The sequence below is a fragment of the Vibrio sp. 2096 genome, from assembly GCF_033339595.1.
In the GTDB taxonomy this organism is placed as follows: domain Bacteria; phylum Pseudomonadota; class Gammaproteobacteria; order Enterobacterales; family Vibrionaceae; genus Vibrio; species Vibrio alginolyticus.
In genome coordinates this window covers 115343-230685 of the sequence record NZ_JAWOUX010000004.1, presented here as the reverse complement: position 1 = coordinate 230685, position 115343 = coordinate 115343, and the positions used below count along the sequence as shown (strand labels likewise).

At 42.7% G+C, this 115343-nt stretch carries 109 protein-coding genes and 3 pseudogenes (2 of these 112 running past the window's edge); 43 read left to right on the top strand and 69 right to left on the bottom strand.

Annotated features, from left to right (window positions below):
• Together R7Q41_RS09825 and rraA are read left to right on the top strand one after the other, a co-directional pair.
• Window positions 1–598, top strand: the 3' portion of a protein-coding gene (locus R7Q41_RS09825; RefSeq protein ID WP_005397953.1) for a 1,4-dihydroxy-2-naphthoate polyprenyltransferase. 320 nt of this gene lie to the left of the window's left edge; only the last 598 of its 918 coding nucleotides appear in the window; its start codon lies off the left edge, out of view; it ends in the stop codon at window positions 596–598.
• Between the two features lie 76 nt (window positions 599–674).
• Window positions 675–1181 carry a ribonuclease E activity regulator RraA gene (gene rraA, locus R7Q41_RS09820; protein WP_005397954.1) on the top strand — a complete coding sequence of 169 codons (507 nt, stop codon included), beginning with the start codon at window positions 675–677 and terminating at the stop codon, window positions 1179–1181.
• A 135-nt stretch (window positions 1182–1316) separates the two neighbouring features.
• On the opposite strand, the gene zapB is transcribed toward rraA, so the two are convergent.
• Complete coding sequence (gene zapB / locus R7Q41_RS09815) at window positions 1317–1559, bottom strand: cell division protein ZapB (RefSeq protein ID WP_005379536.1); 243 nt, start codon at window positions 1557–1559, stop codon at window positions 1317–1319.
• A 348-nt stretch (window positions 1560–1907) separates the two neighbouring features.
• Between zapB and glpX the strand changes: the two genes are divergently transcribed.
• The 3 genes from glpX (at window position 1908) to R7Q41_RS09800 (ending at window position 4591) form a co-directional block, all read left to right on the top strand.
• Window positions 1908–2915 carry a class II fructose-bisphosphatase gene (gene glpX / locus R7Q41_RS09810; protein ID WP_258645135.1) on the top strand — a complete coding sequence of 336 codons (1008 nt, stop codon included), beginning with the start codon at window positions 1908–1910 and terminating at the stop codon, window positions 2913–2915.
• A 544-nt stretch (window positions 2916–3459) separates the two neighbouring features.
• Entirely contained in the window at window positions 3460–4080 is a 621-nt protein-coding gene (locus R7Q41_RS09805) for a helix-turn-helix transcriptional regulator (RefSeq protein ID WP_053809483.1), read from the top strand.
• Between the two features lie 160 nt (window positions 4081–4240).
• The gene (locus R7Q41_RS09800) at window positions 4241–4591 is read left to right on the top strand and encodes a DUF3135 domain-containing protein (RefSeq protein ID WP_085342723.1); all 351 of its coding nucleotides are present in this window, start codon (window positions 4241–4243) and stop codon (window positions 4589–4591) included.
• Here the strand turns inward: R7Q41_RS09800 and R7Q41_RS09795 are convergent.
• From R7Q41_RS09795 to R7Q41_RS09785, 3 genes are all read right to left on the bottom strand, one after another.
• Window positions 4585–4851, bottom strand: coding sequence for a GIY-YIG nuclease family protein (locus tag R7Q41_RS09795; protein WP_374099327.1), 267 nt, complete (start codon window positions 4849–4851; stop codon window positions 4585–4587). The genes R7Q41_RS09800 and R7Q41_RS09795 overlap by 7 nt on opposite strands.
• 397 nt (window positions 4852–5248) lie before the next feature.
• The gene (locus R7Q41_RS09790) at window positions 5249–5671 is read right to left on the bottom strand and encodes a DUF805 domain-containing protein (protein WP_012841178.1); all 423 of its coding nucleotides are present in this window, start codon (window positions 5669–5671) and stop codon (window positions 5249–5251) included.
• A 216-nt stretch (window positions 5672–5887) separates the two neighbouring features.
• Window positions 5888–6235, bottom strand: a complete 348-nt coding sequence (locus R7Q41_RS09785; RefSeq protein ID WP_005397960.1) for a 5-carboxymethyl-2-hydroxymuconate Delta-isomerase — start codon at window positions 6233–6235, stop codon at window positions 5888–5890.
• 269 nt (window positions 6236–6504) lie between these two features.
• Here R7Q41_RS09785 and tpiA point away from each other — a divergent pair, with 269 nt between their 5' ends.
• Window positions 6505–7275: a triose-phosphate isomerase gene (gene tpiA, locus R7Q41_RS09780; protein ID WP_005384863.1), complete on the top strand. Its 771-nt coding sequence runs from the start codon at window positions 6505–6507 to the stop codon at window positions 7273–7275.
• A gap of 100 nt (window positions 7276–7375) precedes the next feature.
• Here tpiA and galU read toward each other — a convergent pair whose 3' ends face one another.
• From galU to R7Q41_RS09715, 13 genes are all read right to left on the bottom strand, one after another.
• Window positions 7376–8254, bottom strand: a complete 879-nt coding sequence (galU, locus tag R7Q41_RS09775) for a UTP--glucose-1-phosphate uridylyltransferase GalU (RefSeq protein WP_005397961.1) — start codon at window positions 8252–8254, stop codon at window positions 7376–7378.
• Between the two features lie 68 nt (window positions 8255–8322).
• Complete coding sequence (locus R7Q41_RS09770) at window positions 8323–9489, bottom strand: nucleotide sugar dehydrogenase (protein ID WP_258645136.1); 1167 nt, start codon at window positions 9487–9489, stop codon at window positions 8323–8325.
• A gap of 97 nt (window positions 9490–9586) precedes the next feature.
• Window positions 9587–11686, bottom strand: a complete 2100-nt coding sequence (locus tag R7Q41_RS09765) for a YjbH domain-containing protein (RefSeq protein ID WP_258645138.1) — start codon at window positions 11684–11686, stop codon at window positions 9587–9589.
• A gap of 85 nt (window positions 11687–11771) precedes the next feature.
• Window positions 11772–12980, bottom strand: coding sequence for a mannose-6-phosphate isomerase, class I (manA, locus tag R7Q41_RS09760; RefSeq protein WP_074191974.1), 1209 nt, complete (start codon window positions 12978–12980; stop codon window positions 11772–11774).
• A gap of 55 nt (window positions 12981–13035) precedes the next feature.
• Window positions 13036–14454, bottom strand: coding sequence for a phosphomannomutase (locus tag R7Q41_RS09755; protein WP_074191973.1), 1419 nt, complete (start codon window positions 14452–14454; stop codon window positions 13036–13038).
• Entirely contained in the window at window positions 14447–15196 is a 750-nt protein-coding gene (locus R7Q41_RS09750) for a WecB/TagA/CpsF family glycosyltransferase (protein ID WP_258645145.1), read from the bottom strand. The genes R7Q41_RS09755 and R7Q41_RS09750 overlap by 8 nt, the downstream gene beginning before the upstream one ends.
• Window positions 15197–16600: a mannose-1-phosphate guanylyltransferase/mannose-6-phosphate isomerase gene (locus R7Q41_RS09745; protein ID WP_222133151.1), complete on the bottom strand. Its 1404-nt coding sequence runs from the start codon at window positions 16598–16600 to the stop codon at window positions 15197–15199.
• Window positions 16601–16736: 136 nt separating this feature from the next.
• Entirely contained in the window at window positions 16737–17192 is a 456-nt protein-coding gene (locus R7Q41_RS09740) for a GDP-mannose mannosyl hydrolase (RefSeq protein WP_140098292.1), read from the bottom strand.
• Between the two features lie 2 nt (window positions 17193–17194).
• Window positions 17195–18154 carry a GDP-L-fucose synthase gene (fcl, locus tag R7Q41_RS09735; RefSeq protein ID WP_140101898.1) on the bottom strand — a complete coding sequence of 320 codons (960 nt, stop codon included), beginning with the start codon at window positions 18152–18154 and terminating at the stop codon, window positions 17195–17197.
• A 12-nt stretch (window positions 18155–18166) separates the two neighbouring features.
• Window positions 18167–19273 (bottom strand): GDP-mannose 4,6-dehydratase, encoded by a 1107-nt coding sequence (gene gmd, locus R7Q41_RS09730; RefSeq protein WP_258645148.1) that lies wholly within the window; start codon window positions 19271–19273, stop codon window positions 18167–18169.
• A 17-nt stretch (window positions 19274–19290) separates the two neighbouring features.
• Entirely contained in the window at window positions 19291–20373 is a 1083-nt protein-coding gene (locus R7Q41_RS09725; protein ID WP_187568390.1) for a hypothetical protein, read from the bottom strand.
• A complete protein-coding gene (locus tag R7Q41_RS09720) occupies window positions 20339–21673 on the bottom strand; it encodes a hypothetical protein (RefSeq protein ID WP_258645153.1) in 1335 nt (444 codons plus the stop codon). Before R7Q41_RS09720 ends, R7Q41_RS09725 begins: the two co-directional genes overlap by 35 nt.
• A complete protein-coding gene (locus R7Q41_RS09715; protein WP_258645155.1) occupies window positions 21670–22824 on the bottom strand; it encodes an O-antigen ligase family protein in 1155 nt (384 codons plus the stop codon). Before R7Q41_RS09715 ends, R7Q41_RS09720 begins: the two co-directional genes overlap by 4 nt.
• 183 nt (window positions 22825–23007) lie before the next feature.
• Between R7Q41_RS09715 and R7Q41_RS09710 the strand changes: the two genes are divergently transcribed.
• Window positions 23008–23142, top strand: coding sequence for a hypothetical protein (locus tag R7Q41_RS09710; protein ID WP_318144479.1), 135 nt, complete (start codon window positions 23008–23010; stop codon window positions 23140–23142).
• A gap of 132 nt (window positions 23143–23274) precedes the next feature.
• Here the strand turns inward: R7Q41_RS09710 and wecA are convergent, their stop codons facing one another.
• On the bottom strand, window positions 23275–24363 hold the full coding sequence (wecA, locus tag R7Q41_RS09705) for a UDP-N-acetylglucosamine--undecaprenyl-phosphate N-acetylglucosaminephosphotransferase (protein ID WP_258645158.1): 1089 nt from the start codon (window positions 24361–24363) through the stop codon (window positions 23275–23277).
• A gap of 1146 nt (window positions 24364–25509) precedes the next feature.
• On the opposite strand from wecA, the gene R7Q41_RS09700 reads away from it, so the two are divergent.
• Window positions 25510–26826: an MBL fold metallo-hydrolase RNA specificity domain-containing protein gene (locus R7Q41_RS09700; protein WP_258645160.1), complete on the top strand. Its 1317-nt coding sequence runs from the start codon at window positions 25510–25512 to the stop codon at window positions 26824–26826.
• 239 nt (window positions 26827–27065) lie between these two features.
• The gene (locus R7Q41_RS09695) at window positions 27066–28073 is read left to right on the top strand and encodes a sugar transferase (RefSeq protein WP_309474422.1); all 1008 of its coding nucleotides are present in this window, start codon (window positions 27066–27068) and stop codon (window positions 28071–28073) included.
• A 9-nt stretch (window positions 28074–28082) separates the two neighbouring features.
• Here R7Q41_RS09695 and R7Q41_RS09690 read toward each other — a convergent pair.
• The 13 genes and pseudogenes from R7Q41_RS09690 to R7Q41_RS09635 all read right to left on the bottom strand — a co-directional run.
• Window positions 28083–28513 (bottom strand): annotated as a pseudogene (locus R7Q41_RS09690) (hypothetical protein); the annotation flags it as partial.
• A 703-nt stretch (window positions 28514–29216) separates the two neighbouring features.
• The gene (locus tag R7Q41_RS09685) at window positions 29217–30230 is read right to left on the bottom strand and encodes a glycosyltransferase (protein WP_222132967.1); all 1014 of its coding nucleotides are present in this window, start codon (window positions 30228–30230) and stop codon (window positions 29217–29219) included.
• 24 nt (window positions 30231–30254) lie between these two features.
• Window positions 30255–31352 (bottom strand): glycosyltransferase, encoded by a 1098-nt coding sequence (locus tag R7Q41_RS09680; protein WP_222132968.1) that lies wholly within the window; start codon window positions 31350–31352, stop codon window positions 30255–30257.
• 4 nt (window positions 31353–31356) lie between these two features.
• Window positions 31357–32352, bottom strand: coding sequence for an EpsG family protein (locus R7Q41_RS09675; RefSeq protein WP_206959395.1), 996 nt, complete (start codon window positions 32350–32352; stop codon window positions 31357–31359).
• 13 nt (window positions 32353–32365) lie between these two features.
• Window positions 32366–33451, bottom strand: coding sequence for a glycosyltransferase family 4 protein (locus tag R7Q41_RS09670; protein WP_206959396.1), 1086 nt, complete (start codon window positions 33449–33451; stop codon window positions 32366–32368).
• A 104-nt stretch (window positions 33452–33555) separates the two neighbouring features.
• Window positions 33556–34542 (bottom strand): glycosyltransferase family 2 protein, encoded by a 987-nt coding sequence (locus tag R7Q41_RS09665; RefSeq protein ID WP_222132970.1) that lies wholly within the window; start codon window positions 34540–34542, stop codon window positions 33556–33558.
• Window positions 34535–35656, bottom strand: coding sequence for a polysaccharide pyruvyl transferase family protein (locus R7Q41_RS09660; RefSeq protein WP_140278273.1), 1122 nt, complete (start codon window positions 35654–35656; stop codon window positions 34535–34537). Before R7Q41_RS09660 ends, R7Q41_RS09665 begins: the two co-directional genes overlap by 8 nt.
• Window positions 35653–36978 carry a Coenzyme F420 hydrogenase/dehydrogenase, beta subunit C-terminal domain gene (locus R7Q41_RS09655; protein ID WP_206959401.1) on the bottom strand — a complete coding sequence of 442 codons (1326 nt, stop codon included), beginning with the start codon at window positions 36976–36978 and terminating at the stop codon, window positions 35653–35655. The genes R7Q41_RS09660 and R7Q41_RS09655 overlap by 4 nt, the downstream gene beginning before the upstream one ends.
• Before the next feature lie 19 nt (window positions 36979–36997).
• The gene (locus R7Q41_RS09650; RefSeq protein WP_206959404.1) at window positions 36998–38446 is read right to left on the bottom strand and encodes an MATE family efflux transporter; all 1449 of its coding nucleotides are present in this window, start codon (window positions 38444–38446) and stop codon (window positions 36998–37000) included.
• Window positions 38447–38602: 156 nt separating this feature from the next.
• On the bottom strand, window positions 38603–39577 hold the full coding sequence (locus R7Q41_RS09645) for a Wzz/FepE/Etk N-terminal domain-containing protein (protein WP_222132971.1): 975 nt from the start codon (window positions 39575–39577) through the stop codon (window positions 38603–38605).
• A 447-nt stretch (window positions 39578–40024) separates the two neighbouring features.
• A pseudogene (locus tag R7Q41_RS24495) lies at window positions 40025–41173 on the bottom strand (SLBB domain-containing protein); the annotation flags it as partial.
• A 120-nt stretch (window positions 41174–41293) separates the two neighbouring features.
• Window positions 41294–42793 (bottom strand): annotated as a pseudogene (locus tag R7Q41_RS24490) (SLBB domain-containing protein); the annotation flags it as partial.
• Between the two features lie 65 nt (window positions 42794–42858).
• Window positions 42859–43377, bottom strand: coding sequence for a porin family protein (locus R7Q41_RS09635; RefSeq protein ID WP_025503632.1), 519 nt, complete (start codon window positions 43375–43377; stop codon window positions 42859–42861).
• A gap of 395 nt (window positions 43378–43772) precedes the next feature.
• Between R7Q41_RS09635 and R7Q41_RS09630 the strand changes: the two genes are divergently transcribed.
• The 9 genes from R7Q41_RS09630 to waaA all read left to right on the top strand — a co-directional run bounded on the left by R7Q41_RS09630 (window position 43773) and on the right by waaA (window position 52928).
• Window positions 43773–43997, top strand: a complete 225-nt coding sequence (locus tag R7Q41_RS09630; protein ID WP_025503633.1) for a hypothetical protein — start codon at window positions 43773–43775, stop codon at window positions 43995–43997.
• A 69-nt stretch (window positions 43998–44066) separates the two neighbouring features.
• A complete protein-coding gene (locus tag R7Q41_RS09625; protein WP_025503634.1) occupies window positions 44067–44747 on the top strand; it encodes a YjbF family lipoprotein in 681 nt (226 codons plus the stop codon).
• Window positions 44744–45502, top strand: coding sequence for a capsule biosynthesis GfcC family protein (locus R7Q41_RS09620; RefSeq protein WP_025503635.1), 759 nt, complete (start codon window positions 44744–44746; stop codon window positions 45500–45502). The genes R7Q41_RS09625 and R7Q41_RS09620 overlap by 4 nt, the downstream gene beginning before the upstream one ends.
• Complete coding sequence (locus R7Q41_RS09615; RefSeq protein ID WP_222132972.1) at window positions 45499–47691, top strand: YjbH domain-containing protein; 2193 nt, start codon at window positions 45499–45501, stop codon at window positions 47689–47691. The genes R7Q41_RS09620 and R7Q41_RS09615 overlap by 4 nt, the downstream gene beginning before the upstream one ends.
• A 148-nt stretch (window positions 47692–47839) precedes the next feature.
• Window positions 47840–48781, top strand: a complete 942-nt coding sequence (gene rfaD / locus R7Q41_RS09610; RefSeq protein WP_222132973.1) for an ADP-glyceromanno-heptose 6-epimerase — start codon at window positions 47840–47842, stop codon at window positions 48779–48781.
• 127 nt (window positions 48782–48908) lie between these two features.
• On the top strand, window positions 48909–49895 hold the full coding sequence (lpxM, locus tag R7Q41_RS09605; RefSeq protein ID WP_065646553.1) for a lauroyl-Kdo(2)-lipid IV(A) myristoyltransferase: 987 nt from the start codon (window positions 48909–48911) through the stop codon (window positions 49893–49895).
• A complete protein-coding gene (locus tag R7Q41_RS09600; RefSeq protein ID WP_222132974.1) occupies window positions 49892–50614 on the top strand; it encodes a glycosyltransferase family 25 protein in 723 nt (240 codons plus the stop codon). The genes lpxM and R7Q41_RS09600 overlap by 4 nt, the downstream gene beginning before the upstream one ends.
• Window positions 50611–51666 (top strand): lipopolysaccharide heptosyltransferase II, encoded by a 1056-nt coding sequence (gene waaF, locus R7Q41_RS09595; RefSeq protein ID WP_222132975.1) that lies wholly within the window; start codon window positions 50611–50613, stop codon window positions 51664–51666. The genes R7Q41_RS09600 and waaF overlap by 4 nt, the downstream gene beginning before the upstream one ends.
• A complete protein-coding gene (waaA, locus tag R7Q41_RS09590) occupies window positions 51660–52928 on the top strand; it encodes a lipid IV(A) 3-deoxy-D-manno-octulosonic acid transferase (protein WP_222132976.1) in 1269 nt (422 codons plus the stop codon). The genes waaF and waaA overlap by 7 nt, the downstream gene beginning before the upstream one ends.
• A 28-nt stretch (window positions 52929–52956) precedes the next feature.
• On the opposite strand, the gene R7Q41_RS09585 is transcribed toward waaA, so the two are convergent.
• From R7Q41_RS09585 to R7Q41_RS09525, 13 genes are all read right to left on the bottom strand, one after another.
• Window positions 52957–53817, bottom strand: a complete 861-nt coding sequence (locus R7Q41_RS09585) for a glycosyltransferase family 2 protein (protein ID WP_222132977.1) — start codon at window positions 53815–53817, stop codon at window positions 52957–52959.
• 39 nt (window positions 53818–53856) lie between these two features.
• On the bottom strand, window positions 53857–54486 hold the full coding sequence (locus R7Q41_RS09580; RefSeq protein ID WP_222132978.1) for a NeuD/PglB/VioB family sugar acetyltransferase: 630 nt from the start codon (window positions 54484–54486) through the stop codon (window positions 53857–53859).
• Window positions 54487–54489: 3 nt separating this feature from the next.
• The gene (locus R7Q41_RS09575; RefSeq protein ID WP_222132979.1) at window positions 54490–55365 is read right to left on the bottom strand and encodes a formyltransferase family protein; all 876 of its coding nucleotides are present in this window, start codon (window positions 55363–55365) and stop codon (window positions 54490–54492) included.
• The gene (locus R7Q41_RS09570; RefSeq protein WP_124007357.1) at window positions 55358–56098 is read right to left on the bottom strand and encodes an SDR family NAD(P)-dependent oxidoreductase; all 741 of its coding nucleotides are present in this window, start codon (window positions 56096–56098) and stop codon (window positions 55358–55360) included. The genes R7Q41_RS09575 and R7Q41_RS09570 overlap by 8 nt, the downstream gene beginning before the upstream one ends.
• A gap of 5 nt (window positions 56099–56103) precedes the next feature.
• A complete protein-coding gene (locus R7Q41_RS09565) occupies window positions 56104–56319 on the bottom strand; it encodes a phosphopantetheine-binding protein (protein ID WP_124007356.1) in 216 nt (71 codons plus the stop codon).
• Entirely contained in the window at window positions 56320–57387 is a 1068-nt protein-coding gene (locus tag R7Q41_RS09560) for a ketoacyl-ACP synthase III (RefSeq protein ID WP_222132980.1), read from the bottom strand.
• Window positions 57388–57390: 3 nt separating this feature from the next.
• The gene (locus tag R7Q41_RS09555) at window positions 57391–57585 is read right to left on the bottom strand and encodes a phosphopantetheine-binding protein (protein ID WP_185090657.1); all 195 of its coding nucleotides are present in this window, start codon (window positions 57583–57585) and stop codon (window positions 57391–57393) included.
• 37 nt (window positions 57586–57622) lie between these two features.
• Window positions 57623–59158 carry an amino acid adenylation domain-containing protein gene (locus tag R7Q41_RS09550; RefSeq protein WP_124007353.1) on the bottom strand — a complete coding sequence of 512 codons (1536 nt, stop codon included), beginning with the start codon at window positions 59156–59158 and terminating at the stop codon, window positions 57623–57625.
• A 24-nt stretch (window positions 59159–59182) separates the two neighbouring features.
• Window positions 59183–60271: a DegT/DnrJ/EryC1/StrS family aminotransferase gene (locus R7Q41_RS09545; RefSeq protein ID WP_222132981.1), complete on the bottom strand. Its 1089-nt coding sequence runs from the start codon at window positions 60269–60271 to the stop codon at window positions 59183–59185.
• Between the two features lie 30 nt (window positions 60272–60301).
• Window positions 60302–61174: a glucose-1-phosphate thymidylyltransferase RfbA gene (gene rfbA, locus R7Q41_RS09540; RefSeq protein ID WP_150916123.1), complete on the bottom strand. Its 873-nt coding sequence runs from the start codon at window positions 61172–61174 to the stop codon at window positions 60302–60304.
• Window positions 61174–62238, bottom strand: coding sequence for a dTDP-glucose 4,6-dehydratase (gene rfbB / locus R7Q41_RS09535; RefSeq protein WP_222132982.1), 1065 nt, complete (start codon window positions 62236–62238; stop codon window positions 61174–61176). The genes rfbA and rfbB overlap by 1 nt, the downstream gene beginning before the upstream one ends.
• A gap of 144 nt (window positions 62239–62382) precedes the next feature.
• Entirely contained in the window at window positions 62383–63093 is a 711-nt protein-coding gene (locus R7Q41_RS09530; RefSeq protein ID WP_222132983.1) for a 3-deoxy-D-manno-octulosonic acid kinase, read from the bottom strand.
• A gap of 11 nt (window positions 63094–63104) precedes the next feature.
• Window positions 63105–63512 (bottom strand): diacylglycerol kinase, encoded by a 408-nt coding sequence (locus R7Q41_RS09525; protein ID WP_222132984.1) that lies wholly within the window; start codon window positions 63510–63512, stop codon window positions 63105–63107.
• Window positions 63513–63619: 107 nt separating this feature from the next.
• Between R7Q41_RS09525 and R7Q41_RS09520 the strand changes: the two genes are divergently transcribed.
• From R7Q41_RS09520 to R7Q41_RS09510, 3 genes are read left to right on the top strand one after another with little or no spacing between them, the layout of a single operon-like run.
• Window positions 63620–64675, top strand: a complete 1056-nt coding sequence (locus tag R7Q41_RS09520; protein ID WP_222132985.1) for a glycosyltransferase family 9 protein — start codon at window positions 63620–63622, stop codon at window positions 64673–64675.
• A gap of 35 nt (window positions 64676–64710) precedes the next feature.
• A complete protein-coding gene (locus R7Q41_RS09515; RefSeq protein WP_222132986.1) occupies window positions 64711–65478 on the top strand; it encodes a glycosyltransferase family 2 protein in 768 nt (255 codons plus the stop codon).
• Window positions 65475–66263: a glycosyltransferase family 2 protein gene (locus R7Q41_RS09510; protein ID WP_222132987.1), complete on the top strand. Its 789-nt coding sequence runs from the start codon at window positions 65475–65477 to the stop codon at window positions 66261–66263. The genes R7Q41_RS09515 and R7Q41_RS09510 overlap by 4 nt, the downstream gene beginning before the upstream one ends.
• Window positions 66264–66293: 30 nt before the next feature.
• On the opposite strand, the gene R7Q41_RS09505 is transcribed toward R7Q41_RS09510, so the two are convergent.
• The 8 genes from R7Q41_RS09505 to R7Q41_RS09470 all read right to left on the bottom strand — a co-directional run bounded on the left by R7Q41_RS09505 (window position 66294) and on the right by R7Q41_RS09470 (window position 72634).
• The gene (locus R7Q41_RS09505; protein WP_222132988.1) at window positions 66294–67229 is read right to left on the bottom strand and encodes a glycosyl transferase family 90; all 936 of its coding nucleotides are present in this window, start codon (window positions 67227–67229) and stop codon (window positions 66294–66296) included.
• Window positions 67216–67698, bottom strand: a complete 483-nt coding sequence (gene coaD / locus R7Q41_RS09500; RefSeq protein WP_005395788.1) for a pantetheine-phosphate adenylyltransferase — start codon at window positions 67696–67698, stop codon at window positions 67216–67218. The genes R7Q41_RS09505 and coaD overlap by 14 nt, the downstream gene beginning before the upstream one ends.
• Before the next feature lie 86 nt (window positions 67699–67784).
• Window positions 67785–68594, bottom strand: coding sequence for a bifunctional DNA-formamidopyrimidine glycosylase/DNA-(apurinic or apyrimidinic site) lyase (gene mutM / locus R7Q41_RS09495; protein WP_182033361.1), 810 nt, complete (start codon window positions 68592–68594; stop codon window positions 67785–67787).
• 102 nt (window positions 68595–68696) lie between these two features.
• The gene (locus R7Q41_RS09490) at window positions 68697–69173 is read right to left on the bottom strand and encodes a hypothetical protein (protein ID WP_258645189.1); all 477 of its coding nucleotides are present in this window, start codon (window positions 69171–69173) and stop codon (window positions 68697–68699) included.
• A 275-nt stretch (window positions 69174–69448) separates the two neighbouring features.
• Window positions 69449–69619: a 50S ribosomal protein L33 gene (rpmG, locus tag R7Q41_RS09485; protein ID WP_004410866.1), complete on the bottom strand. Its 171-nt coding sequence runs from the start codon at window positions 69617–69619 to the stop codon at window positions 69449–69451.
• Window positions 69620–69632: 13 nt separating this feature from the next.
• Window positions 69633–69869: a 50S ribosomal protein L28 gene (gene rpmB / locus R7Q41_RS09480; RefSeq protein WP_005384783.1), complete on the bottom strand. Its 237-nt coding sequence runs from the start codon at window positions 69867–69869 to the stop codon at window positions 69633–69635.
• A 302-nt stretch (window positions 69870–70171) separates the two neighbouring features.
• Window positions 70172–70846, bottom strand: coding sequence for a RadC family protein (radC, locus tag R7Q41_RS09475; protein ID WP_025768320.1), 675 nt, complete (start codon window positions 70844–70846; stop codon window positions 70172–70174).
• 114 nt (window positions 70847–70960) lie between these two features.
• Window positions 70961–72634: a methyl-accepting chemotaxis protein gene (locus R7Q41_RS09470; protein ID WP_017820706.1), complete on the bottom strand. Its 1674-nt coding sequence runs from the start codon at window positions 72632–72634 to the stop codon at window positions 70961–70963.
• Between the two features lie 193 nt (window positions 72635–72827).
• Here R7Q41_RS09470 and coaBC point away from each other — a divergent pair, with 193 nt between their 5' ends.
• From coaBC to R7Q41_RS09455, 3 genes are all read left to right on the top strand, one after another.
• Window positions 72828–74027: a bifunctional phosphopantothenoylcysteine decarboxylase/phosphopantothenate--cysteine ligase CoaBC gene (gene coaBC, locus R7Q41_RS09465; protein WP_017820705.1), complete on the top strand. Its 1200-nt coding sequence runs from the start codon at window positions 72828–72830 to the stop codon at window positions 74025–74027.
• Between the two features lie 170 nt (window positions 74028–74197).
• Entirely contained in the window at window positions 74198–74788 is a 591-nt protein-coding gene (gene slmA, locus R7Q41_RS09460; protein ID WP_005379386.1) for a nucleoid occlusion factor SlmA, read from the top strand.
• A gap of 6 nt (window positions 74789–74794) precedes the next feature.
• A complete protein-coding gene (locus tag R7Q41_RS09455) occupies window positions 74795–75745 on the top strand; it encodes a Kdo(2)-lipid IV(A) acyltransferase (protein WP_017634992.1) in 951 nt (316 codons plus the stop codon).
• A gap of 84 nt (window positions 75746–75829) precedes the next feature.
• Here the strand turns inward: R7Q41_RS09455 and pyrE are convergent, their stop codons facing one another.
• A complete protein-coding gene (gene pyrE, locus R7Q41_RS09450; protein ID WP_017634993.1) occupies window positions 75830–76471 on the bottom strand; it encodes an orotate phosphoribosyltransferase in 642 nt (213 codons plus the stop codon).
• Window positions 76472–76575: 104 nt separating this feature from the next.
• A complete protein-coding gene (gene rph, locus R7Q41_RS09445; protein ID WP_017634994.1) occupies window positions 76576–77292 on the bottom strand; it encodes a ribonuclease PH in 717 nt (238 codons plus the stop codon).
• Window positions 77293–77476: 184 nt separating this feature from the next.
• On the opposite strand from rph, the gene R7Q41_RS09440 reads away from it, so the two are divergent.
• Window positions 77477–78343: a YicC/YloC family endoribonuclease gene (locus R7Q41_RS09440; RefSeq protein WP_005395766.1), complete on the top strand. Its 867-nt coding sequence runs from the start codon at window positions 77477–77479 to the stop codon at window positions 78341–78343.
• 55 nt (window positions 78344–78398) lie between these two features.
• Here R7Q41_RS09440 and R7Q41_RS09435 read toward each other — a convergent pair whose 3' ends face one another.
• The 6 genes from R7Q41_RS09435 to R7Q41_RS09410 form a co-directional block, all read right to left on the bottom strand.
• On the bottom strand, window positions 78399–78824 hold the full coding sequence (locus R7Q41_RS09435) for a phosphate-starvation-inducible protein PsiE (protein WP_025768316.1): 426 nt from the start codon (window positions 78822–78824) through the stop codon (window positions 78399–78401).
• Window positions 78825–78992: 168 nt separating this feature from the next.
• Window positions 78993–79832 carry an ABC transporter ATP-binding protein gene (locus tag R7Q41_RS09430; RefSeq protein WP_005379372.1) on the bottom strand — a complete coding sequence of 280 codons (840 nt, stop codon included), beginning with the start codon at window positions 79830–79832 and terminating at the stop codon, window positions 78993–78995.
• Window positions 79833–79867: 35 nt separating this feature from the next.
• Window positions 79868–80725 (bottom strand): ABC transporter ATP-binding protein, encoded by an 858-nt coding sequence (locus R7Q41_RS09425; protein ID WP_132936683.1) that lies wholly within the window; start codon window positions 80723–80725, stop codon window positions 79868–79870.
• Between the two features lie 9 nt (window positions 80726–80734).
• A complete protein-coding gene (locus tag R7Q41_RS09420; RefSeq protein WP_017634997.1) occupies window positions 80735–82561 on the bottom strand; it encodes an extracellular solute-binding protein in 1827 nt (608 codons plus the stop codon).
• Between the two features lie 37 nt (window positions 82562–82598).
• Window positions 82599–83642 carry an ABC transporter permease gene (locus R7Q41_RS09415; RefSeq protein WP_005379369.1) on the bottom strand — a complete coding sequence of 348 codons (1044 nt, stop codon included), beginning with the start codon at window positions 83640–83642 and terminating at the stop codon, window positions 82599–82601.
• Between the two features lies 1 nt (window position 83643).
• Window positions 83644–84669 (bottom strand): ABC transporter permease subunit, encoded by a 1026-nt coding sequence (locus R7Q41_RS09410; RefSeq protein WP_005384771.1) that lies wholly within the window; start codon window positions 84667–84669, stop codon window positions 83644–83646.
• Between the two features lie 820 nt (window positions 84670–85489).
• Between R7Q41_RS09410 and R7Q41_RS09405 the strand changes: the two genes are divergently transcribed.
• The 13 genes from R7Q41_RS09405 to R7Q41_RS09345 all read left to right on the top strand — a co-directional run bounded on the left by R7Q41_RS09405 (window position 85490) and on the right by R7Q41_RS09345 (window position 101503).
• Window positions 85490–88090, top strand: coding sequence for a TonB-dependent receptor plug domain-containing protein (locus R7Q41_RS09405; RefSeq protein ID WP_017634998.1), 2601 nt, complete (start codon window positions 85490–85492; stop codon window positions 88088–88090).
• 65 nt (window positions 88091–88155) lie between these two features.
• Entirely contained in the window at window positions 88156–88920 is a 765-nt protein-coding gene (locus R7Q41_RS09400) for a DUF3450 domain-containing protein (RefSeq protein ID WP_005379365.1), read from the top strand.
• A gap of 3 nt (window positions 88921–88923) precedes the next feature.
• Window positions 88924–90285, top strand: coding sequence for a MotA/TolQ/ExbB proton channel family protein (locus tag R7Q41_RS09395; RefSeq protein WP_017634999.1), 1362 nt, complete (start codon window positions 88924–88926; stop codon window positions 90283–90285).
• 9 nt (window positions 90286–90294) lie between these two features.
• On the top strand, window positions 90295–90822 hold the full coding sequence (locus R7Q41_RS09390; protein WP_047103760.1) for a MotA/TolQ/ExbB proton channel family protein: 528 nt from the start codon (window positions 90295–90297) through the stop codon (window positions 90820–90822).
• A 25-nt stretch (window positions 90823–90847) separates the two neighbouring features.
• Window positions 90848–91255, top strand: coding sequence for an ExbD/TolR family protein (locus tag R7Q41_RS09385; protein WP_005379359.1), 408 nt, complete (start codon window positions 90848–90850; stop codon window positions 91253–91255).
• A 4-nt stretch (window positions 91256–91259) separates the two neighbouring features.
• The gene (locus R7Q41_RS09380) at window positions 91260–91892 is read left to right on the top strand and encodes an energy transducer TonB (protein ID WP_005379353.1); all 633 of its coding nucleotides are present in this window, start codon (window positions 91260–91262) and stop codon (window positions 91890–91892) included.
• A 9-nt stretch (window positions 91893–91901) separates the two neighbouring features.
• Window positions 91902–93125: a tetratricopeptide repeat protein gene (locus tag R7Q41_RS09375; protein WP_005379348.1), complete on the top strand. Its 1224-nt coding sequence runs from the start codon at window positions 91902–91904 to the stop codon at window positions 93123–93125.
• Between the two features lie 448 nt (window positions 93126–93573).
• Complete coding sequence (gene gmk, locus R7Q41_RS09370) at window positions 93574–94197, top strand: guanylate kinase (RefSeq protein ID WP_005379347.1); 624 nt, start codon at window positions 93574–93576, stop codon at window positions 94195–94197.
• Window positions 94198–94378: 181 nt separating this feature from the next.
• On the top strand, window positions 94379–94651 hold the full coding sequence (gene rpoZ, locus R7Q41_RS09365) for a DNA-directed RNA polymerase subunit omega (protein WP_005379346.1): 273 nt from the start codon (window positions 94379–94381) through the stop codon (window positions 94649–94651).
• 39 nt (window positions 94652–94690) lie between these two features.
• The gene (spoT, locus tag R7Q41_RS09360; RefSeq protein ID WP_005379340.1) at window positions 94691–96811 is read left to right on the top strand and encodes a bifunctional GTP diphosphokinase/guanosine-3',5'-bis pyrophosphate 3'-pyrophosphohydrolase; all 2121 of its coding nucleotides are present in this window, start codon (window positions 94691–94693) and stop codon (window positions 96809–96811) included.
• Window positions 96812–96863: 52 nt separating this feature from the next.
• Window positions 96864–97547 carry a tRNA (guanosine(18)-2'-O)-methyltransferase TrmH gene (gene trmH / locus R7Q41_RS09355; protein WP_012841211.1) on the top strand — a complete coding sequence of 228 codons (684 nt, stop codon included), beginning with the start codon at window positions 96864–96866 and terminating at the stop codon, window positions 97545–97547.
• Between the two features lie 253 nt (window positions 97548–97800).
• On the top strand, window positions 97801–99882 hold the full coding sequence (gene recG, locus R7Q41_RS09350; protein WP_017635002.1) for an ATP-dependent DNA helicase RecG: 2082 nt from the start codon (window positions 97801–97803) through the stop codon (window positions 99880–99882).
• A gap of 232 nt (window positions 99883–100114) precedes the next feature.
• Window positions 100115–101503: a uracil-xanthine permease family protein gene (locus R7Q41_RS09345; RefSeq protein WP_047103752.1), complete on the top strand. Its 1389-nt coding sequence runs from the start codon at window positions 100115–100117 to the stop codon at window positions 101501–101503.
• Window positions 101504–101574: 71 nt separating this feature from the next.
• Here R7Q41_RS09345 and envZ read toward each other — a convergent pair whose 3' ends face one another.
• The 5 genes from envZ to R7Q41_RS09320 all read right to left on the bottom strand — a co-directional run bounded on the left by envZ (window position 101575) and on the right by R7Q41_RS09320 (window position 106809).
• The gene (gene envZ, locus R7Q41_RS09340; protein ID WP_017820700.1) at window positions 101575–102867 is read right to left on the bottom strand and encodes a two-component system sensor histidine kinase EnvZ; all 1293 of its coding nucleotides are present in this window, start codon (window positions 102865–102867) and stop codon (window positions 101575–101577) included.
• A gap of 102 nt (window positions 102868–102969) precedes the next feature.
• Window positions 102970–103689 carry a two-component system response regulator OmpR gene (gene ompR / locus R7Q41_RS09335; RefSeq protein ID WP_005379333.1) on the bottom strand — a complete coding sequence of 240 codons (720 nt, stop codon included), beginning with the start codon at window positions 103687–103689 and terminating at the stop codon, window positions 102970–102972.
• Window positions 103690–103818: 129 nt separating this feature from the next.
• Window positions 103819–104214, bottom strand: coding sequence for a DUF1090 domain-containing protein (locus tag R7Q41_RS09330; RefSeq protein WP_171343037.1), 396 nt, complete (start codon window positions 104212–104214; stop codon window positions 103819–103821).
• Window positions 104215–104319: 105 nt separating this feature from the next.
• Window positions 104320–104811: a transcription elongation factor GreB gene (gene greB / locus R7Q41_RS09325; protein ID WP_053307281.1), complete on the bottom strand. Its 492-nt coding sequence runs from the start codon at window positions 104809–104811 to the stop codon at window positions 104320–104322.
• Between the two features lie 117 nt (window positions 104812–104928).
• On the bottom strand, window positions 104929–106809 hold the full coding sequence (locus tag R7Q41_RS09320; RefSeq protein ID WP_115385662.1) for a RimK/LysX family protein: 1881 nt from the start codon (window positions 106807–106809) through the stop codon (window positions 104929–104931).
• A gap of 229 nt (window positions 106810–107038) precedes the next feature.
• Here R7Q41_RS09320 and R7Q41_RS09315 point away from each other — a divergent pair, with 229 nt between their 5' ends.
• Window positions 107039–109360 (top strand): Tex family protein, encoded by a 2322-nt coding sequence (locus R7Q41_RS09315; protein ID WP_005379317.1) that lies wholly within the window; start codon window positions 107039–107041, stop codon window positions 109358–109360.
• Window positions 109361–109464: 104 nt separating this feature from the next.
• Here R7Q41_RS09315 and R7Q41_RS09310 read toward each other — a convergent pair whose 3' ends face one another.
• Window positions 109465–109929, bottom strand: a complete 465-nt coding sequence (locus R7Q41_RS09310; RefSeq protein ID WP_005379316.1) for a hypothetical protein — start codon at window positions 109927–109929, stop codon at window positions 109465–109467.
• A gap of 124 nt (window positions 109930–110053) precedes the next feature.
• Entirely contained in the window at window positions 110054–110821 is a 768-nt protein-coding gene (gene bioH, locus R7Q41_RS09305) for a pimeloyl-ACP methyl ester esterase BioH (RefSeq protein WP_181881270.1), read from the bottom strand.
• A gap of 84 nt (window positions 110822–110905) precedes the next feature.
• Between bioH and R7Q41_RS09300 the strand changes: the two genes are divergently transcribed.
• The 4 genes from R7Q41_RS09300 to cysQ all read left to right on the top strand — a co-directional run bounded on the left by R7Q41_RS09300 (window position 110906) and on the right by cysQ (window position 113931).
• Window positions 110906–111631: a ComF family protein gene (locus R7Q41_RS09300; protein ID WP_213972343.1), complete on the top strand. Its 726-nt coding sequence runs from the start codon at window positions 110906–110908 to the stop codon at window positions 111629–111631.
• 97 nt (window positions 111632–111728) lie between these two features.
• Window positions 111729–112313: a Fe-S biogenesis protein NfuA gene (nfuA, locus tag R7Q41_RS09295; protein ID WP_005379313.1), complete on the top strand. Its 585-nt coding sequence runs from the start codon at window positions 111729–111731 to the stop codon at window positions 112311–112313.
• 176 nt (window positions 112314–112489) lie between these two features.
• A complete protein-coding gene (gene nudE / locus R7Q41_RS09290; RefSeq protein ID WP_005379309.1) occupies window positions 112490–113059 on the top strand; it encodes an ADP compounds hydrolase NudE in 570 nt (189 codons plus the stop codon).
• A gap of 44 nt (window positions 113060–113103) precedes the next feature.
• Complete coding sequence (gene cysQ / locus R7Q41_RS09285; RefSeq protein ID WP_005379308.1) at window positions 113104–113931, top strand: 3'(2'),5'-bisphosphate nucleotidase CysQ; 828 nt, start codon at window positions 113104–113106, stop codon at window positions 113929–113931.
• A gap of 302 nt (window positions 113932–114233) precedes the next feature.
• Here the strand turns inward: cysQ and R7Q41_RS09280 are convergent, their stop codons facing one another.
• Together R7Q41_RS09280 and R7Q41_RS09275 are read right to left on the bottom strand one after the other, a co-directional pair.
• Window positions 114234–114995 carry a type II secretion system protein N gene (locus R7Q41_RS09280; protein WP_238970158.1) on the bottom strand — a complete coding sequence of 254 codons (762 nt, stop codon included), beginning with the start codon at window positions 114993–114995 and terminating at the stop codon, window positions 114234–114236.
• 1 nt (window position 114996) lies between these two features.
• Window positions 114997–115343, bottom strand: the 3' portion of a protein-coding gene (locus tag R7Q41_RS09275; RefSeq protein ID WP_047103746.1) for a type II secretion system protein M. The gene runs 145 nt beyond the window's last position; the window shows 347 of its 492 coding nt (coding positions 146–492); the start codon falls outside the window, past its right edge — the gene reads right to left on this strand; it ends in the stop codon at window positions 114997–114999.

Genomic DNA, 115343 nt, shown 5'->3' with positions numbered 1-115343 from the left:
AGTGTTAGTTTTCTATTCACTAAGCTCACTAGAAAGCATTGTCACTTTTATCGGGCTGGGAATTTTGGCCATTCTCGCAGCCATTGCTTATACCATGGGTAGCAAACCATACGGTTACGTGGGGCTTGGCGATATTTCAGTTTTCTTGTTTTTTGGTCTACTCGGCGTATCCGGTACCTATTTCTTGCATACTGGTCACGTAGACACCACGCTATTCTTACCTGCTTTAGGCTGCGGTTTACTTGCCGTTGCAGTACTCAATATCAACAATATGCGTGATATTGAGAACGACCGAGAGTGTGGTAAACGCACGGTCGCAGTGCGTTTGGGTCAACGCAAAGCCAAGCAGTACCACTTTGTTTTACTTGGCGGTGCTATTCTTGCCTTTGCGGCTTACTTGTTAATTCAAGACAAACCCGTTTGGATTAGCTTGCCCTTTTTACTTAGTATTTATTTCGTGGCCGATCATGGTAAAGCGGTTTGGCATACACAAAAGCCCGCACAGATAGCACCAATGATGCCAGTCATCGTGAAATGCTCTTTAGTCACCAACGTTTTGTTTGCAACAATTGTGGTAGCTCAAACTCTAGTAAGTTAAAAAAGGATTGTCATTGCATTGACTTAATGCCTAGATATACTCAAAGACAACCAATTTCTGTTTAGAAAGGTACGCTATGGAATACAATACCTCAGCACTCTGTGATATCTACCTCGATCAGGTAGATGTGGTTGAACCAATGTTCAGTAATTTTGGCGGTCGCGCTTCATTTGCCGGGCAAATCACCACCATCAAGTGTTTTGAAGATAATTCGTTGATCCGCGAGACATTAGAGCAAGATGGACTTGGTCGCGTTTTGTTAATTGACGGTGGCGGTTCCCTACGTAAAGCCCTTATCGATGCAGAAATCGCAACTATTGCGGAAGAAAACGAGTGGGAAGGCATTGTCGTTTACGGCTGTGTTCGTGAAGTAGATGAACTTGAAGATATGAACTTAGGCATTCAAGCCCTCGCTTCTATTCCTGTTGGAGCGACCAGCCAGGGTATCGGCGAATTAGATGTACCAGTCAACTTTGGCGGCGTCAGCTTCTTACCTGAAGATTATATTTATGCTGATAGCACTGGGATCATCCTGTCGCCTGAGCCATTGAATATTGATTTAGAGTTGGATGAAGAAGAATAACGAGTCTTAGGTACCTAAGTTATAGGACCTTCTCTTGGCTATCAGAATCGAGCTTGTCCTAACGATTTTCAACTTGCCCAAAACACAAACACCCGCTTAACGCGGGTGTTTTTAATTTGGAATGAAGAAGCCGAATTATTCCACTTCGTCCATTTTGCCAAGTAGTGCACGAATGCGCTCTTGCCATTGCGCGTGCTCTTGTTGTGCTTGCTGTGCTTTTTGCTCTAGCTCTTCACGTTGAGAGCGAAGCTCGTTCGCTTCTTCCGCAAGTTTTGCTTTATCTTCTTTCAGCTCTTCGACTTCCATCTGAAGAAGAGTGATTGTGTCAACTGCAGTTTGAATTTTAGATTCTAGTTGTTCTAGTACTTCAAAAGACATCTTGGCCTACCTATGTTATTCCGTTGGGACGATGTGCGAGATTGATGCACACCTAACCTATATAAGGTTCATTCTACTCAGCGTCGCGATGAGAAACACTCACTATATTCGATATTTCGCATCATTCGGTCAAAAAATCGGCGCAATCTCACTAAACGCTGACTTTTCTTATCGCCGAAGCATTTTTGAGCAAGGATTTTGCCTCCCGCCACGCTGAAAATCGCCCTAAGTATTGATCAAATTCAAGTTAGATAAAGTAAAAGCTCCGCAAAAAGGCAAACGTTTACCCTACGTTGTGATAGAATCGCCGCGCAAATTCTTCTTCCCTCTTGCTTACTTGGAGACATCATGAAACGCGATTTAGCAATGGCATTTTCCCGTGTGACTGAAGGTGCAGCTTTGGCTGGTTACAAATGGCTTGGCCGTGGCGATAAAAATGCAGCCGATGGCGCAGCTGTTGAAGTTATGCGCACCCTACTGAACAAAACAGATATCAGTGGTGAAATTGTCATTGGTGAGGGTGAAATCGATGATGCGCCAATGCTATACATTGGTGAGCAAGTGGGTATTGGTGGTGATGAAGTAGATATTGCAGTCGACCCGATTGAAGGGACGCGTATGACGGCAATGGGGCAATCAAACGCACTAGCCGTACTTGCCGCAGGTGAGAAAGGCAGCTTTCTTAAAGCGCCAGATATGTACATGGAAAAACTGGTTGTTGGCCCTGGTGCAAAAGGCGTGATTGACTTAGAAAAGCCGTTAAAAGAGAACCTAGAGAACGTAGCAAAAGCCCTGAACAAACCACTTGATACCTTAGTCGTTATTACCCTTGCGAAACCTCGCCACGATGACGTTATTGCAGAAATGCAAGCAATGGGCGTACGTGTCTTTGCGGTGCCTGATGGTGACGTGGCTGCCTCTATTCTGACTTGTATGCCAGACAGTGAAGTGGACATGATGTACTGTATTGGCGGCGCGCCAGAAGGGGTCGTATCAGCCGCGGTGATTCGAGCGCTAGACGGTGACATACACGGTCGTCTACTTCCTCGTCATGAAGTAAAAGGCGATACTGAAGAAAACCGCATTTACGGCGCAGACGAACTAAAACGCTGCGATGAAATGGGTGTAAAAGCGAATGTTGTCCTCAAAATGGAAGACATGGCACGCAGCGACAACGTGGTATTCTCAGCAACAGGCATTACTAAAGGTGACTTGCTGGAAGGCATCTCTCGCCAAGGCAATATCGCAACCACAGAAACGCTGCTCGTGCGTGGTCGATGCCGTACTATTCGTCGCATTAAGTCGACTCACTACCTAGATCGTAAAGATCCAGAAGTGCGTGATATTATTCTTTAAGCATTGTGTGAGGCTCTCGCTCAATCTGAGTGTGAGCCTTTCTTTCCGCACAACCAAGCAATAGATTCTGAAGCACACTCGTTTCTCGCTGTTCAGAATGACGGTGACTTTAATAAGCTCTAAATCAAAAGAACTCGTCATTCTAGCGAGACTCAGAAATCTAGTAACAGCAAACTCCTATTCTTTCCTGCTCGCCTTAACCACTGCACAATCGGACGATAGATCCTGAATCACGCTCCTCCCTCGTTGTTCAGAATGACGGCTACCATTGCAAGCTCTAAATCAAAAGCTTTCGTCATTCTAGCGAGCTCAAGCGAGACTAAGAATCTAGTAACAGCAGATTCCTATTCTTTCCCACTCACCTTAACCACTGCACAACCGGACGATAGATTCTGAAGCACACTCGTTTCTCGCTGTTCAGAGTGGCGATATATATTGGTTCGCATGAACATAGACCCAACAGATCCCCACTCAAACTAAGTCAACACTTTTCTTTACTAACCCTATCGCGCATAATATGTACTGACGTATAAATGGTGGGTATATGAAGACCGTAGATAGGATATTGCAAATCGTTAAGCGTGATGGTTCCGTCACTGCAAAACAACTCTCTTCTGAGCTGGGTATGACAACTATGGGGGCACGTCAGCACCTTCAGAGTTTAGAAGATGATGGCATCCTGTCTATTCATGACGTCAAAGTCAAAGTGGGTCGCCCCGCTCGCCATTGGTCTCTCACTCAAAAAGGTCATGAGCAATTTGCTGACCGTCACGGTGAGTTGACCATTCAGTTTATAGAGGCTGTCGAACACATTTTTGGCAAAGATGGACTGGACAAAGTCACATCGGAAAGAGAAAAACTCACGTTACAAAGTTATCGTCAGCACCTTGAGCAATGCAACTCTCTGCAAAGCAAACTAGAAACTCTTGTGACACTCAGAGAACAAGAAGGCTATATGGCCGAGCTTGAGCAAGATGAGAACGGATTTATCTTGATCGAAAATCACTGCCCGATTTGTAAAGCCGCAACTCGCTGCCCAAGCTTGTGCCAATCAGAATTAAGTGTCTTTCAGTCTTTACTTGGACGTGACACCAAAGTAGAGCGTACCGAACACATCATTAGCGGCCAAAGACGCTGCGTTTACCGCATCCAACAACTGCAGTAACCACCACAACCCAACATCGACATGTCGCACTTATTCAATCTCAAGCTTGAAAGCTTCTCTTATAAGTGAGACGGCTGAAGAATTCATCCTCTCACCTCTTTCTAGTGGTATAGGCTTTTAGTAACTAAAGGCAATTTCCATAAGGATTTGGAGAGCATCAATGTCTACTCTACGTCACTACTCTTCTCAAACGCTTCCGCCATTCGATGAAATGGTTCGAATGGCTGAGCGAGACCCAGAAGCTTTTGAGCAATTTCGTCATGAAATGGCAAAAGAGATGATCGAAAGCGCATCAGAAAACATGCAAGAAAGACTGTGGGCTCAGCAAAGCCACATCGATAGGGTCATCAGCACGTGTAAAAACCCTCATCACACCAATGTGGTATTGATGAACGAATTACAAAAACAGGTCGTGAAGTTCAGAGCGGCGCTACAAGGGGAAACGGCACCGACTCAAAAAGCGGATGTGGTTAGCTTAGAGGCATTTAAAGGTAGGGATGATTTTTACTGATACTCTGTAGATAGATCGAGAAAGTTAGGGGTCGTTTCTCTTACCAAGGCTAACTTCCACTCACGCTTCCACTGCTTGAGCTGCTTTTCTCGGGTTATGGCAGTTGCCATATCTTCGAATAACTCAAAGTAAACGAGCTTATGAACGTTGTATTTCTTAGTAAATCCCTCAACTACTCCGTTTTTATGCTGCCATATTCTTTGAGGCAGCTGACTGGTAACACCAATGTAAAGAACGGCGTTGTTGTTTGACGTTAGGATATAAACGCAAGGTGTCCTATCGATGATTCATTCTCCTTCATGATTCGCTGTTACTTTTCCATTGTAATTCACTCGCTTTCAAACTCGGAGCGCTCTGTGCGTAGATTCTGAATCACGCTCGTACCTCGTTGTTCAGAATGACGGGTACAATAGCAAGCTCTAGATCAAAAAAGCTAGTCATTCTAGCGAAACCCAGCGAGACTAAGAATCAAGTAACAGCAAACTCCTATTCTTTCCCACTCACCTTAGCTACTGCTCAAGCGGACGATAGATTCTGAATCACGCTCGTACCTCGTTGTTCAGAATGACGGGTACAATAGCAAGCTCTAGATCAAAAGAGCTCGTCATTCTAGCGAGACTAAGAATCTACTTTCAGCGAGCACGTTACTTAAAGCCATTACTCCGGCTCAGGGCCATATTGGTTTGGCCCTGATGTCCCCTTTAAGAAGCCACATTCAATTAGAATCCATAAACCACAAATCAGAGAAATGGATGCAACGAACATTTGCGGTGTCGACGGCTCTTGTGCAACAGGGCTAGTCATTGGCGTAGCGATTCGTCCGATAATCAGCGGAATATTCAGTGCTAGCCAATAGATTGATTTGTTGCGGTCATGCCAACGCTTGGTGGTGATCGCCAAATCAGGGATTAACAAAATCACCAAGAAAATAGGGAGAAGTAAATAGGAGAAAGTAGGAAATAGCTTACTGATTCCAGCACCAAAACCTAGAATAGAGACATAGTAAATGACGTTCCAAATCCAGTAGGTTTTACGGTTTATACGTCCTTGAAAAGAAAACAGTAACTCTTTAGTCGACATCAAATTTTACCCCAAAATAGAAAGGTTATAGATTAGCCGAGTCGATATGGTTTGGAAAGTACACCTGCAGTGTAAGCGCCAACAGCGCCGTTACAACAAGCAGAGCGAGGCTAAGCTGAAGCAACGACAAACACTCGATAAGGCCTATTAGCTTTCAGTTTCCTTGTACCTCACGATGCGTAACCTGCTTGCTACTCTCAAGAAACTCGATTCAACCTAATTCACTACCTTCTGGAAGCTGTCTACATCCATGTCTCGGATGTTGACCGTTAAGCTGTGCACGTGACTGGCTTGCTCTTGAAGTGTCGCCATCAAGGCTCGTGACAGTTCTCTCTTCTGCTCTTGGGAACGGCCAGATAGCAAATCAAAGTTTATATGGATAAAGTCGAGGCTATCGCCCTCTTCCCCAATTAACCAATTGTGGCACCGGAGCGTTCTAGATTTCACTGACGCGAGCTCAAAAAGACCACTCTCTAACGCCGTTTTATGTAAATCCTCCAGCAACCCCTGAACATTGACACGTTCTTCAACCGAGTTTGAATACTCTAAAACGAGATTTGGCATTTTGATTCCTTTCTACAACAATTAATTCCAGCGCGTAGTAATACCAATCTCAGCATCAATTTCCGAGGAATGAACTATCATTCTGTCTACGTGATCACCAATCGATTGCTTTTGACAAAAATAACAGGATCGCTGCTTGGTCGAATCAGTAAAGAAAGCCGGACAAGACATGACGCCAATCATGATCTGTTCACATTATTCTGTTATATTCCTACGTAGATTTTTTACATTAATTGACTATTTACATTAAAGATAAGGGAGATATTCCTATGCGTCGTCCTGTAGTGATGGGTAACTGGAAACTAAACGGCAGCAAAGCAATGGTAACTGAGCTGCTAACTGGTCTTAACGCTGAGCTTGAAGGCGTTGAAGGTGTTGACGTAGCAGTCGCTCCACCAGCACTTTACATCGACCTAGCAGAGCGCGTAATCGCTGAAGGCGGTAACAAGATCATCCTAGGTGCTCAAAACACTGACCTAAACAACAGCGGTGCGTTCACTGGCGATATGTCTCCAGAAATGCTGAAAGATTTCGGTGCTACTCACATCATCATCGGTCACTCAGAGCGTCGTGAATACCACAACGAATCTGACGAGTTTATCGCTAAGAAATTCAACTTCCTAAAAGAAAACGGCCTAACTCCTGTTTTCTGTATCGGTGAATCTGAAGCGCAAAACGAAGCTGGCGAAACTGAAGCAGTATGTGCACGTCAAATCAACGCAGTTATCGACACTTACGGTGTTGAAGCTCTAAACGGCGCAATCATCGCTTACGAACCAATCTGGGCTATCGGTACTGGTAAAGCAGCAACCGCTGAAGATGCACAACGCATCCACGCTTCTATCCGCGCACTTATCGCTGCGAAAGACGAAGCAGTTGCAGCACAAGTAATCATCCAATACGGTGGCTCTGTTAAGCCAGAAAACGCTGAAGCTTACTTCTCACAACCAGACATCGACGGTGCTCTAGTTGGCGGCGCTTCTCTAGACGCGAAAAGCTTCGCAGCAATCGCTAAAGCAGCGGCAAAAGCAAAAGCTTAATCTCGTTTTTACTCAGAGTCGAAATAACAAAGGGATGCATCATGCATCCCTTTTTGTTTGCGTGTTATCCACTCGGAGTACACCGATAGGAAGTTCTGAATTATGCTGGCTCGGCAATTTTCACGGTTGGTTTTTTCGCGAGCTCCGCACTGGAATCCTTCTTATAAAGGTTCTCGTAGCAGTAATTTGTTGCTTCAATATAGCCTTCTACACTACCGCAATCAAAGCGCTGACCTTTAAATTTGTATGCCAAAACACAACCAGATTGAGCTTGTTGCATCAGCGCATCGGTGATTTGAATCTCGCCACCTTTGCCCGGCTCTGTATTTTCAATCAGTTCAAAGATATCAGGTGTCAGAATGTAGCGACCAATAATCGCTAGATTGCTAGGTGCAGTGCCTGGCTCTGGCTTTTCAACCATGTTATCAATGCGGAAGATATCATCTTTGATCATCTCGCCAGCAATCACACCGTATTTATGCGTTTCTGATTCCGGCACTTCTTGCACCGCAACGATTGAACAGCGGAACTGTTTGTACAGCTCAACCATTTGCGCTAGAACGCCTTTGTCTTCATTCACACAAAGGTCATCCGCGAGCACTACAGCAAACGGTTCATCACCGACCAGTTCACGTCCCGTAAGAATAGCGTGACCTAAGCCTTTCATTTCACGCTGACGGATGTAAGTGTAACTCGCAGAATCAATCAAAGAACGAATATCATCAAGCAGCGCTTCTTTACTTGTACCGCTAATTTGATGCTCTAGCTCGTAGTTTTTATCAAAGTGATCCATCAGGGAGTGTTTGCCACGACCTGTAACAATACACATTCCATCCATGCCCGCTTCAATGGCTTCTTCAACACCGTATTCAATCAATGGCTTGTTCACCACTGGCATCATTTCTTTCGGCATCGACTTAGTTGCAGGAAGGAAACGTGTACCGTAACCCGCCGCAGGGAATAAACATTTTTTAATCATAACCATTACCAACTAAAAAAAGGCTCCTCTGAGGGAGCCTGTTATATTACTTTGAATATAAATACGAATTAATCGCTACCAAACAGATCACGGGTGTAGACTTTATCAGCAACATCAGCAAGTTCCTCAACCATGCGGTTAGAAACAATAACATTAGACATTTGTTTGAACTCTTCAATATCGCGGATAACGGCAGAGTGGAAGAACTCATCTTCCTTAAGTACTGGCTCATACACCACGACTTCGATACCTTTTGCCTTAATACGCTTCATAATGCCTTGAATAGACGAAGCGCGGAAATTGTCTGAGCCAGCCTTCATAATTAAGCGGTAAATACCCACAACTTTTGGTTCTCGCTTGAGAATAGACTCTGCGACAAAATCTTTACGAGTGCGGTTTGCATCAACAATCGCTCCGATAATGTTATTTGGAACATCCTGATAGTTTGCTAACAGTTGCTTTGTATCTTTCGGTAAGCAGTACCCGCCGTAACCGAATGACGGGTTGTTGTAGTGATTGCCAATACGAGGATCTAAGCCTACACCTTCAATAATCTGGCGCGCATCAAGGTTATGTGCTTCAGCATAAGAATCCAGTTCATTGAAGTAAGCCACGCGCATCGCAAGGTACGTGTTTGAGAACAACTTAACCGCTTCTGCTTCTGTAGAGTCAGTAAACAGAACCGAGATGTCTTCTTTTACTGCGCCTTCAACTAAAAGGTTAGCGAACTTCTCTGCACGTTCGCTGCGCTCACCAACGATGATGCGAGACGGGTGGAGGTTATCGTAAAGTGCTTTACCTTCACGAAGAAACTCTGGAGAGAACATAACATTCTGACAACCGAGTTCTTCTTTAATACGCGCAGTGTAACCCACAGGTACAGTCGACTTAATCACCATAACCGCATCTGGATTAATTGCCATCACATCTTTAATCACCGCTTCAACTGAAGAGGTGTTAAAGTAGTTCGTTTGAGGGTCATAATCCGTTGGTGTTGCAATAACAACAAACTCTGCATCTTTGTAAGCCAGCTCTTTATCTAGCGTCGCGACAAAGTTGAGCTCTTTGTTTGCAAGAAAATGTTCTATTTCCGCATCAACAATTGGAGACTTATTATCATTCAACAAGTCCACTTTTTCCTGGATAATGTCAACCGCCACAACCTCATGGTTTTGCGACAATAACATGGCATTGGACAAACCGACGTAGCCCGTGCCTGCTACAGCAATTTTCATTTTTATTTCCTATTATTTAACTGACGCTAGAATATCAAAACACCGACACTCTCGGTAGAGTGCGGTGATTGACTAAAAGCCTAACTAGCAACACAACTTAATTCAATTGAGTACCCAAGTAACGCAAATAAGCGTTGCGGATGCGCAGCTTGTTCTGCTCAAAGTACTCTTGACCATAACGGCCTCGGTTAAAGTAGCGACGAAGCATACTATTATCCATTACGAGTTCATCACCCTGGCCTGCCGCCAAATAGTTCGTATCGTTGCCAACCCGTGTCGTAACGTTGAAATCATAAGCCTCGTTACCACGAACCTGCATCACTCCCGGCGACATATCACGCCATGGCGTTAATGGTAGCTTGACTGAAACAGCCACAAACTGCTCTTCGTCTGTATCGTTAAACCTTGTCACCTGATAACTTGCCGATACTTCTATGTCCTCAAACCAATGTGATGTCGTGAATTTTGCGCCGACATCCCCCTTCCAAAACTCTCCAGCAGTTGCGTTAAACTGCCAATCCCACTCAGGCATAGAGTATGTATAACGAGTTAAAAAGGTTTGGCGGTCTGGGTTCGCATAGCCATTTTTGTCTTTTTCGTCTTGATGTTGGAAATAGCTCACCTCTAGTCCCAACTCATGGTTGCCCGATTGAGAGAACCAAGCTGATTCGCTGCGCGCACCGATATAATCCGATTTAACCAAGCCTAGGGAAACTTGGTTAGCTATATCGACATATGGTAAACGGAAGAACTGATGTACCATTGCACGATCAATCTCGTTCTCGTATGCGCTATCTTCGAAATACCCACCCTCTTCAAAATCGTCACTTTCTGCTAAAGGTAAAATATGACGAACATCTATTGCCGCGCCAGACCATAGGTAGGTGTATAAGTTGCTGGACATGGCAAAAGAGTAATCATACACACCGTACTCGGTTGCTACGCCATGCCTTACCATAGGGGAAAATACGATCTGCGAATCTAAAGTGCCGGAATTGACTCGTTCCGTTTTCCAATCAACCATGTCTAATCTTTCCGACAAGTCGCGCGTGATAAACTGAATGTCATCACAAGATGCGCTACCATTGACAAAACTTTGATAACAGTTTGAGTTAGACAAAACGCTGACCACTGGTTTTTGGTTGGCAAGCATCACAAGTTCAAATTGATCCGATGCAGCGCCAATATCTTGCGCTGCATTTTGACCAAAATGACTCGATACAATCCCCAGAGCTACACCTAATCCATCTGCTTGATTATGGTTGTATCGACGGTTTTCAAGCGAGACTACAACCGACTTATTTAATGTACCAATTTGAATATTAACAAAGCCTTCATTACGCAACGTATTTATCAAAGCAGATATTGATGCGTTATTGGCTTTACCTTGCTCTAGAGCTAGCCTTTCCATCAGCGACCCATTGCCACGCGCATAATCTCGAGAGCGGGTGTAATTAGTAATAAGTGGAACAGATAAAGCGGCATTCCAAATGGCCTGATCATCCGTATCATGATCAGAATAGACTTGATAGCTCAACGAGGCGGTCATATCGTATGGAAGAAGAGACTCCGGCGTAAAGAATTTAACCGACGAGTTAAACTCGGCAGAATCGTACTCACCCGTAAATTGAACAAAATCAAAGGGCTGGTATTCAATACTACCGAATGCCCCGTCTAATGCCCCTAATACATTATCGGATTTACCATAGCCTATAGATAAACGTAAAGGGATATCCTCTAAAGTATAATCAGCCACTCCATAGTATGCGTCAAAGTAACTCAACTCACCGCCGAAATCTTCCACACCAACTGCAATATTAAAGTTATCAGTAGACCAGTAGTTGGGAATTTGATATTTAAAAGACATCGAAAGATCGCGTATTCCACAACCATCTACAAAGCAATTAGCACTATAGTTTGTTGTGATGATTCGTCCATGAGCCTCCAATCCCTCAAGTAATCCCAAAGAAAAATTAAGAGAGTCAGAAGCTTGAACTACACCTTCGGCGGGCAGTCCTTGTGCAAAGGTAAACCTAAATAGCCCATACTCCAATGTCTGTGCATTAGGTGTGTAAATAACACCAGTAAAACTTTGATTTGAAGGTAAATCTTGCAGATTAGATAGATCAGCAAAGGCAATTGCAGAAAGAGGCAGCGAACATGCTACCGTCCCTAGTATTTTTATTTTTTTGTCCATTTTTATTAAGCTTGATCGTAATAGTTGGAAGAAGGTCGTCAGTCAAAAACACCTTTTTGATTGGTCGCCATCAATTTATCAAACATCAATTATAGACTCGAGCTATACGGCCAGTAGATGTCATTTTGTAATTTTTAGAATATGCCGGTATAAACGCCGACTCCCCTTTTTTTAGTCGTAGTAACTCTCCAGAGGAATGCATGATGTGAACCTCCGCATCAATAGCAAAAATAATTTCAGCACTCTTAACCTCAAATATATCATTCTCAGCTGACTCAATACATTCAAAGCAAAAGTCTGGAGTAGGCACATTATAAATATTTTTTTTCTCAACTTTCCTAGGCTTAAAAATTAGCTCTTCTTGAGATTTAGGCTCAAATAGTGTGCACTTAGAGAGCTCTTTCACATTCACATTTTTTGAAGTCAATCCAGCGCGAAGTACATTATCAGAGCTAGCCATAACCTCCAATCCTGTACCTTTTATATATGCATGAGGAGTTCTGGCTTCCAAAAACATTGCCTCTCCAGGCTTTAGTGTTATTACATTTAAAAAAAAAGGAGCAAAAAGACCAACATCATTAGGGTAGGATTCAGCAAGTTCCAAAATCAAAGAAAATAAATCATCTTCATTTTCTTGCTTTCTTTGTGTCGAAAATGTTAATAAAACATCTAGGGCTTTGTTTTTATCCTCACCGGATAGAGAGAGTAATTCAATAAAAAAATACTTAAGACCCTCAGTGTTTCTATTGTTTTTAAAAAACAAAATTAACTCTAAAAGCTTTGACTCCCTCATACCGTTCGATAATTCTAAGAATAAAGCTACTATTTCTTTTAAATCTCTGAAGCCATTCATCGCTTTATAAGGTGTCAACGCATAAACTAGCTCCGGCTTATGATTAGTATCCTTAAAGTTCCGATTAGGGTCTTCTAAATCAATACCGAGTTCGTTCTCTTTCAAAAAGCCTCTTACAGCCTCCTCTTTGCTGGGATGAACTTGAACTGAAAGTGCAGTATCTGCTGCCAACACTTTAAATAGGTAAGGTAAATCACCAAAATGCTCAACTGTATATTTAGATAAATAACCCACTTTATTTGTATTGATCAGATCAGATAACAACACAGTTTTATTATCCACCCAAGCTTTTGAGCACCCGTTAGGATGTACTCCCATCCACATTTCTGCTTGTGGCTCTTTGTTTATATTGCTGATTCCAAATAAATTATAAAATGATGTTTTACTACCCCAAGCATAATTATGAATCACGTTGTCTAGTTTAAATAAGAATTTTGCCATAATTAAAACCTAAAAAGCTTGACTTAACGTCAAGCTTTATTTTTGCCAAAAATCTCTACGCGAGATACTGTACTCTTTCTAAAACTTGGTCGACTATCATTTTCGCTTTTTGGATTGAATCAGCTTCAGCATAACATCTAAGTTCTGGAGCATTACCTGATGGGCGAAGATGACAAATGTCTGCCCCACTTAACGTCAGCCTTAAACCATCAGTCTGATCTATATGTTCAATAAATGAATTAAAACCGAGGTTTGATATGAGCTCCTCTGGGTTTTGCACTCCTTTTTCTAGAATTGCGCGGCTTTTTTCAACAGCGAAGCTTTGTATACGATCACTATGAGTAAAACGCTTTGGTAAGCCTCCAACAAGCTGAGAAATCGATGACCGCTTAGAGGCAGCAAGTAACATAAGAGCGGGCAAAACAGCGTCTCTTGTTGGTAATGCTTTAATTCTTCTTCCATTAACAAAGACATCAGAACCTAGCAAAAAGCCTCCATTTGCTTCAAATCCTGCAACCGTGGAATAACGTTTATTCAGTGAAGCGAATTCAGCAATAACGTAAGGAGAGCCAATCTTGGTCTTGACTATCTCTTTAAAGCCTCGATAAGAAGAAATAATTGTGTTACAGCTTACAGGTATAGCTAGTGCTTCAATGTTCATTTCTCTAGCACAAAGCAAACCTAAAATATCACCACGAAGCCAATCACCATTTTCATCAGCGACTAGAGGCCTATCCCCATCTCCATCTGTTGAGAAGATAAAGTCTAGAGAATATTCTTTAGACCAACATTGCGCTTTCAACTTATCTGACTCGGCAACGGCTTCTGTATCAATAGGTACAAAGTTATCACTCCTCTCTAAGGAAACAACAATAGCACCTAATCTTTCAAATAGAGGTCGATATAAGTCACGCCCAGCACTTGAATGCTCGTATACTCCGATTCTCTTCCCAGAAAGAAAATCATTTGGAAACAACCCTGTGTATCTTTCCACATATTGTTCTGATGCTTCTGGATCTACAACTAATTCAGGCAATGTCTTTGGCAAAGCAAAATGACACTCTTTGGTTAAGATGGATTGCTCATCTGCCTTTGTAATCTCGCCATCTGGGCGATAAAACTTAATCCCGTTTCTATCAAAAGGAATATGACTTCCTGTAACCATAATACTAGGAATCGTATTAGACATCGCAGAATAAGCAAGAGCAGGAGTTGGTATCACACCATAAAAACTAACTTGTAAATTCATGCTCTCCAAAGCAGCAGCAATTGCGCGAGCCATGGTCGAACTGCTTGGGCGATTATCTATAGCAATAGCTACTCGTTTAAACTGAAAGTTCGGTTTTAAACATTCGATAAAGGACACCGCAAACGCAGCACACACTTCCGGAGTAAAATCTTCAACGAGTCCTCTTGCCCCACTCGTACCAAACTGAACGCCAGACATTTCTATAACATGTTTCGAGCTAAGCACTATTTTTCCCCATCAACTTCGCACGGTAGAGGTCAAACAAAAAAATGGGAGCAGAGACAAAAGTCCTCTTCCATAAACGCTTGGGCTCCCCCAAAAGCCGAACAAACCACTCAAGGTGCATGTCCAACCAAATCTGCTTTGGTCTATTTACGCTGCCCGCATAAAAGTCGAACACTGCACCTATTCCTGAAACCATTTGACCTTGTATCTTGGCTGATATGTCATGAATTAATTTTTCTTGCTTCGGTGCGGTTAATCCAACAAATATCACATCTGAAGATGAACGGTTTATAGAGTCAATAAAGCTCTGTTTGTCTTCGTCAGAAAACTCTGGCTTGTACGGCGGAGAAAGCACCTCTACAGCCACATTAGGAAAATCAATTGCAGCTCGATTCTTTATTTTTTCTAGTACTTCATCAGTACTTCCTAAAAAGAATACTTTTCCCGATTTTGAATTCAACGAGGTCATAGTTTCAAAAAACAAGTCTGCTCCTGCAACCTTTCTTAGATTAACTCCATGCAGTTTTTTGGCAGCTAAGACTATACCGCTTCCATCAGGAATAATTACGTCAGAGCGTTTTAATGCTGTTCTGAAAATTTTATCTTTTTTTGCTTCTACATATGAGTGAGGGTTAATTGTATTAACTATAGATAATTTACTACCTGTAAGCGCTTCAGATACAATTGACTCTATACTTTTACTTGAAACGTTATAACCAAGAATATTTATATTTTCAGACATTTAATACCCCACTCCATATTCTTCTAAACGCACAATATCATCTTCTTCAAGATAACTACCCGATCGAACTTCAATTAAATGTAAATCGACCTTACCAGGATTCTCAATACGGTGGGCCGCACCTAAAGGGATATAAGTTGATTCGTTCTCAGTCAATAAATAACTTCTATCTCCATTTGTAACTTTGGCAGTTCCTTCAACTACAATCCAATGTTCTGCACGGTGATAATGCAGTTGTAATGCAGTTTCTTCTCCTGGCTTTACTCGCAAATGTTTAACGTGGTACCGGTTACCTTGAGCAATTTCATCGTGAGAACCCCACGGACGAAATACTTCACGATGCTGTAGTGCCTCACCTCTTTTCTGATTTTTGAGCGCATTAACAATGTTCTTAACATCTTGCACTTTATCTTTATCTGCAACCAAAACTGCATCTTTGGTCTCTATAACGACTAAATTGCTAACACCAACAGTCGAAACTAGTTTACTCTGCGAATAAATATAACTGCCATATGTTTGCTCCGTTAAGACATCACCTGTGGTGACATTACCTTGCTCGTCTTTTTCTGATACTTCCCATAACGCACTAAATGAACCGACATCACTCCATCCTGCATCCAGAGGAACGACAAGTGCACTATTCGTTGTTTCCATAACTGCATAGTCGATTGACTCATCGGGACAAGATAAAAAAGCATTTTCATCAAGCCGGATAAAGTCAAGATCATTCCGAGCACCTAAAAATGCTTTATCGCATGCTTCAAAAATATCAGGACGATGTGTCTTAAGCTCCTCTAGATATCGAGAAGCTTTAAACAAAAACATTCCACTATTCCAGTAATACTCACCACTCTCAAAATACCCTTGAGCTCGAGCTATATCTGGCTTTTCAACAAATTGTTCTACTTGATATACACCACTAAAAGGTTGACCTTTCTTGATATAGCCATAGCCTGTTTCAGGCTTATTCGGAACAATACCAAAGGTTAAGAGATATCCTTCATTAGCAGGGGGAACCGCTTGCTTTACTGAATCTATGAATGCGCAAGGATCATTTATTACATGATCTGCCGCCAAAACCAAAAGTAATGGGTCATGTCCATCTTGAATAGCTTTCATTGCAGCAAGAGCAATTGCTGGGGCGGTATTCCGCCCAGTGGGCTCCAAGATTATTCCATCACACTTTAGAGATTGTTGACGAATCTGTTCAGCAACAAGGAAGCGATGCTCCTCATTGCAAATTACGATTGGCTCTGAGTGTTCAATGCTTTTGAGACGCATCATCGTCTCTTGAAGCATTGTTAAATCACTGGCCAAGCTAATAAATTGTTTTGGGAACAAACTGCGTGAAAGTGGCCACAAACGACTACCTGTGCCACCAGCCATAATTACGGGAAGTATCATTTTTTACCTTTTGGGGTATTAGCCATGTGCCAATATTAGGCACTTTTCTGACGCGAAAAAGTTATAAAATAAGAAGTTTAGGAACGAGAGGAATTCAAATATAAGCTCGCCCCTCGCACCTTAAGAGCACTTAGGCTTAAGAATTATTGGAAAAATATGCCTTCGTATTGCAATGAACATCTTTAGAAGTCAAAAGCTCATTTACATCCCACCACTGATACCGACTGTGCTGTTCGAGCGGTAGGTCAGACAACTCTCCTTTCCAAATCAATTCGTAACCGAGAACAATGTAATGTGTAGAAAAAGGCTCCCCACTAAAGTTATCCTCATACAAATGCTCATATACACCAATAAAGTCTGCCTTGGATAATGCAAAAGCCTCGCCTAGCTCAGAACGAGTTAGGCGTTGAAATGCAACGTCAAGCTTTTCGTCTTTGAGAATACGGCCACCAGGTACGAACCAAAACCCTTTTGCTGGACGGTTTTTTCTACTTCCAAGTAGAACTTTCCCTTCGCTACTCTTAACAACTAAATCTATAGAAATAAGCGGAGTTGATGCAACCACCGTTTTAAATATGTTGATATCTAGCATCGTTATTTTCGAAAGTTATCTTGGTTAGCAAGAAACCATTGATATGTGCTTCTTAATCCATCTTTCAGCTCTATCGAGTAAGTCCACCCCAACTCTCTTAAACGAGAGACATTCATCAATTTGCGAGGAGCGCCATCAGGTTTACTTGTATCGAATATGATCGAACCTTGGTAGTCGACCACTTCTGCAACCGTTTCAACCAATTCTCTAATAGTACAATCAATGCCGGTACCTACATTAATATGACTAAGCATCGATTCAGTATTAGCCTTATATACCGTTTCATTCAGGTTCATCACAAATATGGAAGCAGCAGCCATATCATCGACATGTAAGAACTCCCGCATTGGCTTCCCGCTACCCCATGCAACAACTTCTTTATCTCCATTGATTTTGGCTTCGTGGAAACGTCGTAATAATGCTGGGATAACGTGAGAGTTCTCCGGGTGAAAATTATCGTTCTCACCATATAAATTCGTAGGCATCACACTGCGATAGTTTCGACCATACTGGCGGTTGTAACTTTCGCACATCTTGATACCAGCGATTTTTGCGATCGCATAAGGTTCATTAGTTGGCTCTAGCGTACCAGTCAACAGTGCATTTTCACTCATTGGCTGTTCCGCAAACTTGGGATAAATGCATGACGACCCCAAAAATAGCAGATCTTGAACACCCGCAAGATGAGCGCTATGAATAACATTATTCTGTATGGTCAGATTTTCATAAATAAAGTCAGCTGGGTACGTATTATTACCAACAATCCCACCTACTTTAGCTGCAGCAAGGTAAACTTGATCAATATCTTGTTCCTGAAAAAAGCGAATTACTTCTGACTGGTCAAGCAAGTCAAGTTCAGAGCGGTTTCGGGTAATAACGTTATAGCTATTAGACTTTTCTAGCAATCTGACAATTGCACTACCGACCATACCATTGTGGCCAGCAACGAATACATTAGTAATCACGCTTACACCCTAGTTTTCAAGAGAAAGTGAAACATCAAACCCATGCTCTTTTAACAGCACATGCTGTTTTGCTTTACTGATATCGGCTTGAACCATTTCGGCACACATTGATTCAACGGTAATTTCAGGAACCCATCCTAGTTTCTCTTTTGCTTTGGTCGGATCACCTAATAGGGTTTCAACTTCAGCAGGGCGGTAGAATCTAGGGTTAACACGAACGATAACATCACCAACAGTTACACCAGGTGCTTTGTCAGAATCCACTTGTATAACTGTCGCAATTTCATTTACCCCTTCGCCAGAAAACTCAATATCGATCCCTGCCTCTTTAGCTGACATACGAACGAACTCACGAACAGAAATTTGCTTGCCAGTGGCGATTACAAAGTCATCAGCAATGTCTTGTTGCAGCATCATCCATTGCATTCGAACATAGTCTTTTGCGTGCCCCCAATCTCTCAGCGCATCCATATTGCCAAGCTCTAGTACGCTCTCTAATCCTTGAGAGATATTTGCTATTGCACGGGTAATCTTACGAGTAACAAACGTTTCACCTCGGCGAGGAGATTCATGATTAAACAGAATTCCGTTACATGCATACATCCCATAAGACTCGCGATAGTTTACCGTAATCCAATAAGCGTACATTTTAGCGACTGCATAAGGAGAACGAGGATGGAATGGCGTAGTTTCTCGTTGAGGGATTTCTTGTACTTCACCATATAACTCAGATGTTGATGCTTGATAAAAGCGAGTTTTGTTTTCTAAACCATTAATACGAATAGCTTCTAATAAGCGGATGGTTCCCATCGCATCAACATCCGCAGCATATTCGGGAGACTCGAATGAAACTGCAACATGAGACATTGCTCCGAGATTATAAACTTCATCCGGTTGAATTTCTTTAACTAGGCGAATAAGGTTAGATGAATCAGTCAAATCACCATAATGAAGGTGAACATTTGAGTTTGAGTTACAAAGTTCATCAACACGCTCTGTGTTATATGAAGAAGCACGACGTATCAAACCGTGAACCTCATATCCTTTCTCTATCAGAAGTTCTGCTAAATAAGAGCCATCTTGGCCAGTAATACCTGTAATTAAAGCTATTTTCATTATACACTTCCAAAAAATCAATATTTATTCAATATTTTAATAAATTGAGATGAAACATCTTCATAATCAATTATGAAATTCCGGTTGCAATTGTCATTATCAATATAATAGAGAGATAAGTCTTCATCATATACTGGCTCAGTCAAAGACAAATACCTTGCAACATGTTTTGAGTTAGTAACAATATCCAGCCCACTCAATATGTAGTCATACAACTTATTGGGGAGAGTTGCGCCTCCAGAAATAGGTAACAAACCTACTTCACATTTTCTAAGGCTATTTACAACCGTATCTTGAGGGAGAAAACCCATGAAGTTTGCGTTAGGAATTTTCAACCTGTATTTATCAATCAACTCACCATCACCAATCAAAGAAATGTCTTTTTCATTACTTGAAAGGAAAGCATCACCTAAGACTGATAAATCAAACTGCTTGTTAAAATTTCCCACATAAACATATTTGGTGAAACGTAAGTCAGATGCTTCTATATTTCCACTTCGTTCTTGCCATCTAGTTAGATCTGCCCCCAAAGGGATATACGTAGACTTATCGTAGAAACAATTATTTCTCTTTAAAAATTTTGAAAAATCTTCGTTTACATAAATCACTTCATCCGCTCGTTTATATGAAAAGCAATTGATAACATCACAATACATACTAAATATACTTTTCTTTAATCCAACTCCGGGAAATGAGTCAGGCCAAACATCTCTGACATCAATAACCAAAGTTAAATTTTTTTTAATTAGTTTTAATAATGATACAGAAAAGGCTATTTCCGTTGGTATTGAAGAGACAACAACAATATCATCCTTTTTGGTTTTCATTAACAATTTCCAAAAAAGTATTATAGAGAACACTATATTAGTAACCATTCTCATAAGACCTGTATGGCTTTTATAACCAGGTATCCAAATGTCAACTTCATAATCTTTAGCCGGTTTTGAAATCTTACCTTTTGATGCGTGGTCAAAATTAGTAGTAAAATAATATCCAGAATTCCCTAAAAGAATTAATCTTTCGAATATTTTGACATGCCTCTTCGCTCTATTTGTCCTAGAATTTTCAGCCATATTTACGATGTGAACATTTTTCAACACAGTACCTTCCAATATCAGAATAAAAAACAAAAATGAAAAAAGAGTTTAATAAAAGTAAAAAACAATTAGCATAAGTATAGCTTTTTATTACAGATATAAAATCATTATCAATAGATAAAACAATAGAATAAATATAACAAACAGACCAAAGAAAATTAAAAAACAATGTAATGCCGGCTTTGTTTTCACTAACAAAAAATATGGAAATCATATTATTAACAACAACAGCAAAAACCCCAAAAATAAGCACATCGAAATAAGTCGAAACGTTACCAATAGTTTCCGAATAATATATATCAATGTAATCGTAACTTAGATAAAAAAGCAAATATAGAAGGCTTACTATAATAGTATTTAGAGTTATTCCTAAGAGTAACTGTCTAAGCTTCTTATGTGTTCCTTTCTCACCTAAACAAACAAGCCTTGGTAAAATTAAATTTGACGATAATCTTGGAACAAAAAGAACTATATTTACTAAAAACATAAGTGTCGAGAAAACTCCTGCTTCATAGATACCTATATAATCACCAATAATCATTAAAACTAACCAAGATGTAAAAGCGACTAGTCCATTATTAATTAATGTAGGAGCAAATGTTTTCGTAACATAAAACTTTCCATTTTTATTATCACTTCTCGATAGACTATATCTATCTCTAGCAATTTCTTTTGAGAAAAAAAAGTAAGATAGAAATAAAACCATTAAGTTTACAATCGAAAGTAGCGCTACAAAGAACCAACCTTTAACTTCCAAACTTGAATCAATGAAAAGTAAGGAGACAATTACAACAAGTAAAAAACCGCCTGCTAATGAAGTCAATTTAGAAACTAGTCGAACATGCCCAAAACCTAAAAGAGCGTTTAAATAATATTGAGATATTGCCCCAGACGTGCCAGACAATATAATAAAGAAAACATACTGGCTTGAGGTCTCACTATTTTTCAACAATGTGAAGTGGCTAATAAATCCAATTAAAGTAGAAATAAAAAGTGCCAGGAAAAACAACCTGCCCTTTATATTTAAAAAACCCCAAGCATCTTGAAAGCACTTATTAGTATTACTAGATATTTTTGAAGCACAAGTGTTTGCTGTAACACCAAAGGAAAAACCAAATGAAATTATCATGATATTAAAAGTCATGATAGATATCATCATATATGAGTAGTCATCCTTAGGTAACAAGTTAACCGAAATTATTGGAATAAATAATGGCCCCAACTTATAAATAACACTTGAAAAAACATAAACACAGAAGCTCTTTATAAATTCAAGTAATTCTGAAAATTGTTTAGCGCTCACTGACACACCTTCATTTTATACACTCTTAAAAAAGAATCAACATACCCCAAAATAGAAAAAAACAAAAAATATCGTGCATCTAGAATATCACCACTAAAAAGTTGGTTAATCATAAAAAAACACATAATTGCCTTTATCAAGGAAACTGAAAAAAATAAAGGAAGTATGAAGACAGACAAAAAAAGGACACCAAAAACAACCCCCATCTCGGTAAAAACTTCAAGAAAGAAATTATGAGGGTATTTCATTCCTTCAACTGAAACATAATCACCCCAATTACCTAAACCAACTCCTAGTGGGTTACTTTTTATTATTTCATATGAGTAAGTATACATGTCAAGTCGGCTACCAACACTACCATAATTAACCCCGGAAGTTACATCACCACCACTAACAAGAGTAAACAAAACACCCAAAATTCGAGCCAAAGAGTAGTATTCTGAATTTTGGCTCCAATTATACGCATCTTCTAAAAAAAATAATAACATCGACAAGAGGATAGCAGTTATGATGACTTCAAGATATCTTTTGTTTTTTACCATTATACAGAACACAACGACAAAAATAGCTAATATTGGTCCTTTTGAAAAGCTAATAATTATAGAAAACATAAACAATAAACAATATATTTTCCGTTTCATTCCTTCAAATACAAATAATGAAATTATCAACCCCATTCCCATTATCCGGCCAAATACAATAGGGCCAAAGAGAATAAATTTCACATTGCGATTAAACAAACCAAAGAATAGTTTATAAAGAATACATGTTATCATTATAATAAAAATAACTTCTGCTATAACTTTGAGCGCTTCTTCTAATCCATACTTTTCGTAACTAATGTAAAATAGAGAAAAGGAAAGTAATGTAGTAATGTATAAGTTAACTCCTTTTTCTATTCCATATTCCGATGAACTCAACATATTAGCAGCTAAAGGTATATATATTGGAATAAGAACTACCATCCCAACAATCAAAGCATTAATAAACTTTCCTTTATAGATGGAAGCAGCATATGTTATGGATAAAAATAAAAGGAACTGATTTATTGAGAAGCCATCAAGCAAAGGTAATCGCTGTTCAAAGAAAACACTACCTAAGATAAGGCAGCCTAAAGAAAAACAAATAGTAATAATATTTAAAATACCCATAATATACTCAAAAGGCTTGATTGCCGAATTCATGGTTAGAGTTAACTCAGCATAGGTGGCTCATATTTAAAACGATATATAGATTTTCGGGCATACCTAGCTTTGGAGCTTGGTCAAAACCTTAATCATCGCTTAACTCTCACAACTAATGCGTTTTAGTGGCGTAGAGCCAGCAATGATTTAATGAGTATTGCAATTAACTACACGATAGAGTTTATGCCAGATTTGGAGCTTGCCAATATGTCTTATACTTTCTGTCCGTCGCGCTCATCGTATAGCCTTGAGGCCCATTACATCAATGGCTGGATGCTACAGTAGCTCCATTTTCACCTCAGAGCTTGAACTAAGTTGGGAAAATTTTATCCATTTTAAGATGGCCAACTTTACTAACCACCCGCAGGTCCTTGACTTGACCTATTTTGATTCCCACCCAATAGGCTTATTTTTTATTTACTTATTTAAGCTAGAAGTACAACGCAGTCCTACAGCATGAAATAGCTTATTAAACCAAGACGAAATACGCCAAATATGGCTAATTGCCGAAAAATAGCACACAAACAAAATCAGGAACGCTACAAACATAATCGATTCACTAACACCAAAAAAGTCAGCCCATAAACCGATAGCGGCACAAATCGATGCCATCGAACAGATGAAAATTAACGTTGCACCAGGTGAAAGCCCAATACGTTGGCAAATATGGTGCAGATGCTCTCTGTCTGGTTGGAATGGTGACTGACCTTTGCGAACGCGGCGAATCATAATGGTTGCCATGTCCATCAATGGTAAGGCAATTAACCACAGAGCGGTGACTGGCTTGAAGGCTACAGCTCCTGGTTCTTGCGTGCCACGAATTAGCATCCAGACCACGGTAAAGCCGATGAACATACTGCCTGCATCACCCATGAAGATCTTAAAGCGACGACCTAGTGGGAAACCTAAGTTCAGGAAGATATAAGGAAGCATAGCAGTCACGATCAATAAACAGATCGTGGCTAAGTATTCGTTTCCGTTGTAGGCAAACACAATACCTAATGCTGTAAAGGTGACCGAGGCTAACCCGCCCAGCAAGCCGTCTATACCATCAACCATATTAAATGCGTTAATGGCGCCTATTACCGCAATTACGGTGATCACCGCGCCAGTAACTTCATTCAGGGCAATGGTTTCGCTTCCCATTAGATAACCTAAATCGTGTAAGCTGTGGCCCCCGATGTAAATCATCGCAAGGGATATTCCCGCTTGAATAATAAGGCGAATTTTGAAACTTACATCGTAATAGTCATCTAATGCGCCGAGCACGATGAGTACAGCCGAACAAGATAAGTAGAGTGATAGGTTGTCATTCATTGGTAAGAACAGAAGGAACCCCACCAGTATAGTAGAGAAAATGGAGATCCCTCCTACAAGTGGCACCACACCTTGGTGAAGCTTTCTTGCATTGGGTTTATCTACTAGACCTACGCGCTTAGCGATCTTGCGCATAACAAAAAGTAGAACGAACGACAAAATAAATACAAATAAATATGCATTATTCATGATAGCCAACTGTGTTATTAAATAAGTTTGAGGTAAATCTATAACGCATCCGACTGATTCCCTTTACGGATTCCATTGCATCACAGGTCCGATACTGCTGATTCTTTTTCGCTCATATCTGAATAAGCCGAACCTAAGAACAAGCAGGTGATTTTTTGGCGTGACAAAACCACATTAGACAACATGGGTTGTAACGCACAGCAAACGCTAATTTTTAATATTGAATATGTAAGTAACTGAATCACCCCGATACTCGCTCATGACAGTCACGGGTTCACAGCTTTTTATAGGCAGGCCAAATACAAAGCTTGTATATGCTAACTGACGGTTTGAGTCGATAGTTAACTACTTCTACACGCTTAGTGCTTGGTTTTGATAGGTATGAGAAATGGAGATTTAAATTGTAACCTATGCCTAACCAACATTCGCTCGCCACTTTGTTAGCTTTGAGCATCCCTCTGACAAAAGGGAATTACATAAATTTGTAATAGTTCTCGTTTTTTATAAATCAATCTTGCCAGAAATGCACTTAGGTGCTTATTATTATTGAAAATTCTTTAGTTTGACCTCTTTCTTTTATTAGGAAGGAGGCTTCAACGGTGATTTGGGCACGCTACCGCCCCTAGGTCTGGCTCCTAGAAGCAAGTTTTTGCACGTAATGTGAACGGTTGCATTTCCAAACAGGAGACGAATTGTATAGTAAACACGTTGCAACTAAAAGTAGAACGCGTAAAAATATTACAAAAAAATGTCTTTTTTCTGACACTTATGCCGCCATAAATGTGGCGTGTTTTATAAAATTATAATTATCAGACACCCATTTACGCAGCGAGCACTAAACCGCCAGTGACGCTGATTTCAAAAGCTTAAATGAAAATAGTTGCAATAATATGAATTGCATCACAAGCGGTTGCAATAAAACGTAGTCAAATTTATGACGAATATCTAAGTCTCTCTAAACTTTCAGTTTTGCCATTTTCTTTCTCCTATTTTGCTTGCCTACAATACGCTCACTTATTCACTATCTGCCTGCTTACCCTAACTACTGAGCGATTTACCAAATCACTGCCAAATAGTGAGGTTTGACTATGTGTAAAATAGATATTCACAAGCGTAAGCTAGCAAAGGTAAAAGCGTCGTTTTGTTATGAAAGTACTGCACCACGGTGGGAAAAATACGGTTACTGGCTCTTGCCACGAGCTCGTGTTACAAAATGGAAGTGTGCTGATCGACTGTGGTTTGCTACAAGGCCAAGACAATGCTCAGCAGCAGAGTTGGGGTATCGACTTTTCTATCGCTCATCTCAAAGCGGTAGTGCTGACCCATTCTCATATCGATCATATTGGTAGGCTGCCTTGGCTATTAGCAGCTGGCTATAAGGGCCCTATCTACTGTACGGAAGCCACCGCTGAGCTCGTGCCGCTTATGTTAGAAGATGGTTTAAAGCTCCAATTGGGTATGCGACGTCATCAAAGAGAGAAAGTGCTCGATTTTATTCGAGCACTTATTCGTCCTTGTCCTTACTCAGTGTGCGTAGAAATAGAAGAGAGTACTTCTCTTCGCTTTCAACCTGCTGGGCACATTTTAGGCTCAGCATATGTTGAATTTCATTTATCAAACCAAGAGGTTGTTGTTTTCTCTGGGGATTTGGGACCTCGCAACACACCTCTCCTACCGGATCCATTATCACCGGAAAAAGCTGACTACCTGTTTATCGAGTCGACTTACGGCAATAAAATTCACGAGGATGTAGAGTCTCGCAGCAGGCGATTACTTTCTATTATTGAGCACGCCCTTGGGGATGGTGGCGTAATTGTGATACCAGCTTTTAGTGTCGGGAGAACCCAAGAGTTACTCTTTGATATAGAGCAGCTTATACATGAGCACGCTTTGCAAGATTCACTGCCTATTATTCTCGACTCTCCTTTGGCTAAAAAGGTGACCAATACCTATCGCCAATTTAAAAAACTTTGGGGATCAGAAGCGAAAGAGCGACTCGATCATCATCGACACCCTCTCGCGTTTGACCAATGCATTACGATCGAAAGCCACGCAGACCATTTACAGCTCGTTAACCGTCTCGCAAGTACATCAGAAGCCGCTATCGTGGTTGCAGCCTCCGGAATGTGTGAAGGTGGCCGTGTCGTCAATTATTTGGAAGCTTTACTGCCTGATGAAAGAAATGATGTTCTATTTGCTGGCTATCAAGCGGAAGGGACTTTAGGTCGGCGTATCCAGGATGGAGAAGAAAGTGTATTGATTGAAGGTAAGCGCGTGAAAGTGAAAGCTCAAGTTCATACGATGTCAGGCTACTCTGCGCATGCCGATATGAACGACTTACTACAATTTGTAACTGCCATTCCTACTCCTCCTAAAGAGGTTCACCTTATACATGGTGAGGAAGATTCGAAAAAAGCGCTTTATCAAAAACTAATCAACCTCGGATATAACTGCGTAATATAGTGAATTAGATAATCATTTAATTTCGAGGCAACATAAGATATCGCAAACATAGTTTGTCGAATTCATTGATATAGTTACGTCAAGATTCAAAAACAAGCCATAAGTAAGGACTCAGGTTCAAGAAAATTAACAAAGTTACAAGCATGTTCTGGATTAAGGGATATAATTTCTATACGAATTAAATTATAATCGCCGACTTGTAAGCAATTGGCTAGTCGAAAACAACTTATTCCATTCCTATGACAGACAGTATGAGCGACACGCTTCAAGAACGAGAAGCTTCTGAATTAACTAAAAATAATTCTATCAGCATAACATCAGCATTGGACGAGTTATCCGCAAGTGAAACAGACGCTTGCCTTTATATCTACTGTCCGAAAGAAGACGAAGCAAAGATTGCTCAAGTGCTTAAGAGACATCCTGAGATTAACGCACAAGTTAACAACTATGCCCTTAGGGATTTCAAGAGTAAAACCCTTTGCCACTTCAAAAGCTCACATTTAAACCCTGAGCAGCAAGCGTTTCTTGTAGCTGCGACAGAACTAGGTGCTTGGGTTGAGCCTTTAGTGAGCTACTTTGATCGTTCACTTGGCTACACTGAAACTGAGCTCTTGCATAGTGGTTACTTCTTACACCAAAAAGCTTTTTCTATCCTCTCTAATCGTAAGAACAGCTGGCAAAAGCGCTTCATCGATCTCTTGTTTGTTTTTATGCTGTCGTGGGTTGCTATTCCAGTAGGTCTTATTACGGCACTGCTTATCAAGCTTGAGTCACCAGGCCCAGTATTCTTTAAGCAGCGTCGTACTGGCCAATATAATGAAGAGTTTGAAGTGCTTAAGTTTCGCTCGATGCGAAACGATGCGGAAAAGAACGGTGCCCAATGGGCGACCAAGAACGACGCTCGCGTAACGAAAGTCGGCTGTTTTATTCGTAAAACTCGAATAGATGAGCTCCCTCAGTTAATCAATGTGCTAAAGGGAGAGATGTCGATGGTTGGTCCTCGCCCAGAACGCGAGGTGTTCATTTCTGAATTGGAAAAAGCCATTCCTTACTACCGCTTTCGTCACGCCGTTAAACCTGGGGTAACTGGTCTAGCCCAAGTAAAATACCCTTACGGCGCATCGGTAGAAGATGCTATTTGGAAGCATAAATACGATATCTACTACATCAAACACCAAAACTGGATGATGGAAGTGAAGATTCTGTTTCTTACGATAAAAACAGTTTTGTTTGGCATGGGGCGTTAAGCCTTATACTCAAATTTGTAATTCATATAAAGAAGGTTTCAATTTTCTGAATTGAAGTACGAGCTTATAATTCTGTTCTTGGAACCTCTCTTTACAGAATCTGATAGCACTGCTGTACTTCGTTAGGCGTCAGACAAAGGTGTTTGGGTTAACGCTTTTTAAAGAGCCATCTGACAACTCCCAGTTATAGTAGTGATACTATTCAGATAACAACAACTCTAGGTCTTCCCGTCCCCCGAAGTGCGTATTTCGGTGATTGCGAACGCTTGTTTCCGCTGTTCAGAATGCTCCGAAATACGCACCGAAGCATCTATAGTCGGATAAAACTCACTTTTATAAGTTTTCTGGGAGTGCTCACATTTGCTATTGAAGTGAGGGTAGTAAGACGTGCAGGCCCTAAACTTGACTCCATAAATCATAAGCTACTTCTGAACTTTTTCTAATCATTGGTGATACTAACAATGAAATTAATACAAAGGCTTTTAAGTCGAAACGATCGAATATAGCCTTAACCAAACTGAAAGAAGGGGGGCTATTTAAGGCTCTGAACATCGACAAGGCAGATATATTCGAGGCAAAGCGCTGGCTACTTATCACAAATGCAAAGAGCTTGTGAGAATCTGGGGATAGAACTTATTGAGCCAACTAACCTCAGGGTAAAAAGTGTGTCGAATGCTCCTTCTCCTTCAATAACTTCCAAAAAGAGCCTAGTTCCTGAGTTACGCCTTAGAAGGCTCAGTGATATGTAGAGTACCAACCAACAGCTATAGGAAGACAAGCTTGCAACTTCTCCCTAGAAAATCCACACCTGGGACAAACTCAATCGCAACTCAATTGAAAAAGCTACTCGGGATAGAAATAAGCCAGTCCACAGTTTAGGGAGTATGGTTCAGGGATGAGGTTAAAACCGAAGCCCTGCGAGTAAAGAGCCCGAATCGTTGATAATTACAGAGTAATTAGGATTGCTGATTGAGAATCCCATACGGAAACCTGTTATGCAGAAACGATAAAGATCCTAGGCAATTCGCCCGTCAGAGTCCCTCGGTAATCACGCTAATACAACCCATATTATCTTAAAAATAACAACTCCCATTTCTGAGTATGTTGCTTTTTGTCTTTCCGCTTATGGAAAAGTTCAAGTGTCTAAATTCCGATATATAGTGTCTTATACAATTCGTAAGAATTCTTTATATCAAATTCAACTGAACGACGCTCAGCTTGCTCTTTGTAGTCTGAGTAATCATTTTTGATTTCGTGTATAGCTTTGAGTATGGCCTCAGAATCGTTCTCGACTAACAAACCATTCAGTGTTATCAACTCTCCACACCCACCAACATTACTTAATAACAAAGGTAGTCCCGTCGATGCAGCCTCAAGAGCTGACATTGGCATACCTTCACTATCTGATATTAGTGCAAATAAATCATATTCTGAGAAATTATCAAAGTTCTCTATAGCCCCGGTAAAATGAACATTTTCGGGCCTAGAGCATTGGGAAAGAAGAGGACCATCACCAACTACATCAAGGCTTACACTAGGCAACTGAGAAATCGCATCTATCAACAAATCAGGCCTTTTAGGATAAGCGAGCCTACCTAAAAAAAGAACTTTGAAGCAACTTCTCACTTCTTTATTTTGTACTTTTCGCGGAAAAACACAGTTTCGTATGTGTATTAATTTGTTTTCATTTATGCCAATGATTTTAGCTGCATCCTGTTTGTCTTTTTCAGATACGCAAAGGATTTTATCGGATAAAAAGGAAAGTACTCTTTCTATTGTTATATATAACTTCCGGAATCTCCCACCATTATATATACAAGACCAACCATGAGAAACATAAACCACTCTAATTTTAACCATCACCTTTAACAATCTCGCATAAAGTCCTGCGTTTGCAGAACTTGCTACAACGACATCGATACGGTTTTGTTTTATAAACTCGACTATTTTTAGATATGCCTTAAGTGAGAAGCCTTTCTCGATTTCAGGGACAAAGAATTGTTTTTTTACAGTGGTATTTTCCGTCAACCACCCGGATTTATTTGTAATAATAAAGTGCTCAAACTCATCTCCTAAAAGTGTAACTTGATCCTTGACCCAGGTTTGAGCTCCGCCGATCTCAGACTTTGTAATAATATGTAATATTTTAGCTGGCACCCTATACTCCGAGAAATAAGGTAGTTATTTATTATGGGATTGGTATAGATTCAGCCACTTTTTAGAAATGGCTATGAGTGAATAATGTTGCTCAACGTGCTCTCTCGCTTTAGCGCCTAAGGTCTGCTTTTCATCCTCAGACATATCAAGAGCCTGCTTGATTGCTCCAGAGAGGGCCTGAGAATCTCGTGGGGGAACTAGGAAACCGTATTTACTAACAACTTCTCCCACACCACCGCAATCGGTAGCAACAATAACTCTTTCTGCTGCCATTGCCTCAGCAACAACAAGTCCAAACCCCTCCCAAGCAGAGGATAGAACAAAGATATCAGCGGCACTCATCCATTGTGGAACTTGGTGACTAAGCCCTATGAAGTTTACTTTATCTTCAATACCTAATTCTTCAGCTAATATCTTCAACTCTTGGCGCTTGTCACCGTCCCCAATAATGGCAAGCTTTACCTTGCGCTCTGTTAATAAAAGGGATGAAAACGCGTTCAGTAAGTTGGGGTAATCTTTTGCTTCTGTTAGCCGACCAACACTTAGGAGCAAGGTTTCATCTTCGTTTACACCGATTTCACTTCGGTAAGCGAATCTCGTCTCTTTGTTAAAGCGATATTTATTTAAGTCAATTCCATTGTGAAGAGCGATGATACGATCAGAGCTACACGCACCTTTGTCTATGAAAGCTTCGACAGCTTCTTCACTGACATTAGTCAATAGGTCCCCCTGCTTCTGAGTAAGTTTATATGCCAGCATTCTAAGTCTCCCTCCCTCATTACTACTATGAGCGGTACATATGAGACGTTTGATAGGAGTCGTAACTCTAACAAGCCTCATAAGTATGTTCGCATGGACCATATGACTATGAACAATATCAGGGGCGAAACTCTTGATAATTTTTCTTATTTTCAAATATGTAGAGGCAACTCCGAGTAAACTTTTCTCCATCCGAAGTGACAGTACCTCAACCGATGTAGATTGAGGCTTTAAAAGGGGCTCGCCATGCATAGAAAGGATAGTGACATCATGCCCGAAGGTAGAGTATGTATCGGCTAAATCACATACTTGTTTCTCAGCACCTCCCACACCTAACCCAGTAATAACTAGCAAAACTTTCATGTAATTACCATTGATTAAAAAAGAACACACCTTCTCTCGTCAAACTTGCGCTTTCTATCGACTGCTTAAATATTGTAGTATTCAAGAATATCAAAGTAACCATTAATATTAGAGCTCTCATATTACTAAAATAACATAAAAGGCAAATTATAAATGGAAGAAAGCTTACCATTAGTCTTCCAGCAAAAGGGCTAAAGAAATACATACCTAGATATATGGAAAGCCCTAATATTGCTATCACATAATGCCCATCATTGAGATATATCCTCTTATACTGTGTAAGTATCATGATTAAAATACCACTAAATAAAACAAAATTCCCTCCTCCAACACCCGTGATTGTTGAGCTATATTCAGTTGCTTGTCTCAATGCTAATAATTGAGCAACAGGAAGGATTAACAAGCTAATTCCTATGGAGATAGTAAACAAAAATAAAGATCGAAGTATAATCTCCTCTGAGACTAATTGCTTAAAAAAGCTATCAGCCACGACAAAAAAGAATACTATAAACATAGATGAATGAATGAACCCTAGTAAAAAGATAATTAACTTAAAGTATCTTTTATGTCCCAAAAACAGGATTGCCCACATCATCATTGAGGCTGCAAATGCTTGCCTTAAAACAACAAGTTGCATATGAAATGCCTGCGGGATGAATAACAATGCTAAAAAGCCTAGAAAACAAACTAAAGCATTTCTACCTTTGTAAAGAATGAAAAAACTAACTGTAAACCCAGTAAAAAAAACAAAGACTAGCGGTATAACTTCTGGTTTGAAAAAGTTACTTAAAAAAGAATTTAATAGCAAAAATAATGGTTCGTTAGTCAGAATAGCCAATCCATCATAACGATCCATGATTTTCATTGAGTCAATCGCATATACGATATAGTTTTGCCTATCTCTAAAGAGTTCATTAGGCAGTAATGTGAGCAATAAGCCATATATTACTGAAATTACTAAGTAAGAAAGTATATAGAGCCTATATTTAGTGATTCTCATTTACTTACTATCTCTAGTTTGAAAGTAATTTTAACCACGTGCTTAAGATGGTCTCTGTACTAAACCTCTTAGAGTTATTGATTGAGTGCGTGGTTAGTTCTTGATAGCGTTCTGAGTTCATCGATGCCTCAATACCTTTAATTAAAGAGTCTTTTAACGCAATAATGTTATTTGCTTCACACAACCAACCATTATGACCATCTTGAACGACTTCAGCTGGTCCTGTATCACAATCAAAAGAGACGATTGGTAAGCCATAAGCTTGCGCTTCGATTAATACTAAAGGCAAACCTTCAAACCTGGAGCTCATAACAAAGAGCTTTGATTGAAGATAATAGTTCTCGATCTGGTTGGTTTTAGGGATAAACTCAATTGTTTTGGTAACATCTAACTCAACAGAGCGCTTTGACAGAGCTTCCTCATCTTCCCCGCTACCTATAATCTTTAATTTCCATTGAGGATACTCTTTTGAGACTTGCTGCCATGCTTCAAGTAAAATATCGAATCCTTTTTGATAAGTTAACCGTCCAACAGCTAAAACCACATCATCTTTATCTTGACTGATATCAGTGGGTTTAGAAACGGTAATAGGATTGGGTATTGAGACTAAGTTTGCCTTGCATTTAGTACCAGATATCCAAAGCTGCTTATCTCTTTCCGTCAATGTAACAACATCGTCAGCAAAAAGAGCAGCTAGTCGTCTTGCAAAACGTCTAGTTTTTCTTCCAAGATCAACTTTATAATTAAAATGTTCCCAGCAGATGTGCCTTACAGATGTGCCACATATTGCGGGAGTTGAGTATAAAGCGAGCATTGACTCAACATCGATTAATATATCAATCGCATTGTTTTTTAAAAACTTTTTTAAACGTGATACGATTAATGGAAACCGTAAAGTCCCACTTCCATACGTAGAAAATAGCGTACTGCACCTGATATCTGCTGAAACAGGGAAAAAAGGCTTACTTTTACCTTGAAGACTTAAGATATAAACATCATGGCCAGATAACTTAGATAGTTCATTTGCCAGCCAAATCGAAACTCTTTCTGTACCACCAGACCCTTCTAAGCTCCCAACAAAAAAACAAATATTTGACATTAAAATCTCTTTATTTATACAAATAATCTATGATAGTAAATGGTAATTTAAAAATGACACCTACTTAAGGAAACGATTAGTTAACTATCGAAAAATAATTCTATTTACTTAATTATTGATTTAAAAAATTCAACAATTTTTAAAAATAAAATTGACATATTAACACCAAAGTTATTAAACAAAAAAATTGCAATTTTAAAGTGAGAACTTATATTACCTTTAAATAGCACTTCATTTGTTTCAGGAAATAAACTCAATGCTTCTCTCGGAGATGTATTAAGAGATGAGTAAATTAATGTGGTTTTTTGACTAAGTTTAAACTTTAAAAAACATTCTTCACAATATTTATAAACGCCATTGTTTTTTAAATTTTCACTTATTTCTTCAGCCGTTTTTTTAACTTCTACAATTTTACTCTGATCTATTTTCTTAGTTATAGAAGAAACATTACATTGATTATAAACAACATAATCACCTTTAATAAAATCTATTTTTTTAGCTGATAATAAAAACTGAATATTAAAGATAAAATCTTCAAGGAAGTTTATTTCATTAGGGAAATTTATTTCATTATTTTCTATAACTTCCCTCCTGTAAAGCTTATTCCAACAGTAACCTTTTACCTCATCCAAAAGCAAATATTTTATACAATCTAAATTACTATCAGACTTCTTCTCCGACATTCGCTCTAGCTTGTCAGGGTATTCAATAGTATAGTCCGAAATGACAAGATCTAAACCTCTACCTTTCGCAACGGTATACACATCCTCCAACCAATTACTTGATGATGTATAATCGTCACTATCAAGGAAGGCGATATACTCACCAGTTGCAAGCGCTAAGGCTTCTTGTCTGGTTTCTGAAACACCCTTATTCTCGCGGCTTACAATTACTATATCCCAACTATCAGATATACTTTTTTGGTAGTTAGATACTTTGTCTTTTAAGATAGATAAAGAGTTATCTTTTGAACCATCATCTAAGAATATAACCTGTAGTTTATCAATACTTTGAGAGAATATAGAGTCGATACATCTTCCTATATATTTCTCTGTATTATATATAGGAACAATGAGTGAGACTTTATACATATTGATGCTCATTTATTGCGGATAAAAGAAATTTCGAAGCAAAAGCACGCTTTTGAGATAAAATTTTGTTAACCTCGGTAAAATCCACCTCTAAATCTAATAATTTATCGTTCAGTAAGTTAACTGAGTCTACTAATCTATGCTCTAAATTGAACATTTTGAGTAATGAGTTAAAACGAGCTAAGCCACGCTCTGAGTTACCAATTGCAATAAATGGTTTGTTGTATATAATCGAAAATACAACTCCATGAAAGGAGTCAGTGACGACAAACTGAGAGTCTCGGAAACCTTGTATCCAACGAGTGACAGGTTGATACTGATCTAAATCGTTTTGTGGCATTAGCTCAAAAGAGGATATGTTCAATTTGCTAACTACCTTTGTAACAACCGCTTTTTTATCTTCAGATTGATCGAGCACATAAACCATTACTCCTTTTGGAATATCTATATGCTTTTCCTTGTCTATCAAAGCGTTGTATTGAGATGCTTCAAGCAACATTGTTGGATCGATAACATGTAAAGCCTCAACTCCGAAATTATCTCGACAAAGATTCACAGCACTGTCTTCTCTAACACTAACAGCATCAAATTGCTTCAAATGATGTGAGCATTTTTCGAGCAAGTCGTGGTCAAACTCACTAATATTATCTACGCCAAAAGAGGCAGCATAAGATATTTTCTTAATACTAGGATCTTTAATAAAATTAAGGAAGAATGCTTCAATTCCTGGTGAGTACTGAGGTCGCCATACTTGGTCACTACCTACAATAAATGTAGAGAAGTTATATTTTTCCAGCTCATTCAATCTTGATACAGATTCAATTTTGTGTGTTGTTTCTATATTTTCTTGTCTAAAGCGATCTGTATGCTTAGAGATTCTAGCTTTTTCTTTGTTATTAATTGGAAAAACTCTTTTAATATCTTTCTTTAACACATATTTTTTTATAGCATTGACTAGAATCCCTCTTATCCCCCAAAATTTAGCTTTTTTAAATGGTAAGTCAACAGTTAATACATCATGGCCTTGTTCTTTAAGGAAGCGTTGAAGTGCATACGCTTGAAGCAGTCCACCATAATTAGTATGAAGGGGCTGGGTCATAATTGCTATTTTCATTTTTTGTTTCTTATCTTTTTCAGGATGCTTTCTTTTTTTCGGTTAAAACGCGTTACAAAAATCAAAATCTCTCTTATATAGTATATTTTCTTTTCAAAAACTTGAGCATCAGATGATTTTTTCCAGAGTTTTAAACTTTGAGATCTAGTTACCATTCTCATATAGTGAACTAGTTTTAATGACGCTGGTATATCTGTTTGGGCAAATCTTTTTGGTGGCGTTTCCTTCAATTTGTAAGCTTGAGTACGATACTTCAATCCAACTCTTCGGTGGTTGAAACTGCCTCTCTGAGTTTCAACTACTTTTTCAACCGGGACTTCATCCACAATTAAGCTTTTCCTCTCTATACCTTCAGAAAATATATCATTAGCTAACTGGGTTCTAATAATTATAACATTATGGCCCTGGCCATCATCTGAGTATGGCTTTACCCATGCATCCCCTAAGGATATATCAGCAAGCTCAGTCGTAACATCATCACAAAAGTCACACGCCTTCGCTTTAAATAAACCTGAGCCCCACATATCGCCTAGTTTATTCATTCTTATTGATTTTTCTTTTTCTTCAGAAATGCAAGAAAAAGAGTAATCAGAAGCACTAGTGTCAACTGATTTAATTCGATATTCAGGTGACATATAGTTATGTCTAGACGCGCCTGATTTTTCTGCTAGATAGTCTGTATAGTGCCTACTCTTGACACCACCACAAATAATACCAACCGTAAACCCAATTTTATCTTTATAACGCTGATCGTTATGCTGTAATAACCTTACCGCTTTAATAAAACACGCCACACCTACTATTGCTACTTTACCTTCCAGTGTTAATATTGACTCTAGCGCATTTCCAAGGCTTACAGGATAGTAGCGAGTTTTAGATGAAGATCGTACTTTGTCAACACTATTGAATACACCATATTCATAATGTTCACCTTCAGTCCCTGAACGAGACACACAAACCACATGGTCAACAATCCCTTGCTCCAGTAACTTTTCCAAAAAATAGGTCGCTATTCCTCCCGAAGAACTATTTTGTCGGTGAACTTGTGAGTAACCAACATAAGTATTGATGTAATGGCCCACTTGTGGGTCGTGCTTTTGAATACCATCATAGATATACTTTTTCGACAACTCATCTTCAGTACGTACATCGGCGTCAGGCTTTGTATTAAAAGGGCAAACTTGCAAACAAGCACCAGAGCAATCACACTTTTTTAACTGTCTAGGAGTTAAAAAGCCATCTTCGTTCCATTGCATTTTAAGAGACTGATTATCACATTGTGTAATACATGCCCCACAACCAATACATAGTCCTTGTTCCACAATTAACTCTGATATATTTCTACAACTCACTAGTTCTACCTTTCACTTTGGAAAACTTAGATTTTAAAAAACTTCTCACAAACATCTTCTCATTTTCATCAATACCAACTAAATAGATTGAAAGTATATTAATCATAACGCTTATGATACACCCGCCAATCAACCCAAAGATACCTTCGCTAAAATAACTTGATATCGATAAGTTTATCGAAAATGACAACAAAGAAACTAACGCAACCCTGAAGATGACACTTCTTACAAATCCTTTGATCAACTCCGGTTCGAAATTGTATAAAAGGATTAACCTTAATACGAGAGCTATTAGCGATATACTTATCGCCACATAATAGACAATACTAGGAGCTCCGCCTAATTTTAGTGCTAAATATGACACGGGTAAGTTAAGTAAAATAACGGTTCCAACCACGATCTGATACAGTTTAATCTTACCTGTTGCTTGAAAAGTAGTCATTATCACTCCAGAAAGGCTAATTATCAAACTATCAATTACAACCAGTTTGACAAATTTTTCTGTATTTTCCGGAACATTACCTAACCAGAGCTTTAATATATAGTCTGTTTGAACTAATATTGGCATAGAAATAAAAAGGAGTAAAAAGAATGATATCTTTGCGCCAGAGAATATTAAGCTGCGTACGTACTTAGTATCTCTACCTGAATATGATTTTATAATCTGCGGAGCAAAAGACGTTTGTAAGCTGCTCACAAAACCAAATACCGCACTATTTACTTGCATAGCTATAGCTCTTGCTGCATTTACTACAGTACCAAATGTAATATTTAAAAGTATATTAACACCATAATTGGAAACAACAGCTGCTATATTCCCATAAAAATTCCATCCGATATAACCAACCAGTTTTTTAGAGTATTGCTTATTCCAAGAAAATATAATTCTTGTGTTATGTAAAGCTACTTTATTATAAAACACATAACAAAGAAAAACTAAAAATGCACTCATTGAGATGAATATTGCATAGTATAATAGTTTGTCACCACTAATTAAACTGAGAATTAATACCGAGCCAAGCTTCAGAGCAGCATCTGCAATGCTGATATATGCAAATGCATCCATTTTTTCAAAAGAAATAATATTGGCAATATACGGAATTGATATAAGGTTAAAAAACACTGTAATTAAAGACATATAGAAGACTAGTAATGCCGTATCTAACCTTATATCCGGTATTGTTAAAAATGAACTTACAACCCAAGAACCTAAAGATAACCCTATTACAAAGAATATAACTCCAATAACTAGATGAATTGTTAAGCTAGCATTAAATATACTTTCTAGTTTATCTTTATTATTATCAGCTTGCCCTAATTCAAAACAAATGAAGCGCTGTGTTGCAGTTGAAAGTGCTCCATTTACGAAAGTCAATAGAGAAATAACGCCAGCAACAACGTGATATATACCAAAATCTTCAACACCAAGTTGTTCCAATACGATCCTTGATGAATACAATGACACAACTAATATCAATATCATTCTAAGGTACAGGAAAAATGTGTTTTTTATAATTACTTTGTTTTTCAATATCATCTTGTTAGCCACTGGCTATAGTAAAAGTCGAAGTTAAAGTCATAAAGTGTCGAGTAATTACTTTTCTTCGGACTTCAGCACAGTGAAGACAAAAAGAATACCAATACCAAAAATCATCCCAAATACCGTACCTGCAATACACAGGAATGCTCGATTTGGCTCATGCTTCAATTCAGAAAGAACAGCTGGATCAATAACTTTAAATACAAACTCTTCTTGTACCTCGGCTAGCATAAGACTTTTAGTTTGCTCTTCAATTAGCTTGTAAAAGGTGCTTTGCATATCCGTGATAGATGTTTTTTCTAATTGGGCATTTAAATAGTCAAGGTTTTTTGAAGCTTCTTTAATGGTTCGTTCTCGCATTACGTTGTTGATATCTTGCACCAACCAATCAACCCATTGTTGAGCAATGTATGGTGAGTAATGCTTTACTGAAACGCTATAAAGGCCATTCTTTTTATCTTCAGAAATTTCAAATATATCTTTTCTAAACGTTTCATATGCTTCTTGTGCAGTAGGCTCAACACCTCTAAGACCTTTTGGCTCGCGTAACCATTTATTACTTTTCTCATCGTATACTTCGTCATCTAGGATCAACTTGTTATTGTTTAAATCCCAATCTCTAGCTGCCATCAAAGGAACAAGTAAATCATGCTTGGATATAAAACCTTCAATGAACTGCCGAGATCTCATTACTTGTACAGCAAGTTCAGTTTGCGATGATTCCGAGGCGCCTATATTCACTCCAGCCAATGCCGCTAATCCACCAAGTTGTCCAGCCATTTGCGACAAATTGCTACCACTAGCACTCTCTGCAGGAGCAAGTAACGCATCAGCTCTATAAATGTTCGGTAAGTTCAATGCATAAAGGACAGAGCCTACTGCAAATACGAACGTGGTTGCAATAATGATCAACTTTCCTTTCCATAACACCCTAAACAGTTCTCGTAAATCAACCTCATCATCATAATATTCAGGAGTGTGAGGAGAATAAGGCAAGTAATTTGAGTTTGATTTTTTTTGGGATTCCATTGAGTTTAAAACTCCAAGTATGTATAAGTATCCTTAGAGAGGACACCTTTGGAAACTATGTAATATGTATCGAGGTCAAGGCAAGTTTTAATACCGAGAATCAACAAATAGATAGATTACGAAAAATGGGGGTTGCTCGCAGCTAAGGTAACATTAATTTTCGAGTTATTTAAGTTGACTGCTTCACCTCTTAAGTGAATTGCCAAAATGACATTAGATTTTGGTATCTCATTAGGAAGCGTTAAAAGAGGTTAACTGACTTTAATATTGCAAGTGGTTATATATGCAATATATACCTCCATAAGTATGTATATGCTGAAGACTACAGAAATCCGTACCTACCGATGATTCTAAATAATACTTTAACACAGTAAGTGATGCTTCAATCACCTATTTAACCAATAGTAGGAAAGCCTAGTAACCTTCATTACTAGGCTAACAATGGTGTTATTTAAGCGCGTTAATCGCAACACCAGTCTGGTAAAGGATCTGCGTTGCAGCTGTCCAGGTACTTAATGCGTCGCGATAATCCGTATCTATCGGCACAACAATCGTGTCACCTGCTTTTAGCCCTTCTTGGTTGTTTCCGAACCAATATCCGGAAGAAGGTTTGTAAACAGAACCGTCTGCACGAACTACAAAAATGCGGTCTTCGTCCGCTTGTTTTTTAGCTCCACCCGCTTTATTTAGGTAATCGTCAACATCGAGTTTGTTGTCCAATAAGTAGGTAATAGGAACCTGAACTTCACCCATGATTGAAACTGTGTTGCGGAAGGTCGGAACAAAAAGGAAGTCGCCGTCTTCTAACATAAAATCTGCTGAGCGATCGCCTTTGAAAATACGGTTTAGCTGCACTACCATTCGTCCAAGCGCCTTACTGCGACTTGCTTCTTCAACAAATGCTAGTGTTTTCTGTGGATCGGTAATTACGGAACCAATATTGCTGTCGGCTCTGAATGTTTTCTTCGCAGTTTCTTTGCGCATATCAGCGGCGTATTGATTTAAGAGCTTCTGCTCTTGTAAGCGCAATGCTTCACGCGTGAATATTGCTCCTTGAGGGTGAGCAAATTCTGTCAGACCGCCAGCTCGGCCCAATAACTCACTTAAGGTTTCACCTTGGCGCACTGTATAGGTTCCAGGGAAGCGAACTTCACCCTGTAAAGTTACTGTGCTTTGTAGCTTCACATTTGGCTTTTCTAAGATGTTCAAACGATCTCGGCCCACGATAACTGCATCGTCTGAGGTACCGCCTTGTATTGCTTTACGTAAATCAATCCGTTCAACATCAATATAAGCACGCTCATCTGCACTATTAATCGCGGTTCGTGCTAACTCTGCACTAATTGTGAATGCGTTATAAGTCAAACCACCAGCGGCTTCAATCAGCGTTGATACCGTCATTCTTGGAGTAATCGGGTAGCGCCCAGGGTGCTTCACTTCACCAAATACTTCTGCAATTTGAGGGGCTAGCCCCAAACGAGACTGTTGTTGGAGTTGTAACAATACTGGTGCAAGCAAAGTGCGACGAGTATTTTGCTTCAGCTTTTCAAAGTCTTCCTCTGTAATCTCTTTACCGCGGAAAATAATTTTTCTTTCTTCTTTTGCTTGCTGGTTCCAGCCAACATAATTCTGTTGGTTATTGAAATTAGTTTGTTGCGGATTATTGCTAGTCATCGCATTGCTACCTGCGATTATCGACCCTGCAGGGTTATTAACCATAGCAACAGACGAGCTCATCTGTTGCTGTTCTTTCTGTTGCTCCATCTCCGCCTGTTTTTGAGCTTGCTCGAGTGTTTTCGCTTTTGTAATTTCTTCATCATTAGCGAGTGTATCTAAATCTTCGTTATTGAACCGGTTGAATACTAGAACTCGGTCACGAGAACGTAGAGACATATTGTCTTTGCTGTTAGGAGATAAAATCGCGTTCGCGAGGTTTATCTGAAATACTTCGATATCACGTTGAGTATTAACTTCTCGAACAACAACGGCGTAGTTAACATCAGCAGTGGCATTAAATGCAGAGTCTACAGATTTAAACAAATCAGCAATACGCAAACTTTGATGCCACTCTACATAACCAGGGTGTCTTACATCCCCTTCGATTTGAACATATCGAGTAAGCTCTTCGCTTTTTTTCAAGATTTTAATAGCATCGCCATTTTTTACTTTGCTTTGCTTATCTTGATTCTTACTAAAATCGAGAGTGACCGCTTCACGAGTCCCATGCGTTGCATAGCGTTTGATTTCTAGCTGTTCTTTATACGCGTTGGCAGTAAAACCACCAGCTATTTGAATAAGTTGTTGGTAGGTTTCACCCGGCTTAACCTCATAAATTGCAGGACGATTAATCTCGCCTTCTATAGAGACTGTATCTTTAACAGAGCCGATTAAAACAACATCATCCGGTAGTAAGCGCACATCATCACTCGCATCACCTTTTAGTAACAGATCATACATGTCCAACTTACGAATAATTTTTCCGTCACGCTTTAGCTGAATATCTCTTAGTGCCCCACTTTCACCAAAACCACCGCTGTAGTAGATAGCCTGTGATATTGTCGTTAATGCGCTAACCGTGTACGCTCCTGGCTTATATGCATCGCCCATGACAAATACTTGCATGGTACGTAGTTCACCTAATGAAATATCGCTACGAACACCTATCATTTGCTCTTTTACACGTTGCGTTAGAGAGTCTCTAACATCAGAAAAGTGCATACCTGCAACATTTACTGGCCCAAGAGAAGGAAAGTTGATTGTTCCTGCGCGATTTACACGTAAGCGATGTGTTTCGTTCTCCTTACCAAATAACTGCACGATGATTTCATCGCCTGCACCCACAGTGTAATTAGCCGGAACTGGAACATCACTTATCGGAGCAAAGGTACTTGGAGAGCCAGCAAAGAGTTCAAGGCCAAAGCGTTGTAACTCATCATCTTCTTTTTTAGTATCCCATATTTTTTCTACTTCAGTAGAACTCGCCCCACTCAATTGAGTTCTAGGTTGAATAACTTGCGGATTTGAGTATGACGTAGACTGGGAAGAAGAGCCTGAAGGGATACTAAAGCCATACTTACTCGCCAGTGCTTGCTGCTGATCTGCTGGTAAGTTCTGAAACATTTTGATTTGTTCTGGAGTAGGTGTTTGCGCAGTCGAGTAAGACGCAAACATGCTTGCCAAGACACAAACGGCAATGGAGAGATATCCTTTAAACATGATATGCCACTATAATAATTGGATAAAAGGCCCTAGCGCTCAAGTTTGAGTTCTAGGTATTTAAATTAGAATCTGTGCTGGAAACCCAGTGTAATCGAGTTAAGGCGAACTTGGTTTTCTGAAACGTTATCAACGAACTCAAACACAACTGCGCTTTGTTTGTTCAAAGCGTAATGCATACCTAACCCAAAACTGAATCCTTGCTCTTTGTCGGAGCCTACATTTTGTAAGTCAAGTTGAACGCTCGAGTACCCTGCTAAACCGTAAAGTGCAACTCGCTCTGAAACAGGCATATTTAGCTTAAAAAAGCCACTCATTGCACTATCAACGGCAAGCCCACTATCACGCTGAACTGACGTTCCATAGCGTCCTTCTAAACCAATATAATCGTTAAAGAAGTACCCTGCTTGCGCACTAAGAAGAAAGGGGCTTCCCTCTTTCACGGACTCAGAAGGCGAGCTTTTCAATTCGGCATTTGAGTAACTCACTAGTGCACCAGCGTAAAAATCGGCAGATGCTGAAAAAGAACTCAGGCTTAAGCCCAGTACACTAAGTATTCCTAAACAATGCTGTTTTCTTATCACGTAAAAGTTCCTAGTACTGGTAATAATGAGTGCTACGGACTTCAACGTACGCCTCGAAGACTCATTAATTATTGATTTTTGGCACGCTACCGCCCGGCGGCGTTGAGCGTTAGCCACTGTATCGCTTTCTTTATATTCAAGCGCCCAGCTCCCTCCAAACACTTAAGCCATACTGAAGGAACAGGCCGCCAAATTATGCACGCTTGATGGTTTATCAGCAAGTAAGGGAATAAGATAACCGCGCTATGTCACGTTGGTGTTAGGAATGAGATCGGAAGCCTGGCAAAATAAGAAACTATTTACATGCTAACGTTTTTTTATCTAGAATATAGATTGGAGCATTTTTTATGCTACCAAACATCGATGTTTTTATACCGGATATACAAGGATTAATAATGAAGAATACAGCTCTAGCTATTCTTATGGCTCTAAGCGCATCAACTGCATTTGCAGCAGAAGAAGCAGGTTCAGCAGGCGCAGCTTCTGCATCTGCAACAGGTACAACAGCCGTAGCAGTAGGTGCAGCAGCAGCTGTAACTGTAGTGGCAGTTGCAGCGTCAGATAGTGACTCGTCTACAGCAACAAACTCTAATTCTGGCTCTGGCTCAGTAGCTAAATAATTTAGCTCTAGTATAGTCCAGCTGATCGCCCTGAAATAATCAGGGCGATTTTATTTGCAAGAGGGAACAATGAATATCTTCAAAGCGTCTAAATGGATACGCCCACTTCTCACTCTTCCGTTATTCTTCATAATTCAGGGTTGTACACAAAAGTTCAATGATGTTTCAGCAACCGTCCAAGAAGCATACGGTAACTACATCGATGTAGAGATGTCCTCAGACGAAATAAACGCAGTTCCTTATGCCAGTGCCTATTTGAGACTGGGGAATCAAAAACAGGTCTTTGTTGTTTTAGCTTTTGCTGAGCAAAATCCTCTCAATGGAAAAATACAACTGAAATGGGTAAGTGCTGACAAAGCTATGATCGTTACGGAGAATGGGCATATCGTCAAAACGATAGGTCTACAGAATGGGGACTTAGCGGGTGTTTATGGTGATGTGCCAGATTTTTCCTCTGATTCAGCCTCTGTTAACTACGCACTCTCATACGACTGGGCAACACAATATCGTTATGGCTTTCCAGCAAGAGTGACTCGTTCTTACTCAGGTCAAGAAACGTTGACGACACCAATGTCTAGCGCTACGACCAATGTATATAAAGAAACTGTTGAGTTTAGTAGTCTTTCCCACGGTATCGAAAATATTTATTGGGTTGATGAACTAGGTCAGGTTGTTAAAACCTTACAATATTTAGGACCTAACATGATCCCGGTTGAGTTGACCATTTTAAAGGGGTATAGCAAATCATGAGCAAGCAACTAATCACATTATTATGTTTGGTCATGCCACTTTTGAGCTCATATAGTTTAGCTCAAACAGAAACCTCTACAACACAGTCATTAAATGTTGAGTTGCTTCAGGTGGGTAAACAGCTACAATTCCAAGGACCTGCTCGTTTAGAAAGTGTGCTAGCACTCGCTTCAGAACACAACGTCTCACTACAATACCCTCTTGGTACGACTTTGTTTGATAAATCGGATCGTGCTGAGAAAACGTCTACCGCTTTAAAGAACTCGGTACTCAATCAAATGATCCAGCACAATTTGGTTGCACATCCATTCTATAAATTCATTAAGAAGCAAAGCTTTGCGCCACGAGCACTGTCTGCAATTGATGTTGATAAAATTCGACTAAATAAATTCGATAATCCTCTTTTGCACGGTACCTACGCTCTAGCGACTCCTCTACGCGAAGAGAAAGTGTATTACGTAGGAAACCTAAATAATGTGTATTCCGTTAAGGATCAGGCAGGCATCCCTTTACAAAGACAAATAGAGAACTTGGAAAGTAACATTGATACATTATCAAAGGCGCCAGTGTTGATTTACCCAGATGGACACGTAGTTAAGCCGCATCATGGAGCTTGGTTGACAACACAATATTACTTACCACCTCTGACATTGGTATATGTCCCGTTTGGTGATTTTGAACACTCCGAAATGGATCAAGATATTGTCCGCCTACTCACTCAACTGATACCAAACTCCACAAAGAGACCGCAATGATGCCAATTAGAAAAAGCTTAACCCTTTCTTTAATGGGTCCAGCATTGGTTTGGGCTCAAGACATGCCGTTTGAAGCTCCCTCTTTACAACCTTCCCAATCTAATTTTGGTGGTGTTGGTTTAATGCAGATGCCAACAGGACGTATGGCACCAGAAGGTGAGTTCAACTTTTCTGTCACCGGAAGTGATGAATACCTTTTTTATAATGCAACATTACAAGTTATGCCTTGGTTGGAGACGACTATTCGTTATACGAGAGTAGCATCAATACCCTACGATCCAACTTTTCCTAATGTTGATAATGAGTACACCGATAAAGGTATAGACTTCAAAGTTCGATTGCTAAAAGAGTCTCAGTATATTCCTGAGGTCTCTCTCGGTGTCCGAGACTTTGCTGGAACAGGACTATTTGATGGTGAATTCATCGCAGCAACAAAACGTTGGTCCAATAGCAATATTGGAACATTCGATTTTACACTGGGGATAGGTTGGGGGTATTTAGGAACTAGAAATAACATATCTAATCCAACATGTAAGCTTTCTGAGAGTTTCTGCGAACGCCCTTCAGACACACTTGCCAGTGGAGGCACCACGAACCTAGATCGTGCTTTTAAAGGCTCAGCAGCTTTGTTCGGTGGGATAGAATATCAAACTCTACATTCCCCTCTTCGTTTGAAATTAGAATATGATAGCAACGACTATAGCGAAGACTTTCCAGCTGTAATGGCTGGTGTAGACATGTCCCCGCACACACCGTGGAACTTTGGAGTGCTCTACCGCCTAGGAATGGCCGATTTTCGTTTAAGCTATGAACGTGGAGACACGTTGGTCGCGGGCTTAACGCTAAACACTAATTTCAATGATATGCCATCATTCTGGCGAGACACACCAACCCCTGAAATGAAAGATAACCAGCCTGAAGAACTATCTGATGTTGACTGGGAACGTGTAACAGAAGATTTAGATAAAATTGCTGGTTACCAAAACACGCGCATTTATGTCGATGATAATACTGTAACTGTCGTTGGTGAGCAGAAGAAATATCGTGACCGTAACGAAGCACACGAAAAAGCCGCAGCTGTACTCCATAATGAAATGCCTGACGGTATTGATATCTATGCGATCAATGAACGTAACCGAGGCTTAATCAGTGAGCAAACTATTATTTCTAAAGAGAAATATCGCGACTTTGCTCAAGTCAATTATATCAACCCGAAAATAGAAGATACCACCTCCATAGCTACTACTAAGCCAACAGGAGAGCCTGTCTATGATGGATTTGAGCGCTTTGATTGGGGCTTTGCACCAAAGTTAGTTCAAACACTGGGAAGCGCAGAAGACTTTTATTTGTTTAGTATTGGCTTGAGTGGCAGTGCTTCTTATTGGTTAGCTGACAACCTAGAGATCGGTGGCTCACTGTACTGGGATTGGTATAACAACTACGATAAGTTTATCTATGTAACTCCACCTGATGGCACTACAGTTCCTCGTGTTCGCACCATGTTCCGAGCTTACCAAAATGAACATGCTGTAACCATGTCAAACCTACAATTGACTTGGTTCCAAGAGTATTCCAATACCATGGATCAGCAATTCTACGCGGGTTATCTGGAGAGCATGTTTGCTGGAGTCGGTACCGAGTTTCTTTACCGACCACAAGGAGCTAACTGGGCGATTGGCGCTGACGTCAACGTAATTTCTCAACGTGATCCACAAAGTTACTTCAGTGTTTACGATGAGAAATGGCAAAACGTGCCAGAATATGGACGTCCGTTCCAAGTTATTGATAAAGGATTCACTGGTTTTGTATCTGGTTACTACTACCCTCAATGGGAATTCCTGCAAGATTTGATGATCCAAGTCGATGTTGGTCAGTTCCTAGCTGGCGATGTTGGTACACAAATCAATGTTTCTAAGCAGTTCAAGAGTGGCGTAATTGCTGGCGCCTTTGCCTCATTTACAGACTTGTCTGCGGACGAATTTGGTGAAGGTAGCTTTACTAAAGGTTTCTACTTGTCGATTCCGTTTGACATCATGACCGTTAAGCCAAGTAACAATCGTGCGAACTTTAGTTGGCAGCCTCTTACTCGTGACGGAGGGCAGAAGCTCGGCCGCAAATACAGCTTAATTGAGTTAACCGACGAACGAAATCCTTGGTACCAAAGACCTAACCGTTCGGATGTGGAATAATAAAGTAATCAAGGGAGCTGCGGCTCCCTTTTTCATATCTAGATACTGAGTCATAGAAGACTAAAACCTATCTTCCTGCTTCCAATAGCGCTACTTTTCGTTTCTTGCTAGAATTCCTGAGAAAATTTTAATCTATGGTGGAAGTTCTATGATCATCGTAACTGGTGGCGCTGGCATGATCGGCAGCAACATTGTTAAAGCACTAAACGAAGCTGGTATTAACGATATCCTGGTTGTCGACAACCTAAAAAATGGAAAAAAATTTAAGAACTTAGTTGATCTGGACATCACAGATTACATGGATCGTGACGACTTTCTGACCCAAATTATGGCGGGCGATGATTTTGGTCCGATTGAGGCAATTTTCCACGAAGGTGCTTGCTCTGCAACGACTGAGTGGGATGGTAAGTACATGATGCTAAACAACTACGAGTACTCTAAAGAGCTGCTTCATTACTGTTTAGATCGCGAGATTCCATTCCTATACGCTTCTTCAGCAGCCACTTACGGCGATACAGATACTTTCGTTGAAGAACGCGAATACGAAGGAGCACTGAATGTATACGGTTACTCGAAACAGCAGTTTGATAACTACGTTCGTCGCCTATGGCAAGACGCTGAAGAACATGGTGAGACCCTTTCTCAAATCACCGGCTTCCGCTACTTCAACGTATATGGCCCACGTGAAGGCCACAAAGGTAGCATGGCATCAGTTGCGTTCCACCTAAACAACCAACTTAACGCAGGTGAAAATCCTAAATTGTTCGCGGGCAGCGAATCATTCAAACGCGACTTCGTTTACGTTGGTGATGTCTGTAAAGTAAACCTGTGGTTCTTAGAAAACGGCGTATCAGGCATTTTTAACTGTGGTACTGGCCGTGCTGAATCTTTTGAAGAGGTAGCAAAAGCAGTTATCAAACATCATGGCCAAGGCCAAATTGAAACCATCCCATTCCCTGAGCACCTAAAAGGCGCTTACCAAGAATTCACACAAGCGGATCTGACCAAACTGCGCACCGCAGGCTGTGATGTTGAATTCAAGACAGTTGCAGAAGGCGTTGCCGAATACTTGACTATCCAAAACCGTTAAGCCCCACAAGGTGGCAGAACCATAATCTGCCACCTTTACTCAAGTGTAATAGCCTGTATCATTCCTAACTATCTTTTTTCTCATTTAAACCACTTCGCCCGTACACGAATAGGTAACTAGACACGCCATGACCATAAAACGTGATGACTTCGACCCTAAAGCATATAACCCTGAGTTTAAGCGCCACTTTCTGTCGCCTAAGTACTGGGGCACGTGGTTAGGTGTTATCTTATTTTTACCTTTATCATTAATGCCACTAAGTTTACAAAAGTGGTTGGCGAAAACCATAGCCAAAAAACTGTCGAAATCCCACAAGGGGCCAGCTCACCGAGCGAGGGTTAACTTTGAGCTGTGTTTTCCGGAAAAGTCGTTCCAAGAACGTGAAGCTTTGATAGAAAAAACACTCTACACAGCGGCCATGTTCTTTTTTCGCTTCGGGTTACTAAGTTTACGCTCACCAAAGTGGCTTCAGAACCGTTGCCAAATTCGCGGCCTAGACATTTTACGACAGCACATTGATAACAACGAAAATGTGATTTTAATGGTTCCCCACTCTTGGGCAATTGATGTGCCTGCTATCTTGCTCGCTTCAATGGGAATGCCAGTTTCTGCAATGGCGAAGAAACAAAAGAATGATGTTGCTGACTGGCTGATGCACAAGCAAAGAGTCCAATACGGTGGCCGTGTTTATGAACGCTCAGGTGGCATTAAGCCTTTTCTAAAATCCATTCGAGATGGCTATGTGGGGTATTATCTACCCGATCAAGATCACGGCCCAGAGCATAGTGTGTTCGTAGATTTCTTTGCTACACGTAAAGCAACGCTACCTGGTTTAGGCAAAATAGCGAAACTATCACGCTCAAAAGTACTGCCTCTATTTGCGTCGATGAACACTGAAGATGGTACGTTTGATATTGAGATTTTACCAGCGTTTGAGCTGGATAAAGGCGAAGAGCAAGATGCTCGTACCTGTAATGAAGCCATTGAATATTTTGTCGGTGATAAACCCGAACAATATATGTGGGTACTGCAGTTGCTGCACTCTCAAGAAGACGGCAATAACTATTACAATTTGTTTAAACCAAGATATAACAGCGACTGGAAAGTGCAGTGAAAGTATTTGTCGTAAGCTTGGCTCGATCGCTGGATCGCCGAGAACGTATTGAAGAAAAGTTAAAACAACAAGGCATTACGTTTGAATTTTTTGATGCCGTAGATGGCTCTGTTAACAGTTTTCTTCATTCAGAAAAATGTCGTCCAACCATTACTCTACGCCGCAAAGGGTATCAATTAAAAACTAGTGAAGTCGCCTGTTTTGCAAGCCATTACGAGTTGTGGGTTCGCTGTATTGAGCTTGATGAACCGATCGTCATCTTAGAAGACAACGTCGACCCCGTAGAGGGGCTAAAGCAAGTACTCGAACATACCCTTCCATTGACTGCTAATTATGACTACATCAAGTTGTCTGCCACTCAGAAGCGTGTATTCACCCCAATCGTACCTATTGATGATAATCATATGCTAGGGGGCTACTCTGCTGGAACTTGTGGTACCACCGCTTATATCGTCACACCTAAAGCAGCCTCAAAGTTTGTTATGCATGCTCAAGAGTTTATTGAACCAGTCGATGACTACATGGAAAAACCATGGAAACATGGTGTTCAAGTTTACAGCGTGTCTCCAGATCTTTTTACTAGAGCTGAGATTGCTTCGACGATTGGTGGTAAAAGAAAAGATAAATCCAAAATGACTCTTGCGAATAAAATATACGCTGAACTTTTTAGAACTTATGAGTCAATTTTGAAATTCCTATACTGGAAAAACAAAGCATGAAGATTTTAGTCATTGGCCCTGCGTGGGTCGGCGATATGGTAATGTCGCAATCGTTATATATCGTATTAAAGCAACGTCATCCAGATAGCCAAATTGACGTTATCGCTCCAGGATGGTGTAAACCGATTCTTGAGCGTATGCCAGAAATCCACCAAGCGATTGAAATGCCTATCGGTCATGGTGAGTTTAACTTATTAGGCCGCAGGGAAATTGGTAAATCATTACGTGAAAAGCAATATGACCACGCCTATATCTTGCCTAAGTCAGCGAAATCAGCACTGATCCCATGGTTTGCCAACATTCCTCTTCGTACTGGCTGGAAGGGAGAAATGCGCTATGGTTTATTAAATGACTTACGCCCTAACATGAAGTCTTTTCAGTACATGGTAGAGCGCTATGTAGCGTTAGCTTATCCAAAAGCAGAAATGGTGGACTCTAATTCTCTTGGCGGGCTTGAAATCTTACCTCGCCCACGCCTTGCAATCAACGCGGCAGAGCAACAAGCCACGCTCAAAAAGTTCAACTTAACGCAAGACCAACCAATCATTGGACTGTGCCCAGGAGCAGAGTTTGGTCCTGCCAAAAAATGGCCCGAAACACACTACGCTGAAGTTGCGACGCAAATGGCTCGATCTGGGCATCAAATCTGGTTGTTTGGTTCTCAAAAAGACTTAGAGACTTGTAACAATATCCGCGCACTTGTCCCGACGCAATTCCATGAGAACATTCATGTTCTAGCAGGCCAAACCAGCTTAATTGAAGCGGTCGATCTACTTGCTGCATGCAAGACTGTTGTCGCGAATGACTCAGGCTTAATGCATGTGGCTGCTGCGGTTGGTTGTAATGTTGTTGCCGTGTATGGCTCAACTTCACCGAAGTACACCCCCCCACTCGCAGAAAAAGTGGAGATTGTTCATACCGATATTGATTGTCGCCCTTGTTTTCAGCGTGAATGTCAATACAAACACCTTAAGTGCTTGACAGAACTTTCGCCTAAGCAAGTGCTAGATAGTATCCAAAAACTTGACGCCATTACGATAAGCTCATGTTAGTTCGTATTGTTTATACCTTACTACTCGCTCTAGCGTCACCGCTGCTTTTATTTGGTTTGTACAAGAGCAAACCAAATAAGCCTAAGTTCGGCTCTCGCTGGAGAGAGCACTTTGGCATAACTCCCAAGCTAAAAAGCAACGACAAACCTATTTGGATACATGCCGTATCTGTTGGTGAAAGCATAGCAGCAACACCTTTAATCAAAGCCCTTAAGGAACAAAACCCCGAACAATCTATTCTAGTTACTACAACAACAAGTACCGGAGCTGAACAGATTGCTAAGTTGGGTGATTTAGTTGAACACCGCTATATGCCAATTGACTTTGGGTTCGCTATCAAAGGTTTTCTTAAAGCAGTGCAACCAAAACAGATGTTGATCATTGAGACTGAGCTGTGGCCAAACACGCTTCACAATGTTCACAAAGCGGGTATCCCTATAACTGTCGTGAATGCGCGCCTATCTGAAAAATCGTGTAAGAACTACGCCAAAATACAGCGGCTTTTTAACCAACTTCATCCATGCCTAACTCAAGTACTCTGCCAAACAGCTTCAGATGCAGAGCGCTTCGAACGACTAGGCGTCGAGAAAAAGAAACTATCCGTAACTGGCTCTATTAAGTTCGATATTCAAATATCAGAGCAAGTGAAACAGCAAGGACAGCAGCTTCGTACTCAGCTTGGAAACGATCGTCCGATTTGGATTGCAGCTAGCACCCACAAAGGCGAGGACGAACAGGTATTAGATGCACATAGACAAGTTTTAAAATCTCATCCAAATGCTTTACTCGTTTTGGTTCCTCGCCATCCAGAACGATTTGATGATGTATTCACGCTTTGCCAACAGCAAGGCTTTAGCACTGTTCGCCGCACTTCAATGCATGCAGTAGGGACAAATACTCAAGTATATCTCGGCGATACAATGGGTGAGATGCTAACTTTGATGGGTGCTGCGGACATCTGCTTTATGGGCGGCAGCTTGGTTGGAGATAAGGTTGGTGGACACAATGTATTAGAGCCTGCTGCTTTGGGCGTCCCTATTATCAATGGTCCAAGCTTCTTTAACTTCAAAGAAATCGTACATAAAATGAAGCAGAACAACCTCATCAAAATTGTGAAAAATGAGGATGAACTGGCAAGAGCTATCATGGCTCTAATTAAAGACGTCGCAGCTCATGAGCGCATCACGTCAGAGCTTGTTCATTTTATTTTAGCAAACTCAGGCTCCTTACAACGTACCGCCACAGCCACCTCTTCTATCTAAAAAAGCCGAGTATTAACTCGGCTTTATTTTAAGCTTTAGTTTTAAACCAACGCTTTATTTTCTTTAGGTAGTGTTTTTTCGATTTTTTCAGATATATACCTAAAAAGCATGTCCAATACTTATAGTGATAGATCTTGTTCAAACCAAGAATACGGATTTTATATTGTTCAAACTCTCGGTCTTCTGCCATTGGGTCTTTTGCTTGCTGGAGACTCCAAGAGCCCTCATGCATGCTACGATAAACCGACATTTTTTCAGGGAGGTACCAGGCGCCTTGCTCGATACTATTGATAATCTGCAACACAGAGTGCTCGCCATAAAGCTTGAAAAAGTCTTCATGTTGATAAATTAGGTCAAAAAACGGCTCTTTTCTAATAAACATCGATGCCATAGGCATAGTGTCTCCGCCCTTCTTAATGACATACTGATAAGATATTTTCTTTTCTAAATCGCCTTGGTATCCGTATTTCTTGTCAACCAACTGGTCTTTTAGCAAAGTCAAAGAAGGATGAAAACAAGCATTAATATCCTTATGGCTTGCCAAAGCTTCAAGCTGTTTTTGAAGCTTGTTGTCATCAACCCAATAGTCATCACCTTCACAAAAAGCTATGAACTCCCCATCAACATGAGGCAACATGTTAAAAAGTACAGCTGATGATCCTTTAGAATATATATTTTCCTCTGGATAAATTCTCTTTATTTGGCATTTCCCAGAATACTCATTAAAAACTCTATCGATAATTTTTCGACTATTGTCAGGAGAGCAATCATCATGTATAAGCAACTCGTATTCAAAGTCTACTGTCTGATTAAGTATAGATAAAAGTGTCTGCTCAATATATTTTTCGTGATTATAGCAAGTACAAATAACCGAGACTTTGGTGGACATTTTATTCCTCTGTCTTCTACTTTATTTAATTAAGAAGAGTTATATCTTTTTAGCAGGATTACCTAGAACAGTGGTATTTGACCTCACTTTGGTAAATACGACAGACCCCATGCCAACTGTCGCATCATCTGCTACTTTAACTTTAGGGTGGATAGTTGCTCCGGAGCCAATCAATACTCGCTCACCAACTTCTACATAACCATTGATAGTATTGCTTCCTAGTAAAGAGGTATAGCAACCAATTTTGACATCATGTCCAATAGCACAATTACAGTTGATAAGCGAAAAGTCACCAATAACTGCACCAGGAGAGATGCTGCAGTTTGGGTTAATAATTACACCTTCACCTATTAAAGAGAATGGGCTTAACACAACACTAGGGTGAATAAACGAGATAGCATTACCGCCTTTATCTTTTAGCATTTCGGCAATACTAGCGCGAGCATAACCTTCCCCTCCAAATGCCAAAATAAAATCAAACTGTTCAAGATCATCTAGCATGGAGATTGATTTTACTTCGTGACCATAAAATGTTGTTCCTGATACAAAATATTCGTCAGTCACACAAAAGCACAAGAAACGTTCACGAATATCATTTACATCTTGTATCCAGCTGTACACTTCCGCAGCTAGACCACTAGCTCCAAATATAATAATTGGATTAGACATTATTTATCCCTGTTCAATCTCGATTTTTTCAACGTGTATTTTTAACAAGCCAAACTCATCATTTATCACGATGCTACTTTCGCTACTATTTACAGATTTATCGCTTGGTTCATCAATAAACTGATAAGCACGTACAGAGTATCTATCACCATCATTATCAATTAGAGCCTTAGGAAAAACTTTAAATAGTCCATAATCTAATGCTCTCAATATGCGATAGTTCTCAAGCGTTGATTGTTTTATATCTAGCCAGCCATTTCCGGGAATATCTTTGGACAGGTACAGATAGTCATACCTCAATGGCTGTTTAGCCAAGCAAGGAGTACTTCCTGTTTGCAACAATTCATCAATTACGTTTGAAAAGGCTTCCAGTCCGGCATGCATACATTTATGAGCGACCTGATATGCTTTGTCATGCTTATCAACTAACACGTCCGAAAAAGCAATAGCCTCACCAGTATCTACACCTTCATCAACATAATGCCAAGTGACACCTGTTTTTTCTAATTGATGAAAAATAGCCCAACTAGGTGCGTTTCTTCCTCGTAAATTTGGTAAAAGTGCATTATGAAAATTGATAATAGTTACATTCTTTAAAGTCAGTAACTTCCCTTTAAAAAGGTAGTTATTATTCGCACTGATGATTAATGTATTACCAGATAGCCACCTGAGTAACGAAGACTCGATTTCTTCTTTCGTATGCTTAAATTGATATGCGACGTCGTGTTTTTGCGCAAATGACTCAAGAGTAGAAAAAGGTTGCATCTCTGTCTGTAACAATTTCAGCGTCACATCATATTGAAGAAGCTTGGAAGCTACGTCTTGAGCTATCTTACCAAAACCGATCACGATTACGGTTTCAAACTTTAATTTAGACACTGCGCCCTCCATCAATCACAAGATCTAAACCAGTCACCCAGCGAGACGCTCTGCTACTCAAAAAATAACAGGCCTCTGCAACATCTTCAGGTTTGCCTAAACCTAAAGGATATAGGTTATGTAACTTTTCAAGCGCTGCTTCGCCCAAATCAACCGCTACATCTTTTGTGTGCTTGGTCTCAACCCACCCAGGCGAAACGGTATTTACTCTGATTTTACGCGGAGCTAATTCTCTAGCCATTGATTTACTTGCAGAAATCAATGCACCTTTTGCTGCAGAATAAGCAACTAATCCTGGCTCACCAACGAAATGGGCAATGCTAGAAATCAGTGTAATACTTCTATCCTGAGACTTATCTGAATACAAAGCATTCGAAAAAAGCTGGCAAAGGAGCAAGTGACTATTCACATTCGTTTGCATAGTCAAAAGAAGCTCTTCATCCGATACTAACTTCAACGGCAAGATTTTATGGTAGCCCGCAGCACAGATAAGATCTGTAACTTTACCTTGCTCAGTAACGATCTTTTTCAACAGCGGTTTTAATGATGAAGGAGACTTCAAATCCCAAACATAAGCGGCAGAGGAATCTTTTCCTAAAGATTCCTCTGCGATTTTAAGGCTCTCTTTATTACGTCCAAGAAGGATCACAAAGTTTCCCTCTTGAACATGTTTGTGAGCAATACTCAAGCCAATGTCTGAAGTCGCTCCTGTGATAAGAACTTTTCTTTTCATCGAAATTACTGAGGAAGTAGCTCGAGCAATTGACCCACAGTTTTTCGTTCGATTAAATCACCGTGCCCAATTTCTACTTGATATTCATCTGCGAATAAAGTGATAAGAGACAATTGGGCTAAAGAGTCCCACTCTCCCGTTTCTTGATATTCAAAATCAGGAGTTAGCTCTTCTACTTCCAACTCAAGGATCTCAGCTAGTTCTTCCAAAAAAACAGTCATTTATACATCCAACTTAATTAGTTTACATAGTGTAAGTTCATTGAGATCAACCAAGGTCGCCCCCCAACTCAGACCTACACCAAAGCCTGATAATAGTGCTTTTTTACCCTCAAAGCCCGAATTCTTCATCCAAGATGATAAAATCGACATTGGAACAGTTGCGGACGAAGAGTTACCATAAATAGTCACTACCTCTGAAGGTAACTGCTCTTCCGTTACCTTCAGTGCTGAACGGAAACGATCCAAGATAAACTTATTTGCTTGATGAAAGAAAAAGTAGTCAATCTCTTCTGGTTTTGTGTTCGTTTCAATAAACTCTTTAATAAAATTTATTACCGTTGTTTGAGTAAACGTAAAAACGTCTCTACCTTGCATGACCAAGTGTTCAGAGCAACGCCAATTCCCTTCTTCGTCCTCGGCAAGAGTGGCAGTATCAGACGTACAAGGGTGTACCATACCACCTGATGGGATCATTAGAGCTTTCGCTCCTTTACCATCATGTTTGATCTCAAGAGGAGCCTTCACATTTTCCGCTCTTTTTTCTATTAAAGAGATAGTAACTGCATCCCCAATAAGAGGGTATGAATTACGATCTTTTAAAGAAACCTTACGGCTTAAAACATCACCAGCAATTAGCAAAACTTTTTGCGCATCACTATTACGAATTAAGCTCGAAGCTTCAAACAAACCTCGAATATAACCGTTGCAACCATCGTTGATGTCCATGCAATAACAATCGGTTTTAAAGTCAAAAGCACCATGTACTATCGAAGCCGTTGATGGAATAGGGTAATCAGGGGTTTGAGTTACCACCAAAATTCCATCCACATCCTGATAGTCGCACCCAAGAGTGGTTGACAGGTCCTCAAACAAAGGAAAAATCATATCAGTGAGCGCCGTTTCTTTTGAAACAACATGATGTTGATTGTATCCCATTAGCTTCTTCAGCTTTTTAGAGCTCTGCTCTGTGTGTGAGTAGTTTTTTATCTCATCATCAAAGTAAGAAATATGCTTTGGGACGGCTGCGATTATCCCTTTCAGCGAGATATTGCCAATGTCACTTTTCATAAGTTAACCTTGAATCTTTTTAAGATACTCACCAATAACATGCGGCGAAACAAAATTCTCAGGAACCAAACCTTCACCAGGGATTGAAATAGCTAGCTGAGCTTCGATCTCACTTACTAGGACTAACAAATCAAAAGAGTCCAACAGACCTGACTCAAAAAGTTCAGTATCTTTAGCAAACTCATGTTCTGGTTTCATTGTGGTTAGGATTGCTATAATTTTTTCACACATACTACTATTTAACCTTTACAAATTCTTGTAGCGCTTTCTCTGAAAAAGCTTTTCTATTTAACTTACCATTTGGCGTAAAAAGCATTTCTTGTACAAAGCCAATCTTGCTTGGAATCATGTACTTTGGTAAACGTTTCGTCAGTGCAACTTTAAGCTCAACTTCACTCATTGAACTACTGCATTGAACAAAAGAATAAAGCACTTTATCTTCTGATAAATAACCAACAACACACTGTTCGACAGCATCTAGCTCCATGATCTGAGACTCAATTTCACCAAGTTCTATACGATAGCCATTGTGCTTAATCTGGAAGTCTTTTCTACCAATATAATAAATTAAACCATCAACAAGTCTAACCAAGTCTCCGGTACGATAGATCATATCAATGTATTTATCTTGAAGAGGGTTTTGACAAAATACCTCTTCTGTTTTTTCTGAGTTAGCCCAATAACCAAGCGCTAAGCTAGAGCCTCGAACGCACAATTCACCTTCATCATTACGCTGGTCGTTTTCATCTAGGATTAAAATGCCTGAGTTATGGCAAGGTATCCCTATAGGTAAGCTATCCCCGTCCCAGTCTGACGGCACATCATAGTAGGTGCAATCAACGGTAATTTCTGTTGGTCCGTACAAGTTAGAGTAATGAGCATTAGGATGCTTATCTAACCAGTACTTAATCGTCTTCGCTGGCATAACTTCCCCAGCAAAAAATACATTCTTCAAGCATGGCAATTGAAACTGATCAAGTAACTTAAGATTCGCAATATTTACAAGCAATGAAGGAACCCAGAAGATCGTTGTTATTGCTTTTTCTTTTAAGTATTCAAGTGTTTTCTGAGGAAAAATAAACACGCTTTCAGGGATAACATGCAATTCTGCCGCATTAGACAACGCCAAATAGATGTCTAAAGTCGAGTTATCAAAGAATAGTGGTGCTTGACTACCAATAATATCAACATTGCTCACTTTATAGGCAGAATTAGCCCAGTCAATATAATCAATAATACTAGAGTGGCAAATAGTGACACCTTTTGGTGTGCCAGTAGAGCCTGAAGTAAAAATTATATAGCATGGATCTTTATCAATAACGGTTTGATTAAACTTTTCGATATCAACCCAAATCTCTTGCATAGGTAGCTTAGATGCCGGTATTTCATCGATATTAATAGTTGAAATTGGATTATCTAATTCTAATGAATTTAATAAATTTCGTGACGTTTCATCATAAAGAACAAGACAATCTTGAAGGTTAGATAAGATCTTTAATAGTCGTTCTTTAGGTGAGTTAATGTCTACGGGACAGTAAATCCCTCCAGCCATTGTCGCAGAAAAGATCATGGAGAGTGCATTTACAGATTTTTTCGCAAACACAACAATCGGCTTGTTTAAACTTCCCAGCTGTCTTAGTTGCAATGAGATAGCATATGACTTTGCTGTACTTTCTGCATAAGTCAAAGAGTGGCTCGAATCCGAAACACAAATATTTTCTGGGTGTTTCATCGACGATGCTTGTAGATATTTCAGGATGCTGTTTCTCATCTTATATTCTCTTTTTGCAACCAATCATGATTTTTTAAGTATTTGTTTTATCTTGTTTACCATTGATTCACACAAATCAAAATATATAGGCAAGCATAAGATCCTTTTACTAGTCGAGCGACTAACTTCACATGGAGCTCCTTCATGACCATAACTATCAACAAGATCTAAACTTGGATAAAAGTACCTTCTTGGAAAGATATTATTCGCTTCCAAATTAGCCTTAGCTCTAAGTAATGACGGCTCCGAATCAAACACAATTGGTACATACGCACCATTAGGTTTTGAGCTATCCAACCAATGTTGCATTTGGAAAACATCAGAAAGGTGAGTTTGATAACTTTGCCATAAGCCTCTTCGCTTAGTCATGATACTTTCTATATCATCTAGAACGCAGTGACCCATAGCGCCTTCAAACTCATTCATCTTGGCATTGGTTCCAACACCTTCTATTGAATCCGGTCCCGTTATTCCAAAGTTAATCATAGTGCGTACTTTAGCTGCTAGCTCATCACATTGCGTAATCACAGCTCCACCCTCTATCGTGTGGAATAACTTTGTAGCATGGAAACTTAATGTACTTATATCACCGTGCGTTAATACACTTTCTTTATTTAGATCCACACCAAAAGCATGAGCGGCATCATAGATAACTTTTAAACCGTGCTTGTTTGCTATAGCTTGAATCTCATTGACTTTACATGGATTACCAAACACGTGCACCGGTACTATTGCAGACGTTTTTTCTGTAATAAGATCTTCAATTAAATCAGGATTTATATTAAAGGTATCACTTTCAATATCACAAAAAACGGGTGTTAAGTTTTCCCAACTAAGCGTGCTTGTAGTCGCAGCAAAAGAGAAAGGTGTTGTGATCACCTCTCCTGTAAGATTTAATGCCTTATAAGCAACCTGAAGTGCTAATGAGCCATTTGCAACCAATATAACATGCTTAACACCAAGATACTCAGCTAGTCGAGATTCTAAATCCTTAACGAGAGGACCACTATTGGTCAACCAACCGCTCTCGTACACACGATCAACATATTGTTTATACTTATCTTTTGACGGTAGATATGGTTTTGTTACAGGAACAATTTCATTGCTCATCATTTAATATCTCATTGCAACTAACGAGTAGTGCTATTTTTGTTCGGTGATTAACTCGGAAAGGTAACGTCCGTAATCATTTTTTTGCATCGGTTTTGCAATAGATAGTAGCTGGTCCCTTGTTAACCACCCATTGCGCCACGCAATCTCTTCTAAACAGGCAACTTTCAGGCCTTGAACATTCTCAATGGTTTGAACAAACGAAGAGGCTTCATGCAGGCTTTCATGTGTTCCAGTATCTAACCAAGCAAAACCTCGCCCTAGTAATTGAACATTCAGGTCACCTTGCTCAAGGTACATCTGGTTTAGCGTCGAAATCTCTAACTCACCACGAGCTGAAGGTTTAACTTTTTTTGCCAATTCGACGACTCGGTTATCATAAAAATACAGCCCAGTGACAGCATAATTGGATTTAGGCTTTACTGGTTTTTCTTCAATTGAAATCGCCTGCATATTGGCATCAAATTCTACAACGCCAAATCGCTCAGGATCTTTAACCTGATAACCGAATACCGTCGCACCACGGCTCTTCATCGCAGCTTGCTGAAGAATAGGAGTGAACCCCTGCCCATAAAAGATGTTGTCACCCAGCACTAAACATACTGAGTCATCGCCAATGAATTCTTCGCCAATGATGAAGGCTTGGGCTAAGCCGTCTGGGCTTGGCTGAATCGCGTATTGCAACTCAATGCCAAACTCTGAACCATCACCTAATAGGCGCTGGAAACCCTCCTGGTCTTCTGGCGTGGTGATGATCAAGATTTCACGAATACCCGCAAGCATGAGTACCGACAACGGGTAATAAATCATTGGTTTGTCATAAACCGGCAGTAACTGCTTAGAGACACCGCGTGTTATAGGGTAAAGGCGAGTGCCCGAGCCACCTGCTAAAATAATGCCTTTCATTATTCGCCCGCTCCTAATCGCTCTAAACTGTATGAACCATCAAGCACGCGTTGCCACCATTGCTGATTATTGAGGTACCATTCCACGGTTTTGCGAATACCGCTTTCAAACGTTTCTTCTGGCGTCCAGCCAAGCTCTTGAGCGATCTTGGTGGCATCAATTGCGTAGCGCACATCATGACCAGGGCGATCTTTGACATAAGTGATCAAAGATTCATAAGACTCGACCCCGGCCGGTTTTTCTGGACGCAACTCTTCAAGCAAAGCACAAATGGTTTTCACCACTTCGATGTTTGCTTTTTCGTTATGGCCACCAATGTTGTAGGTTTCACCGACTTCACCTTCGTTGACCACTTTGTACAGCGCGCGAGCATGATCTTCCACGAACAGCCAATCTCGGATTTGCATACCATCGCCATACACAGGCAGCGGCTTGCCGTCGAGGGCATTTAAAATCATCAGAGGGATCAACTTCTCTGGGAAGTGGTACGGGCCATAGTTGTTTGAGCAATTGGTGACAAGTGTCGGTAAACCATAAGTACGTTGCCAAGCGCGAACCAGATGATCGCTCGACGCTTTAGATGCGGAATATGGGCTACTCGGCGCGTATGAAGTGGTTTCGGTGAACAAATCATCCGTCCCCTCTAAATCGCCGTACACTTCGTCCGTAGAAATATGATGAAAACGGAATGCCGATTGGCGCGCTTCATCTAGGCTCGACCAATATTGACGGGCCGCTTCGAGCAGATGGTAAGTGCCCATCACGTTGGTCTCAATAAAAGCAGCAGGACCATCAATAGAACGATCGACATGAGATTCGGCGGCCAAATGCATCACCCTATCGGGTTGATGCTCTGAAAAAACGCGGTCTAGTTCAGCTCGGTCACAGATATCCACTTGCTCGAAGTAGTAACGTTCACTATCTGAGACATCAACCAGTGACTCTAGATTCCCTGCGTAGGTCAGTTTATCTAAATTGATAACGGTATCTTGGGTGTCACGAATGATATGTCGGACAACAGCTGACCCAATGAAGCCTGCTCCACCGGTTACTAATATTTTCATTACAAATGTTACCTACGTTAATTTGTGTGCCATCAGATACACATGAATACTTTATGATTATTGTAGTTTATAGACTCACTCGAGCATCGTTAGACTCAAGAGGGCTTACTTAGAGCAATTAATGCAAAATAATAAAAAACTCAATTAAGATTGAGAAGCATAACCGTCCTGCAAATGCTCAAAATCGGATTCTTGCCAAATAATCTGTCGCTTTAAACGCTCTTTATTAAATGAACGCAGGAGTCTACTTAGATTTTGATCTTTCCAGTCACCAGAAGTTTCAAAACGACACTTATCAAAATCGATAATCCATACCTTATCTTTGTCGTCGATCAAGATATTATGGATATTCAAGTCGGTATGGTTAACGCCAACCTGATGCATCTTGGCAATTTCTTGCCCTATTTTCTGATACATTTCTGCCGATAAAGACTGTTCTTGCAAGATACTAACCAGATCTCTGGCGTTTGGGATTCGCTCACTTAGTAAATCAGCTTGATAGAAGAACCCTGACTTTACGGCTCTTGCTGCAATTGGACGAGGAACGTGCACTCCAGCCTCGATTAGCGCCAATAAAAGCTGAAACTCTTGCGCACAACGGGTGTTATCCCAGCCAGAGAACCAATAATGATCGTTAACCAACTTCCCAAACAAACCGCCACGACGGTAATGGCGCAGTGCTGCTTGCATGTTCTCTAGTTGGATAAACCAAGTCGTGCCTCGCCCCGTCGCACTGCCAACCACCTTGTCTAAGGACTGCCAGTATTCCGCATCAAATATCGGTTGGCTAGGGTCTGTAACGATCTCGTCATCAAACCAGATCATTTGGTTGTTGTTTTGATACTGTTGAGTCACGCGCTTACCCTCTAGCCGAAATATCGGCTGGCTAATATATACAACCAAGTAAATCCGGCGAACGCCAATGCAACCATAACGGCAGCAGAGCCTATGTCTTTAGCTCGACCACTGAGTTCATGCCGCTCAATACCGATACGATCAACCACAGCCTCAATAGCTGAATTCACAAGCTCTACAATCAAGACTAACACCACGACCCCGATCATTAAGATACGCTCAACCATGCCGACATCCACTAACCAAGCCAAAATCACAGCGATACTCAACAGAGCCAACTCTTGTCGAATGGCGGCTTCATGCTTAAAAGCCGCTTTTAATCCTTGGATCGAATAACCCGTCGCGTTAACGATGCGCTTTAGCCCGGTATTACCCGGTTTGCCAGATTCTTGCGATTGATGCGGTGTTATCTTTGACATTGCAGAACACTTATCAGTACTTAGCTATATTCGAGCCGTGTATTTTACATTTATTGGGGATGTCTGCATAATTTACCTGCCTCTATTCATCGAATCAGACAATAATTATGTTCACTTCTGCCCCATCGTCATTATGCATCTTGCGTTTGTCCGCTATTGGAGACGTTTGCAATACCATCGCCACCGTTCAAGCTGTTCAGAAACACTGGCCTTCGACTCAGATTACTTGGATAACGGGTAAACTTGAAGCCCAGTTATTAGCCGCCATTGATGGCGTAGAAGTGATTGTTTTTGATAAAAAAGCGGGACTCGATGGCTACAAATCGCTTTGGCGACAGCTGAAAGGCAGAGAGTTTGATGCGCTATTGCATATGCAGTACGCGATTCGAGCGAGTGTCGCAACGTTGGGCATTAAAGCAAAATACAAACTTGGTTTCTCTTCTGATAGAAGCCAAGATTTTCAGACGCTATTTACCAATGTCAAAGTGCCTTCCCCGCAATCTCTGCATGTCGCAGATGGCTTAATGGCCTTTGCCCATCAAATTGGAGTACCAAAGGCAGAACTGGACTGGGTACTTTCTTATTCAGATCACGACCAAGCTTGGGCAGAGTCTCATATTTCTCGTAATAAACCTAACCTGCTGATTGTGCCTGGTGCGAGCAAAGCTTATAAAAACTGGAACGCGGAAGGTTATGTGGAGGTGATTCATCACGCCAGAGCTAAAGGCTGGAACGTGATGCTGGCAGGTAGCCCAGCTCAAGTTGAACTGGATTTGGCTGAAGCCATTCAATCTCGCTTGGAAGAACCGTGTCTAAATTTAGTTGGACAAAGTTCAATTCTGCAAATGCTTGCGTTAATAGATAAGGTTGAAATGGTCATCGCCCCCGATACCGGACCAGCACACATGGCGAATGCCATGAAAACGCCAATCATCGGGCTCTATGCACACCATAATCCGCTGCGAGTAGGACCTTACCGTTATCTAAAATACGTTGTCTCAGTGTATGAAGAAACGATCTTTGCGGAAACAGGTAAAAACAGTCACGAGTTAAGCTGGCGAACTCGCGCTAAAGATGAAACGGCAATGAACCGCATTACCAGCACTCAAGTAATGAGCATGTTCGATCAAGTCTTAGAAGATTTGTATCCTCAATACCAGTAAACTTACTGTCTTGATTTGTTAAGAAGGAAATGACCTTGTCCAAACCAACCTTAGCCGTTGCCTTAATTGTAAAAAATGAAGAGAAGCACTTACAAGCTTGTCTAGACACAGTAAAAGATTGGGTCGATGAGATTGTCCTTCTAGACTCGGGCAGCACCGATCGCACCGAAGAAATCGCCCGACAATACACAGATAAGTTTTACACCAACCTAGATTGGCCAGGTTTCGGTAAACAACGCCAACTTGCGCAGCAATACGTTACGGCAGACTACGTTTTATGGCTTGATGCGGACGAACAAGTCACTCCAGAGCTAAAAGAAAGTATCTTACACGCGGTATCAGCCAATAAGCCGAACGTTTTATACAAACTTAATCGACTAAGCTCAGCGTTTGGTAAGTTCATCTACAATTCTGGTTGGTCTCCAGACTGGATTGTGCGCTTATATCGCACCGAATATACGCAATATAATGATTCGCTCGTTCATGAAAAAGTTGATGAGAAAAACTATCAAACTGAAAAACTGGATGGTCGACTGCATCACTACACTTACGAGCACCTTCATCATTACATCAATAAAACCACTGGCTACCTCAAGTCCTGGACGGATGAACGTGAAGGTAAAAAGAAAGCGGGTTTAACGACCGCTATCGTTCACGCTCTTGCTAGCTTTTTGAAGATGTATGTGCTCAAACGAGGCTTCCTTGATGGCAAACATGGTTTCATTCTAGCTTGGCTAAGCATGCACTCTACTTTTGTAAAATATATCGATCTCTACTTACGTGAACAGGCAAAAAAATCATGAAAACGACTTTAATTATCACCACTTACAACTGGAAAGAAGCATTAAAAGCGGTGTTAGAAAGCGTGAAACGTCAAACCGTTTTGCCTGATGAAGTCATCGTTGCAGATGACGGTTCTCGAGACGATACCAAAGCAATGATCGACCAACTGCGTGACGGCTTTCCCGTACCACTTATTCATAGCTGGCACGAAGATAATGGCTTTCAACTTTCAATGAGCCGCAACCGTGCTATCGCAAAAGCATCAGGTGACTACCTCATCATGATTGATGGCGATATGGTGTTGTCTCAAACGTTTATTGAATCACATAAACAAGTCGCAAAGCCAAATTGGTTTGTGCAGGGTGGACGTGTGTTAACGGATGAAAACTGCAGCAAGGCCATCATGGAAAACGGCTTAGTGCCTTCTATCTTCAGCAAAGGCATTCGCAATCGTAAAAACTGCATCACCAACGCTTTGCTATCGAAATGGTTCTCTTACGAGCGCAATAACGATAAAGCCACTCGCGGTTGCAACATGGCGTTTTGGCGACAAGATGTCATCGAGGTGAATGGCTTCAACCAAGATTTTGTTGGATGGGGACGCGAAGACAGCGAGTTTGTTCATCGCATGTTGAATGCGGGTAAGTCACGTCTTTACCTAAAATTCGCAGGTGTAGGCTACCACTTGTACCACGTAGAAAACTCTCGTGCGTCACTCGGACAAAATGACGAGATTTTAGAGAACACCATTAAAAACAAGCTTAAACGCTGTGAGAATGGTGTTGATCAATTTATAGAAGCTTAAGATTATAAAAAGGGGCGTTTCGCCCCTTTTTTATTGTTGCTGAGATAAAGCGAAGTACTTATCGGCAACCATCAATGAGATCAAACGCTCTTTACGTTTATCTTTGAACAGCTCAACCCACTGGTGCGCATTTTCAATGATCGCTAATGCTTCTTGCTCATTCGCTAGATAATAGTCCATCTTTTCGGGCAAATCCGAATAGTCATCCTTCACTTCAACATAGTGGACACCAGCCTCTAACTTACCTTCCATAAACCAAGTCTCATATTTTGGCTTTGACATAATAACCAAGGAGTTAGACGACATAGCCCACTTAAGGTTGGTGGCCACATCATTGCCTTCTATACACAACAAGAACTTGTATTGAAGTTGCTCCTCAATGCTCATAAAGCCTTTTTCCCAAGGCTGCCCTTCTACCGGGCGGGTCTGGCCAATGTTGCATTGCGGATGGTTGTAGAACGCATGAATCACCTTTTGACGATGAGGCTGAAAACCCACACCACGCCAAGCGACCATGTCCTTTTTATCTTGATAGCGAACAGGATCATCAACAAATTTAAAATGACGAACTTGGTTGAGTTTCAATACCACTGAATTTTGGTTGCTACCAAAAATAGGGCGGCTTTTTATAAAGCTCGGTACATTGGGAATGTGTGTAACATCACCGTTGATGTAGTTAAACGCAAAACTGGAAGGGAAATAGCGTACAACTTGGCGAAGATCGAAAAAATACGTCCAACCTTTCGTTTTTTTGAATGTATCGACAGTCGCGTAACTTTGTTCTCGGCTATCGACTGAAAACGGCGTTTCACACTTGTTGTAATAGTTCACCCGCTCAAGGCAGAGTTGCTTCTCGGCTTCAGTTAAATTCGAAAGTAAACGCTTTGCTTGTGCTCGATATACAAAACGAGGGATAAGTATCGAGAGAGCGTTTGAGAAATAATAAGGGAATTTACTGTCTTTCATTCAGTTTTTCCCCAATCGCGATGGCTACTGGCTTGGGAACGAACTGATCGATACTTCCGCCATGAATGGCCACTTCTCTCACGATAGTCGACGATAGAAATGCAAACTCTTCTTCAGGTGTCAAAAATACACTTTCGATACCTGGTAATAGCTTTCGGTACATGTTGGTCAGTCCAAACTCGTATTCAAAGTCTACCGTTGTTCGCAAACCACGAATAAGAACCTTAGCTTGCTCATCTCTCGCGAAATCCACTAATAACCCAGAGAACCCCTTTACCGTCACACCAGGTAAATGCGCTACAACGTCCTGCATCAGTGCAACGCGCTCTTCCAATGAAAACATGGTGTTCTTCGATGGGCTTGCGGCTACGCCAATCACAACCTCATCAAACATTTCGTGAGTACGTTCTATTAGATTGAGGTGACCATTAGTCACTGGATCAAAAGTGCCCGGATAAATGACTTTCATATAATTTACTAAGTTATTCGAAACTGATTGAATTATTGAGGCTCTAGCGCAAGATTACAACAACTTAAGCTCGATATTAGCTCGTCTTACTTCTGACACTCACTACAAAAGAAGGTATTACGCTGCCCTATTTTTAGCTCTTGAAGTCGTTCGCCGCATGCTGGGCATGGCTCTCCGGCTTTTCCGTAAACTAATAACTCTTGTGCGAAGTAACCCGGCTTTCCATCGGCTTGCGCAAAGTCTTTCAGCGTAGTCCCACCTTGCGTAATGGCAATCTCAAGTGTCATTTTGATATTTTCAACAAGTAACCCCCACTCTTGAGAAGTCAGCTTACCTGCGGGCCTTGAAGGGTGAATTCGAGATTTAAACAACGACTCATTCGCGTAGATGTTCCCGACACCAACTACGACTTTGTTGTCCATGATGAACTGCTTGACGGCGACACGCTTATTTTTAGCTTTCTCCGCTACATATTCCGCATTGAACTCTTCAGTTAAAGGCTCAGGCCCCATGTTTGCTAGTACAGCATGTGACTCGCCAGGAGCACACCACAGCCATGCCCCAAAACGACGCGGATCGTTATAACGCAGTATTTTTCCACTGCTTAGTTTGAGATCCACATGATCGTGCTTTGCTGGCGGAAAGTCGGCATCTAGAACACGTAAAGATCCCGACATGCCCAAGTGAACAATGGCTGTACCCGTGTTTGTCTCGATCAGTAAGTATTTCGCACGACGGCTAATCGCACGGATCACCTGCCCTTCCAATTTTTTAAGCTCTATAGGAATATCCCAGCGCAATTTAGGCGTTCGAAAAGTAAACGACTGGATCGTTTGTCCAACCATGTGGGGGCTAATCCCCATACGACTGACTTCTACTTCTGGCAACTCAGGCATTAGATTCTCCAATTCACCGGCTAATAGTTCTCGCTGCTAGCATAATCGAAAAGAAAAACGATAAATAGAGAAGCTTATTAGGGGTATAGACGCAAAAAGGCTCTACTCTGGCATAAGGTAGTTTTCATCGACGGAGATAGCGACCCATTTGTCTTGCCAGGTTTTAAATAGCCAGAAATCAGGTAAACGAAAGAAAGTCACCCGCTGCGGCTCTTCGAGATCCTGATACCAGACTTCTACCGTTTCAGGTACCGTCAGGTTAGGTTTTAAATGATCGAACTGTTCCGAGGTAAGCTCGGTCCCTTCCAATGATTGCCAGCGTGATACAAGTTCACTGATCGGTGCATCGACTTTGATGTTGGATTGCCACCGTCCATCATGCAGTTCGAATTCCCAGCCACTATAGTACAAAGACTCCACTGTATAGTCGGAGCGAAGTACATTTGGGTAGGGGTCTGCTTGGTCTGTTAATAGGTAAGTTTTGATCCACATCGGCGCATTTAAGATCACTATAAACGCGATAATGCCCAGAATAAGAATATTGTTCCATCGGCGGCGACGAGCCGGACTCACACGCATAACCATCTCTACTCTCTTATAGTTATGAGTAAACTACCAAAGAGTATTGAGCTTGACTAGAACAACGGTGTGCAAGTGTGTAGGGAAGTGGTAACTAAGCGGCAGAGAGCGATCAATCAAAAAATTCGAGTATAGAGTCGGACCAGTAAAATAACTTCAGCAGTACTTTATAATCCGATGACGTACTGAACCTTTTCTTCAGCACTTTTATTCAGGTAATAAAAAACCCAACTCGAAAGTTGGGTTTTTCAATTCATCAAAGAGACTGAAACCAATTATTTGATTTTTGCTTCTTTGTACATAACGTGCTGGCGAACTACTGGATCAAACTTTTTGATCTCAAATTTGCCTGGCATGTTACGCTTGTTCTTATCAGTTGTGTAGAAGTGGCCTGTACCTGCAGAAGATACTAGACGGATTTTCTCACGAACGCCTTTCTTTGCCATTGCTTATTTCCTCTTAAACGTTTTCGCCACGTGCACGCATGTCTGCAAGAACAGTATCAATACCTTTCTTGTCGATGATGCGCATACCTTTAGCAGATAGACGTAGTTTAACAAAACGTTTTTCGCTCTCTACCCAGAAACGATGAGTTTGTAGGTTCGGCAGAAAACGACGCTTAGTAGCATTTCGTGCGTGTGAACGGTTGTTACCCGTTACTGGACGCTTACCAGTTACTTGGCATACTCGTGACATGAATGTCTTCTCCAAAATCGTTTCAGCTCGATATCAACCTTGGTGGCCGAACCTCTCTATCTCTCGAAAAGAAGTTAGAGGTTAAGAACCGCTATGGAAAATCCATACAAGGCTATCAAAGGTCGCGCATTATACTAACTTGATATGCATTGCTCAAGACCCGAACAGATCCTTTTTACAGGTTTTCGTGATCTTTTTTTAGACAGCAGATTTTTTTAGCAGTCCAAGCTGAATTCAGTTAAAAATTTAGTGGCGTGGATGATAGCAGATTTTTAGCAACTAACAACCTAAAAAACGCACAGTTATATCCAGCCTCTTTCAGCAAAAGAGACACTTTCCCCATCTCCGATGACGAAATGGTCCAAAATACGAATATCCACCAATGCTAATGCGTCGGTGAGACGCCTTGTAATCCTTCTGTCAGCTTGGCTCGGCTCAGCAACCCCTGAAGGATGATTGTGCGCCAAAATCAAAGCCGCCGCGTTATGATGCAGAGCACGCTTGACGACTTCTCTCGGATACACCGACGCTGCATCCAACGTTCCTTCAAATAAAATTTCATCTTTTATCACTCGGTGCTGGTTATCGAGAAAAAGAATATAAAAAGCCTCTCTTTGCCGATCCCTTAAAATAGAAGACAGATATAACTTAGTTTGGTCGGGGCTGGTTAAGGCATCACCACGCTTTAGCGTCTCCGCCAAGTAACGTTGTGTCATTTCTAGTACCGCTTGCAACTGAACATACTTGGCTTGCCCTAATCCTTTGTGACGACAAAACTCTTCTTCTGATGCTGAAAATAGTTGTCTGAGCGAACCAAAGTCTTGAATAAGGAAGTCTGCAAGCTCAATCACGTTCATTCCGCGGGTGCCTGTGCGCAAGAAGATGGCCAGCAGTTCGGCATCGGTCAAAGCTTGCGGCCCTCGTTGCAGTAGCTTCTCTCTGGGCATGGACTCATTTGGCAAAGCTTTCAGTATCATCTGATGTCTCTTTATATGGAAAGTGTCCCTATTCCACAAAACAAAAAGCGAAAGTCGAGTATGACTTTCGCTTTCTTCGTACCATCAGTGCTTTCCATGCAACTTAACAGTTCATCAGAGTTTAAAGTTGCCAACCAAGCCGTGAATTTCCGTTCCAGACTGTGATAGCTGCGTGCTGATTGACTCGGCATGCTGCAACGTCTCATTAATGTTGTTCACGATCTGTTGAATAGCCACTAAGTTTTGGTTGATGTCTTCTGCAACCGCACTTTGTTCTTCTGCGGCAGACGCGGTTTGAATACCCATATCTCGAATTGTTCCGATAGAATGATGAACACCAGAAAGAGATTGCTGAATGAGCGCAGATTCTTCCGCCGTTTTGACACCTCGTTTTTGGCTCACCGACATCGTACTGACCGCTCTTGATACACCATTTTGTAGCTGCTTGAGCATGTCGCCAATTTCATGAGTACTATTTTGCGTACGACTGGCTAACGAGCGCACTTCATCCGCAACGACGGCAAACCCTCGACCTTGCTCACCGGCTCTAGCCGCTTCAATCGCCGCATTTAGGGCCAACAAATTCGTTTGCTCGGCTATCTCGCCAATCACATCCAGCACTTTGGTTATTTTTTCGGTCTGTAAACTCAACTCAGAAATTGCATCTGACGTGCTGTCTATCTCCGTCACGAGTTCGGTAATGCCTTCTATTGCTTGCTCGACCTCATGCTGAGCGGCGGTGACTTGACTGTTGGCATCGTCAATTGCCTGCGCGGTCGCATTGGTATTGCTGGCTACTTCTTTGGCAGTCATGCTCATTTGCGTCACTGCCGTCACGACTTTGTCCGTCTCTAAACAGTGATCCTGCATTTGACCGCTCGCTTGGCTGGTCTGAGTGTTCAGGCTTTGAGAAACGGTCTGTACTGTCGTCGCAGAGCGATGAATGTCCTGCATCAGTGGGTGCAGCTTATCCATAAACTCATTAAACGCGGCCGCCACTTCACCGACTTCATCCTGACTTTCGACTTTTAAACGAGCCGTTAAGTCACCGCCGCCTGCGGCAACATCTTTTAATGAAGCCGCGACATGTTGTAATGGCTGAATGCCTTTAGACACCACGATACTGGTGAGAACACTGGTAATGATCAATCCAATAACGGAAATCAACACGGCAGATAACGTATGCTCTTTTAGCTCTTGAGTCTTTAACTCTCTGTGCATCGCAACTTGCTGGTCGATGTCATCAATATAAACGCCAGTACCTAAAACCCAGTCCCATTTCGATAGATATTCTGCATAGCCCAACTTAGGCGCTTGTGCGTCAATGGTCGGTTTGTGCCACGAGAAATAGAGGAACCCATCCCCTTTTTGAGAAGCGTCAATCAAGCCCGCAATAACTGCGACCCCATTTTCATCTTTTAAGTCGTAAAGGTTTTTACCCTCTAATGCAGGTTTGATGGCGTGCAACGTATTCACACCTTGAGAGTCGTAGGCAAAAAAGTAACCATCGCTTTCAAAGCGCATGGCTTTCAGAATTTCTTTTGCTGCCTCTTTATTACTTCCATTTACATCCGCGTCGTATAACGGTTTTATCGCCGTAACGCCCATCATCATGTAGGCTTGTAACTCTTTCTTTTTCGTTTCGATGAGCTCTTGCCTGTCTCTTGCTAGCTCCGCTTCCAAACTTTTACTGCTGTTGATGTAATACACCACTGAGATCAACGTAGTGATCAACAACAGCGGAATTAGGGTTATCAGCAGCAATTTGTTTCGACTTTTCAACACCATGGTTTCCACTACCTCTTTTTCTTTTCAGACTTGCAAACTCCGCGCAACTTGTCTGTGAGGTAGGCGAGAATTTTCCCTTCCTCGGTCAGATTAATACTCTGGAGTTTGATGTGAATTATCTTCTCGTTATATATGCTCGGGCGGTCAGACTTTGAATTGTGTTAAAATCCGGTCATCAAATTGGAGATCTTACATGCAAACACTAGCAGGAAAGAAAATTCTACTCGGCATCAGTGGCGGTATTGCCGCGTATAAATGTGCGGAGCTAACCCGTCGCCTCATAGAGAGAGGAGCGCAAGTTCAAGTTGTAATGACGAAAGCCGCAAAAGAGTTCATTACCCCTTTAACCATGCAAGCCGTTTCGGGCCGTCCTGTCTCGGACAGTTTACTAGACCCAGCAGCGGAAGCCTCTATGGGCCATATTGAATTGGCCAAATGGGCAGATTTAGTGCTATTAGCGCCAGCGACCGCGGACTTAATCGCGCGCATGTCCGCAGGCATGGGGAACGATTTACTTACCACGCTCGTGCTCGCGACGGATTCCCCTGTTGCTGTTTCTCCTGCGATGAATCAACAGATGTATCGCAATATCGCAACCCAAGAGAACATCGCTACGTTAGCGCGTCGTGGTATGCACATCTGGGGCCCTGCGGCAGGAGAGCAAGCCTGTGGTGATGTAGGACCAGGTCGAATGCTGGAACCAATGCAGCTAGTACATCTATGTGAACAGTTCTTTCAACCAAAATTGCTAGAAGGTAAGTCGATACTCATTACCGCCGGACCAACTCGCGAAGCGATTGATCCAGTGCGTTACATTACAAACCATAGCTCCGGGAAAATGGGCTATGCATTGGCGAGCGCCGCAGCGCAGATGGGAGCAAAAGTCACCCTCGTGAGCGGTCCTGTCAGTTTAAATACGCCCGTAGGTGTTGAGCGCATAAATGTTTCCAGTGCACAAGAGATGCACGAAGCCGTTATGACACATGCAAACCAGCATGATGCCTTTATTAGCTGCGCTGCCGTTGCCGACTACCGCCCACAAACGATCGCGTCTCAAAAGTTGAAAAAGACAGAAGACAACGACGAAATGGTCATTAATATGGTTAAAAATCCTGATATTGTTGCATCTGTGGCAGCAATGACGGAGAAGCGTCCGTTTACCGTCGGTTTTGCGGCTGAAACCAATGATGTAGAGACCTATGCTCGAGGCAAGTTAACAAAGAAAAACCTCGATATGATCTGTGCAAACGACGTTTCGGTTGCAGGGCAAGGATTTAACAGCAACGACAACGCAATTACCCTTTACTGGCCTGAAGGTGAACTTGCGCTCGCTTTAGAATCAAAAGAAGCATTGAGCTTTAAAATTCTCGAAAAAATGCATCAATTGATGTAACTAACGTTTGAAAACCCTGCCAATTTTTTACAAAAGCTGGCATAAATTTGGTACAAAAATGACAACTAAGGGTGTTAAATCTCCCATTCCACCCTTAGTGGTCTAGTTTGAGGCGAAATAGCGTCTTATAATCCCCTCCGCTCAACTTTTATTTTGAAAGGAAGTAACTAATGGCCGGCAGTAAAAAATCCAACCGTCGTGAAGAGATCTTACAAGCATTGGCAGAAATGCTTGAATCAACAGATGGCGCTTCACGCATTACTACGGCAAAACTGGCCAAGCAAGTCGGCGTTTCAGAAGCCGCGCTGTATCGTCATTTCCCAAGTAAAGCGCGCATGTTCGAAGGGTTGATTGAGTTCATTGAAGAAGCCTTGATGACACGTATCAACCGTATTCTAGACGACGAAAAAGATACACTAGAGCGTATTCGTATGGTGATGCACCTTATTTTGGCGTTCTCTGAACGTAACCCAGGTCTGACACGCATTTTGTCGGGTCATGCTCTAATGTTTGAAAATGAACGTCTACGTGAACGCATCAATCAACTCTTTGAGCGTATAGAAACACAATTGCGCCAAATCCTGCGTGAACGTAAGATTCGTGAAGGGAAGTCTTTCCCTGTCGAAGAGCGCATCCTAGCCGCGCAAATTCTGGGACAAGTTGAGGGGAGCCTAAACCGCTTTGTGCGTAGCGACTTTAAATACCAGCCGACTGCAAACTTTGACGAGTACTGGGCGCTTTTGAGTGCACAAATAAAGTAAAAGACTATGAGTAAAGACAAATACACGCAGCCCGAGTTTTCTCTTTCACTTCTTCACCCTCGTAACTGGGGCGTATGGCTTGGTTTTGGTCTGTTGGCCATCCTCGTCAATATTCTTCCTTATCGGCTGCTGCTTTCATTAGGTCGTTCACTCGGTAAACTTGGCATGCGCTACGGTAAAAAGCGTGTCCACGTTGCTCAGCGTAACTTAGAATTGGCCTTTCCAGACAAAACACCTGAAGAGATTCAACATATTGTTGAAGAGAACTTCAAAAATACTGGTATGGCACTGATAGAAACCGGAATCACTTGGTTCTGGCCGACTTGGCGCTTTAAAAACCTGATCGTCGAGAAAGATCTCGGCGCACTGCGTGAAAAAGCCAAAGAAGGTAAAGGCGTCCTACTTTGTTGTGTCCATGCTCTAAATCTAGAGATCACTGCGCGTGCTTTCGCCGTGTTAGGCGTGGCCGGGTACGGCGCGTTTCGTCCACATAATAATCCTGCTTATAACTTTATCCAGTATTGGGGACGGACACATAACGGCAATAAACTGATTGATCGTAAAGATGTAAAAAAGATGATTCGTGTTTTACGCAGCGGTGAGCGTCTGTTCTATTTACCGGATCACGATTACGGTCGCAAAAAATCAGTATTTGTGCCCTTCTTTGCCGTAGACAATGCGTGTACGACAACAGGCACGAGCATTCTGGCGTATACCTCAAAATGTGCGATCATCCCAGGCTCAGGGTTTCGCAATGACGAAGGGAAATACGACATCATCGCCGATAAGTGCATTGAAGCCGATTATCCACAAAAAGACGAAGTCGCCGCTGCCGCTTATATGAACAAGTATGTGGAAGAAGTCATTCTACGCGCTCCAGAGCAATGGATGTGGCTCCATAAACGCTATAAAACCATGCAAGATGAGCATGTCGAGAAAGGCATTCGCTATAAGTAAGTGGTCAAGGCGATGAATCCAAAAACAAAAAAGGGCAGATGAATATCCATCTGCCCTTTTTACTTTTTCAGAAAAAGTAACCAATTAAATGCCGTATTCTGCGCGGTATGCTTTGACTGCTTCTAGATGCTCTTTGTCTGTGCCTTTCTCTTCAAGGAAAGTCACAAGGTCAGTCAGGCTAACGATCGAGATGATTGCACAACCAAAGTCACGCTCCACTTCTTGGATCGCAGACAATTCACCTTTGCCTTTTTCTTGGCGGTCAATCGCAACCAACACACCAGCAAGGTCTGCACCATTCGCCTTGATGATTTCCATCGATTCACGAATCGCAGTACCTGCTGTGATTACGTCATCCACTAGCATGATTCGACCTTCAAGCGCAGAGCCTACAAGGTTACCGCCTTCGCCGTGATCTTTCGCTTCTTTACGGTTGAAGCAGTAAGGCGTGTCGATATCGTGGTGATCCGCCAGCGCGACTGCTGTTGTCGTCGCGATTGGGATACCTTTGTACGCCGGGCCAAACAGTACATCAAACTCAATGCCAGAATCAGCGAGCGCGGCTGCGTAAAAACGACCAAGACGCGCTAGGTCACGACCAGTATTGAAAAGACCAGCGTTAAAGAAGTACGGGCTTTTACGGCCAGATTTCAAAGTAAACTCACCAAACTTAAGAACTTCTTTCTCAAGTGCAAACTCAATAAATTCACGCTGGTATGCTTTCATTATTTTCTCTCTATGTCCTTGGTTTCTTGTGTCTCTTCTCGACAATCATTCATTTCTCTATTGTCGAGATAAAAAAATAGCCCCCATAATGGGAGCTATCTAAATCAATTGGCTAACGCCGCCTTCTGCGCTGCGACAATTTCCGTAATGCCGACTTTCGCCGACTCTAGCAGAGCCATCAGCTGCTCGTGACTGAACGGTTCACCTTCTGCGGTGCCCTGAATTTCAATCATCTTGCCTTCTTCTGTCATTACCACGTTCATGTCTGTGTCTGCCGCTGAATCTTCAACGTATTCAAGGTCACACAGAACATCATCACCTAGCAAACCAACTGAAACTGCCGCTACGTGGCCTTTCATTGGGTTTGCTTTTAGCTTGCCGCTATCTACTAGGTGTTGGAATGCATCGGCCATTGCAACACTTGCGCCGCTGATGGATGCAGTACGCGTACCACCGTCAGCTTGGATAACGTCACAGTCAACGGTGATCATGAACTCACCCATGGCTTTTAGGTCGACAACAGCGCGTAGGCTTCGCGCGATAAGACGCTGAATTTCCATCGTACGGCCGCCTTGTTTGCCACTTGCCGCTTCACGACGAGTACGCGAATGTGTTGCTCGAGGTAGCATGCCGTATTCAGCTGTAACCCAGCCTTTACCTTGACCTTTTAGCCAACGTGGCACAGATTCTTCGACGGTCGCATTACACAACACTTTGGTGTTACCGAACTCAACTAGCACTGACCCTTCAGCGTAAGCTGTGTAGTTACGAGTAATTTTGATAGGGCGAACTTGATCCGCCTTGCGATCGTTTGGACGCATGGGCATCTACCTTAAATATGAGGAGAAGACGATTTGGTTGGGCGAAGATTATAACGGAATCGATTCCGGATTCATAGGTTACGCCGCTGGCACAACATAAACAATCCATACATCCCGCGCACCTATCGACGCAGCGTGATACACTCTTGAAGTAATTTTCAAAAAATGAAGACAGGAAAATTCGATGATTTACAGTATGACAGCGTATGCACGCAAAGAAGTAAAAGGCGATTGGGGTTCTGCGGTATGGGAAATCCGCAGCGTGAACCAGCGTTATTTAGAAACATACTTCCGCATGCCAGAACAATTTCGCGGGTTAGAGCCCGTTTTACGTGAGCGCTTTCGTAAGCGCTTAGCGCGAGGCAAAGTAGAATGTAATCTGCGTTTTGAAGCAAACCCTGCCGCAAAAGGTGAGCTTAGCATCAATGAAGCGCTTGCTAGCCAGGTAATTAAAGCCGCTGAACAAGTCATGCACATGACTGGTGAACTGAGCCGAATCAATCCATTTCAAGTCATGCAATGGCCGGGGGTAATGGAAACGCCAGAGCAAGACATGGATGCAGTAAATAAAGTGCTACTAGAAGCGTTTGATGGCGCAATGGATGAATTTATTGAAGCGCGCGCTCGTGAAGGCGAGAACATGAAAGCGCTGATTGAACAGCGTTTAGACGCCATCTCTGCAGAAGTCGTAAAAGTGCGTGCCCGCATGCCAGAAATTTTAGAATGGCAACGTGAGCGACTATTCTCGAAGTTCGAAGACGCTAAAGTGGAACTGGATCCATCTCGTATCGAGCAAGAGTTGATTTTGCTAGCGCAAAAATCGGATGTTGCTGAAGAGCTCGATCGCTTGGACTCTCACGTAAAAGAAACCACAAACATTCTGAAAAAAGGTGGCGCAGTCGGTCGTCGTCTGGACTTCATGATGCAAGAGTTCAACCGTGAATCAAACACGCTAGCGTCGAAATCCATCAGCACCGACATCACCGCATCGGGCGTTGAACTGAAAGTTCTAATTGAACAGATGCGTGAGCAGATCCAAAACATTGAATGATCTAAAAGTCATCGAGTATTGAAACAAAAAAGCCCCGCTAATACGGGGCTTTCTTTTATTCGTCTTTTTCCAAGGTACTGTTATCAACGTAGGGCCAATAATGGTGTCCAATTCTGATCAGCAAAGTAGCCGCAGCCAAAATAAACGCAGCCAGAGATAACCACACAACCAAAACCGCATCCAGTTCTTTCATTCCGAGTGTGATGTAGCGGGCGATCGCCATCATCGCGATGTAGATAGGATAGCGTACCGGAATTTTACCGTTCATCACGAACTGCTGCACCATGGCGAGCACTTCCAGATAGATAAACATCAAAAGAATATCCGTGAGTAAGACACGCTTCTCTACAAATACGTGCACAAACTCTTGCATCATGGCGTACAACGTCGCCAAGGTAATAGAGACTAATAACACCGCCTCCAAAATATGGAAGATTTTCAGGAAAGGTCGACTAAAGGATTTCGGTAAATTCGACGGCATGGTCCATTATCCAAACAAAGAAAATAGGCCTTGAGTTTAGCATGCAACGATCTTCAATCAATCAGAATAAACATCAGTGCGAATCGACTCCAAGTCCTGGCATTTGCTTATAAAAACGCTCCGCTTATTTGGCGGAGCGCTTTTGTGTTATAGGACCTGTGGCATCACTTACGCCACTTGCTGCTTTTTTTCAGCTACGCGCTTTTTCTTCCGATATTTAGGGTGAGTGATCGGAATCGCAGATAGGAGTTTTTTGGTGTATTCGTTTTGCGGGTTTGCATAAATTTCTTTAGCGCTGCCTGCTTCTACCACTTTACCAAAATACATCACGGCAACTTTGTCAGAGACATGTTTCACCACAGAGAGATCGTGAGAGATAAATATGATCGCCAAGTTCATTTCTTGTTGCAGTTGTAGCAATAGGTTCAAGATTTGCGCCTGTACCGACACATCTAACGCAGATACCGATTCATCACAAATCAGCAGTTTAGGCTTCAATGCAATCGCGCGAGCGATACCGATACGCTGCCGTTGTCCGCCTGAAAATTCATGTGGATAACGGTTTACTGCCGTTTCTGGTAATCCCACTTTGATTAAAAGCTCTTTTACCCATTGTTTACGCTCTGTTGGCGTGCCAATTTTATGAATAACAAACGGTTCTTCCAGAATCATACCGATGGTATGACGCTGATTGAGTGACTCCATTGGGTCTTGAAAGACGATTTGCATGTCTTTACGCAGCGAGCGCATCTCTTTCACAGACAATTTTGTGATGTCTTTACCTTCAAAGAAAATCTTACCTTCCGTTGGCTCGTATAACTTTAAGATCGTGCGACCAAGGGTGCTTTTACCACAACCTGACTCACCAACTAGCCCCAGTGTTTCACCTTCAGAAACAGACAGTGAAACTCCGTCTACCGCTTTGATGGTGTAGCCTTTCTTGAACAGCCCTTTACCAGAAACAAAGTGCTGCTTAAGATTTTCAATTCTTAATACTTCTTTTGCCATAACATCCTCTTTTATGACTGGTTCACTTTGCTCAGTTAACTGGCAAACATACTGGCATCAATAGGCTTGATATCGATCATCTGCTTTGGCTCATTATCTAAGCTCGGCATCAGCCCCATCAAACGCTCTGTATATGGGTGCTGTGGGTTATCAAACAACTCAAAAATTTCTGCTTTTTCGACAATACGCCCGCCATACATCACGGCAACATCATCACACACTTCTGCCACAACCCCGAGATCGTGAGTGATGAATATCATCGCCATGCCCGTTTCTTCCTGAAGATCGTTCATCAGTTCAAGGATAGACGCCTGAACCGTAACATCCAACGCTGTAGTCGGTTCATCACAAATCAGAATATCCGGCTTACAGGCCAATGCCATCGCGATCATGACACGCTGGCGCATACCACCAGATAGGTTATGGGGATACTCATTCAATCGCTTCTCTGGCATTGGAATTTTTACTTTTGCCAGCATTTCAATCGAGTACGCCTCCCGCTCCTTTTTGTCGAGCTCAGGTCGATGGAGCTCAAGCACTTCACATATTTGACGACCAATGGTGTGCACTGGGTTGAGCGCCGTCATCGGGTCTTGGAAGATGATCGAAATGCGATCGCCACGCATGGCGTACATCTCTTCCGCAGGCAAATCAACTAGGTTGGTGCCGCGATAATTCACTTCACCTTTGATAATGTTGCCATATGGCTTAGGTAATAGCCCCATGATCGACATTGAGGTTACGCTCTTACCACTACCTGACTCTCCTACCAGACCGAGTGTACGTCCAGCTCTCACATCAAAGTTCACACCATGCAGAACCTTCACTGGCCCATCATCGGTGGTAAATTCAACTTCGAGATCTTTAACACTTAGGATTACATCGTTTTCCATAACCAATCCTTACAGCTTATAAGTGTCATCTACGACAACAACAGGTTCAAAAGCTTTGCCTGACTTCATCGCTTGTTTCGTTTCTTTTTTGATATCACTATCAATCCAGTAAGTGCCATCGCCTATGATTGCACCACTGAACAGCGCCTCTGTCATGCGATTCATTGGCTTATCTGGAAACTTTAACCAGCGCCAGTGACCATAGCGGACATAAGGAACCATGTAGCCTGGGACGATAACGTGAGCATCAATGATGTCACGCTGAATCTCATGACCTAGCTGGATCTTTTTATCCATATCCATGCCAAAACGATACTCGATGATCTTTTCATCCAGTTCAGGCGTGCTGTAGTTTGTGAAAGAGTTAGTTTGCGGCTTGTTCGCATTGACTGAATGGAAGTACTCCCAATACGTTGGGATCTCAGACGTACCCATATCTAAGAAAGCCAAATCGTGCTTTTTCTCACGTACGTATTTGAACATGGATGAGCCATCAACTAACTTGAGCTCAATATCCAGCCCTGCTAGCTTGGCTTGCTCACGCAAAAATGCAATACGAGGAGTATGAACAGGTGTTCCGTAGGTCAGCTCGAAGCTTAAGCGCTCACCTTTATCATTAACACGAATACCATCAGAACCAATTTTGTTAAAGCCTGCGGCTTCGAATGCCTCGGCCGCTTTTGCGGGATCAAACTTCGGTGCCTTAGCATCTGGTAGGGTGTATTTACCATGGCCATAACCGGTCGGGTTTGGTTTACGGGAGTAGTCGCCACGCATGACATTCTCTATCATGCCATCAAAGTCAATCGCGTAAGTAATGCCCTTGCGAATGTTTAAATCATCCAGCAAAGGCATCGCGGTGTTCATCCATACACCACCAGCCCCAACTGGGAATTGGTTGTAACCCCAGAACTTTTGAATGTATCCCTTTTGGTAAGGTTCCGTATTCGATTTATCATGCCATAAGCTTGGTAAAACAAGACCAAATGCGTCCAGCTTCCCTTTCTCAAAGTGCTTCATCGCGATATCACTGTCGCGAATCACTGTGATGCGGATTTTGTCGACATTATAACGATGTTGATAATACTTATTGCTGTAACCCCACCAGTCTTCACCGACATGTTTGAAGGTCACACTTTTACCTTTTTTAATGTCATCTAGGTAGTATGCACTGGTCGTTGGTTCACTTTTAAAATTGTAGTAGCGGACAAAGTTGTCATGTATACCGTCACCATTTTCATCTTTTGAAGGGTTAGCATAAAAATGTGCGGGACGTGGGCGCAGGGCCCCCATTCGTAACAGCAACTCTTCCGGATTAAACTCTTTCGCCGCCTTAACAGCAAACGTGTGAGTGTCGTACTTGATAACATCCGCAATCGTTTTGTTGTAGTAATCGTTGTACCAAGGCTCCAAGATGTCTTTGGAACGATAAAACTTCAGCATGAACACGAAATCGTCGGCAGTCACAGGTTTGCCGTCCGACCATTTGGCTTCAGGGTTGAGTTTGAAATAGACCGTTTTGTTGTCACCTGCTAACGCCCACTCGTTAGCAAGCTCAGGTATGAACTCTAAAGTATCTGGGTGGCGGACCACCAAGCCTGGTGTTTCATCTAAGATAAAAGAACGTAGCCCTGCATTAGCGTCTGGACCAACACTACGTAACGTCTGTGGGAAACTTGACATAAAGGTGCGATAAGTCCCTCCACGTTTCGCTTCTGGCGAACCATATTGAGGCTCATCCCAGTTTGTTTGCCAGTTTAAGTCAGTCGGAAGCGTTGCTGACATTGCACCAAAACTCAGGGCGCTCAGCGTGGACGCTAAAAATAATTTCTTCATAAAACTTCCCTTTTTATGTTTTGCTCACAATGCTCGCTTAAACATAGCGTGTGAATTTTTTCGGGTCGAAAGCCGCTCGAATGGCTTCACCAATAAAGGTCACCATTACCAGAACCAGAACAATAGAAGTCACTACTGACGCAACAATCCATGGCGAATCTAAGTTTGACTTACCTTGTTGCAGTAGTTCACCCCAACTTGGCGTTGGTGGCATCAAGCCTAATCCTAGGTAATCGAGAGCAGTCAGTGCTGTGATGTTAGCTGCAATAGTGAAAGGCGCTAGGGTTACAATCATCACCATCGTATTTGGCAAGATGTGATTAAACAAGATACGTCCGGTCGATGCCCCTAAAGCACGAGCCGCCATTACATATTCTCGTGCCGCTTCTTTATAGGTCATGGTCCGCATGTACCATGTCATCCCCATCCAAGTGAAAAGCACGTTAATAGCGACAAAGAGAGCGAACGTCGGCTGAACGATTGAGACAAGAATCATAATGACGTACAAAAACGGGACCATTGACCAGATTTCGATAAGTCGCTGTACAAACAAGTCAAATTTACCGCCCCAAAAACCCATAGCACAACCGACTGCAGTACCGATCGCGTAGGAAATGGCCATCGTAAGCAACGCAAATCCCATCGCCGTTCTGAATCCGTAGACGAGTCGCGCCAAAATATCGCGACCTATCACATCTGTACCTAAATAATGCTTATTTTCGGCACTAGGCGCTGTTGGCGGGAAATCACCACTAAAATCTTGTTCGTATGGGTTCCACGGCACAAGCGGCAAAATAACAAAGTTGTCGCCCCCTTCAGCCTCAAACGCTTTTTGCAGTACACGATAATCGGCTTCACTGGATGACTCTTGGCCGAATTCGCTACCTAAACGTACGTCACTGACAACAGGAAAATAGTAGCTACCATCGTACTTGACGACTAGCGCTTTACTGTTGATCAAAAGTTCGGCGAATAGAGAAAGGATCAACATGATAGAAAGAGCAACAAACGACCAATAGCCTCGTTTGATCTCTTTAAAGTGACGAATTTTCTTTTGAGTTAATGGACTAACTTTAATCATGTTACGCTCCAAACTTCACACGTGGGTCGACTAAAGCAACACAAATATCTGAAATGATGTTACCAATGAGCAGTAACAACGCATTAATGGCGACAATACCCATAACAACAGGGTAATCACGCTCCATGATTGATTCGTAACCCAATAAGCCAATGCCATCAATATTGAAGATAACTTCAATCAGGAAGGCACCGGTCATGAAGAACAACAAAGAGTTACCAAAGTGACTCGCGATCGGAATTAAGCTGTTACGCAACGCGTGCTTACGAACTGCTTTTTTGAAAGGTAATCCTTTCGCAATTGCGGTGCGGATGTAATCTGAGGAAAGGTTTTCCATCAGGTTATTTTTCATTGTCATCGTCAGCGTGGCAAAATCACCAATGAGGTAACAGATCAAAGGCAACACCGCATGCCACATAATGTCTTTAGCGCGTTCAAAGAAGGTTTCGTAATCGTCGAAGTCATCGCCGACAAAGCCTCCCATCGGAAACCATTCCAAGTGATAACTAAATAACGTGATCAGCAATACACCCACCACATAACCTGGTAGCGCGTAGCCTACGAAAATGAGTACTGAAGAGGCGGAATCAAACACAGAACCGTGCTTGAGCGCCTTATAGTAACCAAGAGGAATCGAGATAAAATAACTAATAAAGAAGGTCATGCCGCCATAAAACAACGACACTGGCAAACGCTCTGCGATCATATCCGAGACAGGCTCGTAGTAACGCGTCGACTCGCCAAGATCTAGCATTACCAAACGACTTAACCACTCGACGTACGCTTCCGTTACAGGTTTATCCAGGCCATAAAACGCATTCAGCTCCGCGATTTGATCGTCAGAAAGGGCCGTATTACCACCCGCAGACGTCATTGATGCGGCGCCGTCCCCCTGAGACTGCATTTGTGACAACATGCGTTCAACAGGTCCGCCAGGCACGAAACGAGTGATAGCAAAGATGAGAATAGTTATCCCGAGAAACGTTGGGATAACCAACGCCAAACGGCGTAAAAAGTACGACAGCATATACAACTTGCTCCTTGTCTACTGTCCAGTTCAAACGGAGTGAAAGAGGATATTTTCCGCCCAAAATGGTGCATATTTATCTCGTAGTAACTAAAACTGTTGAAGCACACTCCCTGCGCCTCAAGAGCTAGACTTTTCTACTACTGCAATAATTTCAGCGTCATATTTATCTTGAATCCACATCAGCTTCAAGTGTTTGAAACCAAAACATGACAAACTTCCTTCGATGTCGAAAAACAGAAATGTTTTTGTAAAAAATTATAAAAAACCACAAAAATAATTCATACAGAATATCAATCTAGGCTGTTTAGAGCCAAAACCCTACATAAAAATGCACCCTACACACATAAATAGACACATAATCCAAGGTTATATTTGACCTAAAAATACGAGTGAGCCCTTTAACCGCAATGGGTATCATATTTTGATACCACCTAATAAGTTCGAGCTAACAAAGTATGGATTCGATATAAAACTCATCTCAGAACAATTCACTGGAAAAATATCTTTTTCCAGATTCAATTACCCACTAAAAAACCATAGGCAAGATAAGTCATTAAAGTTTATAAGAAACACAAAATACGGTGTTTTATTGAAATTTAATCTCGATTCATAAACCTTATTCGGTTTTTTATTCCGCCTTTTAAATAAATCCTGGTTATTTACATCTTTTTTACATTTAAGCATCCCCGTTTACCACTGGTTTGACTTCCTTTTTTCATCTCGGTTATACATTGGCCGAACGTTAACGAAATATTAACGTCACATTTGGCCGCTATGCGGCCAGACATAGGAAATAATAATAATCGGAGCAACAAGGATGTATAAAAACACAACCGCTTTATCTGTTGCGATAAGCCTTGCTTTGGGGACAGCAGCAGTTGCAGCCCCAGCAACAGCACTGGCAGAAGAGCAGCAAGTTGAAAAACTTCAAAAGATGAAAGTTACTGGTTCGCGTATCTCCACGACGGATATGGAAGGTCCTTCACCAGTTACTGTTATTAATAGTAAAGACATTGAGTCTAAAGGCTTTAACAGCGCGCAAGACGTATTGAACAGTTTGACCCAAAACACAGGTGGTGTAATGGCTCAAACAGACTCTTTCTCGTTTACACCAGCAGCGCAGTCAGTCAACTTACGTGGCCTTGGCGCGTCACGCACATTGATTCTTATTGATGGCCGTCGTCTTCCTCAATACCCGCTAGCACAAGATGGTACATCTAACTTCCAAGATATCGGCCAAATCCCTGTCGCCGCTATTGAGCGTGTTGAAGTAATGACCGACTCAGGTTCTGCTATCTACGGCTCCGACGCAATCGGTGGTGTCGTAAACTTCATTTTAAAGAAAGACTTTGATGGCGTTTCTGTAAAAGTACGCGCGGGTGACGCGACGGATGGTGGTTACCAAAATGGTCGTTTAGACGTTGTAGCTGGCAAAAACTTTGACGACAAACGTATTCTCTTCGTTGGCCAATTTGCGGGCAACGAAATGCTAAAGCAATCTGACCGAGATGATTGGGCTGGCGATGACGGTTCTAGCCGTTCTCAGCTAAGTGGCTACTCTAGCTACGGTGCAAACTTTGAAGGCGCCAACGGAACACTTCTAACACCAGCTGATGCTGGTTCTTCATGTAAAGAAGTCGTTGGTGATGCCGCGATTGAACGAGCGGATGGAAAGTGTGGTGTTAACCGCTCTGCATACCGAACATTAAAACCAGAAAACAAACAAGTAGACCTACTTTTACGTGGTGAAATGGACATTAACGACAATGTCACTGCCATGGCAGAAGCCCGTTTTGGCTACAAGTCTACAGAATCTGAATTCGAACCTAACCCTTACAGCGTTGAAGTTGATGCCACTCACTTCCGCGGCGAAGGCGAATACACTCGCCGTATGGTCGAATTTGGACCACGCGAAAGTAACACTGAAGCCGATTCTTTTGGCTTAACCTTAGGCTTGAACGGCCTGCTTGCTGATACGTATGATTGGGACCTATCCGCTGGTTACTCTGAGCAAAGCGTTGAAACAAGCAACCCAGCAATCTTTCTAACTCTCGACCAAGCTGTACAAAATGGTGATGTCGATCTTCTAGGGCCTATCTCACAAGACGTTGTAGACAAATACAGCGGCACTTCAAGCAAAGAAGCTTACTCAAAGCTTTACTCTGTTAACGGCTCACTGGCTGGTGATTTGGTTGAACTTCCTGCAGGTATGTCTGGCTTTGCTGTTTATGGTGAATGGAACCGTACTGACTACAATGAGACGATTGATGCTACAACAGCAGCTGGTGGTTTCTCTGGTCTAGGTGGAACATCAGGCGGCGGTGACCGCGATCAGATTGGTCTTGGTGTTGAAGCTCTTATTCCTATCATTGAAGATTTAGAAATGACTGTCGCTGGTCGTTACGACCACTACTTCGACGACTCGGCAACTGGCGGCGCATTCACTCCTAAAGTAGCCCTAGCATACCGTCCTACTGACACCCTATTGCTACGTGGTAGCTACGGTCTAGGCTTCCGAGCTCCAGACTTGAAGCGACTATTTGGTGATCAAACTCGAGGCTTTGGTTCTGGTTTTGACCCTGTGCTTTGTGCCAACGCTGGTGGTAGCGGCCCACAAGATAAAGACAAGTACCCAGAGTGTGATACTCAGTACTTCGATACGCTTAATGGCCCTAACTCAGAGCTGAAAGAAGAAACAAGTACAAACATTAACTTGGGCCTAGCGTGGGAGCCTGTGGATGATCTTGGTGTAACCGTTGACTGGTACCACATCAAGATGGAAGACGTCGTAACTGCACCAACTTACCAAGATGTAATTAACGATCCAGGTAAATACCCAGGTACTGAAGTCGTTCGTAACCCAGATGGCACCATCAAGTCGGTATCCTATGGTCCAGTGAACCAGTCGTATGAAGAGCGTTCTGGTATTGACCTAGCGATCAAATACGCATACGACACTAATGAGTTCGGTTCATTTAACACGCGTGTTGCTGTAACGAAGATCTTGATTGCTGAATATCAAGAAAACGACAGCGAGCCTGTAACGGATGAAAGAGATTTCATGCCTGAATACACCGCAACGTTAAATCTTGGCTGGGCATATGAAGATGTCGCTATCAACCTATTTGGTAAATACCGCGACCGTATGTGTTCAAGCTACGCAAACCGTTACTACTTTGATGACTGTGATTCTGCTAAAAAAGCGGGTTACAAAGCAGAAATCGCTAGTATGACAACGTGGAACCTAACGGCTTCTTACCAATTCAACGAGAGTGGTCGTGTAACTCTTGGTGCTATCAACATGTTTGACAAAGTACCGCCTGCAGATCCTCTAAGCGATACCTCTCCATTCTATGCAACTGGGTATGACGATCCAATCGGACGTCAGCTATACGTCGAGGCATCATACGACTTCTAAAAAATATTTGGCGCGGGTTTTCCGCGCCCTTTTCGACTGACTAAAACACTGACAAGGATGCAACCATGAAATTCAAGGAATTTGGTCTCAGTGCCATAGCTGCAGCATTGCTTACTATCAGTAGTAGCTCTATAGCGGCCAACTCTGGTGCTGTCGTTTCCACACAAGCAAAAGCAAATCAATCTTCAGAAGCTTCGCAACAAAAAATCGACAATTATGCCGAAAGTACTGAAGGCATGTTGGCAGAATACAAAGGCTTACTACGTCAAATCGACAGCATGAAAGTCTACAACGAGCAAATTAATCGTATGGTTCAATCACAGCAAGGTGAATTGGACTCATTAAATAACCAAATTGCTCAGATCGATCAAACGGCAACAGAAGTAGTGCCACTAACACTTAAAATGATCGATGCACTCGATGAGTTTGTGACTCTCGATCTGCCTTTCCAGAAAAAAGAACGTAATAAACGTGTCCAAGAACTGCGTCGTCTCATGGATCGCGCCGACGTAACGACTTCTGAGAAATTCCGTAAAGTGATGGAAGCCTACCAAATTGAAGAAGGCTTCTCTCGCTCAATTGAATCTTACAAAGCTAGCCTAGATAGAAATGGGGAAACCGTGACTTACGATTTCCTACGTATTGGTCGCACGGCGCTTTTATTCCAATCTCCAGACGGTGGTGAGACAGGTATGTGGAACCAACAAACACGTCAATGGGAAACATTACCGGAAAGCTACCGCATAGCGGTACAGCAAGGCCTTCGAATCGCGAAGAAGCAAGCGCCACCAGCGCTAATCAAATTGCCTGTATATGCTGGGGAGGAATAAGAGATGAAAGGATTCAAAACTCTAGCCGCTGGTCTACTAGCGAGCTTATTTATGGCTTCAGGCGTACAAGCAGAAACGCCTAAAAACCTATCTGAACTACTCAAAAACGTAAAATCAGAAAGCATCGTTGAGTCAAAAGAGAACAAAGCCCGTGAAGCTGAGTTCAAGAACAACCGAGATAAGCAAGCAGCATTATTGCAACAGGCTCGTGAAGAGCTAGCTTCACAGCAAGCACTGGGCGATCAACTTAAAGCGACATTTGATGAAAACGATAAGCAGCTGACTGAACTAACAGAAACCTTACGTGTTCGCTCTGGTACTTTGGGCGAAATGTTTGGTGTGGTCCGCCAATATGCGGGCGAGTTTAAAGGCTTATTTGCAGCCTCTCAAAACGCAGTTCAGTTCCCAGAGCGTGACGCGCTACTAACGAAACTGGCTGAAAGTAAAGAACTGCCATCAACACAAGAGCTAGAAGCATTCTGGCATACCATTCTTCAACAAGTGGTTGCCTCAGGCGAGACAGCAACAACCCAAGCAACGGTTGTTTATGGCGAAGGTAAAGAAGCGGTTCGCGATGTTACTCTTGTCGGTGAATTTAACGCGATTGCCGATGGTAAGTACGTTACTTATGTACCTCAAACAGGTAAGTTCGAAGAACTCTCTCGACAGCCTCGCACCAATATTACACGTCATGTTGCGGGCTTTGAGTCAGCGTCAAACAGCTATGAGCCACTGTTTATTGACCCATCCCGTGGTGTAATTCTGTCTCTACTTGTACAAAGCCCTACCGTTCAAGAACGTATTGATCAAGGTGGCATTGTAGGTTACGTCATCCTTGGTATGGGTGCAGTTGGCGCTATCATTGCTCTAGTTTGCTTCCTACGCCTTCAAGTGATTGGCGGTAAAATGCGTAAGCAAGCGAAATCAGAAACCGTGATTCCTGGTAACCCTCTGGGTGAAGTTATCCAGGCTTACCAAGAGCACAAAGGTGACAACCTTGAAGATCTTGAAGCGAAACTGGACGAAATCATCCTACGTAACGCACCGAGCATTGAACGCTTTATCAGCTCAATCAAACTGTTCGCTTCTGTAGCACCACTTCTAGGTCTACTGGGTACGGTTATGGGTATGATCGGTACGTTCCAAGCAATCACACTATTTGGTACAGGTGATCCTAAGCTAATGGCTGGCGGTATCTCTGAAGCTCTTGTTACTACGATGCTTGGTCTGGTTGTCGCAATTCCTCTACTGTTCCTTTACACCATCGTACACAGTAAAGGTCGTCGTTTGGTTCAAACTCTTGAAGAACAGAGTGCAGGCTTCATCGCTCGCTATCAGGAAAAACTACATAAAGCCGAAAGCTAAGGAGGCGTTATGTGGTGGTTAGTTGGAGAACTTGAATCAATTAGGCGCTTCTTGGGAATGGGTGGCGATGTACTCGTCGCCATCTTCATCCTCAGCTTTATGCTGTGGGCAGTATTGTTAGAACGTTGGTTCTATTTTGCTGCCGTCGCTCCAAAAGCCATGAAAAAAGCCGTTGGCTCATGGCAGGAGCGCTCAGAGCACCAGAGCTGGAACGCTAAGATGATCCGACAAGAAATTGTTTCTCGTCAGGACATTGAGAATAAAAAGGGCCTGCCAATCGTGAAAGTATTGATTGCGCTTTGTCCCTTACTGGGTTTGCTCGGCACCGTTGTTGGCATGATCCAAGTATTCGACATCTTAGCGGTAACAGGAACAGGAAGCCCTCGAGCAATGGCCTCGGGGATCTCAAAGGCAACAATCCCAACTTTAGCCGGGATGGTGGCTTCTCTATCAGGACTGTTCTTTAGTTCACGTCTTGATCATTTAGCCAAAGTCACAACGCAAAAGCTGGAAGATAAGCTAAAGCATATTGCCTGAGTAAATGGAATTAGAGGTATAGGTCATGAAAAGACGCTATAGCAGTGATAGCAGTGATGAAACCGCTATCGATATGACACCGATGCTCGACATCGTATTCATCATGTTGATCTTCTTTATCGTAACAACATCGTTCGTAAAAGAAGCTGGTCTAGAAGTAAACCGCCCGACAGCAAGCTCTGCGCAAACCGTGAAAAAAGGTAACATCATGGTCGCAGTTGGTGCGGCGGGTGATGTTTGGGTTGATAAACGCCGCATCGAAGTGGACGCGGTTCGCGCGAATATTGAACGTCTTCGTGCAGAAAGCCCTGATGGCGCAGTTGTTATCCAAGCCGACACTGAAGCAAATGCTGGCGTAGTCGTGAAGGTTATGGACCAGATCAAAATGGCAGGTGTAGAAAGCATCTCCATTGCCGCAACCAATAAGGATTAAGCTTATGCGGTATCTGGCCTCAATTGCACTGGCGCTCATTGTCTCCCTCGGGTTGTTCTGGGGGATGGACAAGCTAGTAAACAAAGAGCGCCACGAGTTAGTGTCGAATGATGACCTGCGTATGGTCGAGTTTATTCGCATTAAACCAGACGAAAAAATACAGGAGAAAAAACGCGAACTTCCAAAACCACCACCGCCTAAGCGTCCGCCGCCACCGCCAGAAATGAAAGTGACAGCGACAGTAAAACCGGTGATGGAGCAGACCCCAATGGATATGCCAAAGCTTGACCTACCCGTAAATGTTACAGGTGGTTCGGTGCTTGGACATTATAGCCAGGGTGGAGGTGCGCAACTCGCGGGTAGCGGAGGTCCAACACCTCTAGCGACATTCCAACCTCAAATGCCTAGGAAGGCTGCGAAAGCAGGAATAGAAAAAGGGGTTGTCTTATTAGAGTTTACTGTAAACGCACGTGGTGCCGTAGAGGACATCAAAGTTCTTAAAGAGCAACCACGACGCTTAGGCCTCGGTCGAGCGGCAAGAAAAACAGTCTCTAAATGGACATTTAAACCAAAATTGGTTGACGGGAAACCTGTTAGCTCGCGCCTATCGCAAGAAATAGAGTTCTCAACCAATTAAGGAGTCACGATGAAAAGTTTATGGAAAAGCAAAGTGGCTTCTTTAATTCTCTTCGCAGGAGTGGCAATGGCCGCTCCTACGATGGCAAAAGAAGCTCCTCAGTTATCAGATCGGACATTTCGAACCGTTAACAAAGTGCAAGAGTTGATCGCAACTGAAAAATATTCAGCAGCGAAAGAAAAACTAGCAAGCGCTTTAGAAAGCACAAGTTCGAAAAAATACGACCGAGCAGTTTTACTTCAGCAGACTGGCTTTTTGTATTCGCTACAAGACAATTATGTGCAAGCAGCAAAATACTTTGCCGAAGCATTACAGCTCGACGCACTTCCCGTTCCGGTTGCTCAACAAGTTCGCTACAGCTTGGCTCAGCTTTACCTAGCTGAAGAAAAGTATACGTTGTCTGTAAAAACGATGAAGGAATGGTTCAAGGTTGCAGAAACAACCAAAGAGAAGCCTCAAGCTCATGCTTATATCACGTTAGCGAGCGCTTATGTTCAGTTGGAAGATTACAAAAATGCAATCCCGCCAACCAAAAAAGCCATCGCGATGAGCAAGAGCCCAAGTGAGTCTTGGTACTTAATTCTCGTTGCATCTCACTACGAGTTAGGCCAGCTGAAAAGCGTTGCCAGTGTACTCAAAACTCTGACTTCAAAGTACCCTCAGAAAAAGCGTTACTGGATGCAACTTTCTGGTGTCTACATGGAGCTAGGTCAAGAACGCAACTCTCTAGCCACCCTAGAAATGGTTTACAAAATGGGGAAACTAGAAGGAGAGAAGGAATATTTACGCTTTGTAAACTTCTTGGCTTATCAAGGTATTCCATATAAAGCAGCCAAAACTCTTGAAAAGGAAATGGCAGCTGGAAACATTGAAAAGACGAAGGAAAACTATGACCGCCTAGCCAGTTTCTGGCAGCAAGCTAAAGAGCTAGATAAATCAATTCTCGCTTATAAAAAGTCATATAACCTCGCTCCTTCTGCTAAAACGCAAATTCAGATTGCTCGCTTAATGATACAAGACAAGCAGTATTCTGAAGCAACTCGTTTTGTAGAAAGCGCGGCATCCAGTGCCTCTAAAGAGCAAAAGGCAGAACTTGAATACATTCGCGGGATGGCCTATTTCGAGCTTAAGCAACCACAAAAGGCCTTGCAGGCGATGAAAGGCGCTGCTCAATCGCCAAAATTCAGGTCAACCGTTAGCCCTTGGATAAATTTCCTAGAGTCTCAAGGATAATTCGAAGATTAAGTGTGAGTCAGTCGCACGCCTGGGGAAGTGAAAGCTTCCCCTTTTTTCCGTTTTATCTTTATTAACCCCTATTTTTAACCAGAGTCACTCACGCAAGCCAAATCGGGACTCTAAACCTAAAATCAGCACACTAAACGGTTGTAGAAATGGTTTTAATAACAGAGTGCGCGGATGGTAAGTCCTGTACCACGCTCCTTCTTCGCTGTTTAGGAACACTCTGGCGTAAGTAACTATTTCATCAGAGACGATCACAGACAGAAAGATCAACTGGTAACAAAATAGAGATCATGATACTCTTCGCCTCCATTTTTCTGGCGGGATTATCACCAATATCCACCCCTTTGGTGGTTGATTTCTCAATGCCAGTGCTATCGTTATAAGAATGTCGAACTTTCCTTCGGCACTCAATCAATCCAATCAAAAGTGGAACAGTACAATGGGCAAAGGTACTCTCTATATCGTATCTGCACCTAGCGGCGCAGGTAAATCTAGCTTGATCTCAGCGATGTTGGAACGCAACCCAACCTACGCAATGAAAGTGTCTGTGTCTCACACCACGCGCAACATGCGACCTGGTGAAGAAAATGGTGTCCACTACCATTTTGTAGCGAAAGATGAGTTTGAAGCCCTGATCGCTAAAGGTGACTTCCTAGAATACGCAGAAGTGTTTGGTAATTATTACGGCACATCTCGTGTATGGATTGAAGAAACACTAAATAAAGGTATCGACGTTTTTCTAGATATCGACTGGCAAGGCGCACGCCAAATCCGTGAACAAATGCCAGAAGCCAAAAGCATCTTCATCCTGCCACCATCAAACGGTGAGTTAGAGCGTCGCTTGAACACTCGTGGTCAAGATAGCGATGAAGTGATCGCAAAGCGTATGGCTGAAGCCAAGTCGGAAATCTCTCATTACAACGAGTACGACTACGTGATCGTAAACGACGATTTTGATACCGCTTTGATGGATTTTAAAGCTATCTTGCGTGCTGAAAGATTGAAGGAAGAAAAGCAAGCTGCTAAATATAAAGGTATGCTTGACGCGTTGTTAGCAGAGTAACTTCAAAAAAGTCACGCTGTAAAACATAAAGAATTTCCCGTTTTTTGCCCAGTGCGAAAAACACAATAAACTACCTGAGAAAGTCCACAAACGGTGGCTTGTCTAATTGCTAGTAAATAAAGTAGTTAGGTTGTATACTTTCTCGTCATTCTAAAATTTTAGTTAACTATTTGGAGTCCTCATGGCACGCGTAACTGTTCAAGACGCTGTTGAAAAAGTTGGCAACCGTTTCGACCTAGTACTGATTGCGGCTCGCCGCGCTCGTCAAATGCAAACTGGCGGTAAAGATGCACTAGTGCCAGAAGAGAACGATAAGCCAACGGTTATCGCTCTACGCGAAATCGAAGAAGGTTTAATTACTAAAGAAGTTCTAGACGCTCGTGAACGTCAAGAACAGCAAGAGCAAGAAGCGGCAGAGCTAGCGGCAGTAAGCAGCATCGCTCACAACCGTTAATTCTGACTTTAGAATTCAACAACCTCCCGGGCCTATAATTTGTATCTATTCGATAGCCTCAAAGACGTTGCCCAAGAATACCTAACAGAGCCTCAGATTGAGGCTCTGCGTCAATCTTATGTGGTAGCGAGAGATGCCCATGAAGGGCAAACCCGCTCTAGCGGTGAACCATACATCATCCACCCTGTCGCTGTGGCTCGTATCTTGGCCGAAATGCGCCTTGATATCGAAACCCTCCAAGCTGCTTTGCTGCATGACGTCATTGAAGACTGTGATGTAACTAAAGAAGATCTCGAAGAGAAATTCGGCAACACTGTCGCAGAATTGGTTGATGGTGTATCTAAACTGGACAAACTCAAATTCCGCGATAGGAAAGAGGCTCAGGCTGAGAACTTTCGTAAGATGGTTCTGGCCATGGTGCAAGATATCCGCGTCATTCTGATCAAACTGGCTGACCGCACGCACAACATGCGTACGCTTGGCGCGCTTCGACCAGATAAAAAGCGTCGTATTGCTCGTGAAACGTTAGAAATTTACGCGCCCCTCGCTCATCGTCTTGGTATTCACAATATCAAAACCGAACTCGAAGAGTTGGGCTTTGAGGCGCTATATCCCAACCGCTACCGCGTACTGAAAGAAGTGGTTAAAGCCGCACGTGGTAATCGTAAAGAGATGATCCAACGCATTCACAGCGAAATAGAAGGCCGTCTGCAAGATTTTGGCTTGAATGCTCGCGTCGTTGGTCGTGAGAAAAACCTGTTCTCTATCTACAACAAGATGAAAACCAAAGAACAGCGCTTTCACACCATCATGGATATCTATGCGTTCCGAGTCGTTGTTGATACCGCTGATACTTGTTATCGCGTTTTAGGCCAAGTACACAGCTTGTATAAGCCACGTCCTGGTCGCATGAAAGATTACATCGCGGTACCAAAGGCGAACGGCTATCAATCGCTACACACTTCCATGGTTGGCCCACACGGCGTACCTGTTGAAGTTCAGATCCGTACTGAAGATATGGATCAAATGGCGGACAAAGGTGTCGCGGCACACTGGTCTTACAAAGACAAAGGCGACAAGTCTGGTACCACTGCGCAAGTGAAAGCTCAGCGTTGGATGCAAAGCCTGTTAGAGCTACAACAAAGCGCGGGTAACTCATTCGAATTCATTGAAAACGTAAAATCCGATCTTTTCCCAGATGAGATTTACGTCTTCACACCAAAAGGTCGTATCGTTGAACTACCTTTAGGCGCAACGGCTGTCGACTTTGCCTATGCCGTACATACCGATGTAGGCAACTCTTGTGTTGGTGCTCGTGTTGATCGTAACCCTTACCCATTGAGTAAGGCATTGAAAAACGGTCAGACAGTGGAAATTATCAGTGCCCCTGGTGCGCGTCCGAATGCGGCATGGCTGAACTATGTCGTGACTTCTCGTGCCCGCACTAAGATTCGACAAGTACTGAAAACGATGCGTCGTGAAGAGTCGATTACTTTAGGTCGTCGCCTACTTAATCACGCACTTGGCCGTCACTCGATTGATTCAATTTATCCAGAAAATATCCAAGAAGTCTTGAATGATCTTCGCCTAGAAAGCATCGATGATTTATTGGCTGCTATTGGATTGGGTGAGTTGATGAGCATTGTGATCGCACGTCGTCTCCTTGGTGACACCGAAGAGCTCACGACAACAAGTTCAATCCCAACGGACTCGAAGAAGAAGCTTCCGATTCGTGGCGCAGAAGGCTTATTGCTGACGTTTGCAAATTGTTGTCATCCTATCCCAGATGATCACATTATTGCTCACGTATCGCCTGGTCGTGGTTTGGTTGTTCACCGAGAAACATGTCCGAACGTTCGTGGTTATCAGAAAGAGCCAGACCGTTATATGGCTGTCGCTTGGTCTGAAGACTACGATAAAGAGTTCATTGCTGAACTTAAAGTCGACATGCTTAACAACCAAGGTGCTCTTGCAGAACTGACCAACGTGATCTCGAAAACAGGATCAAACATTCATGGCCTTTCAACGGAAGAACGTGATGGTCGTCTATACACTGTGACTGTGCTGTTGACGACGAAAGATCGTGTCCACCTTGCTGGTATCATGCGTAAGATTAAGGCAATGCCTCAAGCAACCCGAGTCAGACGCAGAAAGAACTAACCTCTATCGCCACCTACTCTGTTAGGTGGCGATTTTTTATACCTCAATAAATATGAACCTAGAACGTTACAACCGTATTCACCAAGTCCTAAAAACTCGCCAAACTGATCTGACACTTTGTCTCGAAGAAGTACATAAGCCAAACAACGTCTCTGCTGTGATCCGCACCGCTGACGCGACAGGCTTACACAAAGTTCACGCAATTTGGCCAGACAAAATGCGTACGCTGAGCCATACCTCAGCTGGCGCGCGTAACTGGGTTGAAGTGGATACTCACGATTCGATTGAAACTGCGATTACCGAACTCAAAGCGCAAGGTATGCAGGTTTTGGTGACCAATCTTTCGGACACCGCCGTCGATTTTCGCGAAATCGACTACACCAAACCAACTGCCATCATTTTAGGCAGTGAAAAAGTTGGCGCTTCAGATCAAGCCAAACAACTTGCCGATCAAGACATAATTATCCCGATGATAGGCATGGTGCAGTCACTAAACGTATCGGTTGCCAGTGCTGTAATTTTGTATGAAGCGCAACGTCAACGTGAAGCCGCAGGCATGTACGACCGAGAAGAAAGCGCTCTGCCTAAAGAGACAATCAACCGTATTCTCTTTGAACGTGGTCACCCAGTGCTGGCAAAGGTCGCGAAACGAAAAGGGCTCGTTTACCCACCACTCGATGAAGAAGGTCAAATCATCGCCGATGACGCGTGGTGGCAAGAGATGCAAAGCAAGTAACAGACTTTCGTCATCCTGAACGGCGGCGAAGGAGCGTGGTTCAGGATCTAATTCTCAAATATACAGATGCTGATAGTGTTAACTTCAGCGACATACTTGTTGGAAATAGAATCCTGATGTCGCTAAAGCTCCTCGGAATGATAGGTGATCAGTCAAATCATGACACTAACTAAAGCATGACTATTTTTTCCTGTACAAAAACACAGCTCCATGGTTAACATACTGCTATGTTAACCATTTTCTTGAGCCCTCTATGTCCGCCCAAATGTTATCTGCCGTCCCATTAACCTCCCTTTCTGGAGTTGGCGCGAAAGTCGCAGAAAAACTCGCCAAAGTTGGCTTACATAGCGTTCAAGATTTGCTGTTTCACCTTCCGTTACGCTACGAAGATCGTACTCGTATTTACCCTATTGCCAAACTGCATGCTGGCCTTTGGGCAGCCGTGCAAGGTAAGGTCATGGCAGTCGACACTATCTTCGGTAAGCGCAAAATGCTAACGGTAAAAATCAGCGACGGTAATGGCACTATCACGCTGCGCTTTTTCAACTTTACCGCAGCCATGAAGAACAATTTCACGCAAGGTAAGTTAGTACATGCTTACGGTGAAATTAAGCGCGGTGGCGTGGGCTTGGAAATTGTTCACCCTGACTACAAGTTTTACGTCAGCGAGCAAAAGCCCGATGTAGAACAGAGCTTAACCCCTGTTTATCCCACCACCGATGGTTTACGCCAAATCACATTACGCAACCTTACCGAACAAGCTTTAGCCCTGCTTGATAAAACCGCAGTGCAGGAATTACTTCCAGCGGGGTTGTATGACCATCAAATCACGATGTCGCAAGCGCTGCACACCATTCATCGCCCACCACCAACCATTAATTTAGATGAGTTTGACGAAGGCAAACATCCTGCCCAAATCCGCTTGATCATGGAAGAATTGCTCGCACAAAACTTATCGATGCTGGCGGTGCGTAGCAAAGGTCAGAAGGATTCAGCGCTACCTCTCGGTCCTTGTAATAAACTAAAAACGCAGCTTTTAGCCCAACTGCCTTTCTCTCCTACAAACGCTCAAACCCGAGTAGTACAAGAGATTGAAGCCGATCTAGAAAAACCGCACCCAATGATGCGATTAGTGCAAGGCGATGTTGGTTCGGGGAAAACGTTGGTTGCCGCTTTGGCCGCTGTTAGAGCCATTGAGCATGGCCATCAGGTGGCACTCATGGCGCCAACCGAACTATTGGCCGAGCAACACGCTATCAACTTCGCAAACTGGTTTGAAACAATGGGTATTCAAGTCGGTTGGTTAGCGGGCAAACTCAAAGGTAAGGCAAAGGAAGCCGAGCTGGCTCGTATTGCCAGTGGTGAAGCAAAAATGGTAGTGGGTACTCACGCGCTATTCCAAGAGCACGTTGAATTTCATCACCTTGCTTTGGTCATCATTGATGAACAGCACCGCTTCGGTGTCCATCAGCGATTAGAATTGCGTGAAAAAGGTGCAAAACAAGGCGCTTATCCACATCAGTTGATCATGACGGCGACGCCTATTCCTCGCACCTTAGCGATGACCGCTTACGCCGATCTGGAAACTTCCGTGATTGACGAGCTACCACCGGGTCGAACGCCGATTCAAACCGTTGCCATTCCAGATACAAAACGTGACGACATCGTCGAGCGTGTCCGAAATGCCTGCTTAAACGAAGGCAAGCAGGCATATTGGGTGTGTACCCTGATTGATGAGTCGGAAGTATTAGAAGCGCAAGCCGCGGCAGATACCGCAGAAGAGCTTCAACGTAAACTGCCGGACGTAAAAATTGGTCTAGTGCACGGACGAATGAAGCCGGCAGAGAAACAAGCGGTGATGCAAGATTTCAAAGACAATAAACTGCATTTGCTGGTCGCAACGACAGTGATTGAAGTTGGTGTGGATGTACCAAACTCTAGCTTGATGATCATAGAAAACCCTGAACGTCTTGGTTTGGCACAATTACACCAGTTAAGAGGTCGCGTGGGCCGAGGTTCCGTTGCTAGCCATTGTGTACTGCTGTACCACTCTCCGCTGTCAAAAACCGCGCAAAAACGTCTCGGAGTACTACGTGAAAGTAACGATGGCTTCGTCATTGCGCAGAAAGACCTAGAAATTCGTGGCCCTGGAGAACTATTGGGTACAAAGCAGACAGGTCTTGCTGATTTCAAAATCGCAGACTTAGTTCGAGATCAACGCCTGATTCCCGAAGTTCAGCGTATTGCGCGTCATATTCATGACAATTACCCGACTAACGCAACAGCGATTATCGATCGCTGGTTGGGTGAGCGGGATATTTACTCCAAAGCGTAATGATTGAAAGCGAGCCAAATGGCTCGTTTTTTAATACGCCAAAAACAAAGCAAACGTTTGCTTTTTGAGTAAATCTCTCTATAATCGCGCACAAATTTTTAAGTGTGTTAGATCACACTCCACCAACCTGAGTTGACTCTGATTAACAGCAATCACAGGTAACGACGTCAACTCCACCCTGCTCTCCCATTCAGCGAGAACTAGGGAAATATTGCGACTAGCGAGACAAACAATGACAACTTCAAACCGATCTTCGGAACTGGTCTATCAACTCAACGATCGACCACCTTTGCCTCAAACCATTTTTGCCGCACTTCAGCACTTATTGGCGATGTTCGTCGCGGTTATCACTCCGTCACTGATCATCTGTCAGTCTTTGGGTGTACCAGCAGACCAAACGAATACCATCATCAGCATGTCTTTGTTTGCGTCAGGCGTGTCTTCGTTTATTCAAATTCGCACCATTGGCCCAATTGGCTCTGGTTTGCTCTCTGTTCAAGGTACCAGCTTTAACTTTTTAGGTCCTATTATTGGAGCAGGCCTATCGCTGAAAGCCGGTGGAGCAGACATCAGCACCATGATGGCTGCCATTTTTGGTACGATTTTAGTCGCATCATTTGCAGAAATTTTCCTATCTCGCGTATTGGAGCATGCCCGCCGAATCATCACTCCGCTTGTTTCAGGCATCGTCGTCACTCTTATCGGTCTCACACTGATTCAAGTCGGCTTAGTATCAATGGGCGGTGGCTACGCAGCATTAAATGAAGGAACCTTCGGCAGCTTAGACAAACTTGCTCTGGCTGGGACGGTACTTGGGTTAATTGTGATTTTAAACCGCTCGAAAAACCCATACATCCGTGTGGCTTCAATCGTGATTGCGATGCTAGTGGGTTACATCATGGCGTATTTTATGGGGATGGTAGATACTTCTCAGCTAGGCGCAACCGAGATCGTAGCACTGCCCGTACCAATGCAATATGGCTTATCGTTTGACTGGTCTCTGTTCATTCCGCTGGTACTGATTTTCTTTATTACCGCACTAGAGGCCATCGGTGATATTACCGCAACATCTGAAGTGTCTGGTGAGCCAGTAAAAGGCCCAGTGTACATGAAACGCATTAAGGGCGGTGTGTTAGCAGACGGCTTAAACTCTGCAATCGCAGCCGTTTTCAACAGCTTCCCGAACTCAACGTTTAGCCAGAATAACGGCATCATCATGCTAACAGGAGTCGCGAGCCGCTACGTGGGTTACTTTATTTCAGGCATGTTAGTGATTCTTGGCTTGTTTCCTGGCGTCGCTAGCTTTGTTCAGTTGATTCCTGAGCCAGTACTTGGCGGCGCAACGATTGTCATGTTTGGTACGATTGCTGCCGCTGGTGTGCGTATTATCTCTCGTGTTGAGCTCGATCGCCGCGCAATTCTGATCATGGCCTTATCCTTCTCAATGGGACTTGGTATCGCACAAAAACCAGAGATCCTGCAATTTATGCCAGAATTTATTAAGAGTATTTTCTCAACTGGTGTTGCAGCAGGTGGCATCACAGCGATCATTTTAAATCTACTTCTGCCAGAGAAACTGGAAGACGAAGATGAACTTCCTCAGGAAGTGAAAGAGTCTTAAGATTATTGAGAATAAGAAAAGCCCAACCTATTTAGGTTGGGCTTTTTGTTTAAAGGGTGCAGGCCATCGACTTACTTGGTAGGAAAGCTGATTTGAGCGATTAAACCGCCTTCACTGCGATTACGCATCACCACAGAACCTGAATGTTGGCTGATTATACGCTTCACAATCGCCAACCCTAGCCCAGTGCCTTCACTACCGCGAGCGGTGTCACCACGCGTAAAGGGTTCAAATAACCTCGCGATTTGAGAATGCTCGATACCCGGTCCGTTGTCCTCTACTGAAATCCACACTAGCTGCTTATCTGCTGTCACACCAGTGCTGATTTTGACCCAGCCATTACCATAACGTAGCGCATTCACAACTAAGTTACTGATCGCCCGCTTAATCGCAATCGCGCTTCCTTTGGCTGGCGGCAAGTTAAGATTAAGATCTGTTTCAATTTCAACCTCATAACCACCTTCAGAACTGGCGACGTCACTGGCAATCGTACTGATATCAACCGCTTCAAACGATTCTTGGTTCACCGGTTTGAGATAATCCATAAACTGACTGATGATCTCATTACATTCTTCCGTATCGCTAATGATCCCCTCCGCAAGATAGCTGTCCTCAGGAGACATCATTTCTGTCGCTAGGCGAATACGCGTCAGAGGCGTTCGTAAGTCATGGCTAATCCCCGCCATTAATAAGGCTCGGTCTTCTTCTAGCTCTTGAATACCTTTCGACATTTGATTAAAGGCTCGAGTTACAGAGCGAATCTCCGATGCGCCTTTCTCTGCTAAGGGGGGCGGGATCTCACCTCGACCGACGTCTTTCGCGGCTCTCTCTAAAGCCAAAAGTGGACGGTTTTGCAAACGAATAAACAACCAACCACCTGCAATGATCAGCAGCGCCATAATCAAACTGTTACGAAACAGCGGTGCAAAATCTTCTTCTTGCAGCTCAGATAACGGAATACGAATGATGGAGTTCGGCAACTTTTCGATGTGCATCCACAAAATGTAACTTTCATCGCCAAGCAATAAGCGTACTTCTGTAGGCGAACCCAGCTCTTGGCTCATTTCTTCAGACATCAAATCAATCGACATTGCGTGATGAAATTCAATCGCCTTATCGCTGTCAAGGCTGTGAACCGTCACCCCTAATCTTTCTAATAATTGACGCCTTAACGGTGCATCAGACTTTAAAGGTCCTTCATCATCAAGCACCAAATTGAGCTCATGGGCGAGAATTTTATTGAACTGCTGCAAACTCGGCATCAACGCGTAGTTAAAAACGGCGTAGTAAGAGAAAACTTGGCTCGCGAGAAGCAAAGAGATGAACAGCAGAATAGATTGTGTCAGTGAACTTCGGATGCGCATGGAACGTTCCTAGTGGTCCTAATCGCGAAATTTCAGCCTTCAAAGGGAAGGTAATGAAGGCTGAAGTTGCTATAGCCAAGTGCTGGCTATGGAGTGAAGAGGTTACACCTCTTTGCCGTCTGGGACGAAAACATAACCTAGGCCCCATACGGTTTGAATGTAGCGCGGCTTGCTCGGATCGTCTTCTAACATGCGACGTAAACGTGAGATTTGTACGTCAATAGAACGTTCCATTGCAGAATATTCACGGCCACGCGCCATGTTCATCAATTTGTCTCGTGACATTGGCTCACGTGCATTCATCACGAGCGCCTTTAGAACAGCAAACTCTCCAGAGGTGAGTGGCATTGCCTCGTCACCGCGGAACATCTCGCGAGTGCCTAGATTGAGTCGGAACTCCCCGAACTCCACCACTTTTTCTTCCGTGCTTGGTGCACCCGGCAACTCTACAGTTTGGCGGCGTAATACGGCCTTGATGCGAGCCAACAATTCGCGTGGGTTAAACGGTTTTGGCAAATAATCATCCGCCCCTACCTCAAGACCTACGATGCGGTCCACTTCATCACCTTTCGCGGTGAGCATTAAGATTGGCAACATATTGTTCGCGTGGCGTAGACGACGACAAATTGACAAACCGTCTTCACCTGGCAACATTAGGTCCAGCACCATTAAGTGAAAGTTTTCGCGCGTTAGTAGGCGATCCATCTGTTCGCCATTGGCGACACTTCGTACCTGAAAACCTTGCTCAGAAAGGTAACGCTCCAATAGAGCACGTAAACGAGCATCGTCATCAACCACTAAAATTTTATGATTTTCTTGCATTGAAACATCCTTTCAGAAGCGTCTATTGTCGAAAATGTATCACTGTTTTTCCTAACGTGCTCAAGCAAATTGTTACTCTTTTTATCTTAAGCGCTTTATTCTCTCTCTAGCAGGTATTTTCAGCACCTACTATTGACCATAATTCCATTCCAGTTCACGTTTGGCCTCAAGCAGCTCTTGCTGTGCCTCCGCCAACTTGTGACGTTTTTTCTCAATTTTGTCTGCTTTACCTGAATGCTGAGCTTCGACTAATTCTTCCTCTCGCTCCTCAACTTCTTTAATCTTTTCTTCCACTTCAGCTTGCAGCTCTTGGCGCAGCTCACCTTCCGAGCATTCATTCTGGATAGCGGAAAGTGCTTGCTCCAAGCCTTTAATTCGATGTTCATTACCTTGCGCTTTTGCATACTCGAGCTGTTGCTCTACCGCTAACTCTTTAGCGTCACAGCCTTTCACTTCATCTTGAGCAAAAACTGAAAGTGAGAAACCTATTGTTAGTGCAGCACTACACATGACTGCTTTGTTCATTTTACTTCTCCGAGAAAGGCACCATGCCTTTATACCAAATATTCTGACGTTGAGACCCAAGTCACTCCTAGTGAACTTCATGAGACTTGAATCGGTGATAAAGCCTCAGTCTTCCGAGGCCGGTTGAATATATTCAATTGAGTTGATGAACCACTCTTTTTCACCTTCTGGGGTGCGTACCGTGAACTCTTCATCCACTTGTTTTTTCAACATCGCTCGCGCCATAGGTGAATCGATAGAGATGTAGTCTTTCGCATCGCCATAAATCTCTTCAGGCCCGACAATACGAAACTTTTTCACTTCTCCTGCCTCATTTTCTATTTCCACCCATGCACCAAAAAAGACTTTGCCTTCTTGTTGCGGAGAATAGTCAACGATCGTGACTTCTGGCAGGAATTTACGAAGGAAGCGGACACGACGGTCGATCTGACGGAGTAAACGTTTATTGAAGGTGTAATCCGCATTTTCTGAGCGATCGCCCAGGCTCGCCGCCCAAGTAACGATCTTGGTGATTTCCGGGCGCTTTTCATTCCAAAGGTAATCATGCTCTTGTTTGAGTTTGTTGTAACCTTCTCGTGTAATCAGCTTAGTTTTCAAATTAACTCCTATCTCAACTAAAAAATGCTGCTCTTTGGCAGCATTAAGGAGATGATATACCCAAAGGTCCAATGTTGTTCAGGCTTTGGGTATCAAGGTGATAAGGCGGCCAGAGTGTTACTTTTCGTAATCCGGTTTTTGCGTCACGATGTAATTCGTATCACTCGAAACAACCGCGCCATGTTTTAGGAAGTTTTTACCTAAAATCATGCTGTAATGGAAGCGACCTCGGTCCTGTAAGTTGACTCGGATCTTCTTCTCTAATTCGCCAAGCTTAACATGCATTTCAACCACAGGGCGTACGTTCGCTTTCTCGCCTTTCTTCGCTTTAATACGCATGACATCAACAACAGGCTTAGTAAACGCCTGTTTCATGCCAAGATCGTTCTCATAGATAAAGCTCACCATGTCTTTGCCGTCTTTCTTAAACTGCTTGATGTTCTTAGCATTGATTGAGCTTACATCTGCACCCGTGTCTAACTTCACAGGGAAAGACATCCCCTCAACTTCAGCCACTTCGATATGGCCAGCTTTGAAAAGTGGTCTTGCATCTAGTAGATGGTCTGCGCGAGTGTTCAGCAACACACCACCCTTGGCTATGTCATGACCAAACACGAAAAAGGGTTGAGTGTCACCCTCATCAAGCACATCGAGCGCAAACTTCATTGATGTGTCTTTCCTACCGAGAAGAAAGTCTCCTTCAACAACAGGGCGCACCGCGCTGCCAACCTTGAGCTTTTTCAACACTGGTTTGGTGATTTTTTCTTCTTTTCCCTCATCGTTCATTAAATAAAACGTGACGGACTCATCCTTACCTTTTTCTGTTACTTCAAACCCATTTACACGCAGTAATGGCGTTTTCACAGTAAAAGTGGGGTAAGCAGGGACGGTATAACCATCAATGGTGACCTGTTCTTCTGGTGAAACGACAAGAGGTTTTGATTTGAGTGCGCTTTTGAACGTTTTTTCTACGCCACCCAATAGATTTTCTCTGTCCGTATCAATAACAAAGTGCTGACTCGCGACGTCCCGACCTAAGCGAATTTGCGAACTGAACTTACTGCGATCACGCAGATACACCAACCAACGTTGAGTTTCATTTTCGCCGACTTTGACGGGTAAATAGACTAAAGGGCGCTCGCTTTTGGTCGTTTTCAGCATTCGTACCAAGGGTAATGTCATTGGATGACGCTTGCCATTCTCGCCCTCTAACATAAAAGAGACTTCGTTATGCTTTTTGTCTACCTTGATGTCCAGTGCATGGACGTTGGTATAACGGCTAGAAGTTGAGATGCTGATCTTATATGGCACACCTTCGACTTCAACCGTCTCTTTTTTGCCAATCATTTTTGCGCGTGGCTGTTCTTGAAGGTAATCGTAACCAGCGAAGACCCATGCGTTATCATCGAGATAGGTTTTACCAATCAAGATAGGAGAAGAGAATTGCGTACGCTTGGTCAGGTTCACTTCCGTATCAACGGTGTGACCAGCGATTGTCATCGGCATTTTTATTGTCGGGCGTAGGATGGGCTTTTTGCTTGTTCGACTGCGAATCGCGCTCACTCTTTCCAGATCATCGGTAATCTGTATTTCCTTCCCTGTATAAGGGTGAGGAACCGTAAAGCTAACCTTTACTTGATATGGCTTAAAGCTGTCGGCGTCCCACTTTGCCTTCGTACCACCTAAGTCATCGACAATCGCCCAAAGTAACTCGTTATCTTTCAAATCTTGGTAATCTGGGTGTGAGCTACTGACATGGATATTCTCCGCATGCATCGATGTCGTATCTGCACCAGTATCAATCTTGCCAATAAATGGCACCGCTTTTAGTTCCGGAATGTCACTGTAGTAGACGCTCTCCACACGCCCTAGTACCAATTTGTTATCGAGCTGATAAACGGGAGCTTGTGTGGTTCCTGAGATAGACTGCGCCCAACTAAGCGGGGCGACAAGTAAGGCACTCGTAAGCGCTAACGCCAAAGACATTTTTTTCATCATGATTATCCGTATAAGCCGAGGTACATTTAGTGATATCAACAACCGTGGAATTAGGTTAGTCGATAACTGCGGATATAAGTTCTCAATTTAATTACAGTTTTGACATAAATCTGACTGATGTCCACCAGCGCCCGGTAAATTTTTGCCTCGTTAATTTAAAACATTGCAAATTCTTCGAACGACCCCAATGTTCTATACAACCAAAACCGAATTAAAAGAGAAAACACGGATGAGCCAAGCTATCTGTCGCATGATTGCTCAAGAACTGAATGTTCGCCCAGAGCAAGTCAACGCCGCAGTCACCCTAATTGATGATGGCAACACTGTCCCTTTTATTGCACGTTACCGCAAAGAGGTGACAGGGGGCCTTGATGATACCCAGCTTCGTACTTTGGACAGTCGTCTGTCTTACCTTCGTGAAATGGATGATCGCCGTCAAACCATCCTCAAATCAATCCAAGAGCAAGGCAAACTGACGCCAGAGCTAGAACAAGAGATCGCGCAGGCAGACAGCAAAACTCGTCTTGAAGACTTATACCTACCTTACAAACCCAAGCGTCGTACGAAAGGTCAGATCGCGATTGAGGCTGGTCTTGAGCCGCTCGCAGATCAGCTTTGGAATCACCCACAAACCGAGCCAGAAAGCGAAGCAAGCAAATACCTTGATGCAGACAAAGGCATCGCAGACACCAAAGCTGCATTGGATGGCGCTCGCGCGATCATCATGGAGCGCATCGCAGAAGACGCAAACTTACTGGAAAAAATTCGCAACCACTTAAATCGCAATGCGGAACTGGTCTCACGAGTCGTTGAAGGCAAAGAGCAAGAAGGCGAGAAGTTTAAAGATTACTTCAACCACAACGAGCCCCTAAGCAAAGTGCCATCGCACCGAGCACTGGCGATGTTGCGTGGCCGTAACGAAGGCTTCCTGACATTGGCGATGAACGCTGATCCAGAACAGGAAGAAGGCGCTCGTCAGTCTTACTGCGAAACGATTATCGCCGACCATTATGGCGTAACGCTAAGCAGCGCACCTGCGGATACCTGGCGTAAGCAAGTGATCAGCTGGGCATGGCGCATCAAAGTATCGATGCACATGGAAACCGAGCTAATGGGCGCAATGAAAGAGCGCGCTGAAATCGAAGCGATTGAAGTATTCGCCACTAACCTAAAAGACTTGTTGATGGCAGCACCGGCTGGCCCTCGTGCAACACTTGGTCTCGATCCGGGTCTGCGTACAGGTTCAAAAATCGCGGTTGTCGACTCAACAGGTAAAGTGCTTGCAACCGAAACCATCTACCCTCACCCACCACAAAAACAATACGACAAGTCAGCACAAATCGTTGAGCAGTTGGTGCGTAAGTACAACGTGGATTTGATTGCGATTGGTAACGGTACGGCTTCACGTGAAACCGACAGCTTTGTCGCAGACGTCATCAAACGTGGCAACCTGAAAGTTCAGAAGATCATAGTAAGTGAAGCGGGGGCTTCGGTTTACTCAGCGTCTGAGCTTGCAGCAAAAGAGTTCCCGAATATGGACGTATCACTGCGTGGTGCAGTGTCGATTGCACGTCGTTTGCAAGATCCATTGGCTGAACTCGTGAAAATTGATCCGAAATCTATTGGTGTGGGTCAATACCAGCACGATGTAAGCCAATCTATGTTGGCAAAACGCCTAGATGCGATTGTGGAAGACTGTGTAAATGCGGTTGGTGTTGATGTGAACACCGCTTCTGCCGCACTATTAACACGCGTAGCAGGCTTATCAAGCACCATCGCGCAGAACATTGTCGACTTCCGCGATGAAAACGGTCGCTTTGAAGCACGTACAACCTTGAAGAAAGTACCTCGTTTAGGTCCTAAGGCGTTCGAGCAGTGTGCGGGCTTCCTACGAATCATGGATGGTAAGAACCCACTTGATGCGTCTGCGGTTCACCCAGAAGCGTATCCGGTGGTCAAAGCAATTTCTGAGAAGAACAACAAAGACATCAAAGCACTGATTGGTGATTCAAGCTTCCTTAAAGGTCTGCATGCGGTCGATTACACCGACGATAACTTCGGCGTTCCAACCATTACAGACATCATCAAAGAGTTAGACAAGCCGGGTCGTGACCCACGTCCAGAATTCAAAACGGCGACCTTTGCAGAAGGTGTAAACTCGGTATCTGACTTGGAACCGGGCATGATTCTAGAAGGTGTGGTATCAAACGTAGCCAACTTCGGTGCCTTCGTTGATATTGGCGTTCACCAAGATGGTCTCGTACACATCTCTGCACTGACAGATCGTTACGTGTCTGACCCACGTGAAGTGGTGAAAGCGGGCGACATCGTCAAAGTGAAAGTGATGGAAGTTGACGTGCAGCGTAAGCGTATTGGTCTATCGATGCGTATGAACGACGAACCGGGTCAAGACAACCGCAGCCAACGCTCATCAGCAGCGCCACGTCGTAATGACCAACCGCAGCGTCGTCAGCCTCGCCGTGATGATTCGTCATCGAACAGCGCGATGGGCGGTGCGTTTGCTGCAGCGTTTGCTAAAGCGAAAAAGTAACCTTACCTAGGCTTCACCGCTAACGAGCTTTCATAACTAAAAAGAAAACGCTCCAATCAGTCAACCTGCTTGGAGCGTTTTTGTTTGAGTAGGATATTGAGTCGTCATAATACTGCTATCACTTCTGACGGGGTATGGGGAGCGACTGCATGACCATAATGAAACTTGATCACCTTCCTGCGCTTTTCCATTAATCCTTCATTGATCGCAGCATCCAAAATGCGCTTTGGTAAGCGAAAGCGGATCGCGTAGCCTTTCCCCTGGTCTTCACTATACGATTTGAGCGCAAGCAAACTAAAAAGCCGTTCTAGTGTATCTTCCGGCTCTTCTTGATAACGCGTGTCGACTTCCGTTTCCATATCATAATCAGGATGCTCTGAAGGATCCCAAGAAGACTGACGTCGGCGCTTGTCGTCACCTTTTACTTTTCGCTCTGCATTGGTTTTGGCCAATGCGACCGTTGGCGTTACAGGCTCTCGGACTTTATTGTCGCGAGCTGCTTGTTCCGTCTGCACATTCACGGATGGGGCGATCAGTGGCACACTTACGTTGGTCGGTGACACAATCATTGCGAACCCTCCTCAGAGTCGCCCAACTCGTCAATATGGCTTAGCTTTATTGGCTAATAAAACCTCACCAGCCTTTATATCGACCACTTTTTAAACAACTTGAGGTATTTCCGCTCGTACTTGCTCAATCGTGAGCAAACTCTCGGATTTGAACACAAAATTCGTCATGTTCGGTGATAAAAGGCGCATGAGAGGACTGATTAAAAACAAACTGCTGGGTATGAGGCAACTGTTCACTTAAATCGTTAGCTACTTTAATTGGCACCAACCCATCTAAACGGCCATAAAGACGCAACATTGGAACAGAAAGAGACGTCAACGCATCGCGCAGATCCACATCAGCAAGGATGTTTAGCCCAACCAACAGCGATTCAGGGTTTGGCTGAGGGCGCGATAGTACCGCTTGCTTGAGCTGTTTAACGTCTTTACGCGCTGATGGGCTGCCCATCGCTTGCAACGCCATAAAGCGCTCAATGGTCAGTGAGAAATCTTCTAGCAACTGAGAGGTGAACGCACTCAGTACATTCGGTTGAATGCCACGCCACGGTTTTTCTGCGGCAAATTTAGGTGAGCTGGCAACCGTAATCAACTTAACCACGCGCTCGGGCATATTTAATGCCACATGCGTCGCCACTAAACCTCCGAGGGACCAACCAAGCCAAATCGCTTTCTCTGGCGCACCTTGCACCACCAAGTTAGCAATATGGTCTAAATCTTCAGCATGAGATTCGGCGCTATGTCCGTACCCCGGAAGGTCAACCACATGAACTCGGAAATAAGGTTGAAGAGACTCGACTGTCTGCTGCCATACCGCACCATTCATGCCCCACCCATGAAGTAACACCAAATCTGGTCCCTGACCAAATGACTGCCAGTGTAATTTCGTGCTCATGCTCTCAATCTCTCCCACTTATTTTATTCCCTACGGCTTCAGCCAAGCGTTAGGCTGAGTAAAATATCACCATGAATAAACGCTATGTTATCTCATCACTGGCAAAACATCATGCATCGTGTATTGAGCAGTCAATGCGGCCTGTGTCAGTTCCCTATTCAAACACCAAGCCACACAAATACTCTGCGCTGGTGCGAGCACTGTTTAAAATACCTAACTCCGGTAAAACGATGTCAACGCTGCGGTTTATCATTACAGAAAGAAGAAATGAGTACGGATAGTATTTGTGGTGAATGTCTTTCAGAGCCACCGCCATGGCAAAGGCTATACACGTTAGGCGATTACGACTTTCCCCTTTCACGGGAAGTACAGCGCTTTAAAGATCACGGAGAGTCTTGGCATGTAAAAGCATTAACCGAGCAACTGGCACAGCGCATCACCACGCCAGCTCCAATCATTACCAGTGTGCCATTGCACTGGCAGCGTTACCTGCGCCGGGGTTTTAATCAAAGTGATGTTTTAGCCCGACACCTCGCCAAGCAATTGCAGACTAATTTTGATGCGAAGGTCTTTCGTCGAGTAAAGCTCGCCCAATCACAGCGTGGTAATACCAAAACAAGCCGTGAACAAAACTTAAAAGGCGCGTTTATTCTCAATAAGCAACCTCACTCTTCCCATGTTGCCATCGTCGATGATGTAGTCACCACAGGCAGTACCGTCCGACAATTATGTCATTTACTACTTGAAGTTGGCGTAGAAAGCATCGATATTTACTGCATCTGCAGAACACCTGCTCCTCGTTCTCTCTAGATCGCTTCGCCATGCCTTAGCATCAAAAAGACTAGACCCATACGTCAACAAGAGTAGAATAGCAGCAGTAACCTACAAATTTACTCGGGTATTCGTCGTGTCAAATATTACTATTACAGAAACTGCGCAAACGCATTTCGCTAACCTTTTAGGCCAACAACCTGAAGGCACTAACATTCGTATTTTCGTTGTGAACCCAGGTACACAAAACGCTGAGTGTGGCGTGTCTTACTGCCCACCAGAAGCAGTAGAATCGACCGACACTGAACTCTCTTACAGCGGTTTTTCAGCTTACGTAGATGAGCTGAGCCTGCCATTCCTTGAAGACGCTGAAATCGATTTTGTTACCGATAAAATGGGCTCTCAGCTAACGCTAAAAGCACCTAACGCTAAAATGCGTAAAGTTGCGGACGACGCACCACTGGTTGAGCGCGTTGAGTACGTTATCCAAACTCAAGTGAACCCACAGCTTGCTGGCCACGGTGGTCACGTAAACTTGGTTGAGATCACTGAAGACGGTGTTGCGATTGTTGCATTTGGTGGCGGTTGTAATGGCTGTTCTATGGTTGACGTAACACTAAAAGAAGGCATCGAGAAAGAGCTGCTAAACCAGTTCATTGGTGAACTAACCGCAGTTCGTGATGCTACAGAACATGACCGTGGTGATCACTCTTACTACTAAGAGTAAACACTGTCAGAAAATGGGAGGCTTCGGTCTCCCATTTTTGTATCGATACTGAGGTGATGCTGAGATGCTTAGCTCGACTCGTAAAATCCGCTAGAAACTCAGGCGGAGTTCTCATATATTAAGAATCTTACGCATCTCGTAAACGCCAACGACACCAAGGAGCCAGCGTCATGCCGAAACGAACCCCACCAGAGATACTCTCATGCCAGACGGTTGCAAAATCCAAACTGTTTGCTGTGGAAGCGCTCGACCTTCGTTTTTCCAATGGTGAGCATCGTACTTATGAGCGTATGAAGCCAAGTGGACGAGATGCTGTAATGGTAGTCCCTGTAACAGAACAAGGCGATTTATTACTGGTGCGTGAATACGCCGCTGGAACTGAACGTTACGAGCTAGGTTTCCCAAAAGGGCTGATTGACCCAGGAGAAACACCACACCAAGCTGCGGATCGTGAGTTAAAAGAAGAAATCGGCTTTGGCTGTAATCAGTTAACCCCGTTGAAACAAGTTATCCTCGCGCCATCTTACTTTTCGAGCAAAATGACTCTATTTTTAGGACAGGCGCTTTATCCAGAGAAGCAAGAAGGCGATGAGCCTGAACCACTGGAAATTGTGCGTTGGCCACTTGCGCAAGCCGAAGAGTTATTAACTCACATGGATTTCTGTGAAGCACGAAGCATCACAGCGCTAATGTTGGCACTGAAACACTTACCAAACACCACTCACAAGCATAACCAATAACGGTCATTAGAACCGAATAACACTGTGAGTAAGGACTATCACTTATGCCAATGACAAAAGATCTATCTCACCTACTTCCTCAAGTCATCGAGATTGCCCGCAGTGCTGGGCAAATGATCCTCGAAATATATGAAAAGAAGCAATACGAGGCCTACACCAAAAGTGACGAAACTCCCGTAACAAGTGCGGATATTGCAGCTCACAAGTTCATCACTGAACGCTTGAGTGATCTGACGCCTGACATTCCCGTGTTGTCAGAAGAAGACGCAGACATAAGCTTAGAGCAACGCGCTCAGTGGGAACGTTATTGGTTAGTCGACCCTCTTGATGGTACTCAAGAATTCATCGCTCGCAGTGGTGACTTTGCCACTATTATTGCGTTGGTCGACAACAATCGACCAACCATGGGCGTCGTTTACGGTCCTGTATCTGGCGTGACTTACTACGCTTATAATGGCAAAGGCGCCTGGAAAATTCCCGACATGTCGGACAGCGTCAAAATCCATACACACAAACACGAACAGCCAGAGCAAAGCATCGCAATTGCTATTAGTCGTCGCCAAGACATCAATCGTATTACTAACCGTATGAGCAGCGCCTGGAATTACGACTTAATACCGCTCGGTTCTGCGGCATTGAAAGCATGCCTCGTCGCGGAAGGGGCAGTAGATTGCTATCTCCGACTAGGTCCAACAGGTGAGTGGGACACCGCTGCGACACAATGCATTGTTGAAGAAGCTGGCGGACGTATTCTCAGCACGCAATTAGAACCGCTGTCATATAACGAGCGGGAAACACTAGAAAACCCGAATTTTATTGTTCTTGGTGATGCGGATTTACCTTGGAATGAGATTTTACAACGCAAAGATTAAGCGCCCTATCGGTAAAATTTAGAGCACAAAATTCTAGCAATAGAAAGGCCACGAATATCTTCGTGGCCTTTTCTTTTTGACCTTCTGTACAGCACTTGGAGTATTTAGCCTACTATGTTCCAATTACTTGCAAAGCTGAACAAAAGAAACAAATCAATTAAAAATCATGGCTTTAAACTTTCACTCATTCCCAATCAAGATCGAATGTACAGCGAATAGAGGTTTTAGCTTACGATGATCCAAAAGCAAAAAGAGCTGCACAATAGCAGCTCTTTTAAGATATTGGATTTTGTCACGATAGGTTAGAAGCGCCCTTGGTAATTAAACTCATATTGACCTTGAGCATTCGGCTTACCCAACCATTTCAGTTGCTCCCCCATGCTGGATGGGAACTCTGCACCAGGTTTGAACCACGCTTTGGTTGAGTACCGTTGATTAGGCATCAGCTCTGCTGAGAACGCCGCAGAGACTTGTTTGCTGCTCTGCTCACCAGTTGCCGTCAATACACTATCCTGACAGTTTATATCGGCAATCACAGGACCGAGATCTAAGCTGCCAACGGGGCTTTGAATACCACTGGCATTCCATACTAAAGTGCCTTCACCGTTCTTACACCAAGGCGCAGCATAAGTCGCCTGACGAATATTCAGCTCAAGCTGCCCATCAACACCAACAGGCACAGGGAGGCGCGCTTGCTCAACAACTTTTACCGCCGGAATCGAGGCAACTAAGTTTTTGGCATAAGGGCCATCACTTAAGCTATAGCCGACAAAACCGCGCCCACGAACGTCCATTTCACTACCACGACCAAAGCGCACAGCAAACTCAGCTTTACCTGTCAGTAGACTCGACCATTGGAAATCCCAATTAACTTCTCCAAGGTTCTGGCGCTGCCAACGAATACTAGCAGCTTGACCTTGCCATACCGAACCGTTGGCTCCTTGAATGTCCAGGCCTCTCACTGTTGGTGCTTGTTGTAACACCCAAGAGACTGGTAATCCCATTAAAAGACTGACTGAAAAAAAGACGATAAAGATAACAACGTAAAGTACTGCTCGCTTCACCTTAACCTCGCTTAAACTGAAGGCGGTTTACATCGATCATGCCCGCTTGCTCTGTTCGGTCGATATCTAAAAATTCGACTTCAATACCCTGTTGCTCTTTCAAGTAACGTAACCAATCCACTAGTTGATTAAACGCGAGTGGTTTGATCCACACTTGAACGCTCTCATTACGAGGTTGTACTCGAATCAACTCAACTTTATAACGACGAGCTGAAGAAGAAACTAACTGATTCAACGGTTGACTAGAGTAGCTCACACCGCTGCTTTTTCGCAGTGCAGTGATGCCATCCGCTTTATCTTGTACCCAAGCTAGCAACTGCTTTTCACTTTGAATACGTGACTGAGCTA

Coding starts and splice junctions, on each gene's coding strand:
- rraA (WP_005397954.1), top strand. CDS start 675: ATGGAATACAATACCTCAGCACTCTGTGATATCTACCTCGATCAGGTA.
- zapB (WP_005379536.1), bottom strand. CDS start 1,559: ATGTCTTTTGAAGTACTAGAACAACTAGAATCTAAAATTCAAACTGCA.
- glpX (WP_258645135.1), top strand. CDS start 1,908: ATGAAACGCGATTTAGCAATGGCATTTTCCCGTGTGACTGAAGGTGCA.
- R7Q41_RS09805 (WP_053809483.1), top strand. CDS start 3,460: ATGAAGACCGTAGATAGGATATTGCAAATCGTTAAGCGTGATGGTTCC.
- R7Q41_RS09800 (WP_085342723.1), top strand. CDS start 4,241: ATGTCTACTCTACGTCACTACTCTTCTCAAACGCTTCCGCCATTCGAT.
- R7Q41_RS09790 (WP_012841178.1), bottom strand. CDS start 5,671: ATGTCGACTAAAGAGTTACTGTTTTCTTTTCAAGGACGTATAAACCGT.
- R7Q41_RS09785 (WP_005397960.1), bottom strand. CDS start 6,235: ATGCCAAATCTCGTTTTAGAGTATTCAAACTCGGTTGAAGAACGTGTC.
- tpiA (WP_005384863.1), top strand. CDS start 6,505: ATGCGTCGTCCTGTAGTGATGGGTAACTGGAAACTAAACGGCAGCAAA.
- galU (WP_005397961.1), bottom strand. CDS start 8,254: ATGATTAAAAAATGTTTATTCCCTGCGGCGGGTTACGGTACACGTTTC.
- R7Q41_RS09770 (WP_258645136.1), bottom strand. CDS start 9,489: ATGAAAATTGCTGTAGCAGGCACGGGCTACGTCGGTTTGTCCAATGCC.
- R7Q41_RS09765 (WP_258645138.1), bottom strand. CDS start 11,686: ATGGACAAAAAAATAAAAATACTAGGGACGGTAGCATGTTCGCTGCCT.
- manA (WP_074191974.1), bottom strand. CDS start 12,980: ATGGCAAAATTCTTATTTAAACTAGACAACGTGATTCATAATTATGCT.
- R7Q41_RS09750 (WP_258645145.1), bottom strand. CDS start 15,196: ATGTCTGAAAATATAAATATTCTTGGTTATAACGTTTCAAGTAAAAGT.
- R7Q41_RS09745 (WP_222133151.1), bottom strand. CDS start 16,600: ATGATACTTCCCGTAATTATGGCTGGTGGCACAGGTAGTCGTTTGTGG.
- R7Q41_RS09740 (WP_140098292.1), bottom strand. CDS start 17,192: ATGCTAGATATCAACATATTTAAAACGGTGGTTGCATCAACTCCGCTT.
- gmd (WP_258645148.1), bottom strand. CDS start 19,273: ATGAAAATAGCTTTAATTACAGGTATTACTGGCCAAGATGGCTCTTAT.
- R7Q41_RS09715 (WP_258645155.1), bottom strand. CDS start 22,824: ATGGGTATTTTAAATATTATTACTATTTGTTTTTCTTTAGGCTGCCTT.
- R7Q41_RS09710 (WP_318144479.1), top strand. CDS start 23,008: ATGAGTATTGCAATTAACTACACGATAGAGTTTATGCCAGATTTGGAG.
- wecA (WP_258645158.1), bottom strand. CDS start 24,363: ATGAATAATGCATATTTATTTGTATTTATTTTGTCGTTCGTTCTACTT.
- R7Q41_RS09700 (WP_258645160.1), top strand. CDS start 25,510: ATGAAAGTACTGCACCACGGTGGGAAAAATACGGTTACTGGCTCTTGC.
- R7Q41_RS09695 (WP_309474422.1), top strand. CDS start 27,066: ATGACAGACAGTATGAGCGACACGCTTCAAGAACGAGAAGCTTCTGAA.
- R7Q41_RS09680 (WP_222132968.1), bottom strand. CDS start 31,352: ATGAAAGTTTTGCTAGTTATTACTGGGTTAGGTGTGGGAGGTGCTGAG.
- R7Q41_RS09675 (WP_206959395.1), bottom strand. CDS start 32,352: ATGAGAATCACTAAATATAGGCTCTATATACTTTCTTACTTAGTAATT.
- R7Q41_RS09670 (WP_206959396.1), bottom strand. CDS start 33,451: ATGTCAAATATTTGTTTTTTTGTTGGGAGCTTAGAAGGGTCTGGTGGT.
- R7Q41_RS09665 (WP_222132970.1), bottom strand. CDS start 34,542: ATGTATAAAGTCTCACTCATTGTTCCTATATATAATACAGAGAAATAT.
- R7Q41_RS09660 (WP_140278273.1), bottom strand. CDS start 35,656: ATGAAAATAGCAATTATGACCCAGCCCCTTCATACTAATTATGGTGGA.
- R7Q41_RS09645 (WP_222132971.1), bottom strand. CDS start 39,577: ATGGAATCCCAAAAAAAATCAAACTCAAATTACTTGCCTTATTCTCCT.
- R7Q41_RS09630 (WP_025503633.1), top strand. CDS start 43,773: ATGAAGAATACAGCTCTAGCTATTCTTATGGCTCTAAGCGCATCAACT.
- R7Q41_RS09625 (WP_025503634.1), top strand. CDS start 44,067: ATGAATATCTTCAAAGCGTCTAAATGGATACGCCCACTTCTCACTCTT.
- R7Q41_RS09620 (WP_025503635.1), top strand. CDS start 44,744: ATGAGCAAGCAACTAATCACATTATTATGTTTGGTCATGCCACTTTTG.
- R7Q41_RS09615 (WP_222132972.1), top strand. CDS start 45,499: ATGATGCCAATTAGAAAAAGCTTAACCCTTTCTTTAATGGGTCCAGCA.
- rfaD (WP_222132973.1), top strand. CDS start 47,840: ATGATCATCGTAACTGGTGGCGCTGGCATGATCGGCAGCAACATTGTT.
- lpxM (WP_065646553.1), top strand. CDS start 48,909: ATGACCATAAAACGTGATGACTTCGACCCTAAAGCATATAACCCTGAG.
- waaF (WP_222132975.1), top strand. CDS start 50,611: ATGAAGATTTTAGTCATTGGCCCTGCGTGGGTCGGCGATATGGTAATG.
- waaA (WP_222132976.1), top strand. CDS start 51,660: ATGTTAGTTCGTATTGTTTATACCTTACTACTCGCTCTAGCGTCACCG.
- R7Q41_RS09585 (WP_222132977.1), bottom strand. CDS start 53,817: ATGTCCACCAAAGTCTCGGTTATTTGTACTTGCTATAATCACGAAAAA.
- R7Q41_RS09580 (WP_222132978.1), bottom strand. CDS start 54,486: ATGTCTAATCCAATTATTATATTTGGAGCTAGTGGTCTAGCTGCGGAA.
- R7Q41_RS09570 (WP_124007357.1), bottom strand. CDS start 56,098: ATGAAAAGAAAAGTTCTTATCACAGGAGCGACTTCAGACATTGGCTTG.
- R7Q41_RS09565 (WP_124007356.1), bottom strand. CDS start 56,319: ATGACTGTTTTTTTGGAAGAACTAGCTGAGATCCTTGAGTTGGAAGTA.
- R7Q41_RS09560 (WP_222132980.1), bottom strand. CDS start 57,387: ATGAAAAGTGACATTGGCAATATCTCGCTGAAAGGGATAATCGCAGCC.
- R7Q41_RS09555 (WP_185090657.1), bottom strand. CDS start 57,585: ATGAAACCAGAACATGAGTTTGCTAAAGATACTGAACTTTTTGAGTCA.
- R7Q41_RS09550 (WP_124007353.1), bottom strand. CDS start 59,158: ATGAGAAACAGCATCCTGAAATATCTACAAGCATCGTCGATGAAACAC.
- R7Q41_RS09545 (WP_222132981.1), bottom strand. CDS start 60,271: ATGATGAGCAATGAAATTGTTCCTGTAACAAAACCATATCTACCGTCA.
- rfbA (WP_150916123.1), bottom strand. CDS start 61,174: ATGAAAGGCATTATTTTAGCAGGTGGCTCGGGCACTCGCCTTTACCCT.
- rfbB (WP_222132982.1), bottom strand. CDS start 62,238: ATGAAAATATTAGTAACCGGTGGAGCAGGCTTCATTGGGTCAGCTGTT.
- R7Q41_RS09525 (WP_222132984.1), bottom strand. CDS start 63,512: ATGTCAAAGATAACACCGCATCAATCGCAAGAATCTGGCAAACCGGGT.
- R7Q41_RS09520 (WP_222132985.1), top strand. CDS start 63,620: ATGTTCACTTCTGCCCCATCGTCATTATGCATCTTGCGTTTGTCCGCT.
- R7Q41_RS09510 (WP_222132987.1), top strand. CDS start 65,475: ATGAAAACGACTTTAATTATCACCACTTACAACTGGAAAGAAGCATTA.
- R7Q41_RS09505 (WP_222132988.1), bottom strand. CDS start 67,229: ATGAAAGACAGTAAATTCCCTTATTATTTCTCAAACGCTCTCTCGATA.
- coaD (WP_005395788.1), bottom strand. CDS start 67,698: ATGAAAGTCATTTATCCGGGCACTTTTGATCCAGTGACTAATGGTCAC.
- mutM (WP_182033361.1), bottom strand. CDS start 68,594: ATGCCTGAGTTGCCAGAAGTAGAAGTCAGTCGTATGGGGATTAGCCCC.
- R7Q41_RS09490 (WP_258645189.1), bottom strand. CDS start 69,173: ATGCGTGTGAGTCCGGCTCGTCGCCGCCGATGGAACAATATTCTTATT.
- rpmG (WP_004410866.1), bottom strand. CDS start 69,619: ATGGCAAAGAAAGGCGTTCGTGAGAAAATCCGTCTAGTATCTTCTGCA.
- rpmB (WP_005384783.1), bottom strand. CDS start 69,869: ATGTCACGAGTATGCCAAGTAACTGGTAAGCGTCCAGTAACGGGTAAC.
- radC (WP_025768320.1), bottom strand. CDS start 70,846: ATGATACTGAAAGCTTTGCCAAATGAGTCCATGCCCAGAGAGAAGCTA.
- R7Q41_RS09470 (WP_017820706.1), bottom strand. CDS start 72,634: ATGGTGTTGAAAAGTCGAAACAAATTGCTGCTGATAACCCTAATTCCG.
- coaBC (WP_017820705.1), top strand. CDS start 72,828: ATGCAAACACTAGCAGGAAAGAAAATTCTACTCGGCATCAGTGGCGGT.
- slmA (WP_005379386.1), top strand. CDS start 74,198: ATGGCCGGCAGTAAAAAATCCAACCGTCGTGAAGAGATCTTACAAGCA.
- R7Q41_RS09455 (WP_017634992.1), top strand. CDS start 74,795: ATGAGTAAAGACAAATACACGCAGCCCGAGTTTTCTCTTTCACTTCTT.
- pyrE (WP_017634993.1), bottom strand. CDS start 76,471: ATGAAAGCATACCAGCGTGAATTTATTGAGTTTGCACTTGAGAAAGAA.
- rph (WP_017634994.1), bottom strand. CDS start 77,292: ATGCGTCCAAACGATCGCAAGGCGGATCAAGTTCGCCCTATCAAAATT.
- R7Q41_RS09440 (WP_005395766.1), top strand. CDS start 77,477: ATGATTTACAGTATGACAGCGTATGCACGCAAAGAAGTAAAAGGCGAT.
- R7Q41_RS09435 (WP_025768316.1), bottom strand. CDS start 78,824: ATGCCGTCGAATTTACCGAAATCCTTTAGTCGACCTTTCCTGAAAATC.
- R7Q41_RS09430 (WP_005379372.1), bottom strand. CDS start 79,832: ATGGCAAAAGAAGTATTAAGAATTGAAAATCTTAAGCAGCACTTTGTT.
- R7Q41_RS09425 (WP_132936683.1), bottom strand. CDS start 80,725: ATGGAAAACGATGTAATCCTAAGTGTTAAAGATCTCGAAGTTGAATTT.
- R7Q41_RS09420 (WP_017634997.1), bottom strand. CDS start 82,561: ATGAAGAAATTATTTTTAGCGTCCACGCTGAGCGCCCTGAGTTTTGGT.
- R7Q41_RS09415 (WP_005379369.1), bottom strand. CDS start 83,642: ATGATTAAAGTTAGTCCATTAACTCAAAAGAAAATTCGTCACTTTAAA.
- R7Q41_RS09410 (WP_005384771.1), bottom strand. CDS start 84,669: ATGCTGTCGTACTTTTTACGCCGTTTGGCGTTGGTTATCCCAACGTTT.
- R7Q41_RS09405 (WP_017634998.1), top strand. CDS start 85,490: ATGTATAAAAACACAACCGCTTTATCTGTTGCGATAAGCCTTGCTTTG.
- R7Q41_RS09400 (WP_005379365.1), top strand. CDS start 88,156: ATGAAATTCAAGGAATTTGGTCTCAGTGCCATAGCTGCAGCATTGCTT.
- R7Q41_RS09395 (WP_017634999.1), top strand. CDS start 88,924: ATGAAAGGATTCAAAACTCTAGCCGCTGGTCTACTAGCGAGCTTATTT.
- R7Q41_RS09390 (WP_047103760.1), top strand. CDS start 90,295: ATGTGGTGGTTAGTTGGAGAACTTGAATCAATTAGGCGCTTCTTGGGA.
- R7Q41_RS09385 (WP_005379359.1), top strand. CDS start 90,848: ATGAAAAGACGCTATAGCAGTGATAGCAGTGATGAAACCGCTATCGAT.
- R7Q41_RS09380 (WP_005379353.1), top strand. CDS start 91,260: ATGCGGTATCTGGCCTCAATTGCACTGGCGCTCATTGTCTCCCTCGGG.
- R7Q41_RS09375 (WP_005379348.1), top strand. CDS start 91,902: ATGAAAAGTTTATGGAAAAGCAAAGTGGCTTCTTTAATTCTCTTCGCA.
- gmk (WP_005379347.1), top strand. CDS start 93,574: ATGGGCAAAGGTACTCTCTATATCGTATCTGCACCTAGCGGCGCAGGT.
- rpoZ (WP_005379346.1), top strand. CDS start 94,379: ATGGCACGCGTAACTGTTCAAGACGCTGTTGAAAAAGTTGGCAACCGT.
- trmH (WP_012841211.1), top strand. CDS start 96,864: ATGAACCTAGAACGTTACAACCGTATTCACCAAGTCCTAAAAACTCGC.
- recG (WP_017635002.1), top strand. CDS start 97,801: ATGTCCGCCCAAATGTTATCTGCCGTCCCATTAACCTCCCTTTCTGGA.
- R7Q41_RS09345 (WP_047103752.1), top strand. CDS start 100,115: ATGACAACTTCAAACCGATCTTCGGAACTGGTCTATCAACTCAACGAT.
- envZ (WP_017820700.1), bottom strand. CDS start 102,867: ATGCGCATCCGAAGTTCACTGACACAATCTATTCTGCTGTTCATCTCT.
- ompR (WP_005379333.1), bottom strand. CDS start 103,689: ATGCAAGAAAATCATAAAATTTTAGTGGTTGATGACGATGCTCGTTTA.
- R7Q41_RS09330 (WP_171343037.1), bottom strand. CDS start 104,214: ATGAACAAAGCAGTCATGTGTAGTGCTGCACTAACAATAGGTTTCTCA.
- R7Q41_RS09320 (WP_115385662.1), bottom strand. CDS start 106,809: ATGATGAAAAAAATGTCTTTGGCGTTAGCGCTTACGAGTGCCTTACTT.
- R7Q41_RS09315 (WP_005379317.1), top strand. CDS start 107,039: ATGAGCCAAGCTATCTGTCGCATGATTGCTCAAGAACTGAATGTTCGC.
- R7Q41_RS09310 (WP_005379316.1), bottom strand. CDS start 109,929: ATGATTGTGTCACCGACCAACGTAAGTGTGCCACTGATCGCCCCATCC.
- bioH (WP_181881270.1), bottom strand. CDS start 110,821: ATGAGCACGAAATTACACTGGCAGTCATTTGGTCAGGGACCAGATTTG.
- R7Q41_RS09300 (WP_213972343.1), top strand. CDS start 110,906: ATGTTATCTCATCACTGGCAAAACATCATGCATCGTGTATTGAGCAGT.
- nudE (WP_005379309.1), top strand. CDS start 112,490: ATGCCGAAACGAACCCCACCAGAGATACTCTCATGCCAGACGGTTGCA.
- cysQ (WP_005379308.1), top strand. CDS start 113,104: ATGCCAATGACAAAAGATCTATCTCACCTACTTCCTCAAGTCATCGAG.